The organism is Corynebacterium hindlerae, from assembly GCF_014117265.1.
GTDB classification, from domain to species: Bacteria; Actinomycetota; Actinomycetes; order Mycobacteriales; family Mycobacteriaceae; genus Corynebacterium; species Corynebacterium hindlerae.
Window position 1 is genome coordinate 2,010,385 of record NZ_CP059833.1, and the last position, 115,343, is coordinate 2,125,727.

At 57.7% G+C, this 115,343-nt stretch carries 93 protein-coding genes, 7 tRNA genes, 3 rRNA genes and 1 pseudogene (1 of these 104 running past the window's edge); 68 read left to right on the forward strand and 36 right to left on the reverse strand.

What is annotated here, in order from left to right; all coding sequences use genetic code 11:
• Positions 1-339 precede the first annotated feature (339 nt).
• From HW450_RS09745 to HW450_RS09785, 9 genes are all read left to right on the forward strand, one after another.
• The gene (locus tag HW450_RS09745; protein WP_182385440.1) at positions 340-2,436 is read left to right on the forward strand and encodes a S9 family peptidase; all 2,097 of its coding nucleotides are present in this window, start codon (positions 340-342) and stop codon (positions 2,434-2,436) included.
• Between the two features lie 396 nt (positions 2,437-2,832).
• Positions 2,833-4,269, forward strand: coding sequence for a cation:dicarboxylate symporter family transporter (locus tag HW450_RS09750; protein ID WP_232843382.1), 1,437 nt, complete (start codon positions 2,833-2,835; stop codon positions 4,267-4,269).
• Positions 4,270-4,351: 82 nt separating this feature from the next.
• Positions 4,352-5,029 (forward strand): DUF2334 domain-containing protein, encoded by a 678-nt coding sequence (locus tag HW450_RS09755; protein WP_182385442.1) that lies wholly within the window; start codon positions 4,352-4,354, stop codon positions 5,027-5,029.
• A gap of 10 nt (positions 5,030-5,039) precedes the next feature.
• Positions 5,040-5,528, forward strand: a complete 489-nt coding sequence (locus HW450_RS09760; protein ID WP_182385443.1) for a glutathione peroxidase — start codon at positions 5,040-5,042, stop codon at positions 5,526-5,528.
• A 184-nt stretch (positions 5,529-5,712) separates the two neighbouring features.
• A complete protein-coding gene (locus tag HW450_RS09765; RefSeq protein WP_182385444.1) occupies positions 5,713-7,212 on the forward strand; it encodes a SpaH/EbpB family LPXTG-anchored major pilin in 1,500 nt (499 codons plus the stop codon).
• 121 nt (positions 7,213-7,333) lie between these two features.
• Positions 7,334-8,173 (forward strand): class C sortase, encoded by an 840-nt coding sequence (locus HW450_RS09770; protein WP_182385445.1) that lies wholly within the window; start codon positions 7,334-7,336, stop codon positions 8,171-8,173.
• Complete coding sequence (locus tag HW450_RS09775; protein ID WP_182385446.1) at positions 8,170-9,504, forward strand: SpaH/EbpB family LPXTG-anchored major pilin; 1,335 nt, start codon at positions 8,170-8,172, stop codon at positions 9,502-9,504. Before HW450_RS09770 ends, HW450_RS09775 begins: the two co-directional genes overlap by 4 nt.
• Positions 9,505-9,542: 38 nt before the next feature.
• Positions 9,543-15,614, forward strand: a complete 6,072-nt coding sequence (locus tag HW450_RS09780; protein ID WP_182385447.1) for a DUF5979 domain-containing protein — start codon at positions 9,543-9,545, stop codon at positions 15,612-15,614.
• Complete coding sequence (locus tag HW450_RS09785; RefSeq protein ID WP_182385448.1) at positions 15,589-16,509, forward strand: class C sortase; 921 nt, start codon at positions 15,589-15,591, stop codon at positions 16,507-16,509. Before HW450_RS09780 ends, HW450_RS09785 begins: the two co-directional genes overlap by 26 nt.
• On the opposite strand, the gene HW450_RS09790 is transcribed toward HW450_RS09785, so the two are convergent.
• Positions 16,506-17,492 (reverse strand): acyl-CoA thioesterase, encoded by a 987-nt coding sequence (locus HW450_RS09790; RefSeq protein ID WP_182385449.1) that lies wholly within the window; start codon positions 17,490-17,492, stop codon positions 16,506-16,508. The genes HW450_RS09785 and HW450_RS09790 overlap by 4 nt on opposite strands.
• An 85-nt stretch (positions 17,493-17,577) precedes the next feature.
• Between HW450_RS09790 and HW450_RS09795 the strand changes: the two genes are divergently transcribed.
• From HW450_RS09795 to purM, 4 genes are all read left to right on the forward strand, one after another.
• Positions 17,578-17,958, forward strand: a complete 381-nt coding sequence (locus HW450_RS09795) for a sterol carrier family protein (protein WP_182385450.1) — start codon at positions 17,578-17,580, stop codon at positions 17,956-17,958.
• A gap of 77 nt (positions 17,959-18,035) precedes the next feature.
• On the forward strand, positions 18,036-18,752 hold the full coding sequence (locus HW450_RS09800) for a VIT1/CCC1 transporter family protein (RefSeq protein WP_182385451.1): 717 nt from the start codon (positions 18,036-18,038) through the stop codon (positions 18,750-18,752).
• Positions 18,753-18,787: 35 nt separating this feature from the next.
• Complete coding sequence (gene purF / locus HW450_RS09805) at positions 18,788-20,287, forward strand: amidophosphoribosyltransferase (protein ID WP_232843239.1); 1,500 nt, start codon at positions 18,788-18,790, stop codon at positions 20,285-20,287.
• Between the two features lie 22 nt (positions 20,288-20,309).
• Positions 20,310-21,380: a phosphoribosylformylglycinamidine cyclo-ligase gene (gene purM, locus HW450_RS09810; protein ID WP_182385453.1), complete on the forward strand. Its 1,071-nt coding sequence runs from the start codon at positions 20,310-20,312 to the stop codon at positions 21,378-21,380.
• A gap of 291 nt (positions 21,381-21,671) precedes the next feature.
• Here purM and HW450_RS09815 read toward each other — a convergent pair whose 3' ends face one another.
• Together HW450_RS09815 and ygfZ are read right to left on the reverse strand one after the other, a co-directional pair.
• Entirely contained in the window at positions 21,672-21,884 is a 213-nt protein-coding gene (locus HW450_RS09815; RefSeq protein ID WP_182385454.1) for a DUF3073 domain-containing protein, read from the reverse strand.
• Positions 21,885-22,112: 228 nt separating this feature from the next.
• Positions 22,113-23,150 (reverse strand): CAF17-like 4Fe-4S cluster assembly/insertion protein YgfZ, encoded by a 1,038-nt coding sequence (ygfZ, locus tag HW450_RS09820; RefSeq protein ID WP_182387495.1) that lies wholly within the window; start codon positions 23,148-23,150, stop codon positions 22,113-22,115.
• Positions 23,151-23,172: 22 nt separating this feature from the next.
• Here ygfZ and HW450_RS09825 point away from each other — a divergent pair, with 22 nt between their 5' ends.
• Positions 23,173-24,024 carry an aminodeoxychorismate lyase gene (locus HW450_RS09825; RefSeq protein WP_182385455.1) on the forward strand — a complete coding sequence of 284 codons (852 nt, stop codon included), beginning with the start codon at positions 23,173-23,175 and terminating at the stop codon, positions 24,022-24,024.
• Here HW450_RS09825 and HW450_RS09830 read toward each other — a convergent pair.
• Together HW450_RS09830 and HW450_RS09835 are read right to left on the reverse strand one after the other, a co-directional pair.
• Positions 24,021-24,644 (reverse strand): FABP family protein, encoded by a 624-nt coding sequence (locus HW450_RS09830; protein WP_182385456.1) that lies wholly within the window; start codon positions 24,642-24,644, stop codon positions 24,021-24,023. The two genes, HW450_RS09825 and HW450_RS09830, sit on opposite strands and share 4 nt — an antisense overlap.
• Before the next feature lie 17 nt (positions 24,645-24,661).
• Positions 24,662-25,423, reverse strand: a complete 762-nt coding sequence (locus tag HW450_RS09835) for an LmeA family phospholipid-binding protein (protein WP_182385457.1) — start codon at positions 25,421-25,423, stop codon at positions 24,662-24,664.
• 37 nt (positions 25,424-25,460) lie between these two features.
• On the opposite strand from HW450_RS09835, the gene mshD reads away from it, so the two are divergent.
• The 5 genes from mshD (at position 25,461) to pstB (ending at position 30,692) form a co-directional block, all read left to right on the forward strand.
• Positions 25,461-26,360 (forward strand): mycothiol synthase, encoded by a 900-nt coding sequence (gene mshD / locus HW450_RS09840; protein ID WP_182385458.1) that lies wholly within the window; start codon positions 25,461-25,463, stop codon positions 26,358-26,360.
• Between the two features lie 168 nt (positions 26,361-26,528).
• On the forward strand, positions 26,529-27,629 hold the full coding sequence (pstS, locus tag HW450_RS09845) for a phosphate ABC transporter substrate-binding protein PstS (protein ID WP_232843241.1): 1,101 nt from the start codon (positions 26,529-26,531) through the stop codon (positions 27,627-27,629).
• Positions 27,630-27,873: 244 nt separating this feature from the next.
• Complete coding sequence (pstC, locus tag HW450_RS09850; protein WP_182385460.1) at positions 27,874-28,935, forward strand: phosphate ABC transporter permease subunit PstC; 1,062 nt, start codon at positions 27,874-27,876, stop codon at positions 28,933-28,935.
• A 10-nt stretch (positions 28,936-28,945) separates the two neighbouring features.
• On the forward strand, positions 28,946-29,869 hold the full coding sequence (pstA, locus tag HW450_RS09855) for a phosphate ABC transporter permease PstA (protein ID WP_182385461.1): 924 nt from the start codon (positions 28,946-28,948) through the stop codon (positions 29,867-29,869).
• A 46-nt stretch (positions 29,870-29,915) separates the two neighbouring features.
• Entirely contained in the window at positions 29,916-30,692 is a 777-nt protein-coding gene (gene pstB, locus HW450_RS09860; protein ID WP_182385462.1) for a phosphate ABC transporter ATP-binding protein PstB, read from the forward strand.
• A 19-nt stretch (positions 30,693-30,711) separates the two neighbouring features.
• On the opposite strand, the gene HW450_RS09865 is transcribed toward pstB, so the two are convergent.
• From HW450_RS09865 to dusB, 4 genes are all read right to left on the reverse strand, one after another.
• Entirely contained in the window at positions 30,712-31,854 is a 1,143-nt protein-coding gene (locus tag HW450_RS09865; protein WP_182385463.1) for an MFS transporter, read from the reverse strand.
• 1 nt (position 31,855) lies between these two features.
• Positions 31,856-32,242, reverse strand: a complete 387-nt coding sequence (locus HW450_RS09870; protein WP_182385464.1) for a hypothetical protein — start codon at positions 32,240-32,242, stop codon at positions 31,856-31,858.
• A 129-nt stretch (positions 32,243-32,371) separates the two neighbouring features.
• A complete protein-coding gene (gene phoU, locus HW450_RS09875; protein ID WP_182385465.1) occupies positions 32,372-33,103 on the reverse strand; it encodes a phosphate signaling complex protein PhoU in 732 nt (243 codons plus the stop codon).
• 48 nt (positions 33,104-33,151) lie between these two features.
• Entirely contained in the window at positions 33,152-34,297 is a 1,146-nt protein-coding gene (gene dusB, locus HW450_RS09880) for a tRNA dihydrouridine synthase DusB (RefSeq protein WP_182385466.1), read from the reverse strand.
• Positions 34,298-34,563: 266 nt separating this feature from the next.
• Here dusB and HW450_RS09885 point away from each other — a divergent pair, with 266 nt between their 5' ends.
• A complete protein-coding gene (locus HW450_RS09885) occupies positions 34,564-36,075 on the forward strand; it encodes an acetyl-CoA hydrolase/transferase family protein (protein ID WP_182385467.1) in 1,512 nt (503 codons plus the stop codon).
• 351 nt (positions 36,076-36,426) lie between these two features.
• On the opposite strand, the gene cydC is transcribed toward HW450_RS09885, so the two are convergent.
• The 4 genes from cydC to HW450_RS09905 are packed head-to-tail and all read right to left on the reverse strand — an operon-like array spanning position 36,427 to position 42,025.
• Positions 36,427-37,989: a thiol reductant ABC exporter subunit CydC gene (gene cydC / locus HW450_RS09890; protein ID WP_182385468.1), complete on the reverse strand. Its 1,563-nt coding sequence runs from the start codon at positions 37,987-37,989 to the stop codon at positions 36,427-36,429.
• Positions 37,986-39,545 (reverse strand): ABC transporter ATP-binding protein/permease, encoded by a 1,560-nt coding sequence (locus tag HW450_RS09895; RefSeq protein WP_182385469.1) that lies wholly within the window; start codon positions 39,543-39,545, stop codon positions 37,986-37,988. The genes cydC and HW450_RS09895 overlap by 4 nt, the downstream gene beginning before the upstream one ends.
• Complete coding sequence (gene cydB / locus HW450_RS09900; RefSeq protein ID WP_182385470.1) at positions 39,546-40,529, reverse strand: cytochrome d ubiquinol oxidase subunit II; 984 nt, start codon at positions 40,527-40,529, stop codon at positions 39,546-39,548.
• Positions 40,529-42,025 (reverse strand): cytochrome ubiquinol oxidase subunit I, encoded by a 1,497-nt coding sequence (locus HW450_RS09905; protein WP_182385471.1) that lies wholly within the window; start codon positions 42,023-42,025, stop codon positions 40,529-40,531. The genes cydB and HW450_RS09905 overlap by 1 nt, the downstream gene beginning before the upstream one ends.
• A 258-nt stretch (positions 42,026-42,283) precedes the next feature.
• Here HW450_RS09905 and HW450_RS09910 point away from each other — a divergent pair.
• The 6 genes from HW450_RS09910 (at position 42,284) to HW450_RS09935 (ending at position 43,760) form a co-directional block, all read left to right on the forward strand.
• Positions 42,284-42,356: transfer RNA gene (locus HW450_RS09910), tRNA-Lys, on the forward strand.
• 184 nt (positions 42,357-42,540) lie between these two features.
• A tRNA-Glu gene (locus tag HW450_RS09915) sits at positions 42,541-42,613 on the forward strand.
• Positions 42,614-42,650: 37 nt separating this feature from the next.
• A tRNA-Asp gene (locus HW450_RS09920) sits at positions 42,651-42,724 on the forward strand.
• A 504-nt stretch (positions 42,725-43,228) separates the two neighbouring features.
• A tRNA-Asp gene (locus tag HW450_RS09925) sits at positions 43,229-43,302 on the forward strand.
• A 26-nt stretch (positions 43,303-43,328) separates the two neighbouring features.
• Positions 43,329-43,401, forward strand: a tRNA-Phe gene (locus HW450_RS09930).
• A 74-nt stretch (positions 43,402-43,475) separates the two neighbouring features.
• Positions 43,476-43,760 carry a GNAT family N-acetyltransferase gene (locus HW450_RS09935; RefSeq protein ID WP_182385472.1) on the forward strand — a complete coding sequence of 95 codons (285 nt, stop codon included), beginning with the start codon at positions 43,476-43,478 and terminating at the stop codon, positions 43,758-43,760.
• A gap of 8 nt (positions 43,761-43,768) precedes the next feature.
• Here the strand turns inward: HW450_RS09935 and epsC are convergent, their stop codons facing one another.
• Together epsC and cysK are read right to left on the reverse strand one after the other, a co-directional pair.
• A complete protein-coding gene (gene epsC, locus HW450_RS09940; RefSeq protein WP_182385473.1) occupies positions 43,769-44,365 on the reverse strand; it encodes a serine O-acetyltransferase EpsC in 597 nt (198 codons plus the stop codon).
• Positions 44,366-44,420: 55 nt separating this feature from the next.
• On the reverse strand, positions 44,421-45,356 hold the full coding sequence (gene cysK, locus HW450_RS09945; protein WP_182385474.1) for a cysteine synthase A: 936 nt from the start codon (positions 45,354-45,356) through the stop codon (positions 44,421-44,423).
• Between the two features lie 465 nt (positions 45,357-45,821).
• On the opposite strand from cysK, the gene ramA reads away from it, so the two are divergent.
• Positions 45,822-46,667: an acetate metabolism transcriptional regulator RamA gene (gene ramA / locus HW450_RS09950; protein ID WP_182385475.1), complete on the forward strand. Its 846-nt coding sequence runs from the start codon at positions 45,822-45,824 to the stop codon at positions 46,665-46,667.
• Between the two features lie 12 nt (positions 46,668-46,679).
• On the opposite strand, the gene HW450_RS09955 is transcribed toward ramA, so the two are convergent.
• The gene (locus HW450_RS09955) at positions 46,680-47,252 is read right to left on the reverse strand and encodes a cob(I)yrinic acid a,c-diamide adenosyltransferase (RefSeq protein ID WP_182385476.1); all 573 of its coding nucleotides are present in this window, start codon (positions 47,250-47,252) and stop codon (positions 46,680-46,682) included.
• A 63-nt stretch (positions 47,253-47,315) separates the two neighbouring features.
• On the opposite strand from HW450_RS09955, the gene murA reads away from it, so the two are divergent.
• The 6 genes from murA (at position 47,316) to HW450_RS09985 (ending at position 56,284) form a co-directional block, all read left to right on the forward strand.
• Positions 47,316-48,575 (forward strand): UDP-N-acetylglucosamine 1-carboxyvinyltransferase, encoded by a 1,260-nt coding sequence (gene murA / locus HW450_RS09960; RefSeq protein ID WP_182385477.1) that lies wholly within the window; start codon positions 47,316-47,318, stop codon positions 48,573-48,575.
• Positions 48,576-48,989: 414 nt separating this feature from the next.
• Positions 48,990-50,507, forward strand: a 16S ribosomal RNA gene (locus HW450_RS09965).
• A 342-nt stretch (positions 50,508-50,849) separates the two neighbouring features.
• Positions 50,850-53,924: ribosomal RNA gene (locus HW450_RS09970) — 23S ribosomal RNA — on the forward strand.
• A 114-nt stretch (positions 53,925-54,038) separates the two neighbouring features.
• Positions 54,039-54,156 (forward strand): 5S ribosomal RNA (rrf, locus tag HW450_RS09975).
• Together the 16S, 23S and 5S rRNA genes form the textbook arrangement of a ribosomal RNA operon.
• 221 nt (positions 54,157-54,377) lie before the next feature.
• Positions 54,378-54,896, forward strand: a complete 519-nt coding sequence (locus HW450_RS09980) for a gluconokinase (RefSeq protein WP_182385478.1) — start codon at positions 54,378-54,380, stop codon at positions 54,894-54,896.
• 5 nt (positions 54,897-54,901) lie between these two features.
• The gene (locus tag HW450_RS09985) at positions 54,902-56,284 is read left to right on the forward strand and encodes a GntP family permease (protein ID WP_182385479.1); all 1,383 of its coding nucleotides are present in this window, start codon (positions 54,902-54,904) and stop codon (positions 56,282-56,284) included.
• Between the two features lie 48 nt (positions 56,285-56,332).
• On the opposite strand, the gene HW450_RS09990 is transcribed toward HW450_RS09985, so the two are convergent.
• From HW450_RS09990 to HW450_RS10000, 3 genes are read right to left on the reverse strand one after another with little or no spacing between them, the layout of a single operon-like run.
• Entirely contained in the window at positions 56,333-56,683 is a 351-nt protein-coding gene (locus HW450_RS09990) for a FluC/FEX family fluoride channel (protein WP_232843242.1), read from the reverse strand.
• Positions 56,629-56,922, reverse strand: a complete 294-nt coding sequence (locus tag HW450_RS09995; RefSeq protein WP_182387498.1) for a fluoride efflux transporter family protein — start codon at positions 56,920-56,922, stop codon at positions 56,629-56,631. The genes HW450_RS09990 and HW450_RS09995 overlap by 55 nt, the downstream gene beginning before the upstream one ends.
• Before the next feature lie 18 nt (positions 56,923-56,940).
• Entirely contained in the window at positions 56,941-58,359 is a 1,419-nt protein-coding gene (locus tag HW450_RS10000; protein ID WP_182385480.1) for an alanine/glycine:cation symporter family protein, read from the reverse strand.
• Positions 58,360-58,631: 272 nt separating this feature from the next.
• Between HW450_RS10000 and pgm the strand changes: the two genes are divergently transcribed.
• The 6 genes from pgm to HW450_RS10030 all read left to right on the forward strand — a co-directional run bounded on the left by pgm (position 58,632) and on the right by HW450_RS10030 (position 64,344).
• Positions 58,632-60,293: a phosphoglucomutase (alpha-D-glucose-1,6-bisphosphate-dependent) gene (gene pgm, locus HW450_RS10005; RefSeq protein ID WP_182385481.1), complete on the forward strand. Its 1,662-nt coding sequence runs from the start codon at positions 58,632-58,634 to the stop codon at positions 60,291-60,293.
• A 61-nt stretch (positions 60,294-60,354) separates the two neighbouring features.
• Positions 60,355-60,783 carry a MauE/DoxX family redox-associated membrane protein gene (locus HW450_RS10010; RefSeq protein WP_232843243.1) on the forward strand — a complete coding sequence of 143 codons (429 nt, stop codon included), beginning with the start codon at positions 60,355-60,357 and terminating at the stop codon, positions 60,781-60,783.
• 43 nt (positions 60,784-60,826) lie between these two features.
• Positions 60,827-61,552, forward strand: a complete 726-nt coding sequence (locus HW450_RS10015) for a DsbA family protein (RefSeq protein ID WP_182385483.1) — start codon at positions 60,827-60,829, stop codon at positions 61,550-61,552.
• A 377-nt stretch (positions 61,553-61,929) separates the two neighbouring features.
• Positions 61,930-63,282, forward strand: coding sequence for a Na+/H+ antiporter family protein (locus HW450_RS10020; protein ID WP_182385484.1), 1,353 nt, complete (start codon positions 61,930-61,932; stop codon positions 63,280-63,282).
• 141 nt (positions 63,283-63,423) lie between these two features.
• Positions 63,424-63,499 (forward strand) — tRNA-Ala (locus HW450_RS10025).
• A 425-nt stretch (positions 63,500-63,924) separates the two neighbouring features.
• A complete protein-coding gene (locus tag HW450_RS10030) occupies positions 63,925-64,344 on the forward strand; it encodes a pyridoxamine 5'-phosphate oxidase family protein (protein ID WP_182385485.1) in 420 nt (139 codons plus the stop codon).
• 47 nt (positions 64,345-64,391) lie between these two features.
• Here HW450_RS10030 and nadE read toward each other — a convergent pair whose 3' ends face one another.
• Positions 64,392-65,219, reverse strand: coding sequence for an ammonia-dependent NAD(+) synthetase (nadE, locus tag HW450_RS10035; RefSeq protein ID WP_182385486.1), 828 nt, complete (start codon positions 65,217-65,219; stop codon positions 64,392-64,394).
• A gap of 36 nt (positions 65,220-65,255) precedes the next feature.
• On the opposite strand from nadE, the gene HW450_RS10040 reads away from it, so the two are divergent.
• Positions 65,256-66,623 (forward strand): sugar porter family MFS transporter, encoded by a 1,368-nt coding sequence (locus HW450_RS10040; RefSeq protein ID WP_232843244.1) that lies wholly within the window; start codon positions 65,256-65,258, stop codon positions 66,621-66,623.
• Between the two features lie 105 nt (positions 66,624-66,728).
• Positions 66,729-66,851, forward strand: a complete 123-nt coding sequence (gene ykgO, locus HW450_RS10045; RefSeq protein ID WP_005511141.1) for a type B 50S ribosomal protein L36 — start codon at positions 66,729-66,731, stop codon at positions 66,849-66,851.
• A 70-nt stretch (positions 66,852-66,921) separates the two neighbouring features.
• Here ykgO and HW450_RS10050 read toward each other — a convergent pair.
• Positions 66,922-67,225: pseudogene (locus tag HW450_RS10050) on the reverse strand (IS256 family transposase); the annotation flags it as partial.
• A 590-nt stretch (positions 67,226-67,815) separates the two neighbouring features.
• Between HW450_RS10050 and nrdH the strand changes: the two are divergent.
• The 3 genes from nrdH to nrdE all read left to right on the forward strand — a co-directional run bounded on the left by nrdH (position 67,816) and on the right by nrdE (position 70,839).
• The gene (gene nrdH / locus HW450_RS10055) at positions 67,816-68,049 is read left to right on the forward strand and encodes a glutaredoxin-like protein NrdH (RefSeq protein WP_182385488.1); all 234 of its coding nucleotides are present in this window, start codon (positions 67,816-67,818) and stop codon (positions 68,047-68,049) included.
• A gap of 145 nt (positions 68,050-68,194) precedes the next feature.
• Positions 68,195-68,623, forward strand: coding sequence for a class Ib ribonucleoside-diphosphate reductase assembly flavoprotein NrdI (gene nrdI / locus HW450_RS10060; protein ID WP_182385489.1), 429 nt, complete (start codon positions 68,195-68,197; stop codon positions 68,621-68,623).
• 92 nt (positions 68,624-68,715) lie between these two features.
• Positions 68,716-70,839 (forward strand): class 1b ribonucleoside-diphosphate reductase subunit alpha, encoded by a 2,124-nt coding sequence (nrdE, locus tag HW450_RS10065; protein WP_182387500.1) that lies wholly within the window; start codon positions 68,716-68,718, stop codon positions 70,837-70,839.
• 64 nt (positions 70,840-70,903) lie between these two features.
• Here nrdE and HW450_RS10070 read toward each other — a convergent pair whose 3' ends face one another.
• Positions 70,904-71,611 (reverse strand): FadR/GntR family transcriptional regulator, encoded by a 708-nt coding sequence (locus HW450_RS10070; protein WP_182385490.1) that lies wholly within the window; start codon positions 71,609-71,611, stop codon positions 70,904-70,906.
• A gap of 596 nt (positions 71,612-72,207) precedes the next feature.
• Here HW450_RS10070 and nrdF point away from each other — a divergent pair.
• The 6 genes from nrdF (at position 72,208) to HW450_RS10100 (ending at position 79,490) form a co-directional block, all read left to right on the forward strand.
• Complete coding sequence (gene nrdF, locus HW450_RS10075) at positions 72,208-73,218, forward strand: class 1b ribonucleoside-diphosphate reductase subunit beta (RefSeq protein WP_182385491.1); 1,011 nt, start codon at positions 72,208-72,210, stop codon at positions 73,216-73,218.
• A 641-nt stretch (positions 73,219-73,859) separates the two neighbouring features.
• Positions 73,860-75,554: an aa3-type cytochrome oxidase subunit I gene (gene ctaD / locus HW450_RS10080; RefSeq protein ID WP_182385492.1), complete on the forward strand. Its 1,695-nt coding sequence runs from the start codon at positions 73,860-73,862 to the stop codon at positions 75,552-75,554.
• Positions 75,555-75,667: 113 nt separating this feature from the next.
• The gene (serB, locus tag HW450_RS10085) at positions 75,668-76,900 is read left to right on the forward strand and encodes a phosphoserine phosphatase SerB (RefSeq protein WP_182385493.1); all 1,233 of its coding nucleotides are present in this window, start codon (positions 75,668-75,670) and stop codon (positions 76,898-76,900) included.
• Between the two features lie 88 nt (positions 76,901-76,988).
• Positions 76,989-77,621 (forward strand): aminoacyl-tRNA hydrolase, encoded by a 633-nt coding sequence (locus tag HW450_RS10090; protein WP_232843245.1) that lies wholly within the window; start codon positions 76,989-76,991, stop codon positions 77,619-77,621.
• 119 nt (positions 77,622-77,740) lie between these two features.
• Positions 77,741-78,523: a hypothetical protein gene (locus HW450_RS10095; protein WP_182385495.1), complete on the forward strand. Its 783-nt coding sequence runs from the start codon at positions 77,741-77,743 to the stop codon at positions 78,521-78,523.
• 115 nt (positions 78,524-78,638) lie between these two features.
• Entirely contained in the window at positions 78,639-79,490 is an 852-nt protein-coding gene (locus tag HW450_RS10100; protein WP_182385496.1) for a hypothetical protein, read from the forward strand.
• On the opposite strand, the gene HW450_RS10105 is transcribed toward HW450_RS10100, so the two are convergent.
• The 7 genes from HW450_RS10105 to HW450_RS10135 all read right to left on the reverse strand — a co-directional run bounded on the left by HW450_RS10105 (position 79,487) and on the right by HW450_RS10135 (position 86,109).
• Complete coding sequence (locus HW450_RS10105; protein ID WP_182385497.1) at positions 79,487-80,878, reverse strand: class I adenylate-forming enzyme family protein; 1,392 nt, start codon at positions 80,876-80,878, stop codon at positions 79,487-79,489. The genes HW450_RS10100 and HW450_RS10105 overlap by 4 nt on opposite strands.
• Positions 80,878-82,842: an ATP-dependent DNA helicase gene (locus HW450_RS10110; RefSeq protein WP_182385498.1), complete on the reverse strand. Its 1,965-nt coding sequence runs from the start codon at positions 82,840-82,842 to the stop codon at positions 80,878-80,880. The genes HW450_RS10105 and HW450_RS10110 overlap by 1 nt, the downstream gene beginning before the upstream one ends.
• Before the next feature lie 141 nt (positions 82,843-82,983).
• Positions 82,984-83,154: a hypothetical protein gene (locus HW450_RS10115; RefSeq protein ID WP_182385499.1), complete on the reverse strand. Its 171-nt coding sequence runs from the start codon at positions 83,152-83,154 to the stop codon at positions 82,984-82,986.
• Between the two features lie 79 nt (positions 83,155-83,233).
• Positions 83,234-83,551, reverse strand: coding sequence for a hypothetical protein (locus HW450_RS10120; protein ID WP_182385500.1), 318 nt, complete (start codon positions 83,549-83,551; stop codon positions 83,234-83,236).
• 162 nt (positions 83,552-83,713) lie between these two features.
• Positions 83,714-84,283, reverse strand: coding sequence for an RNA polymerase sigma factor (locus tag HW450_RS10125; RefSeq protein ID WP_182385501.1), 570 nt, complete (start codon positions 84,281-84,283; stop codon positions 83,714-83,716).
• Positions 84,284-84,286: 3 nt separating this feature from the next.
• Positions 84,287-84,631 carry a hypothetical protein gene (locus HW450_RS10130; RefSeq protein ID WP_182385502.1) on the reverse strand — a complete coding sequence of 115 codons (345 nt, stop codon included), beginning with the start codon at positions 84,629-84,631 and terminating at the stop codon, positions 84,287-84,289.
• 122 nt (positions 84,632-84,753) lie between these two features.
• On the reverse strand, positions 84,754-86,109 hold the full coding sequence (locus HW450_RS10135; RefSeq protein ID WP_182385503.1) for a nicotinate phosphoribosyltransferase: 1,356 nt from the start codon (positions 86,107-86,109) through the stop codon (positions 84,754-84,756).
• A 116-nt stretch (positions 86,110-86,225) separates the two neighbouring features.
• Between HW450_RS10135 and clpS the strand changes: the two genes are divergently transcribed.
• The 8 genes from clpS to rdgB all read left to right on the forward strand — a co-directional run bounded on the left by clpS (position 86,226) and on the right by rdgB (position 91,698).
• Entirely contained in the window at positions 86,226-86,534 is a 309-nt protein-coding gene (gene clpS / locus HW450_RS10140; RefSeq protein ID WP_182387502.1) for an ATP-dependent Clp protease adapter ClpS, read from the forward strand.
• Positions 86,535-86,536: 2 nt separating this feature from the next.
• On the forward strand, positions 86,537-87,076 hold the full coding sequence (locus HW450_RS10145) for a DUF2017 domain-containing protein (protein WP_182385504.1): 540 nt from the start codon (positions 86,537-86,539) through the stop codon (positions 87,074-87,076).
• 4 nt (positions 87,077-87,080) lie between these two features.
• Positions 87,081-88,004: a P1 family peptidase gene (locus tag HW450_RS10150; RefSeq protein ID WP_182385505.1), complete on the forward strand. Its 924-nt coding sequence runs from the start codon at positions 87,081-87,083 to the stop codon at positions 88,002-88,004.
• 1 nt (position 88,005) lies between these two features.
• Positions 88,006-88,635 (forward strand): rhomboid family intramembrane serine protease, encoded by a 630-nt coding sequence (locus HW450_RS10155; RefSeq protein ID WP_407926233.1) that lies wholly within the window; start codon positions 88,006-88,008, stop codon positions 88,633-88,635.
• Positions 88,636-88,647: 12 nt separating this feature from the next.
• On the forward strand, positions 88,648-89,466 hold the full coding sequence (murI, locus tag HW450_RS10160; protein WP_182385507.1) for a glutamate racemase: 819 nt from the start codon (positions 88,648-88,650) through the stop codon (positions 89,464-89,466).
• Between the two features lie 50 nt (positions 89,467-89,516).
• A complete protein-coding gene (locus HW450_RS10165) occupies positions 89,517-90,275 on the forward strand; it encodes an MBL fold metallo-hydrolase (RefSeq protein WP_182385508.1) in 759 nt (252 codons plus the stop codon).
• A gap of 86 nt (positions 90,276-90,361) precedes the next feature.
• On the forward strand, positions 90,362-91,096 hold the full coding sequence (rph, locus tag HW450_RS10170) for a ribonuclease PH (protein ID WP_182385509.1): 735 nt from the start codon (positions 90,362-90,364) through the stop codon (positions 91,094-91,096).
• Positions 91,096-91,698, forward strand: a complete 603-nt coding sequence (rdgB, locus tag HW450_RS10175) for an RdgB/HAM1 family non-canonical purine NTP pyrophosphatase (protein WP_182385510.1) — start codon at positions 91,096-91,098, stop codon at positions 91,696-91,698. Before rph ends, rdgB begins: the two co-directional genes overlap by 1 nt.
• Here rdgB and HW450_RS10180 read toward each other — a convergent pair whose 3' ends face one another.
• The 5 genes from HW450_RS10180 to HW450_RS10200 form a co-directional block, all read right to left on the reverse strand.
• Positions 91,699-92,622, reverse strand: coding sequence for a dihydrodipicolinate synthase family protein (locus HW450_RS10180; RefSeq protein WP_182385511.1), 924 nt, complete (start codon positions 92,620-92,622; stop codon positions 91,699-91,701).
• A 16-nt stretch (positions 92,623-92,638) separates the two neighbouring features.
• Positions 92,639-93,436 (reverse strand): ABC transporter ATP-binding protein, encoded by a 798-nt coding sequence (locus HW450_RS10185; protein WP_182385512.1) that lies wholly within the window; start codon positions 93,434-93,436, stop codon positions 92,639-92,641.
• Positions 93,437-93,438: 2 nt separating this feature from the next.
• Positions 93,439-95,427: a dipeptide/oligopeptide/nickel ABC transporter permease/ATP-binding protein gene (locus HW450_RS10190; RefSeq protein WP_182385513.1), complete on the reverse strand. Its 1,989-nt coding sequence runs from the start codon at positions 95,425-95,427 to the stop codon at positions 93,439-93,441.
• Positions 95,427-96,392, reverse strand: coding sequence for an ABC transporter permease (locus HW450_RS10195; RefSeq protein WP_182385514.1), 966 nt, complete (start codon positions 96,390-96,392; stop codon positions 95,427-95,429). The genes HW450_RS10190 and HW450_RS10195 overlap by 1 nt, the downstream gene beginning before the upstream one ends.
• A 156-nt stretch (positions 96,393-96,548) precedes the next feature.
• Positions 96,549-98,159: an ABC transporter substrate-binding protein gene (locus HW450_RS10200; RefSeq protein WP_182385515.1), complete on the reverse strand. Its 1,611-nt coding sequence runs from the start codon at positions 98,157-98,159 to the stop codon at positions 96,549-96,551.
• Positions 98,160-98,393: 234 nt separating this feature from the next.
• Between HW450_RS10200 and HW450_RS10205 the strand changes: the two genes are divergently transcribed.
• The 5 genes from HW450_RS10205 to nagB are packed head-to-tail and all read left to right on the forward strand — an operon-like array spanning position 98,394 to position 102,595.
• Entirely contained in the window at positions 98,394-99,101 is a 708-nt protein-coding gene (locus HW450_RS10205) for a FadR/GntR family transcriptional regulator (RefSeq protein WP_182385516.1), read from the forward strand.
• Positions 99,094-99,996: an ROK family protein gene (locus HW450_RS10210; RefSeq protein ID WP_182385517.1), complete on the forward strand. Its 903-nt coding sequence runs from the start codon at positions 99,094-99,096 to the stop codon at positions 99,994-99,996. The genes HW450_RS10205 and HW450_RS10210 overlap by 8 nt, the downstream gene beginning before the upstream one ends.
• Before the next feature lie 3 nt (positions 99,997-99,999).
• A complete protein-coding gene (locus HW450_RS10215; protein ID WP_182385518.1) occupies positions 100,000-100,692 on the forward strand; it encodes an N-acetylmannosamine-6-phosphate 2-epimerase in 693 nt (230 codons plus the stop codon).
• Positions 100,685-101,821 carry an N-acetylglucosamine-6-phosphate deacetylase gene (locus HW450_RS10220; protein WP_182385519.1) on the forward strand — a complete coding sequence of 379 codons (1,137 nt, stop codon included), beginning with the start codon at positions 100,685-100,687 and terminating at the stop codon, positions 101,819-101,821. The genes HW450_RS10215 and HW450_RS10220 overlap by 8 nt, the downstream gene beginning before the upstream one ends.
• Before the next feature lie 3 nt (positions 101,822-101,824).
• Positions 101,825-102,595: a glucosamine-6-phosphate deaminase gene (gene nagB / locus HW450_RS10225; RefSeq protein WP_182385520.1), complete on the forward strand. Its 771-nt coding sequence runs from the start codon at positions 101,825-101,827 to the stop codon at positions 102,593-102,595.
• On the opposite strand, the gene HW450_RS10230 is transcribed toward nagB, so the two are convergent.
• Together HW450_RS10230 and HW450_RS10235 are read right to left on the reverse strand one after the other, a co-directional pair.
• On the reverse strand, positions 102,592-102,948 hold the full coding sequence (locus HW450_RS10230) for a DUF3817 domain-containing protein (RefSeq protein ID WP_182385521.1): 357 nt from the start codon (positions 102,946-102,948) through the stop codon (positions 102,592-102,594). The two genes, nagB and HW450_RS10230, sit on opposite strands and share 4 nt — an antisense overlap.
• Entirely contained in the window at positions 102,945-103,340 is a 396-nt protein-coding gene (locus HW450_RS10235) for a hypothetical protein (protein WP_407926234.1), read from the reverse strand. Before HW450_RS10235 ends, HW450_RS10230 begins: the two co-directional genes overlap by 4 nt.
• A gap of 82 nt (positions 103,341-103,422) precedes the next feature.
• Between HW450_RS10235 and HW450_RS10240 the strand changes: the two genes are divergently transcribed.
• From HW450_RS10240 to HW450_RS10260, 5 genes are all read left to right on the forward strand, one after another.
• Positions 103,423-103,504: transfer RNA gene (locus tag HW450_RS10240), tRNA-Leu, on the forward strand.
• Positions 103,505-103,746: 242 nt separating this feature from the next.
• Positions 103,747-103,917 carry a hypothetical protein gene (locus HW450_RS10245; RefSeq protein WP_182385522.1) on the forward strand — a complete coding sequence of 57 codons (171 nt, stop codon included), beginning with the start codon at positions 103,747-103,749 and terminating at the stop codon, positions 103,915-103,917.
• Between the two features lie 223 nt (positions 103,918-104,140).
• On the forward strand, positions 104,141-113,071 hold the full coding sequence (locus tag HW450_RS10250) for a type I polyketide synthase (RefSeq protein WP_182385523.1): 8,931 nt from the start codon (positions 104,141-104,143) through the stop codon (positions 113,069-113,071).
• Positions 113,072-113,580: 509 nt separating this feature from the next.
• The gene (locus HW450_RS10255) at positions 113,581-114,903 is read left to right on the forward strand and encodes an aromatic amino acid transport family protein (protein ID WP_182385524.1); all 1,323 of its coding nucleotides are present in this window, start codon (positions 113,581-113,583) and stop codon (positions 114,901-114,903) included.
• A 38-nt stretch (positions 114,904-114,941) separates the two neighbouring features.
• On the forward strand, positions 114,942-115,343 hold the beginning of the coding sequence (locus tag HW450_RS10260; protein WP_269149328.1) for an L-serine ammonia-lyase. The gene runs 984 nt beyond the window's last position; only the first 402 of its 1,386 coding nucleotides appear in the window; it begins with the start codon at positions 114,942-114,944; its stop codon lies off the right edge, out of view.

Below are 115,343 nucleotides of genomic sequence, written 5' to 3' on the forward strand. Positions count from 1 at the left end.
AGTTCCGAGAGCGTCCAAAGGTTTATGCGTGGCGGCATTCTCCGTTTTGTGGGGTACACGCTTTGGCCCCGACTTTACGCCCCCGACTTTACGCCCCCGACAATGCCCCAAAAACGCCCCGTTGAGCCCGAACTTCGGGCGGGTAATGTCGGGGAGAACGCATTTCCCGTATCTGCTGTGGCCAGTGGGAGTAGGAGGGTCAATGTGGATCTTGTTTTTTGGCACGCACAGGATAGATGAATCTTTTCTGCTGATTTTCGGAAACCGGAATTGCAACTAAGGGTGTCTCGGGACCGCTGTGAAGCACGCATCCCTCGTATCCGGGTAGTGTGGTAGCTCATGTACCCTAAAGCAGCTAAGCGCCCTATTACTCGCAGCCATCACGGCATTGATTTTGTCGACAATTATGAGTGGTTGCGCGATAAGGAATCGGCCGACACCAAGGCATATCTGGAAGCGGAAAACGCATATACTGCGGCTCAGACTGAACATCTGAAGACGCTGGAAGAAAACCTTTACCAGGAGCTTAAGGGCCGCATTAAGGAAACCGATATGTCGGTTCCGGTGCGTCAGGGGAAATTCTGGTACTACTCCCGTACGGAGGAGGGGAAGAGCTACGGGCGTGCCTGCCGCCTGCCGGTGACAGAGGGGCAGGATGCGTGGCTTCCGCCGACGATCACGGAAGAACCTGAGCCTAATGAGCAGGTACTGCTGGATATGAATGAGCTGGCGGAAGGCCACGAGTTCTTTGCTGTGGGGGCGTCCAGTGTCACGGTGTCCGGCAATTTCCTGGCGTTTTCCACCGACACTAAGGGCGACGAGCGTTTCACCTTAAGGATCAAGGATCTGCGTACCGGTGAGCTACTCGATGACGTCATTGAAGATATTGCCTACGGCGCAACCTGGGCAGGGGATGATTATCTCTTCTACCAGCGAGTGGACGAGTCCTGGCGTCCGGATTCGGTGTGGCGCCACAAGGTCGGAACCCCGACCGAGCAGGATGTTCGCGTATTCCACGAGCCGGATGAGCGGTTCTGGGTAGGCGTCGCTTCCACACGGTCGGAAAAGTACTTGCTTCTGGAGGCCGGGTCGAAGATGACCTCGGAGATGTGGGCGCTGGAGCTGGATAACCCGACCGGTGAGTTTCGTTGTCTGCTGCCGCGTCAGGAAGGCATCGAGTACGGGGTTGACCATGCGGTGGTCAATGGTGAGGACCGTTGGTTGGTCATTCACAACGCGACGGGCCCCAACTTCGAGATCGGTGAGTGCCCGGTGGGCTCTTTCCAGATTGAGGAACTGAATGTCCTGGTGCCACACCGTAGCGATGTCCGCCTGGAAGCCATTGACCCGTTTGCCGGCCACCTGGTGTTGGGCTACCGACGGGAGGCCATCGGCCGGATTGCGCTGATGAAGCTGGACCCTGGCTACACCAGTTTTGTGGAAATGAGCTTCGATGAGGAGCTCTATTCCGCCGGTTCCGGTGGCAATCCGGAGTGGGATACCCCGGTCTTTCGGTATACCTATGGCAGTTTTACGCAGCCAGCGAGCGTGAACCTGTTGGACGTCGAGAAGCAAACGCGCACTCTGCTGAAGCAGCAGGAAGTCCTCGGTGGCTACAACCCGGAGGACTATGTCGCGACGCGCCGGTGGGTGACCGCGCGGGATGGTCAGAAAATCCCGGTGTCGCTGGTGCACCGCGCTGACCTGGACTTGAGCAAGCCGAACCCGATGATCCTCTACGGCTATGGCTCCTATGAGCATTCCATCGACCCGAGCTTTTCCAATCTGTACATCTCCGTGTACGACCGCGGGATCGTCTTTGCCGTGGCGCACGTGCGTGGTGGCGGCGAGATGGGACGCCGCTGGTATGACGACGGCAAGATCCTCGCCAAGAAGAACACCTTCACCGACTTCATCGACGTCGCAGACGACCTCATCGCAGCAGGCTTGACGACGCCCGAGCTGCTCGGCGCCGAGGGCGGCTCCGCCGGAGGCCTGTTGATGGGCGCCGTGGCAAACATGGCCCCGGATCGATTCAAGGCCATCGCCGCGAAGGTGCCGTTTGTGGATCCATTGACCTCCATCCTCATGCCGGAGCTGCCACTGACCGTGGTGGAGTGGGAAGAATGGGGCAACCCGCTGGAATCCAAGGAAGTGTACGAGTACATGGCGTCCTACTCGCCATATGAGAACGTGGCGGCGCTGCAGTACCCGAATATCCTGGCGGTGACCTCCATCAATGACACTCGTGTGCTGTATGTGGAGCCTGCGAAATGGATCGCGAAGCTGCGGGACACCGCTGCTGGTGGCCAGTTCCTGCTCAAGACTGAAATGGCAGCAGGCCACGGCGGTGTCTCAGGCCGTTATGAGCGGTGGCGCCAGTCCGCCTTTGAGCTCGCGTGGCTGGTGAACCAGGTGTCCGGTCTCGAGGCCTAAAGCGCAGGTGGACGGGGGTATTTTTACCCCTGCCGTTACTTATGTGGCGTGTTTCATAGTTTATGGCGCTGCGTCTTATTATCGGAACTTTTCGGGGGCTGCAAGTCTGTACGCTGCAGAAATGAAGATGTAGCTGATTTGTGATTTTTCCTCCCGCTTTCGGGGGCGTTTTCGTGGGGCTTAGTTGTGCATTGATTGAGTAGGCAGCGTGGCACTACAGTTCGCAGAAGGTTCGATGTGCCCCTCGATACAGACCTGTGCGCTCCTCGTTGGTTTCACACCAAGTGGGAATTGGAGCTGTGCGTCGAGCAGCGAACTTTACGTTCACTCGGCCACCGCATACATGGTGGCCACTTCCTAGAAAGACCACAACCACTGATGTCTGACAAAGACAATATGGGCGAGTACCCGGCCGCCCAACGCCTCTCTGCATCCTCCGCCACCCCACGCATTGCGGAGCCAAAGAAGCCTCGTAAGGACCGTACCCACTGGCTGTACATCATGGTGATCGTCGCGATCGTCGCAGGCGTCACCTTCGGCCTGGTCGATCCGGCTCACGCGAAGGAATGGAAGGTCGTTGGCACGATGTTCGTGTCGCTGATCAAGATGATCATTCCTCCGGTGATTTTCTGCACCATCGTGTTGGGTATTGGCTCGGTTCGCGCTGCAGCCACCGTCGGTAAGGCTGGCGGTATTGCGCTGGCGTACTTCATCACCATGTCCACCTTCGCTCTTGCGGTGGGTCTCATGGTGGGCAACTACATTCAGCCTGGTTCCAACCTGCATATCGCAGCCGTTGAGCACCCGAAGTCCGCGCCGGATCCAAGTAAGGCAACGGGTACGGTTGGCTTTATCCAGTCGATCATTCCGGACACCATGTTCTCCGCGTTTACCTCTGGCTCCGTGCTGCAGGTGCTGTTCATTGCGCTGTTGTTCGGGTTCGCTGTTCAAGGTATGGGCAAGGCCGGTGAGCCGATTCTCGGTTTCGTCGCTCACCTGCAGAAGGTCGTCTTCAAGATCCTGAACATGATCCTGTGGCTCGCCCCGCTTGGTGCCTTCGGCGCCATGGCTGGTGTGGTGGGTGGCTCCGGTATGGCTGCCGTGAAGTCCCTGGCCGTGCTGATGCTCGCCTTCTACATCACCTGTTTCCTGTTCGTGTTTGTGGTTCTTGGCCTGGTGCTGTGGGTGTTCGGTGGTTTCAACATCTTCAAGCTGCTCAATTACCTGGGCCGCGAATTCCTGCTCATCGTGGCTACCTCATCCTCCGAGTCTGCGCTGCCAAACCTCATGCGCAAGATGGAGCACGCGGGCGTGGACAAGTCCACCGTCGGCATTGTTGTTCCGACCGGTTACTCCTTCAACCTGGACGGCACCGCTATTTACCTGACGATGTCCGCCATCTTCATCGCTGATGCCATGCACATGCCGATGTCGCTCAATGAGCAGATTGGCCTGCTGATCTTCATGATGATCGCCTCCAAGGGCGCTGCTGGCGTCTCCGGTGCTGGCATCGCCACCCTGGCTGCCGGTCTGCAGTCTCACTCCCCAGCGCTGCTCAGCGGTGTGGACGTCATCATGGGCATCGATAAGTTCATGTCCGAAGCTCGTGCGCTGACCAACTTTGCCGGCAACTCCGTGGCAACCCTGCTGGTTGGTGTCTGGACCAAGTCCATTGACAAGGAACGCGTCAAGGACGTGCTTAACGGCAAGATTCCTTACGTTGCCTTGCCGGATGATACGCACGTTGACCTTCGTAACCCAGAGGTCGAAAACGCCCCTAACATGACTTTGCAGCCGACGCCGCAGGTCGACCTGGACGCGTACCGGCACTAGTTGTTTCCCAACGCGCCCTCAGCCAGTAGGTTGAGGGCTTTTCCTGTGGCGGGGTGGGCGAGGTCGTGCGATAATACCCCTCATGCACGGCGCTCTGTTGGTTTCGATCTCAAGCATCTTTGATGCCACTCGTGCCGATACCGAAAAACTCATCAGTCACCTGGACAGCAGGGGAGTGCCAGTGTCGCTGCTGGTCGCCCCGCACATCGACGGCAATTGGCACCTAGCCAAGGACCCGGCCACCAAGCAGTGGCTCCTTGATCAGCAAAGCGCGGATCGCGCGATCATCCTCAATGGCTTCGATCAAGCGGTACAGGGGCGACGCGCGGAGTTCGCTAACCTGGAGTCCCACGAAGCACGGCTGCGGCTCAAGGGCGCTACCCGTCAGATGCAGAAGATCGGTTTTGATACTGATCTGTTTGCCCCGCCTCGCTGGCGACTGTCTGCGGGGACTCTCCAGGTCCTCCCGGAATTCGGGTTCACGCTCGTTTCCTCCACGCGGGGAATTCACAATCTGGACAGCGGGGACTTCACCCAGACCCGAAACCTGTCCTTCGGTGAAGGCTACGGCGCGGCGAAGTGGTGGCGGCGAAACATCATCCGCGCGGTGGAGCGTGGGGCGGCGCAGGGCAGGACGGTCCGCTTGTCAATCTCGGCGCGCAATCTCTCGGATAAAAAGACGGCCCGGGATTTTCTGGAGGGCGTCGATAAGGCGCTGCGTCTCGGCCTCACCCCGCGCGACTACCGTGACTTCCGCTAGCCTGGGCGGCATGAGCATCTATGACACCCCAGTAACCCTGTTGGACGGCACCGAAACCACCTTCAAAGATTGGGAAGGGCACCTGGTGCTGCTGGTCAATACCGCCAGCGAGTGCGGCCTGACCGGGCAATATGAGGGTTTGCAGCGACTTTTCGACGACTATATGATGCGAGGCCTTTTCGTCATTGGAATGCCCTGCAACCAATTCGGGGCGCAGGAGCCTGGCAGTGCTGAGGAGATTCAACAATTCTGCCAGGCAAACTACGGGGTGACGTTCCCGATGCTGGCCAAGGCGGACGTCAATGGCGAGAATGCGCATCAGCTTTACCAGATCGTCAAAGAGACTCCTGATGCGAAGGGGGAGGCCGGGGACGTGCAGTGGAACTTTGAAAAGTTTGTGATCTCGCCGTCAGGTGAGGTCATTGCTCGGTTCCGACCCAAGACCGACCCGGAAGATGATGAGGTTATTGATCTGATTGAGGAGAATTTGCCGATCTAAAAGAAAAGTCCGGTTGAGGGAAATAGAAGCTAAACAAAAGCATAGCTAAGACTGTAAAAATAATAAGTTGATAAGATGGATATCTATTGCATTGATTGTGCAGCTAAAGTGTTGATAGGTCATGCTCTTTATCGCCCATTCAAAGGTAAGGAGCAGTACTAACCGTTCCTACAGTGGGGTAAAGATGTCAACCTTTTCACAGCGCATCGCCGCCGTCATTGCGGCCGGTGCCTTAGCTTTCGGCGGTACCTTCGCCGCTATGCCTAGTGCCGGGGCACAAGCCGGTACCGAAACAACTCCGGCTCCAGCGCCGGCCGCCCCGACCGGCGAAATCGATCCCAAAGCTCAAGTAACCCTGACGATTAAGAAGTACTTGGGTGAAATTGGCGATACGAGCAACGGCCTCGATGGGGCCCAATTCAAGATCGAAAAGCTCAACGATGTTGACCTGACCACCCAAGCAGGGTGGGAAAAGCTGGCGGGTCTGACCGCAGCGACCGCTAACGACGTCACGGAGATCAAGACCGTGACCACAGCAAACGGTGGTACCGCGACCGTATCCACGGCGGATACCCCTAACTTTACGGTCGGTGCCTACAAGATCACGGAACTTAACCGTGCTGGCTACACCACCGCCGCACCATTCCTCATCACCCTCCCCTACAACGATGCGCAATCCGGTAATTGGAATTACACGCGGGAGGTTGCCCCTAAGAACCAGAATGTTCAGCCGAACAAGCAGGTGGACGATTCCAAGGGCGCACTCGGCGGAACCCTGACCTACACCGTGAATGCCCCTGTTCCTGCTGGGGCAATGGATCGCTTCATCATCACAGATAAGCTGGTTGACAACCTGCAGCTGACCTCTCAGTCAATTGTTGTCGGCACCACCGGCAAGTCGACTGTGGCGCTCGCTTCTCCGGGGGATTACACCCTCTCTGAGGACAACAACACCGTCACCGTTACCTTCACCCGCGAAGGTATGAACAAGCTCCAGGAAGCGCGTAAGGATGATCCGACTCTGCAGGTCACTGTGAAGTTCGACGCCAAGGTAGTGAGCATCCCCACCGACGGCAAGATCAACAACACCGCCACCATCTCTCTTCCTAATGGTGCGGAAGTAACCACGGACGTTCCGGCGGATACTGATCCGAACACTCCCGATGGCCCTACCTCCACCACCTTCGGTGACCTGACCATCACCAAGACCGGTAGCGACAACAAGGCAGAACTCGACGGGGCAACCTTCCAGATCTACCAGTGCCAAAAGCAAGAGGATTCGACTTGGCAGCTGCTGGGTCAGCCCCTCACGGTATCCCGAGATCAGCAAGCCTCAGACCTGAAGGACACCATTGAAACCACTGGTGGCACTGCCGAAGCAAAGGCATACGGTCTTCCTGCATCCTCCTTCTCCGGTGGCGCTACGGGTGTAGTAGCAAACCAGTACTGTGTGCTGGAAACCAAGGCACCAAAGGGGTACGTCCGTAACCCAGACCCACAGCCTGTCAACTATGAACCGACTAGCCGTGCTTTCACCGCCACGGTGAACAACGCGAAAGACTCCATCATCGGTCAGCTCCCAGCCACCGGTGCCTGGGGAATTGTGTTGGTGTTCTTGGTCGGTATCGCGCTGCTTGCCCGCGGCCTGTACACCTCCTACAAAGACAACAAGCAGTCTGCGTAAGTTGACCTAACTGGGGACCGAAGTGTTCCCAAAAAGGGTCCTGGAAAAAGAATGGATAGCAATGAGTAGCCACAGCAGGTCGAAAACCCCTGTGGTTACTTTGCACTCATCTCAAGGTGGGGTGAAAAAACGTCGCAACCCGCGTTCGATTATCTACTTGCTCCTCGCGGTGATCGTGTTGCTTTCCCCCGTCGTGCTCACGCACTGGAAGAACGTAGAGCAACACCGCATCGCGGAGCAGTACTCAAAGCACGTTACCGAGCTTTCGTCACAGGAACGCGACGCGATGTTGGCCGCTGCGCATGATTACAACCGGAGCCTTCCCCCGTTCGGGTCCCCGGACCCGTGGGTCAACGGCGTGGACAAAACCACCCCTGGATACCAAGACTACGAACAGCAGCTGAATGTCGGCGGCATTCTCGCGCGCATCAGGATTCCCGCGGTAGGTATTGACCTGCCCGTTTATCACGGCACGGATAACTCGACACTGTCACACGGCGTCGGGCACCTATATGGAACGGCTCTCCCCGTCGGTGGCGAAGGGACCCATGCGGTGCTCACCGGACACACAGGTCTGGCGACGCTCACCATGTTCGACAACCTCACCCACATGAAGATGCACGACACCTTCCTTGTGGAAGTGGCAGGGGAGACCCTCGCCTATGAGGTGGACCAGATTTCCGTCGTTCTGCCAGCAGACGTAGAAAACATCAAGCCGGAAGCCGATAAGGACCTTGTCACACTCATCACCTGTACTCCCTATGGCATTAACTCCCACAGGTTATTAGTACGGGGACACCGGACCGCAGTGCCGTCAGCGGAATTGAAGCAAGAATATCGCAGCCCATGGCAACCGTGGATGATCGCAGCGATCATTATTTCGCTGCTGGTACTGCTGTACCTCCTCTGGCTGATGTGGATGTTGCGCCGTCGTAAGAAGCGTCAGGAACAAAACCAATGAGTCGTCGATTAGCGTGCTTCTTTGCGTTGGTCTTTGCGTTGCTTGGGGCAGCCCCCGCCATCGCGCAGGGAAACTACACCCTGACCGTCGTGAAAACGGACGGCATCGGCCAAGAGTACGGCGCCCCGGTATCAGGCGTGCCTTTTCAGATTAACCAGCTGCTCGACATGCCGCCGACACAGCAGGCACAGCTGGCGGAGATGGCGCAACAGAACATTGCCGTGCTTACCGACGACTCCCCCCACCCTATGGGGCCAGCCACAACTGTAGTTACTAACTCCGAGGGCGTGGCCCGCTTCGTTGGCCTGGCACCAGGTGTTTATCTGGTGCGGGAGCAACCATATCGGGTGGGAAACGTTGACTATATCGAAGCCACCCCGTTTTTGGTATCTGTCCCCGCGATTGGGGAGCGGGCAACCAACGACGTGGTCATTCGGCCGAAGAATCAACCATTGCCGGTATACAAAGAAACTGACAAATTCTGCGTCACCGAGAATGATCCCGCACGATTGCAGGTAGTAACTGGTGTTCCGGCACCAGATCGGGATGGAGTGCTGCACCAGTACGCAATCGTGGACCCTATTGATCCGCGGATGAAGTACCTCGGCAACCTGGAAGTGAAGATCCAAGGTCAGCAAGATCTTCTACTTGTAGTAGACACTGATTACTCCTTTGCCTTCGATGACACAACTAACTCAGTCCTCGTCCAGTTCACCGAGGCCGGTTTGGCTAAGCTCGCAGCGGCCCGCAGTGACCACCCGGAAACCCGAGTGATCACTAGCTTTGACGCCACAGTGCACGATTGGGTGGCCGTAGGGGAAGTCGTCCCCAACACCGCCTACCTAATCCCCGACGGATGGGGATTTGACCTTAAGCCTCAGGCGTTTCGGCCGATTTGGTGGGTGACACCTACCGAAACCGCCCCGGTTCGGCCGACCTTGACCTTCCAGCAAGCGCTGTTCCCACTGCCGGATAAGAAGGTGGATAGCCTCTCTGGCCTGGACAGCGTGGCCATTCCTTCCAACCCCGTAGCAATTTGTAAATGCCTCCCAGGCCAAGTACCGCCGCCGTTCCCTGGCATTCCCGGCGGGCCCGCACTGCCGATTACTCCACGCCCCGCCGAGCCGGGTAGTTCCGTCGCACAGCCACCTGCCACCACTCCTTCCCAGGCTGACCGGCAGCCACTTTTGCCACGCCTAGGCCTGGCATTGACAGGAGCCAATGTGCTGTGGGCAATCGTCAGTGCGGCCCTGTTAGCAATCGCCGGTTGGGCGCTATTCCTACTGGGGAAACGCAAAAGAGAACGTAGCGACGCGGAGGAACGTTCATGACCACCAGAGCAACACGGACACAGCAGAAAGGAAAGACCATGACCACACGCACTCGGATCAACGCCTTCCTCGCAATAGTGCTGTGTACCTTGGCCATGGCTGGTTTCCCCGTCGTAGCGGACCGCCTACCACAAGCGGAAGCCGTGACACCGGCAACTCCGCCGAGCAATCAAAGCTGGAGCAGCTCAGCATGGAAATACAAAGATTGTTCCTTCCGCAAGTCCGCAGGAGATGCGACAGCAGAAGCATTTTCAGATGAACTGTGCTGGATTGATCAAAAGGAAGCACTTGGCTTGGGTTCTACGCCCAAGCAGGTCACCAAGGATCTGGGGCGTTACACGCTGACCTACATGCTCTCGCAAGTGGGGGAGCAGCCTGCTTCCCAAACTGGCCGAATTGCTGTGGGAACCACGGCAAGTACGGCATTGGCGCCTGGAGTGACCACGGGTTTTGCCTATGTGGACGATTCTTCACTGTTCGGAAACACCATCAACGGTGTGAGCTACTTTGTGCCAGAATCAGGTGATAGCAACCGTCCGGTGATCAAAACCAATCATGACGCGACATGGTCCCGCAAGTTCCGTTTTGTGTACGACCAGATTAAGCTCATTGACAAAGCTACGGGACAGCAGGTTCCCAACCCTAGATTCATGGTTGCTGATGCGCAGCAAACCGCCCGTGGTACTGGTTCAGAAGTTTTGACCGTCCACGAACCGAGTGAGGAAGTGTTTGCAGGCCCGGTAGCACGCTTTACTCCAGCATTAAAAAACTATTCGCCTGCGTGTTCCGTAGAAACCAATCAGGAAAACACCTTTGGGCCAGTTCCAGATCCGAAGTGGTATGCCCGGCACAATATCGGCCCGGCAGATTTTGGCTGCCTGGAATGGAGCGGCCTGGTGCTGTCGAGCAATTCCCAGAAAGCCGGCATGTATCTGGTGTCAGTGCCGAACGCGACGCGCATCGAAGTGTCAACCTACTCCTGGTCCACGCAGGCTTTTGCCCTGGCATTGGATTTTGGCCGCATGCGCGGCAACGTTGCGGCGGATACCCAGCAGGAGAAACTGGCAACGGGTCAGGAAACCAGCTTTGATTTCACCATGGGAGTGCGTGCCGGAAACGCCACTATCCCGGCGCCATGGCAGGGGCCGGATACCTACACTCAGGTCACCCGGTCGTTAAACATGGATGCCAAAAATGGCTTGAGTTCGCTCGACCCGCAGGTGTTTGCTTCTACCGCTTCTGGTTCCCAGGCTGACCAGGTTTTCAACCGCTACGACACGGTGTGGACGTGTACCATCCCGGGGCGCACTGACACCATTAAAACCGGTTCAGTTCCAGCTGGATACAAACTCACCAATGATCCGGCGACTAAGAAATCGGAATTAATAGCTGATAACCCGGACAACAAGCCGATCACCTGTACTGTGAACTGGACTCCAAAGTTTATTCCGGCAACGCTTACTTTGGGGAAGATCCGCGAAGGATCAGCTTCTTCGTATAACGAGTTTGTAGACAAAACTTTCGAGATTTCCTACAGCTGTGTTCCGCCCCATCATGGATCTAAAACCGATCAACAGGCTAGTGATGAATTCACCAAGGCCTATCCCACTGTCAAACTGACGGATACTAAAAAGTTGAAGTCCGGTGACACCGTCGATATTGCTGGATTGCCGTCGGGAGCTATTTGTAACATCACGGAGGCGGAGTCCGCGAAACCCGCCCCAGATTCTGGTGTCGATCACGCCTTGTCCTGGGCTGGTGGCTCCGAGCTCGCCCCATCTGCCGGTGCTACGCTACCTGCACGAACCGTCACCTTGGTCCCGCTAGGCACAGGGGCCACAAGTAATTCTGTTCGGGCTACAAACAAGTACACTGCCCACACTGGCACGGTCAATTTGTCTAAGACGGTGTTGGGAGATCCAGTTGGTTCTGTTATCATCGGGCCACGGACCTACAATTTTGACATTAACTGTCCGGATGCCAATTTCAGGAAGACCGTTGAACTCACCCTGAATGGGACGAATTCACTAAGCGGAACGACGACACTTAACGGGGTGCCAACGGGGCGCAATTGCACAATCACCCCGTTGACAGGTTTGAGCGATAAAGAACGGCAAACCGTAAAGTTTGACAAGCGCGTCCTCAACGTGGGAGCGAACGCCGATGTCCAACCAAACTCTTTCGATGCATATCCATTTACAATCCCGGATTACCCATCCGGAGGTGCCCCGACGAGTATCAACATTGACATCACTACGACTTATTCGTGGAAGACTGTTCCGCTGACGGTGTCGAAGCATGTTACCGGTCCGGCTGCTGAAAAAGCCACCGGAGAATACCCCGCGTTTTCCGTCAACTATGAGTGCGCTGTGCCCGGAGATGCCAGCTCGAACAAGTCCGGAGTGGTGGAGCTTCCAGCGGACGGAACTGCGGTGACAATCCCAGAGATTCGTGTCGGCGCTGAATGCCGAGTGTGGGAACCTCCCCTTGCTGCTGGACAGCAGGTCGATTTGAGCAAAACCAGAGTTGCTGGTTCCAAACTGGATGGCACAGAAACCGTCCTGGATAACGCGGAAGCTCAAAGCACGGCAGTTATCACGGCCGTTGATTCTGCTGACCCGAACCAAAACAAGGTTGTGGTTACTAACGCGTTCCGGAACAAGCTGGGGACCGTAGATGTAACTAAAATAGTAAACGCAGCGGGACTCACTACGGAGCTGCCTGCTAGCTACGACCTCGGTTTTGACTGTGGTGCGCGTTCTGTAGAGGTCGCGGGCAACGTGCGTTCTGTTGCGCTGCGTGGCACGGTGAATGTCTCGCCTAATGGAACCCGCACGCTCTCCTTTAAGGACTCGGATGCCGAACTTGCCAAAGCTGTCAACGACGCCGCTGGAAATATGCAGGTGCCGTATGGAAATACTTGCACCTTTAGTGAGACACGGCCGGAACTGACCACCACCGGCATTCTCTGGAGCACCGACGTCAATTCAGTGAAAGTTACGGTCTCGGGCCCTACTCAAACCGCGACTGTCACGAACACCTACACCGCATCAGGTGATGGCTTGACAATCACGCGCGTTGTGGCGGCGAACCCGCAGATGGCCGGGACGTTGAGCTACCAGCTGAGCTGCACCAACAACGGTCAGCCACTGGTGCTTCCTGGTGACGGCGCATTCCAGCTTGCCGACGGCGAAAACAAGCAATTCTCAGCCACAGACATTCCTGCTGGTTCTGAATGCTCGTTGAAGGCAGATACATACATGCCCGCGGACAAGACGCGGACCGTGGACGGGGTAACCTTCCCAATTCGATGGACGTGGGAGGCAACCTTCCCGGAAAATGCTTTAGGAACAGAAGCTACTCTCTCGGGTGATAGTGACTCTACTTCTCTTTCGGTGCCGTCGATCGTGGTTGGGGATAAGTCGGTAGTGACAATTACCAGTTCGTATGACTACGTGTGGACCACATATTCTGCAGAGAAACAGGTGGCGTTTCCTGGACCGTCGTTGATTTCAGAAGAACGCCAGCGTGTGGCTAAAGACCGTGAATTCGTCGTTCATTTCCCGTGCGTAGCACCGTATGGGGAAACTGGCAATCGCGCTGCGACCCTGGTGGATGGCAAAGTGACCTTCACTTCCCGTGGAATACCGGTTGGTTCAAAATGTACTGCATACGAAGAAACAGCCTTCACGCCTGCTGGCGTTGATCTGACACAAGAGGTCTCGTTTAATGGTTCGCCGTATGTTTCTGCATTGGATCAGAAGGCTACCTACATCATTAAGGATAGTGCTGCGAACAATAAGTTCACTTTCCGTAATTCCTACAAGCGTCGCACAACCAGTGTTGAGCTGAACAAGATCGCTAACACCCCGATCGACCTCAAGGCATACGAGAATCAATTCCACACCCACGCGTTCACGATGACCTGTGTGGATCCTCTGGTGGAATCGCGTCCAGCGCTGACAACCTTTAATGGCTCAATTCAAGGCGAGGGCCAGTGGGTAGTGGAAGGCGTGCCCGTGGGCGCGGAGTGCCAAATCACCGGCGATAACTTCGGCCGTCTTGATTTGAAAGAGACCTCGGATGGTCGTGATTTGCAGACGCATCTTCGTCCAAACAGCGTGGACTGGGACTTAACGCGCAACGACGCTACGTCGCTTCACGACGACAAGCTGCCCAATGACACAACCACCTCAATGTTCTTCGCCACTGAGGATGGAAGTAACGTAGTTAATCTGACCAATAACTACGAGATCATCCCGGCCAAGCTCGATTTCTCCAAGAAGATCACCGCCGCAAACCAGGCTGAGCTTGATGAGGTCACCAAGGGTGGCGCCGTGGAGTTTTCCTACCGATGTGAGGGAGTGGGATACACCAAGGGCGTGATCGGCCCGAAGCTGGGAAGCAACCTTGATGTGATGTTGCCAAACAAGATCACGGTGGATCAGTTCACGGAAACGGTGAGCAATCCAGACGGTACGGTGTCCAAGGTTTACCGCCCGAACTTTGACTTGGTGGTGTCTTCCGGTGCACTTTGTACGTTTACGGAAGTAGGCGCGAGCACCGATGCCGTTGGGTTCACCAAAGCTGTTTCCATCAATGGCGAGCAGGGAACGTCGCTGGAACAGCGGATTGTGGAAAACTCTGATCAACTGCAAGCTTTCAATTTCGACAACAACTATTCCCGAAAGATGGTGCCAGTCCGTTTGGTTGCCCTGAAAGAGGGTTTCCTTGATGGAGTTTCTCCTGAGGGATACCACCTGAACGTCAAGTGCGATGATGGTCGGCAGACGACGGCAGAAGTGGTGCAAACATTGAATCAAGCGCAAACGACGGTATCGGTTACTGACGCGACACCACCTGTTGCTGGTCAGATCGTTAATCTTCCCGCGGGTTCTTCCTGTTCCTTGACGGTTTCCGGAGCGTCGTTAGCGGCGCTGCCCACGCTAGAAGTGACCCAGGGAACTCGTACCCCGTTCATTCAGTTTGGTGATTGGGTAGGTCATAAAAAGTCAGATACCAACCCAACGGTGAGCAACCCTAATATTGCTCCTGCTGATGTCACAGCAGCCATGAAACAGTACGAGCACAAGTTCGTCGTGCCTTCTGATGCTGTCACTACCGCTGATGGCGAAGTGATGACGGTCGCTGCGGATGTTTATTACCCGCAAGACACCGTGGATGTGACGTTCACCAAGGAGATGGCTGGTTCGCCCGAGGGAACTCCTTCCTTCGAATTCTCCACAAACTGTATTGCTGGCAACAGCTTTACTCTCAGCGCTGGTAACTCGGTCAAGCTGCCCAATGTTCCGGTAACTAAGACCTGCTCCTTCACTGAAATCAATGACTCGCTGGACAACGCGCAGCCGATCCTGGAGGTGACTTCTCATGGGGACAGGTTGGGCAATATTCAGGTGAGTAACGCCTTTACCGAACAGGACACCGCGGAACTACACAGTGTTTCTGCGGCGGTGCTGCCGGTAACTTCTGCCACCGACACCTCCTCCGGTGGGGCGCCATGGTCCTTGGTTGCAACTAACAAGTACCCTGCGCTAAAGATCACCAAGCGTATCGCTGGCGCGCCGATCAGCTCGGTGACGGGTGCAGTTGCCGATATGGCCTTGATCCCGCACACGCAGGATTCCATGGAATTCACCTACACTGTGGAAAATAAGGGTGCGATCGACCTAACTAAGCTCAGTTTCGTCGAACCTGGGCTAGCCGGGCGTACCGTGATCCAGCCTGACGGCACGGAGGTCACCATTGACGCCGAAGGCAACATTCCGTCTGAGGTGTGTACGCTGAGTGGCACTGACCTCAACTCCGGTGCAACAGCTACCTGTACCTTCACGGTGAAGATCACGGAGCCTCATGACCAAAACTTCACCTACAAGCCGTCCGATGGAAAAGTCACCGTCACTGGCACTGCTTCTGCCGGGGTGATAACAGCTTCCGATTCATTCGGTGCGTTCCGCCCAATGGATTCCCTTGCCTGGGCACTGCCGGAAACCGGTGTGCAAACGCTGGTGTGGGTGTTGATACTGGGACTGCTCATCCTTGGCTACGGCGTGTACCGTTGGCGACGTGATCGCGAGGAGGAGGACAGTTAGCGGGCAGCGGGCGTCGAAAAGCAAGCAGCGTAAACGACGCTCCTGGTTGTGGATCGTGCTGGGCGCGCTGCTGCTGCTTTACCCGATCGTTGCGACGCTGTGGAACGATCACCTGTTGCAGCAGCAAGCCCGGGAATACAGCACGAATGTCGAAAGGATTGAGCCTCGGGAAGAGATTCAGCGCCTGCGCCGCGAAGCCGAAGAATACAACGCGTGGCTGGAAACTGAGGGGCACCACGCAATGCCCCCAGAGGACAGCTCCCCAGGTTTCGACCGGTACATGGCAACGCTCAACCCGCCGGAAACCCAAGGCACGCTCGGGCGCATCTCGATTGAATCCATCAACGTGGACCTGCCGATTGCCCACACCTCGCGCCCCGCGGTGCTGTACCACGGGGCGGGGCACATGTTCGGATCCGATTTGCCCATTGGCGGGCTAGGGAACAACGTAGTGATCACCGCCCACACCGGGATGGTGAACGCGTCAATGTTTGACCAGCTCCCGACCCTGAAAAACGGGGCAATCGTGAAAGTGGAAGTGCTCGACGAAACGCTGTATTACCAGGTCACAGGGCGAAAAATTGTGAAACCTGATGATTGGCGAGACATCACCTACGAACCCAACCGAGACAAACTCACCCTCGTCACATGCACCCCATACGGCATCAACTCAGATCGCTTACTCGTCGAAGCTGACAGAGTGGACCCATCCAGCCTGGACGCGGGAGCGAAGTGGAAACTGCCACTGTCGTGGTGGATGATCCTGGACCTGCTGATTCTGTTAATTGTCTTCCTGATCCTGCTCATCGGGGAACGGCGACGGCGCAAGAGGAAGCAAGCGCGGGGCATGGATAGGGATTTGTCCCGGAAAACAAATCGCTATCAACACCCCTAATCCGTCAACCGCACTTGCCGTTGCGCAACTAGTGGCCGTGGCGAGTACTGGGAGCGCAGTTCGCGGAGGGTTGCTGCGTGTTCGAAGAGGCGCTTGTCTTCCTCGGTGACCGGCGTGAACTGGCGGGCGGGTAGTGGGTTGCCGTCGATGTCCACAGCAACGTAGGACACAGTCGCATGAATGGCGGTTTCCAGGTGGGAGCGGCCGCCACGCGGTGCACCGGAGCGGACGTGGATGGACGTTTGCATCCCTCGTGCGTCGGTGCGGATGAGGCGGGCGTCTACCTCGATGAGGTCGCCGATCTGGATGGGGCGGTAGAAGCGGATGCCACCAGCGTAAACAGCGACGGTGTGTTCGCCGGACCATTCCATGGTGCAGGCGGCGCCGGCTTCGTCGATCCACTCCATTGCGGTGCCACCGTGGACCTTGCCGCCCCAGTTCACGTCAGTCGGTTTGGCCAGGAAGCGGGTGATGAGGCGCGGGGCGTCGGAAGGGCCGTCGTAGGTTTGCTTTTCCATTTCAGCCTCGATGGCCTGGCGCAGCTCAATGCGGGAGAGGGCGGCTTCGTAGACGCGTCGTTCTTCGTCGGTGGTGGGTTCGTAGGTGGGTACTGCCACGGATTTTCCGGTGGCGGTGTCCTTCGCCACGAAGATGACCAGACAATCGCAGGCACGGGTGAAGACACCTTCGCGAGGGTCTGCGGAGAACACCTCGTTGATGATGTGCATGGAGGAGCGCCCCGTCATAGCGATTCGGGAACGCACCTCCACCATGTGTCCAGAGGGGATCGGACGGAAGAAGTGAATGTGACCCACGTAAGCTGTGACGCAGTAAGTCCCGGACCACGATGTGGCGCACGCGTATGCCGCCTTGTCGATCCATTCCAGCACGCGTCCACCATTGATGCCGTGGTTGCCAGCCATGAGCACATCCGTCGGTGCGGCCAGGAAACGAAGAGTGATGGCAGGGGAGCGGTCCGGCATAAGATGACTTTCAGATCGAGTAACTACATGAACGTAAGAATTCACTATATATTCTTGTCACCTCAGCAACATGGAAGCCGAGCCTATGCCTACCCCCAAGAAAGTGGATCCCGCCGAAACCCGCGCGGCTGTCCTCGCCATCGCCGATTGGATTAGGGACGAGGATTGCGGGCAACGGCCGTCGAGAAGCCAGCTTGCCGACGCCACCCGCCTCACCGCCCGGACCCTAGCGCAGACCGCGCCGGGGCAGAGCGTGGAGCTGCGTGTGCCGCCGTTCGTGGCTGTGCAATGCATTCAGGGGCCACGGCATACCAGGGGGACGCCACCGAATGTGGTGGAGATGTCGCCGCGCGAGTGGCTTCGAGTAGCAACGGGCATGGAAGCTTTCGCGACAGCAAAAAAAGACTGCTCAGGCACCCGCGCGGGTGAGATAGAGCATTGGCTACCCATACTAAACCTAGGCTAAACTTCGTTGTGACCTGCGGAAATAGTGGTTAGCATTATGGATTAGTAACGCCTGATATGTGTAAGGGAGCGTCCATCATGACCGGCCACGACCAAGAATTTTTTGAACCACACGCAACGGGCGTGAACTCTAAACTCAACTGGCTGCGCGCCGGGGTGTTGGGTGCGAATGACGGCATCGTCTCAGTCGCAGGCCTGCTGATGGGTGTGGCCGCCGCCGGTGCCGGTTCCAAAGAACTCATGACGGCAGGCATCGCATCCGTCGCCTCCGGCGCTGTCTCCATGGCGCTCGGCGAATACGTCTCCGTCTCCGCACAACGAGACACCGAACGACAGCTCGTGGCTAAAGAAAAGTGGGAGCTGGAGCATTTCCCAGACCATGAACATGCTGAGCTGGTCGGGATATTAAAAGAAAAGGGCATGTCGGCGGAAACGGCAGAGATTGCCGCCACTGAGATGGAGAACAGTAATGCTCTAGCTGCTCATCTCGATATGGAGCTGGGTATGGACGCGGAAGAGCTGACCAACCCATGGGTGGCTGCGGGGTCTAGTGCCGTGTCCTTTGTAGTTGGTGCGATGATTCCGTTCCTGTGCGCGATTTTCGCACCAGTCCAGGCGCGGGTGTGGGTGATCCTGCTGGGTACGGTGGTGGCGCTCACCCTTACCGGTGGGTTGTCCGCGAAGTTCTCTGACTCTAGCAAGGGGCGCTCGGTTACCCGCCTCGTTGTTGGTGGCGCACTCGCGCTTGGGGTGACATACCTGATCGGTTGGCTTTTCGGGGTGTCGGTGACCTAACCGGAATGTGGTGGTTGAGACCTAGACCGGCTACGATGAACACTGTGGTAGACGACCGTACTTTTAAGCGCCCGGATTTGGATGACCACGGTGAAAATGCCCCTCGTGAAGAGTGTGGTGTTTTCGGTGTGTGGGCCCCGGGTGAAGACGTTGCAAAACTTACCTACTACGGCCTATACGCTCTGCAGCACCGCGGGCAAGAAGCCGCAGGCATCGCGGTAGGCGATGGTGATTCAATCGTCGTATTCAAAGACTTGGGCCTAGTCTCCCAAGTCTTTGACGAGCAATCCTTGGGTGCCCTTAAAGGCGACCTTGCAGTGGGGCATACTCGCTACTCCACCGCAGGTGGTGTCTCCTGGGAAAACTCCCAACCTATGTTCCGGGTTACCCCAGACGATATTGACGTGGCACTCGGACACAATGGCAACCTCGTTAACTACGTAGAACTGTTGGAAGAAGCCACAGCTCTGGGGCTGGTGAGCAAGGACTCCCACCCGTCTGACTCCGACATCATGACAGCGCTGCTGGCGAACAATGCCCGTGACGGCAAGACGATCTTCCAATCTGCCCAGGAACTCCTTCCTCGTATCAAGGGAGCGTTCTGTCTCACCTTCATGGACGGCAAAAGCCTCTACGCTGCTCGCGACCCGCACGGCGTCCGGCCACTGTCCATCGGCCGTCTCGATTCCGGCTGGGTTGTTGCCTCGGAGACCTGTGCGCTCGATATCGTGGGCGCGTCTTTCGTTCGCGACGTAGAACCGGGCGAGCTGCTGCGTATCGACGCTTCCGGTATCCACAGCGTCCGCTTCGCGGAACCAACCCGCAAACTGTGCGTGTTCGAGCACGTCTACCTCGCACGCCCAGACTCCGTCATCTCCGGACATTCGGTCCATGCCAGCCGCGTGGAAATCGGTCGTCGACTGGCGAAGGAATGGCCGGCAGACGCTGACATGGTGATGCCAACCCCAGATTCAGGCACACCAGCCGCAGTGGGCTACGCGCAAGGCTCCGGTATCCCATTTGGCCTCGGCCTAGTGAAGAACGCTTACGTGGGCCGTACCTTCATTCAGCCAACGCAGACTATTCGCCAGCTCGGTATCCGCCTCAAGCTCAACCCGCTCAAGGGGGAGATCGCTGGTAAAAAGCTCGTAGTGGTGGATGATTCCATCGTCCGTGGCAATACTCAGCGTGCCTTGATCCGAATGCTGCGCGAGGCCGGCGCCGCGGAAGTACACGTCCGTATTGCTTCGCCACCAGTGAAGTGGCCCTGCTTCTACGGCATTGATTTCGCGTCCCCAGGTGAGCTGATCGCGAACAACGTGGATGACTCAAATGAGGCAGCCATGGTGGAGTCGGTTCGCGTGGCGTTGGGGGCGGACTCCCTCGGCTACGTCTCCGTGGACGGCATGGTCGCTGCCACCGGAGAACAGCGCGAGAACTTGTGCTGCGCATGCTTCGACGGCAAGTACCCACTCGGGCTGCCGGAGGGCAACGCCAATGCGGAGCTCGTGAAGACCATGCAGGCAGAAAACTAACCCAGGAGAAGTGAACACACCGATGACTGACAACAACGAACAAGTGACCTCGTACGCTGCCGCTGGCGTGGACATTGAAGCTGGCGACCGCGCGGTGGAACTGTTCGCACCACACGCCAAGCGCGCTACCCGACCTGAGGTTCGCGGTAGCCTCGGTGGCTTTGCTGGACTGTTTGCCCTGGGCAAGTACAAGGAGCCACTGCTCGCTGCCGGATCCGACGGCGTGGGAACTAAGCTGGCCGTGGCTCAGGCTATGGACAAGCACGACACCATCGGCATCGACCTGGTGGCAATGTGCGTTGATGACCTGGTCGTCTGTGGCGCGGAACCACTGTTCCTGCAGGACTACATCGCCATTGGCAAGGTTGTTCCAGAGCACGTGGCTCAGATCGTTGCGGGTATCGCAGAAGGCTGCGTCCAGGCAGGTTGCGCGCTCCTGGGCGGCGAAACCGCGGAACACCCCGGCGTGATGGAACCCGACCACTACGACGTATCCGCTACCGCAGTGGGCGTTGTGGAAGCTGAGGAGCTCCTCGGCCCCGACCGCGTGCGCACCGGCGACGTACTGATCGCGATGAAGTCCTCCGGTCTGCACTCCAACGGCTACTCCTTGGCCCGCCACGTCCTGCTGGAAAAGGCTGCACTGCCACTGGATACCCACATGGATGAGCTTGGCCGCACCCTCGGTGAAGAACTCCTCGAACCAACCCGCATCTACGCCAAAGACTGCCTCGCGCTGGCCAACGAATGCGAAGTCCACACCTTCTGCCACGTTACCGGTGGCGGACTAGTGGGCAACATGGTTCGTATCATCCCAGAAGGCATGGTCGCTGAGATGTCCCGTGCGACCTGGACCCCAGGCCCAATCTTCCGCACCATCGAACGCCTGGGCAAGGTGCCACAGGAAGAGATGGAGAAGACCTTCAACATGGGCATCGGCATGGTCGCCGTCGTTGCCGCCGAAGACCGCGACCGCGCGCTCGCCATGCTCACCGCACGGCATATCGACGCCTGGGAGCTCGGAACCGTCCGCTCTGCCGCAGATGGGGAGAGCGACCGCGCCATCCTCAAGGGTGCACACCCGGACGCCTAAAAAAATCTGCTTCATAAGCCGGGCCCGTTGAGAGGCCCGGCTTTGCATTAGTTCCTATGCTTGCGGGGCACCACACAAGCTGAACGCGAGACGTGGAATTCGAGTCTCGGTGAATATAACCCCATTTTTGTGCTGCACATTTGCTATTTCATCCGAGACTCGAATTCCAGGACTCGCATTTTTGGTGGCGTGGCCCCTAGATCGGCACCTGCCCTAGGTCACCACGGGCACGGCAAAGCGAGGTAAGAGAATGTTCTCTTACCTCGCTAGAGCTTTGGGTTGGAGCAGGAGTTAGCGCTTGCCCGCTTCAGGAGCCTCGTCCCAGTCGTCTTCAACCCATTCCGCATATGGATCTTCGTAGTCGTTGGACTCGTCGTAGGAGGAGTCTGCTTGAGACTTTCCTGCGAGCTCGCGCTGGAGCGAGTCCAAATCCATATCCGGCGTGTTGTACTTCAACTGACGAGCAACCTTGGCTTGCTTTGCCTTGGCACGGCCGCGACCCATGGCCTGACCCCCTTGGAGTAAACGGGGCGAACGGAAGACCGTCGCCCCAGGGCTTGATTTCTAAATAAGTGTATTCCTGTAAGACACAATAGCGGGTAGTGACGAAAAATGCTCAAACGGGGCTACGATTTTTGGGTTCGCGTCGCGAAAAATCTGAGGACCACACCACGGATAGCGCTGTTACCTGCGAAGATAGTGAAGTTAGGGCAAATGTGGTGTTACCCCGTGTTAGAGCCCGCGGAGTCGATCGATGGCGGCTCGGCCCGGTCGTGGTGTCGAATCGTCAGGGATTGAATCTGGATCGACCGCCAATGCGGTGTCGCCAGCTACCAGCGTGGCGGACATAGCGCTGCGTTTGACTAATCCAAGGGCGATAGGACCCAGCTCGTGGTCATGCACCACGGTCCCCAACCTACCGACGGTGCGTCCTCCGGAAGTTATCGGGGTTCCGGGGGCGGGTTGGGTTGGTGCAGAACCATCGAGGTGCAGGAGGACGAGGGCGCGAGGGGAACGTCCGAGGTTATGCACCCGGCTGACGGTTTCTTGTCCGCGGTAGCAACCCTTGTCCAGATGGACTGCGCGGCGCAGGAGCTCTGTGGATTCGTGAGGGATGGATTTTGCGTCCAGGTCTGCTGCGAGTTCCGGCTCGCGGGCGTTGACCCTCGCGGCGGTGAAGGTCATAAGACCGGCGAGTTGCCCTCCGGCGGACTCGAGTTGAGCGGTTGTGGCGTCGATAAGCGTGCGTTCCACAAACAGGTCGGTCCTGGGCGGTCCGGCCCAATCGACGATGCGGGCGAGGCAGCCTTCGGGGAGGGGGAGCGTGCCGAAGAGGGTGAGGATTCCAAGGTTGGTGACGTCAATGGTGACATCGGACCAGAACACCATTTTGCGGAGGTAGTCCAGGAGCGAATCGGCCTGGAGGTGGGGAACGTCCAGGTAGAAGGTATCTTCCTGGCGTGTGACGTCCATGTGGTGGAGGATGTGGCCTTGGGCGTCGAGGTCGAGTGCGGCGGCGCTGAAACCGTCAGGAGCGTCATCGAGCTTTTGGCTCACTAGGTTGTTGAGGAACGCCGGGGCGTCGGGGCCGGACACAGCAATCACCACTCGATGGGAGCGGTCAATAATGGCGGATGTGAATCGTTGTTCGCCCAACGGGTCGCCGTAGTGCCAGGCCACGCCGTGGTGGTCGATGAGTGTGTCGTCGGTCAGTGGCGCTGCGCCTGCTCGGGAGAGCAGCGGGGAAACGTAGTCAGTCACAAAACCGATGTTAGCGCGTAGCCTAGAGGGTATGAGCCCACTGATCTATATCCTTGAGCCATTCGGCGGTTCCACTCGGGAACACAGCCCTGCGTTGCCCATGCTCTTCTGGGACGATGCTGCCGTAACCCGTGGCGACGGGGTATTTGAATCCATTCGCATTGTGGCGGGCACGCCGGTCAACCTGGACCGCCACCTGGCCCGTTTCATTCGTTCTGCCACTTTGCTGGGGCTGCCAGCGCCGAACCCGGACCATTGGGCTACCGCGACCCGGGAAGCAGCTGAGAAGTGGGCATCGCTGCACGGGGACGGGGAAGCCGCCTGTACCTGGACGATGTCGCGGGGCAGGGCCTCCCGACCAGACATTCCGAGCACGTGGCTTGTGGTCAAGCCCCTGAGCGAGGAAATCCTTCGGCAGCACGCTGAGGGAGTGAAAGTGCTCACCGGACCGCGGGGCTATCAGCTCACCAAACCTGCGCCGTGGAGTATCACTGGCGCGAAGACTCTGGCATATGCGGAGAACATGGCCGCGTTGCGTTACGCCCGCAGTCGGGGCTTTGACGATGTTATCTTCACCGACGGTGAACAGGTCCTCGAAGGGGCAACCTCCACGATCATTACTGTGCGTGGCAACAAAATTCGCACCCCACAGCCGGGCGCCGAGGTCCTCGCCGGCACCACCCAAGCGCTCTTATTCAAGCGCGCACTGAAAGCGGGCTGGAACTGCCGAGAAAAGCCGATGTATTACGGCGACTTGCTCAAGGCAGACCAGGTGTGGCTGGTGTCGTCGACGCGGGGCGCGGTGCGGGTCACGCAGCTTGACGACGCCCCCCTGAAGTCCCGCGGCGACTTGGATACCGTTCGAGAGCTGCTGGGGCGCTAGCCGATCACGCGCTTGAGTTGGGCGGACATTCTAGGTCGCATTTCGCCCGCCACGAGGCGCTCGTCCACCCAGCCCAGCTCATTGGTGGGTAGGAGGCCGTAGAGGCGTTTACCGGGGCCTAGAGCAGCAGGCCCAGAGGATGTGACCATGGTGGATGCCGATTCCAGCTGCCAGGCGCGCTCGTTGAGCGGGTTGCCGTAGAAAATTTCTACGACACCGGTGGAGTGGCAGAGGATGAACTCGATCTCGTCTTTGAGGTCGATGCGGATGAACCCGGTTTCGCGCAGGTCGGCGCCGGTTGGGTTGCCTTCTTCGTCGAGTTTCCAGAAGCGGGAATTGTAGGCGATGTAGTTCTCGCCGTCGTGGGCGAAGGTGATTTCCTGGCCGAAGTTGTACTGGCCGTCCACCGCGGTGTCGGCCTGGCCCTCGCCGCGCCACACGCCGATCAAAGGAAGCAGCGCCAGGAGGCCATCGTGCAGACTGGGGCCTTGGCGGAGGTTTGCGGTGTCATCAGGAATGGGAAGTTCACCTAGGCCTGGGATGTTGCGGTCAGCGGTATGTTTCGCTTGCTCTGCTGCCAGGTTGACGGCTTCGGAGCCGCTTAGGGAGTTGTCATTCATGGCCTCTAGCCTAGCGGTTAGTCTTTCTCGTCCTCCAACTTGGAGATGGGAGACAGGTTGCTGGCGTCGACGGTGGTACTGCGTTGTTCGGCTTCAAAGTAGATGGATCCGCCGGCGCAGTACACCCGGTTGACCGGTGCAGGCAGGGGAAGGGAACGGCTGTCAATAGTCCAAGTGAAGGCGTCTTTTGCTTCTCGTTCACGGTCTTCGGGAACGTCGATGTAGCGATCCGGGGTCATGGTGATGCTCGTGCCGTTGATCCGGAGTTTGGCGACAACAGTCACGGGCTTGTCAAAGCCTTGTGGGGTGCCGGTCAGTTGTACCTCAGATGCAGGCCCGCCGGAGGGGGAGATGTCGTAGGGATTGGAAATATCGAGGTCTGTAATGTCTAACTGGGCGCCCAAGGCCACGCCGTCGAGACGCAGGTTGCGCGTGACAAGTTTGGCGGGTGCTTCGCTGAGCCTTCCGGTGAGGATTTCAGTGCGATCAAGGGTGAGGTCGGTGACCTCGGTGCGGGCGTTCATCATGCCGAATCCGGGCACATCCACATCAAGCATTTCTGCGCTGAGCGAAGGTGTGGTTGTGCGCCACAGATTAGCGAGGTAAGGAAACCCCCCAAGGTGGATGCGTGGTGCCACGCTGAGCCGGGAATAGTGCTGGACATCGGCGGCGAGAGTGCGTTCGGCTCGCGCTGCAACGACGCTGTCCACAAGCCAACTGAGAATCAGAACGAGTCCCAGCAGTAGTGCGGTGATTCGAAGACGGGGAGATTTCTGCACACCTCTATTCTTACTCGATCAACTAGCCTCGGTTGCTATGACTACCTTTGACATCCAGTCCGACCAGGCGCCGCTGCCCCCTGACGTCCACGCACTCATCGAACGAGCAGCGTCCACAGACGGTTGCGACCCGTTCTCGGAGCAGTTTTTGCTAGGCCTTAGCGACCCCCGACTCGGCCACACACACCTCATCGCTAAGTCCGGGGAGAATATTGTCGGAGTGCTCGCCCATGATGGCGCAACGGCGGAGCTTGTGGTGGACCCAGGTTGGCGTCGGCAAGGCATTGCGAGCGCGCTTATCGACGCCCACGGGCCTGGCGACGTGTGGGCGCACGGCGACCTCGCGCCAGCACAACACCTGGCAGCCCAGTTGGCAGCCACAAAAACACGCGAATTGCTGGTCATGCGGTTGACTGAGCCGGCCCCACAGGCGGAATTCCCCGCTGGATACGAAGTTATGAGCTTGGCAGCTGCCCGCAAGCTATGGGGAGAGAAAGCCGATGCTGAGCTGTTGCGGGTGAACAATGAGGCATTTAGCTGGCACCCGGAGCAGGGAGGGTGGGATATGCAGCGCTGGGAACGTGCCCAGGAAGCGCCCTGGTTTGATCCGGAAGGGGTGCTGCTGCTGTGGGAAGCACCTTCCGGGGGTGAGCCGACCACACTGGCAGGGTTCCATTGGACAAAGTGCCAAAGATCACAGGAGGTGGCCGGTGGGGAAAACACCGGTGAAGTGTACGTGGTGGGATTGTCCAGTACTTCGCGGGGGAAGGGGCTGGGGAAACCTATTACCTTGCTGGGGGTCAACTTCATGCAAAAGCATGGATATCCGCAGGTAATTCTATATGTAGAAGCTGATAATGAGCCGGCAGTGGCAACGTATGAAAGCTTGGGGTTCGCTGTCATAGAACGGCACAGTTTGTATCGAATAAGTAGGTAAAATCCGAGCGTTTTGCAGCATTGGTTCCGGGAAAGTTGTGGAAATTCATCAAAAGTTAACCTTATGGGCCCCTTTTGGAAATCTGTACCCCCTAGGTTGCTTAGCGAAGCAACACCATGTGGTTGTTGCCCGAATACCCATAACTTTTACTGCACCGGAGGAAATCCTGTGATTCGCAACTTCAAGCGCACTGTCGCTGTCCTGGGCGCTGTCGCCGCTGGTTCCATTGCTTTGACTGCCTGCTCTGAAACCTCCGAGAATGGTTCCGACGGCACTACCAAGGTCGAGGGTCTGTCCAACACCACCGGCCAGCTGGTGGCCGAAGGCGCCTCCTCTCAGCAGAAGGCTGTAGACCTGTTCGGTATTAAGTACTCCGAGGCCGTCCCAGGTGCTACCTTCTCCTACACCGCTTCCGGATCCGGGTCCGGCCAGAAGCAGTTCATCGCTGGTCAGGTTGCTTTCGGTGGCTCTGACTCCCCACTGAAGGACGATCAGGTCGAAGCCGCAAAGCAGCGCTGTGAAGGCAACGAAGCATGGCACCTGCCAATGGTGATCGGCCCCGTTGCTGTTGCATACAACATTCCTGGTGTTGACAGCGTCGTGCTGACTCCTGAGGTCACCGCCAAGATCTTCAAGGGCGAAATCACCAAGTGGAACGCTCCTGAGATTGTAGAGCTGAACAAGGACGCTAAGCTCCCTGAGCTTGATATCAAGGTTGTGTACCGTTCTGAGGAATCCGGCACCACCGATAACTTCCAGAAGTTCCTGAAGGCTACCTCTAACGGTGTCTGGGAAGGCTCTGGCAAGTCCTTCCCAGCTGCAGTCGGTGCTGGCGCTAACGGCTCCACCGGCGTTGTTGGCGAAGTAGAGAAGACCGAAGGTGGCATCACCTACGTTGAGGCTGGCTTTGCTAAGGACGCTGGCCTGGGCGTGGCAAAGATCGACTTCGGTTCCGGTGCAGTGGAGCTGAGCAACGAGTCTGTGAACAAGGCTCTGGCTAACCTCTCTTACAAGGGCGAGGGCCACAACATGGTTGTTGACTCCACCAAGCTCTTCGAAATGAAGGAAGCCGGCGCATACCCACTCGTTCTCACCACCTACGAGATCGTGTGCTCCGCTGGTTACGACGCTGAGACCTCCGGCCGCGTGAAGGACTTCCTGAAGGTAGCACTTGCTAACCAGGGCTCCGACCTCGAGGAACTGGGCTACATCCCAGTCGAAGGTGAGTTCAAGGACAAGCTGACCGCCGCCGTCGACGCCATCAAGTAAATCTTGATTGCCCGGAGTGAGGATAGCCCTGAGGGCTGCGCCTCACTTTCCGTTAAACTTTTTCGCTTTGCTTGAAAGCGAAAACCTATGCCCTCGTTGAGCATCAAAACTCAACGAGGGTGCTTTGGTTGGGAAAATAAATTCTCATGGATCAGGCGTCGGAAGCAAACAGGATAACGCCGTCACATTGTGAGAGACGACCAGCCACACTTCGTACAACTGCAAGCTTTAAGGACTTTTCCGAATGGCTGAAAAACTCGCCGGCCAGGGCGCAGACCTTCTCGGTGAGGAGCGCGCTGACGACGTCATCGCTACTTCCACCGGTGCAAGCGTTGCTAAGCCCCCTGCACTCGTTGCAACAAATGTCGGGTCAGTAAAACGACCAGGTGACCGCGTTTTCGAATTCCTCTCCACGTCTTCTGCAGTGACGATCTCCGTCATCATCGCAGCCGTTGGTGCGTTCCTGCTCTGGCGTGCTGTACCGTCGCTCATGAACAACGCCGAAGGTTTGGGCGGGTTCTTCACCTACACCGGGGACTGGAACACCGCTGATACCGAAGCAATGTACTTCGGTATCCCGAACCTGCTTGCTGTGACCTTCACTGTGTCCATCGTCGCGCTGATCATCGCTATGCCTGTGGCACTTGGTATCGCGATCTTCCTCTCCAACTATGCGCCTAAGCGTTTGGTCAAACCACTGGGTTTCCTGGTGGACCTGCTGGCTGCTGTGCCGTCCATCGTGTACGGCCTGTGGGGTGCTAAGGTTCTCGGCCCAGCTCTGTCTGGTTTCTTCGAATGGATCAACAGCTGGGGCAATGGTTTCTTCCTTTTCGCCCACTACTCCAACTCTCCTTCTTTCGCTACCTCGCGAAATATGCTCACTGGTGGCATCGTGCTCGCGGTCATGATCCTGCCGATTATTGCCGCAACCGCGCGTGAGGTTTTTGTCCAGACTCCAAAGGGACATATTGAATCCGCTCTCGCTCTCGGCGCTACCCGCTGGGAAGTGGTGAAGCTGACCGTGCTGCCATTCGGCATGTCCGGCTACATCTCCGGTGGCATGCTGGGACTCGGCCGTGCGCTCGGTGAAACGATGGCGCTCTACCTGGTGGTGTCTCCTTCCTCCGCGTTCCGCGCATCCCTGTTCGACGGTGGTACCACCTTCGCAACTGTGATTGCTAACGCTGCTCCAGAATTCAACAACGACATAAAGGCCGGCGCCTACATTGCCGCAGGTCTGGTGCTGTTCTTCCTGACGTTCCTTGTGAACGCTGCAGCGCGTGCCGTCGTGAACAAGAAGAAGTAGGTAGATCGACATGACACAAGCTGTAGACAACATGAACACTGATCAGCTGATCAAGAAGCAGTCAGCGTTCACTGACATTTCTGCTGGGCGTAAGACCGCCGACGCTGTGGCAACCGGCATCATTTACTTCGCCATGTTCCTCGCGTTCATTCCATTGGTGTGGGTACTTTACGAAGTCATCTCCAAGGGTCTGGGTCCGACGTTGTCTGCTGACTGGTGGGCAAAGTCCCAGAAGGGCGTGCTGTACACCCTGCCAGGTGGCGGCGCGGCCCACGCTATCATCGGCACTTTTGTGCAGGCCGGGATCACATCTCTGATCTCTATCCCAATCGGTATCTTCACCGCTATCTACCTGGTGGAATACTCCAACGGCAACCGGCTCGGCCGCATCACCACATTCATGGTGGACATCCTCACCGGTGTGCCATCGATCGTCTCCGCGCTGTTCATCTACTCGGTGTGGATCGTGCTGTTCGGTTTCCAGCGTTCCGGTATTGCAGTGGCACTGGCCCTGGTGTTGCTTATGGTCCCGGTTATCGTCCGTAACACCGAGGAAATGTTGCGCGTGGTGCCACAGGATCTGCGCGAAGCGTCGTACGCCCTGGGCGTGCCGAAGTGGAAGACCATTGCCAAGATCGTTCTTCCTACCGCTCTCTCTGGCATCGTCACCGGCGTTATGCTGGCCATCGCCCGTGTGATGGGCGAGTCTGCTCCGGTCCTGATCCTGGTGGGCTCCACGCAGGCCATCAACTGGAACCCCTTCGCGGCTCCGCAGTCTTCGCTGCCATTGATGATGCTGGATATGTACAAGGCCGGCTCCACTCCGGCTGTGCTGGACAAGATGTGGGGTGCCGCTTTCACCCTCGTTTTCATCATCGCTGTGCTCAACATCGGTGCACGAATCATTTCCGCGAAGTTCTCGATTAAGCAGTAACTTCCTCGTTCACCTACATTCACACTTTTCATCAAAGGAGACACCGATGGCTAAGAGCCTCGATCTGAAAAACGTCAACATTTACTACGGTGACTTCCATGCCGTACAGGACGTTAACTTGCACGTGCCACCAAGGTCTGTGACCGCCTTCATTGGTCCATCCGGCTGTGGCAAGTCCACGGTGCTGCGCACCCTGAACCGTATGCATGAAGTTACCCCAGGCGCTACCGTCAAGGGGCAGATCCTGCTGGACGGCGAAGACATCTACGGCCCAAAGGTTGACCCAGTAGCAGTCCGCAACACCATCGGCATGGTATTCCAGAAGGCTAACCCTTTCCCAACTATGTCCATCGAGGATAACGTTGTCGCCGGTTTGAAGCTCGCCGGTGAGAAGAACAAGAAGAAGCTCGCCGAGGTTGCAGAACGTTCCCTGCGTGGCGCGAACCTATGGGAAGAGGTCAAGGACCGCCTCGACAAGCCAGGCGGTGGCCTTTCCGGTGGACAGCAGCAGCGTCTCTGCATCGCCCGCGCTATTGCCGTCGAGCCTGAGGTTCTCCTCATGGACGAGCCTTGCTCCGCTCTGGATCCAATCTCCACCCTTGCCGTTGAGGACCTGATCCACGAACTGAAGGAAGACTTCACCATCGTGATCGTGACCCACAACATGCAGCAGGCAGCCCGTGTGTCCGACCAGACCGCGTTCTACTCCCTGGAAGCCACCGGCAAGCCAGGTCGCTTGGTTGAAGTTGGCCCTACTACCAAGATCTTCGAAAATCCAGATAAGAAGGAAACCGAAGACTACATCTCTGGCCGCTTCGGATAATTATTAGAACTCAAATGGGTCAGCTTCGGCTGGCCCATTTTGCGTATCCGGCGCCGGCCAAAGCTGCAAAAATGGTCCCGCAGCCAGCAATAGCAAGTGCGTGAGAGGGGCCGGAAGCGTCGATAAGCGGCGTTGCCCCCACAGTGCCTACCAGCATCGCACCGGAATTGATAGACCCCACCGAACTGAGCGCCTTCGGCAGCAACGGTCCCGCCTCGGCCGCGATAACCAAGCGCAACGCAGCCACTTGCACAGAGTTCGCGACGCCGGAAACGAAGAACCCGAGCCCGACCAGGAAGACCGCTGTGGAGATCCCCGCCACCACTAGCCCTGACCCCATGGCTAAGCTGGATGCAATGAGCGTTGGCAATGCAGCACTGATCCGGGAGCCCAGACGCGCGCCGATGATCCTCCCGACAACGAAACACTGAATAATCACTGCGTACCCGACGCCGGTTAACCCGAGCAGGTCGCGGGCAATGAAAATATTGGCCACAGAATAGACAGCAGTAAAAGCTACGCTCGGCGTAAGAACGAGGAGCGCGGTGCGAGTCGACGGATCGGTAATAAGAAAACGAGGCGCTGCAAGAATGCGAGCTCGCCAGGATTTCTCACGGGGGATTTGAGTGGGCGGAGTCGCCATGAGAAACAGCACTGTCGCACCGAAAAGCAGTGCCAGAGCCTCCAAAACAATGGGGACTCTATATCCTGAAAGGTCAAACAGCAGACCACCTAATGCTGGCCCCACCAATAATCCCAGCGTTCTGGCGGTATCCATCTTGGAAAAGGACACGGCAGCGGTGGTTTCTGCTTCTGAGGCTAGCGTCAGCAAGATGGGACTGGTCAGGCAGCTCAGGACACCCACCGCTAGGACGTAGCCCAACAGCAGGGGAGGAGTGTCCAGCAACACGATAACGATAGCCGCCACAGCTTCAAGCCCGAGGGCCGCGGCACCGAGGCGGTTCAACGGAAGCGAATCCATGAGCGGTGCCACTAGCGGTGCCACGATGAGCGACGGGAGGAGATTAGCAAGAACAGCCCACGTGATCACCCACGTACCCCACCCCAATTCGACCAACTGCAAAGAAACCGCAATACCGCTGGCAGACCCCAAAATGGCGATTAACAACTGCAGAGCGGGAAGGCTACGCAGGTAAGCCACACTAGGCTACTTTCTCCCAGTGGCTGACTATTACTTCAGAGGGATCGATTCCAAAAGATGCGAAAAGTTCACGGTGCTCGTTGCCGAAAAAAACATCTCGCTTTTCTCGGTAAAACTCGGAATCATACCAAGCGACGCCAAATCGGATGATAAAGCTACCGTCGGAGAGCGCTTCTTCGGATACTGCCTGCCAATCGTAACCACCCGTCTTCGGACCCATTGCCAGACGCCGGTCAGAAGAATCTAACGCTGCCAAACAGCGGTCTTTAGTTTCTGAATTAGGAAAAGAAATTTCCACCTTTGATTCAGCTACTGCGGTTCTATTGCCAATTCGTTCGGGAGTACTCCCCCCCCATGTGACGATTCTGCGTTTTGTTACCTCAGGCATATCGCTCCTTCCAAGAACAAAGATGATCGGTGTGTCTTGTGACACAAACAATCTTTACACGAGCACGCCGTTTTGGTGGCCGATTTGGAAATTTTTCTAACGGGCGTCCCTAAGCCAGATCCGTCGTACCTACTGCTCGCTAAACCGCGCCTCTAGCTCAGCGAAGCGCTTGGCCCAGTCGGCTTCTTCGCGTTCTTCGTTGCGACGTTCTTGGTATTCGTGTGGCGTGAGCCCGGTGGCGAGGTACACGATTCGGGCAGCGACGTTCACGGCGTGGTCAGCGAAGCGTTCAAGGAAGCGAGAAAGGAGAGTGACGTCCACTGCTGCGACGGTGCCGTGAGGCCAGTCGCGCCGGGTGAGCATCATCATGAGATGCTCGTGGATGTCGTCGACGAGGTCGTCGTCGGTCACAAGGACCATGGCGACATCAGCGTTGGCGTTGCTGAGCAGGTGCCGAATCTTGTCCACCATTTCCAGGTTGAGGCGCGCCACCTCAGCAAAGTAGGGCACCACTGGCTCCGGTACAGCGCACGCGGGATGGCGCCGTCGCGCAGATTTCGCGACATGCTGCGCGAGCATGCCCATGCGGGCGAGGTCGTCGACAATGTAAATCGAGGAAATCACCTGGCGCAGATCACGTGCTAGTGGACCTTCCGTTGCTAGCAATTCGACGGCGCGCTGTTCGCAACGCCGTTTAATTTCCGGTAATTCTTCCGCCAGGGTGAGAGCGTCTTCCGCCTCCTGCAGATCTGCCTCTAGCAGGGCTGTCAGGGATTTTTGCGCGACGGAGCGTACCGTGTCGCATAAAACGATGACATCGTCAGCGAAGGCATTCAAACTGTCCCTAAAGGCGGTACGCATGTTAAACAGCTTAGATGTTATAAGTTGTTTTGTCGCGTTGGCGTGCAGCTATCCGCCGGAGTGCATAATATCTGCGCCCTCTGGCACGGTGTCGTCTTCAGGGTCATCCAGCCAGCCCTCGGGAAGGACAACTTTGCCTGGTGAGCCCTGTCTTCCGCGGGGTCCTTCGGAGTCGTCAGCCAGGGCCTCGGAATCGGAAAATGGCTTCAGAATTTCGGCCAATTCTGCCAGCGAGGAAATTTGCGATAACGCGGCCCGCATTTCACCCCCGACCGGGAACCCCCGCATGTACCATCCCATGTGCTTGCGCATGTCGCGCAGGCCATGCTCCTCACCGCTGTGCTCTGCGAGCAACTCAGCGTGGCGATAGATAATACGGGTCACCTCGCCCAGCGTCGGAGGCGCAGGCTTATCGACGCCCTGGAGCTCCGCTGCGAGTTCTGCAAAGAGCCACGGCCTGCCCAAACACCCACGGCCGATGACCACACCATCGCAGCCTGTTTCGGCCAGCATTCGGGATGCGTCGGAGGCAGCGAAGATATCTCCGTTGCCGAGCACGGGGATCCGAGTGTGTGCGAGATGTTCCTTCAATCGGCGGATCTCCTGGTAGTCGGCGGTTCCCGAATAGCGCTGTGCGGCGGTGCGACCATGCAAGGCCACGGCGGCGGCGCCTTCCTCCACTGCGATGCGGCCGGCGTCGAGATGCGTGTGGTGGGCGTCGTCAATGCCAATGCGCATTTTTACTGTCACCGGAATGCTCGTACCCTCGGTGGCTTTGACGGCGGCGGCGACGATGTTGCCGAATAGACGTCGCTTGTAGGGGAGTGCTGAACCTCCGCCGCGCCGGGTGACTTTGGGGACGGGGCAGCCGAAGTTCATGTCGATGTGGTCCGCAAGGTCCTCGTCGACGATCATCTTTGCGGCCTTGTAGGTGTACTCCGGGTCTGTGGTGTACAGCTGCAAGGAGCGTGGCGTTTCCACGGGCGCGAAGGTGGTCATGTGGAGGGTTTTGTCGTTGCGCTCCACTAGTGCGCGGGCAGTGACCATTTCACACACATAGAGCCCGGATACGGTGCCCATTTTCTCCATTTCCTGTTCGCGACAGAGCACGCGAAACGGCATGTTGGTCACGCCGGCCATGGGGGCAAGCACGACGGGGGAGTTCAGAGTGAGAGATCCGATCTGTAAAGGCACAGCTTCATTGTCCTGGTTTTGGCGAAGTACATCAAACTCCCTTGTGAGGCGGGAAATGCGCCGACTACCCAAAAAAGGGTGAGAAATTACCGCAATGGCGCCAGGAACTTGTTTATTGTGGGGGTGATCTTTGCAAATATCAGTTAATGTGTAATGGACATCTATGGTGTACATTGTGTATCCATGGTCACAGCCACGTGCGATGTGAGTCACCCGTGGACTGTTCGATAAATCTCTGGGTCCGCCCAGGTTACTAGGAGGAATGAATGTCTGATCGTATTGCAAATGCTCAGCTGCGTGGCAAGGTTATGTCCGCTGCTGAAGCAGCCCAGTTTGTCAACCACGGCGACAAGGTTGGCATCTCCGGCTTTACCGGTGCTGGCTACCCAAAGGCGCTGCCTACCGCTATTGCCGAGCGCGCTAAGGAAGCACACGCAAAGGGCGAAGAGTACATGATCGACCTCTTCACTGGCGCTTCCACCGCTCCTGACTGTGACGGCGTGCTGGCTGAGGCGGATGCACTGCGCTTCCGTACCCCATACCAGTCCGATCCGATCCTGCGTAAGAAGATTAACGACGGCACCACCCTCTACGCGGACTACCACCTTTCCGAGTCCGGCATGTACGTGGAGCAGGGCTTCTTTGGTCAGATGAACGTGGCCATCGTTGAAGCTGTGCGTATTACCGAAGACGGCAGCATCGTTCCATCCTCCTCCGTCGGTAACTCCGTTGAGTACCTGGACAACGCAGAGAAGATCATCATCGAGGTCAACTCTTGGCAGTCCGAGGAACTCGAGGGCATGCACGACATCTACCGCATCAACCGCCTGCCTCACCGCCAGCCAATCCCGATCACGGCTCCTGAGCAGCGTGTTGGCTCCACCTCTATCGACATTGACATCAACAAGGTTGTCGCCGTTGTCGAAACCGACGCTCCAGACCGCAATGCGCCATTCTCCCCAGTGGATGAGATCTCCCAGCAGATCGCAGGTCACTTCCTGGACTTCCTCGAGGGCGAAGTTGCTGCAGGTCGCCTGACCTACGACGGCTACATCATGCAGTCCGGCGTCGGTAACGTGCCAAATGCTGTGATGGCTGGTCTGCTCGACTCCAAGTTCGAGAACATCAAGGCCTACACCGAGGTTATCCAGGACGGCATGGTCGACCTGATCGATGCCGGCAAGATGACCGTCGCCTCCGCGACCTCCTTCTCCCTGTCCCCTGAGTACGCAGAGAAGATGAACGCGGAAGCAGCTAACTACCGCAAGACCATCATCCTGCGTCCACAGCAGATCTCCAACCACCCAGAGGTCGTCCGTCGCCTCGGCCTGATCGCTACCAACGGCCTGATCGAAGCCGATATCTACGGCAACGTTAACTCCACCAACGTGTCCGGCTCCCGCATGATGAACGGCGTCGGTGGCTCCGCGGACTTCACCCGCAACGGCTTCATCTCTTCCTTCATCACCCCATCCGTGGCCAAGGGCGGCGCCATCTCCGCGATCGTTCCATTCGCCTCCCACATCGACCACACCGAGCAGGACGTCAAGGTCATCATCACCGAGTACGGCTACGCCGACCTGCGTGGCCTGGCTCCACGTCAGCGCGTTGAGAAGATCATCGCCCTGGCTCACCCTGACTACCGCCCACTGCTGGAGGAGTACTACGACCGTGCTCTGTCCATGGCTAAGGAAAAGAGCATCCTGCAGACGCCACACGACCTGGTAACTGCATTCGACTTCCACAAGCGTTTCCTTGAGACCGGTTCCATGAAGTAAAACTTCAACACCAAGCCCCCGGGTTTTTCTCCGGGGGCTTTAGTGTTTTTTGGGGTTTCCATAGGTTCAGGGGCCTAGGTTCAGGGGCCGGGGATTCCAGCGAGATTTCCAGTGTGCGGGCTGGAATGACGATATTGAATTGACGATGACTGCTCGTTGTCACTTGTTTTCGATAGCGCGACCTAGGATTATCGTCAATTCAATATCGTCATTCCGCCTGCTGAGCCCCATTCCGCCTGCTGAGCCCCATTCCGCCTGCTGAGCCCCATTCCGCCTGCTGAGCCCCATTCCGCCTGCTGAGCCCCATTCCACCTGCTGAGCCCCATTCCACCTGCTGAGCCCACCCCTCACTCAGTTCACCCGGCCACCCGCCTCCGCGTGCGTCACTACGATCACGGTGCGTTCAGCCCGCGCGCCGGGCAGGGGTTCGTGTTGGAGCAGGTGGAGGTAATAGCCCGCGTCCTCGTGGGACATGTGCTCGGTGGGCTCATCCAGCAGGAGGATCTCTGCATCGGAGCATAAGGCCCGGGCGAGGAGCAGTCGGCGGCGTTGACCGCTGGAGAGGGAATCGGCTCCGTTGCCGAGGAGCTGATCCAAGGAGAAATCTGTCAGGCCTACGAAGTCGAGCACCTCTTGGAGCATAGCGTCTTGGGTGTCAGGTGCTGCCACGAGGAGGTTTTCTCGAATGGTGGTGGCAAAGATCCATTCGTCTTCAGTGTGGGCGCGTACGTGGGTTCGTAGCCAGGCTGGGTCGATCTCTGAGACTGGCACTCCTCCGATGGTGCAGTGCCCGGACTTGGCGGGAATCAGTCCGGCGAGGGTCAGTAGGAAACTGGTTTTGCCGAGACCGCTTGGTCCGGTGATGATGTGTCTGGTGCCTTGCGGGGCATCGATGTTCCAGGTGGCTGTGCCTCGTTCGAGCTGTAGGGATTGGGCGGTGAGGTGGAGGGAGTCCGGGATACGCTGAGCTGTGTGTGGCTGATCAGCGCAGAGCTTGCGGAGGCGTCGGGCAGCCCGGTGGGCGTCGACGGCGTGCATTGCGCAAGTCGCCAGGGGGCCGTGCGATTCGAACGCAGCGAGGGGAAGAAGCACGAGCATACCGAGCCAGGCCGGGTCCCCGGAGTACCAGTGCAGACCCACTGCCAGGAGCACCACGATGGCGAAACCGCTTCCGAGCCTATCCAGCATTGCTACCAGCGCCAATGGGCGTTCCGACTGTGCCTGCGCTGCGCTGTTCGCCTTCGATGCGGCGATGGTGCGGTCGATACGAGGTTGGGTAAGACCTGCGACGGCGAATTCTGCGCGGTGCAGCAGCTGGTCATCGAGGGCATGAAGCAGTGCATCCGACGTGGCGACGGCTTGCGCGTGTCGGTGGGCAGCAGCCACCAGAGCAGGCGTAACGACGCCCGTCACCACGAATCCCAACCCCAACGCAAGGCCAGCTAATGGTTGTAACAGTGTGGCCCCTAAGACAGCGGTTACGGACACGACCAGCGCAATCCCCGCGGGGATGACGCAGCGGACGATGTAGTCGGCAAACCTGTCCACATCTGCGCCCAAGTGGGCGAGGGCGCGGCCTCGTCCGAGGGTGTGCGCGGTGCCCCGAGGATCGGAGACGATGGCGTCGAAAAGCGCAGGGCGGAGGCGGGTAGTGGCGGCCAGGGCGACGCGGTGGCTGATGAGGCGGTCGATGTAGCGGAAGCCAGCGCGGGTGATGCCGAGTGCACGTACCGCCGTGATCGCGACAGCAAGGTCGAGGATCGGAGGTCTCTCCCAAGCTCGGGTGATGAGCCAACCGGAGAGGACCGTCAGGCTCAACGCCGCCAGGAGCGTGATGGAGCCTGCCAGGACAGCGAGGGCTATGTCGCGGCGCCGTACCCCTGCGAGGCGGAACAGGAATCGAGTATCGGTCATAGGTCAATCACCTGATCTGCAAGGGAAACAACCCGCGGATCATGGCTACTGATCACGATTGTTCGGCCCTCTTCTGCGAGATCCTGTAGCTGTGCGGTGAGCCGGGAGACAAGTTCGGGGCTGAGGTGTGCGCTTGGCTCATCTAGCAGCAGGGTGGTGCGTTCCGAGTTTGCGATGACGCGTGCGAGCGCCAAGCGCTGTCCTTGACCAGCGGAGATGCCGGTTCCGGAGGCGCCCACGGGATGCGTTGCAGGCACATCGAGGCCAACTCGTTCGGCGGCGATGGAAAGTTCGTGGGCGCGGGCACCCAGCAACGCGAGATTGCTGGACACGGTACCCGGTTCGAATGCCGGATGCGCAGGGAGATAGGAGATAAGTGACAGGGGTGGGGCGATGATCTCACCGTCGACCACATCGTCTGGCAGCAGCCCCAAGATTGCGAGCAGTGCGGTGGATTTGCCGGAACCATTGGCGCCACGCAGCACCGTGATCGTGCCGGGCCTGGCGGTAAAAGACAGGTTGTTAGGGCGGATGCCGTCGCGGCCGGTGACGCTGAGCTGGCGCACATCGATCCGGTTTCCTGCGCGCCGGTAGGACGCTGTGAGGGCGCGGGACTCAGAGACAAGCTCGAACACCCGTTGTGCGGCGGTAATACCGTCAACAGCTGCGTGGAAGCTGGAGCCAACGCGCCGGAGTGGGGTGTAGACCTCGGGTGCGATGATGAGCGCTACCAGGCCGGCAAGGAGCGTCATGTCACCGGCGACGAGGCGGAGGCCGATGCTCACCGCGATGAGCGCCACAGACAGCGTGGCCAGGAATTCCAGCGCAAACGCGGACAGGAATGCCAGGCGCAGCACCGACATGGTCGCTGTCGCATGGGACGAGCCGGTACGCACGAGTTGCGCGTGTGGCGTCTCAGTGACGCCGAATGCTCGCAGGGTGGCGGAGCCTTGCAAGAGGTCGCTGAGCTGTCCGCTGAGCTTCCCCGCCACCTGCAGTCGCTTCTCGGTATGCGAGCGGGTCAGGGTGCCGATCAGCACCATAAACAGGGGGATCAGGGGGAGGGTAGTGGTGGCAAGCAGGCCGGAGGTGAGATCGAAGTACAGCATGACTGCGAGGGCAATGGGCGTCGATAAGCAGGCTGCTATCAGGGCGGGTACGTAGTCGCTGAGGTACGGTCGCACGCCCGCCAGCCCCGCCGTCAGCGTTTCGCGCCACTGCGCCGCGTCCTCCTCGACGTCACGCGGGTCACGGTGCGCTAAGGCTACCAGGGCGGCCTCGCGAAGTTCGTCCACCGCCTCACCAATGCTTAACGACGCCCACCTGCGCGCAACCCACGCCACCCCAGACTGCGCGACCACCACAGCCACCAACCAGGCCACCAAATCCCACCGCGTCACCTGCTGCTCGACCAGTGACGCCACAGCAACACCAATGAGCACCGCACGCGCCACAGTGAGCGCGGTATCCACCGCCTGCGCCAGCCCCGTCACAATGATGTGTCTCCTGGCGGCAGGAGCTGCAACCAGGAGACGACGATCAAGCGGAGACGCCATCTAGACGCTAACCCGCTTACGGAACACCCAATACGTCCACCCCTGGTACAGCAGCACCACCGGCGTCAAAAGCACCGCAGCCCACGTCATAATCGTGAGCGTGTACTGGCTACTCGACGCATTGTAGATATCCAAAGACACACCATCAGCCAGGGTGGTTGGCATCAGGTTCGGAAAGAGGCTACCGAACAGCTGCGCAGCACAGAGCAGGATGACCCCAGCCCAGGCGGCAAATGCCCAACCGTCCCTGCCCCTAAACAGCGCCACAGCGGCAGCAAGAGCGCACAACACCAGGGCGACGAGCAGAATCCATGTTGCCACACGACCGTGCTGGAGTTGCGTCCACACCAGGAACACCGCTGCCACAGCAATCACCGGGATGATGAGCTTTCGCGCAATCTCATGCGCACGACCACGCAGCGGCTCCTCAGATTTCAGCCCCAGGAACAGCAAGCCATGGATCAGGAAGGCCCCCAGGAACGTGACACCACCCAGCAGGCCGTACGGGTTCAACAGGGCGATAAAACCGTCGAAGCCGGACTCGATCTGACGGTTGCCGTCGATAGCAACGCCCCGCACGATGTTGCCGAAGGCCACACCCCACAAAATCGCCGCCACCCAACTGCCGAACATAATGCCGAGGTCGCACCGATCCCGCCACTGCTCGGTATCGACTTTGCCACGCCATTCCAACCCCACGCCACGCAGAATCAGTCCGAGCAAGATCAGGAACAGTGGCAAATAGAAACCCGAGAACAACGTGGCGTACCACTCCGGGAACGCCGCGAACAGCGCGCCACCAGCGGTGATAAGCCACACCTCGTTGCCGTCCCACACCGGACCGATCGTCTTAATAGCGGCCGTGCGTTCCTCTTTCTTTAGCCACGGCAACACCATGCCGACACCAAAGTCAAAGCCCTCCAGGACGAAGTAACCAGCAAACAAAACAGCGACCAGAATGAACCAAACCGTTTGCAAATCCATTAGTTTCGCACTCCTTCAGCACCGAAACGAAGCGGTTCGACAGGGGCGTCAGGCGGCCCATATCCATCAGCAGCGTGATCGCTAGCCCCAAGCGGAAGTGGTCCTTCCAACACCTTCTTGCGGATCAGCCAGAACCACACCAGCGCGAGCAAACCGTAGACCAGCGTAAACCCGATCAACGACACCCACACCACCCACGGCGCATGGTTAGACACACCGAAGTCAACAATCAAATGAATCTGGTCCTCACCGTTGGGGCTCCCCGGAGCGAATGCCGGATTTGGATGCACAATCCATGGCTGGCGCCCCATCTCCGTGAACACCCAGCCCGCAGAGTTAGCGACAAACGGGAACGGCGTAGCCCACAATGCCAGGGTGCCGAACCACTTCTTGTCTGGAAGCGCGCCCTTCCTAGAGAACCAAAAGCCCAGGACACACAGGATGAGGGAGCCGACGATCAGGCCGATCATCATGCGGAACGACCAATACGTGACGAACAGGTTTGGTGTGTAATTTCCCGGACCGTACAGTGCCTCGTACTTATCCTGCAGCTGATTCACACCCTGCAAGGTCACACCCGAGAACTTGGTTTCAGACAGGAAACTCAAGACCCACGGAACCTCAATCAAGTGTTTGACGGACTCACAGTTGTTGTGGGTACCCACGGTCAACACGGAGAAATGCGGATCCATTTGGGTTTCACAGAGTGATTCTGCAGACGCCATCTTCATCGGCTGCTGGATGAACATCAATTTAGCCTGAATATCGCCGGTAATACCGAGCAATACCGAAGAGATAGCGGTGACCCATAAACCGAGGCGCATTGTAGGGCGCCACAAAATGCTGGCCCGATCCTTGTGAGCCAAGCGATCACGCACGATCCACCATGCCGAAATACCGGCCATGAAGGTGCCCGCCGTCAACAACGACCCAGAGAACGTATGAGGCCAGGCCGCAAGCGCAGTGGGGTTGCTCAGCAGCGCACCAATATCTGTCAGCTCAGCACGACCCGTCTCTGGGTTGAACACCGCACCCACCGGGTGCTGCATAAACGAGTTCGCCACGATGATGAAGTAAGCGGACAGGTTAACCGCAAACGCAACCAACCAGATCGAAGCCAAGTGCGCCCACTTAGGCAACCGGCCCCAACCAAAAATCCACAGTCCGAGGAAGGTGGATTCAATGAAGAAAGCAGCGAGTCCCTCTAGCGCCAGCGGGGCGCCGAAAACATCGCCCACAAAGCGCGAGTATTCACTCCAGTTCATACCGAACTGAAACTCTTGCACAATGCCGGTTACCACGCCCATGGCGAAGTTAACCAGGAACAATGTGCCAAAGAACCGAGTAGCGCGATACCAGTGATCTTTGCCGGTGACGTGCCATGCGGTCTGCAGCATAGCCACTAGCGGGGCAAGGCCGATAGTTAAAGGAACGAAAATAAAGTGATAAACGGTGGTAATCCCAAATTGCCACCTTGAGACATCCACTATGTCCATACGTGACACCTCCAGGTGTGAAAAGCGCCCTCAAATACAAGCATGCTCCCTAAGTAGTCGGGTACACCAGAGATAAAGTTTCCAATCACATAGCACTTGGCCCTTTTCGGGGCTATTTACCCCCACCGTTTTTGTTCCGGCAGGATTATCAAGCGCTGGAGTGTGGTTTTGGGTGATTCCGTGACCCGATTTTGTGATCCAAAAATCAAGGGTCTAAAGTAGTTCTCTAGCGACACTCTCTAACGAGCGTTGCTGGTCGGGCCTTTAGCTCAGTTGGTAGAGCTACGGACTTTTAATCCGCAGGTCGCGGGTTCGAGCCCCGCAGGGCCCACAGTAAAAAGCCCGCCCACTTTTCGAAGTGGGCGGGCTTTTTATTGCGGGCTGTTGGGGTGGATTCTTTAGTGCATTGTGTGCGATTTAAAGCTTCCGTTTGCGCACGTCAGGGGCGGATTTTGTACTCGGGGAAAATTCACGTATATTAAACGTCTGTCGCAAGGGAAACCCCTTGAAGGCTCGCTCCCATCGTCTAGGGGCCTAGGACACCGCCCTTTCACGGCGGCGACACGGGTTCGAATCCCGTTGGGAGTACAAAGGTCCGCTTCGGCGGGCCTTATTAACTAAATATGGCCCTGTGGCGCAGTTGGTTAGCGCGCCGCCCTGTCACGGCGGAGGTCGCGGGTTCAAGTCCCGTCAGGGTCGCATTTGGGTAAAAATCCCTACTCCAGGCAATGGGGTAGGGATTTTTTCGGGTTAAGGGACAAAACGTGTGTCCATGTGGGGTGGGGCCGTTGTTATTGCACCGTCTTTGGTGGATGGGGCTCCTTGGTCGCCGATACAGGTAAACAGAACCTGCAAGCACAGGCGGAGTAGTTTCCGACGTGTGGGCAGGAAAGCCGATATTGAATTGACGATAACTCCTCGTTGTCACTTGTTTTCGCTAGCGTGACCTAGGGTCATCGTCAATTCAATATCGGCTTTCGACTGCTGGACTCACCCGACCCGCCTGCCTAAGGTTTAGTGCTCGATTCGAATACCCAATCCCTACCACCACAACCGCTTAACTTGAGTTAACCGCCTAGGTATGGGGTGAGCGGCATTTGGGGTTGAAACTCACGAATTATCTAATCTGACCTGCAGATTTGTTTAGAGCTGGCACTTCTGTGTAAAGTTTTACCTCGTGCGAGAGAGTAACTCTTTCGACACGGCCCTGTGGCGCAGTTGGTTAGCGCGCCGCCCTGTCACGGCGGAGGTCGCGGGTTCAAGTCCCGTCAGGGTCGCAGGTTTATCCTTGTGGTAAGCCAACGGCCAGATAGCTCAGTCGGTAGAGCACACGCCTGAAAAGTGTGGGGTCGCCAGTTCGATCCTGGCTCTGGCCACATGTTTAGCCCCTTGTCGAAAGGCAAGGGGCTTTCTTGTGTGCTGACTCACTTTTTCTGGCACACTGGTGCCCATGACTGAAGTACGGCACGAGAAAGACACTAACCGCTACGTTATCGAGGTCGATGGTGAGGTCGCTGGCTACGCTGCGTACACGCTGGACGGCGAAACACGCGTCTTTGACCACACTGTTGTTAAAGATAAGTTCCAAGGGCAAGGCCTGTCGCAGCCACTGATCAAGGCTGCCCTAGACGACACGAGGACCGCGAACATTCCTTATACGGCTACCTGCTCAGCTGTCGTGCGATTCATTGAAAAGAACCCCGAATACGCGTTAGGCCCGCCGGAGCGGGCCTGACAAAAGAACTAGATGCTGTAGTTAGCGGGGAAGCCGCCTGTAACGTAGGCGTCAGGGTCGACGAGTTTGATGCACTCATCGGGGTTGCGTGGGCGATTCTTCGCCGGAATCCCCACGGCAATATGGTTGGCAGGGACATCTTTGGTTACTACCGCGTTCGCACCGATGGCGCTTCCTTCACCAATGGTGATGGGGCCGAGCACCTTCGCTCCGGCACCCACGGTGACACCATCGCAGAGCGTTGGGTGGCGTTTCGTTTGGGTTAGCACCTGGCCACCGAGCGTGACTCCGTGGTAGAGCATGACGCCGTCGCCGATTTCGGCAGTTTCACCGATGACGATCCCCATGCCGTGGTCGATGAAAAAACGGCGACCAATGGTTGCGCCGGGGTGGATTTCAATCCCCGTAAAGAACCGGGTGACCTGTGCCAAAATGCGAGCAGGCCCCTTGAGCCCTCTGGTCCACAGCGCGTGACTCACGCGATGCGCCCAAATGGCATGGAGGCCTGAGTACACAATGGCGTTCTCGACATCACCGCGGGCTGCGGGATCATGTTCGCGGGCATTCTGGAGATCTTCGCGGATCATGCGAACTAGCTGATACATAGCGACGATGTTAGCAGCGTCTCGCCACTCGTGGAGAACCTACGGCGTCGTCAAGCTAGTCGCGAATGTCTTCGTACAAAATAGTGGAGACGTAGCGCTCGCCGAAGTCTGGGGCGAGAGTGACGATGGTCTTGCCTTTGAACTCTGGCCGGGAAGCGATCTCGAGGGCTGCTTTCACATTAGCGCCAGCGGAAATACCGCCCAGGATGCCTTCCTTCGCGCCCATCGCGCGCGACATTGCCACGGCATCCTCGTTGGTGACGGTGAGAACCTCATCAAGGATCTTGAGGTCGAGTACTTCCGGGATGAAGTTCGCGCCCAAGCCCTGAATCTTGTGCGGGCCAGCCTTGCCGGTGGTCAGTAGTGGGGAATCGGCTGGCTCGACGCCAATGATGGTGATGTCTGAGTTGTGGTCTTTAAGCACCGTGCCGACGCCCGTCACCGTGCCACCCGTACCAATGCCAGCGACAAAAGCATCGATTTTGCCGTTGGTATCCTCCCAGATCTCAACCGCGGTGGTTTCCTTGTGGCGTTGAGGGTTGGCTTTGTTGGCGAACTGTCGGGCTAAGATCGAACCAGGGCGCTCCGCGACGATCTCGTTTGCCTTGTCTACCGCGCCCTGCATACCGGCTGCGCCCGGGGTGAGAACAATCTCTGCGCCATAGGCGCGCAACATGACGCGACGCTCTGCCGACATTGTTTCTGGCATGGTCAGGACCACTCGATATCCGCGTGCTGCACCGACCATGGCGAGGGCGATACCGGTGTTTCCGGAGGTTGCTTCCACGATGGTGCCGCCCGGGGTGAGCTCGCCGGAAGCCTCGGCGGCGTCGATAATTGCAGCTCCGATGCGATCTTTCACGCTGTTGGCTGGGTTGTAGAACTCGAGCTTGACTAATACTTCAGCTTCGAGGCCTTCGACGAGGCGGTTGAGGCGTACTAGCGGGGTACGTCCGATAGTTTCCGTGACGTTGTTGTAGACGTTGGACATGTTTTCCTCTCGGTTGTTTTCACTGATGAGGGGAAGTCTACGCCTCTTCTGACGAAAAAACTAGTCTATATAGTTTAGATTAGGTAGACTGCATTGTCTAGCTGTGTGTAAATTGTTGAACATTGTTGGATAATTTCGCCCCAAAATTGTGACATTTAACTTGGACTTTTGGCTTGAATCTTGGGGGCAAATCTGAATACCCCTTCATGAATGGATAGAAAATAGCCGCTTCGGGGGTGGCTTATTTTGTTATAAACGCAGGTGAAAACGTTTTCGTAGCAGCTTTAGCCATCAAAGGCAGGGGTATCTAACTTGGTTGAACAACGCATACTATGCACATCATTAAGTGCCTTGTGAATAAATTGCGCTTTGGTTCACCCCCGCTTTGTGGATATACTCCACATTAATGTGCGAATCGCACACCGACGGGTGTACCTGCTCGGGTGGAGTTTTAGAGGAGTTTCAATGGTGGAAACGCAATCAATCAAGGACGATGACGACGCGATCCGCGCCGCCCTCACCTCACTGAAGACTGCGACGGGAATTCCGGTCACCATGTATGCAACGGTGTTTGGGGAAAACAAATTGCAGATCAGCGCTTGGGTTGGCCTGCGTACCCCTGCCTTGCAAAACATCATTATTGACGCAGGGTCCGGCGTCGGTGGCCGAGTGCTGGCTACCAAACGCCCAGTGGGAGTCTCCGACTACACCCGCGCTAGCGTCATTTCCCACGAATACGACAAAGCCATCCAGGACGAAGGCCTGCATTCGATCGTGGCCGTCCCTGTTATCGTGCACCGCGATGTAGTCGGCGTCCTGTATGTGGGCGTTCACTCGTCGCTCCGCCTGGGTGACAAGGTCATTGAAGAGGTGACGATGACCGCCCGCGCACTCGAGCAGGACCTGGCCATCAACGCAGCTTTCCGACGCTCCGATGGTCCTCGGGGCGGCGCAGTCAAATCTGGCCGCGTGATGAACGGTGCTGAGTGGGAGCAGATTCGCTCCACGCACTCCAAGCTCCGAATGCTTGCTAACCGCGTGGGTGATGACTCGCTGCGCAAAGAAATTGAAGAACTGTGCGACCAGATGGTCACGCCAGTTCGCATGAAGCAAACCACTAAGCTCTCTGCCCGTGAACTGGATGTTCTCGCTTGCGTTGCCTTGGGGCATACCAACGTAGAAGCCGCCGAAGAAATGGGTATCGGTGCTGAAACAGTGAAGAGCTACCTGCGTTCTGTGATGCGTAAACTGGGCGCGCACACTCGATACGAGGCCGTCAACGCGGCGCGTCGTATCGGAGCGCTGCCTTAAAGAAACAGATAATTAGCGAGATCCGCCGGGAACCCATTTAGTGTCGTTTCCGGCGTTTTCAATTCGACCGAGGATAAACAACAGGTCGCTCAAGCGATTGAGGTACTGTGCTGGCAGCTTGGACGTAGTTTCGGGGAACGCCTCGTATGCTGCCCAGGCTGCCCGTTCCGCGCGTCGGGTAATCGTACGTGCGGTATGAATAAGCGCTGCAGTTGGTGTACCACCCGGAAGGATAAAGGAATCCAGCGGGGCGAGTTCCTCATTGAAGCGGTCGCATTCTTCCTCTAACCGGTCAATGTAGGACTGCTCAATCCGAAGTGGTGGGTACTTGGGGTTATCTTCGATGGGCGTCGCAAGGTCGGCACCGGCGTCGAAAAGCTCGTTCTGCACGCGCCGCAACGTCGCTGCGATGTCCTCGCGAGGCGACCCCAACGCCAGCACCTCGCCGAGCGCGGCGTTCGCCTCCTCCGTGTCCGCGTAAGCGTGGAGTCGAGCGTCGTTCTTGGAGACACGCTCAAAATTGGACAAACCGGTCGTGCCTTCGTCGCCGGTACGGGTATAAATCTTGGTCAAGTGAACAGCCATGAACTCCACGGTAGTAGAAACCGCCCCAGACAGCCGGGCATTTTGCGTTTAGACTTGGGGGCTGTGAAAGAAACATTTTTGGTCACTGGTGGGGTGCGCCTCAAGGGCACGGTTAAAGTAGTCGGCGCGAAAAACAGCGTGTTAAAGCTGATGGCAGCAGCACTGCTCGCCGAAGGCACAACGACGCTCACCAACTGCCCAGAGATCCTCGACGTTCCACTGATGAAAGACGTTCTGGAAGGGCTTGGCTGCCAGGTAGAAATCGAGCGCGACAACGTGCGGATTACCACCCCAGCGCAGCTCAAGAGCGACGCCGACTTCGACGCGGTGCGCCAATTCCGCGCCTCAGTATGTGTGCTTGGACCACTGACTTCGCGGTGCGGTCGCGCCGTTGTCGCACTACCGGGCGGTGACGCCATCGGCTCCCGACCGCTGGACATGCACCAAACTGGCTTGGAAAAGCTCGGCGCCACCACCCAAATTCGCCACGGCGCGGTTGTCGCCACCGCAGAAAAGCTCCGTGGTGCGCACATCTCGCTCGACTTCCCCTCAGTGGGCGCTACGGAAAACATCCTCACCGCCGCAGTGCTTGCCGACGGTGTGACCGTCCTCGACAACGCAGCCCGCGAACCCGAAATTGTTGATCTCTGCGACATGCTCAATGAAATGGGGGCGAAGGTCGAAGGTGGTGGCACTTCCACCATCACCATTGAAGGCGTTGAAAAACTGCATCCCACCACCCACGAGGTTGTGGGAGACCGGATCGTTGCGGGCACCTGGGCGTATGCAGCAGCGATGACCGGTGGTGACATCACCGTCGGGGGCATCGCGCCTGTTCATCTGCATCTGCCACTCCAGAAGCTCCGCTTGGCCGGCGCCGAAGTGGAAACGTACGCCACCGGTTTCCGAGTTTCCATGCCGGCCCGAGCACAAGCTGTTGACTACCAGACCCTGCCGTTCCCAGGCTTCCCGACAGACCTCCAACCAATGGCGATCGGTCTCGCTGCAGTGTCTGAAGGTGTATCCGTCATTACAGAGAACGTATTCGAATCACGATTCCGGTTCGTTGACGAAATGCAGCGCCTGGGGGCTGATGCCACCGTCGACGGACACCACGTAGTGGTCCGAGGAATGGAGGAGCTGTCGTCCACCGCGGTATGGAGCTCAGATATCCGCGCAGGTGCTGGCCTCGTGCTCGCGGCGCTCTGTGCCGACGGGGTAACGGAAATCCATGACGTTTTCCACATCGATCGCGGCTATCCGCAGTTTGTGGATTCACTCCAACAGCTTGGTGCCACAATCGAGCGGGTAACCAAGCCGTAAACCCCTTTTTTACCTGCGGGTTTGTATTGTTGGTTGGGTGTGTGTAACTTTATGTGAGTCAGCGCGACCGACAACGCCCCGCTTGAGTGTGTGTGGCGGTAGGAAAACGAGTCGCTGATGGACAAGCCTTCTTTCTTTCGCTGGTTTTGCTGGTGTGGGTTGGTTGTGCGTGTGTTGTTTGAGAACTCAATAGTGTGCCAAGTACTTTTATTTTTTGTTTTTTGGTTGTGTGTTGGTGCCGGCAGGCCAGGAGTGGTCTGTGTAAGCGCTTTAATACTCAATTTTTTGTGGTTTTTGGTGTCTTCCTCGTCGGATGTACCAGGAACTGTTTTTTGGACAATCATCATTATTTTTGTGCTGGTTGTTTGTTTTGCTAGGTTTTTGGCTTTTCATATGGCTGATTATCGAATGGTTTTTATGGAGAGTTTGATCCTGGCTCAGGACGAACGCTGGCGGCGTGCTTAACACATGCAAGTCGAACGGAAAGGCCCTGCTTGCAGGGTACTCGAGTGGCGAACGGGTGAGTAACACGTGGGTGATCTGCCCTGCACTTTGGGATAAGCCTGGGAAACTGGGTCTAATACCGAATATGACTCTTCTTTAGTGTGGAGAGTGGAAAGCTTTTGCGGTGTGGGATGAGCCCGCGGCCTATCAGCTTGTTGGTGGGGTAATGGCCTACCAAGGCGTCGACGGGTAGCCGGACTGAGAGGTCGATCGGCCACATTGGGACTGAGACACGGCCCAGACTCCTACGGGAGGCAGCAGTGGGGAATATTGCACAATGGGCGCAAGCCTGATGCAGCGACGCCGCGTGGGGGATGACGGCCTTCGGGTTGTAAACCTCTTTCGCTAGGGACGAAGCGTAAGTGACGGTACCTAGATAAGAAGCACCGGCTAACTACGTGCCAGCAGCCGCGGTAATACGTAGGGTGCGAGCGTTGTCCGGAATTACTGGGCGTAAAGAGCTCGTAGGTGGTTTGTCGCGTCGTCTGTGAAATACCGGGGCTTAACTTCGGAGCTGCAGGCGATACGGGCATAACTTGAGTGCTGTAGGGGAGACTGGAATTCCTGGTGTAGCGGTGAAATGCGCAGATATCAGGAGGAACACCGATGGCGAAGGCAGGTCTCTGGGCAGTAACTGACGCTGAGGAGCGAAAGCATGGGTAGCGAACAGGATTAGATACCCTGGTAGTCCATGCTGTAAACGGTGGGCGCTAGGTGTAGGGGTCTTCCACGACTTCTGTGCCGTAGCTAACGCATTAAGCGCCCCGCCTGGGGAGTACGGCCGCAAGGCTAAAACTCAAAGGAATTGACGGGGGCCCGCACAAGCGGCGGAGCATGTGGATTAATTCGATGCAACGCGAAGAACCTTACCTGGGCTTGACATATACAGGACCGGGCCAGAGATGGTCTTTCCCTTGTGGCTTGTATACAGGTGGTGCATGGTTGTCGTCAGCTCGTGTCGTGAGATGTTGGGTTAAGTCCCGCAACGAGCGCAACCCTTGTCTTATGTTGCCAGCAATTCGGTTGGGGACTCATGAGAGACTGCCGGGGTTAACTCGGAGGAAGGTGGGGATGACGTCAAATCATCATGCCCCTTATGTCCAGGGCTTCACACATGCTACAATGGTCGGTACAACGCGTCGCGAGCCTGTGAGGGTGAGCTAATCGCTGAAAGCCGGCCTCAGTTCGGATTGGGGTCTGCAACTCGACCCCATGAAGTCGGAGTCGCTAGTAATCGCAGATCAGCAACGCTGCGGTGAATACGTTCCCGGGCCTTGTACACACCGCCCGTCACGTCATGAAAGTCGGTAACACCCGAAGCCAGTGGCCCAACCTTTGTGGGGGGAGCTGTCGAAGGTGGGATCGGTGATTGGGACGAAGTCGTAACAAGGTAGCCGTACCGGAAGGTGCGGCTGGATCACCTCCTTTCTAAGGAGCTTATTTTTGTGACACGCAGTTGCGTGTTTGTGCCAGCTGAGTCGCCGTGTGTGTGGCTGTTGGTTTTATTTATCGGGTGGACGCCAGCTAGCCATCGATATGGTGGTGGTCGGCATGATCGAAAAACAGATAATTAGTGTTGGGTGTTTGGTGCGCTGTTGGGTGTCTGGGGCAGCATGTGTTGTTCCTTTTTCTGGCCTGGTGTGCTGCCACTGTTGTGGTGGTGGCTGGTGGGTTGGGTGTGTTGTGTGAGAACTGTATAGTGGACGCGAGCAATTTTTTTCATCTTTATTTTTTGTTTAGTGTTTTAGTATTGTGTGCCTTGTTTATGGTGTTTTTGTTACTTAAGGGCGCACGGTGGATGCCTTGGCAATCCAAGCCGATGAAGGACGTGTAAGGCTGCGATAAGCCTCGGGGAGTTGCCAATAGAGCGTTGATCCGAGGGTGTCCGAATGGGGAAACCTGGCTACAGTGATGTGTAGTTACCTGCCCATGAATTCATAGTGGGTTTGGGGGTTACGCGGGGAAGTGAAACATCTCAGTACCCGTAGGAGAAGAAAACAAGAGTGATTCTGCTAGTAGCGGCGAGCGAACGTGGATTTTTGGCTAAACTGCATGCGTGTGATACTCGGCAGGGGTTGCGTGTGTGGGGTTGTGGGGATGAACTTTTTCCAATACTGCCGTGTTGGTCGTGTGTTTGTGTGTGTTAGGGGAAGTGGTGTGGAAATGCCTGCCGTAGACGGTGATAGCCCGGTACCTGAAAATGCATGCTGCGTGCGTGTTTGTTTCCCGAGTAGCAGCGGGCTCGTGGAATCTGCTGTGAATCTGCCGGGACCACCCGGTAAGCCTGAATACTTGGATTGACCGATAGCGGATGAGTACCGTGAGGGAATGGTGAAAAGTACCCCGGGAGGGGAGTGAAATAGTACCTGAAACCGTGTGCTTACAATCCGTCAGAGCCTTTTTTAAGGTGATGGCGTGCCTTTTGAAGAATGAGCCTGCGAGTCAGCGGCATGTCGCGAGGTTAACCCGTGTGGGGTAGTCGTAGCGAAAGCGAATACTAACGAGTGTGTTTAGTGGCATGTCTTGGACCCGAAGCGGGGTGATCTACCCATGGCCAGTGTGAAGCAGCTGTAAGAGGTTGTGGAGGCGCGAACCCACTTAGGTTGAAAACTGAGGGGATGAGTTGTGGGTAGGGGTGAAAGGCCAATCAAACTCCGTGATAGCTGGTTCTCCCCGAAATGCATTTAGGTGCAGCGTTGTGTGTTGCTTGCTGGAGGTAGAGCTACTGGTTGGTTTAGCGGGACTATCATCTTAGCGACGTCAGCCAAACTCCGAATGCCGGTTTAAGTTAGCGCAGCAGTGAGACTGCGGGGGATAAGCTTCGTAGTCGAGAGGGAAACAGCCCAGATCGCCGGTTAAGGTCCCTAAGAGTGTACTAAGTGGAAAAGGATGTGGGATCGCTTAGACAGCCAGGAGGTTGGCTTAGAAGCAGCCATCCTTGAAAGAGTGCGTAATAGCTCACTGGTCGAGTGGTTCTGCGCCGACAATGTAGTGGGGCTCAAGTACACCACCGAAGCCGCGGCAAGCAATGTTTGTTGTTTGGGTAGGGGAGCGTCGTGCACGTGTGGAAGCGCCCGGGTGACCGTGGTGTGGAGTGTGTGCGAGTGAGAATGCAGGCATGAGTAACGATTGATAAGTGAGAATCTTATCCGCCGGATGACTAAGGGTTCCTGGGTCAAGTTCGTCTTCCCAGGGTGAGTCGGGGCCTAAGGCGAGGCCGACAGGCGTAGTCGATGGATAACGGGTTGATATTCCCGTACCCGAGTGTGTGCGACCATGGTGAATCAGTGATACTAACCGCCCTGATCGTCGTCTGCGTCCTTTGGGATGTGGTTGGTGTGATGCGTGGGGCCTGATCTGGTAGTAGCTAAGTGATGGGGTGACGCAGTGAGGTAGCCGAGCCACTTATTGGATTGTGGTGTAAGCGTGTAGCCTGTGGCCTAGGTAAATCCGGGACCACGTTTTGGGTGAGGCGTGATGCGTAGACCTTTGTTGGTTGATGTTGGTGATCCTGTGCTGTCGAGAAAAGCCTCTAGCGATGTGCATATTCGGCCCGTACCCGAAACCGACACAGGTAGTCAGGTAGAGAATACTAAGGCGTTCGGGTGAACTGTGGTTAAGGAACTCGGCAAAATGCCCCCGTAACTTCGGGAGAAGGGGGGCCATGGCTGGTGATCGTCTTTTCGGTGTGAGCTGGTTGTGGTCGCAGAGAATAGAGGGAAGCGACTGTTTATTAAAAACACAGGTCCGTGCGAAGACGGTGAAGTCGATGTATACGGACTGACGCCTGCCCGGTGCTGGAAGGTTAAGAGGACCTGTTAGGTAGTAATACCGAAGCGGAGAATTTAAGCCCCAGTAAACGGCGGTGGTAACTATAACCATCCTAAGGTAGCGAAATTCCTTGTCGGGTAAGTTCCGACCTGCACGAATGGCGTAACGACTTCCCTGCTGTCTCAACCACAGGCCCGGTGAAATTGCAGTACGAGTAAAGATGCTCGTTACGCGCGGCAGGACGAAAAGACCCCGGGACCTTCACTATAGCTTGGTATTGGTGTTTGGTGCGGTTTGTGTAGGATAGGTGGGAGACTGTGATGCAGCGTCGCTAGGTGTTGTTGAGTCGTTGTTGAAATACCACTCTGATCGTAGTAGATACCTTGAACCTCGGCCCATGATCTGGGTTAGGGACAGTGCCTGGTGGGTAGTTTAACTGGGGCGGTTGCCTCCTAAAGAGTAACGGAGGCGCCCAAAGGTTCCCTCAGCCTGGTTGGCAATCAGGTGGTGAGTGTAAGTGCACAAGGGAGCTTGACTGTGAGACTGACAGGTCGAGCAGGGACGAAAGTCGGGACTAGTGATCCGGCACCTACTTGTGGATGTGGTGTCGCTCAACGGATAAAAGGTACCCCGGGGATAACAGGCTGATCTTCCCCAAGAGTCCATATCGACGGGATGGTTTGGCACCTCGATGTCGGCTCGTCGCATCCTGGGGCTGGAGTAGGTCCCAAGGGTTGGGCTGTTCGCCCATTAAAGCGGCACGCGAGCTGGGTTTAGAACGTCGTGAGACAGTTCGGTCTCTATCCGCCGCGCGCGTGGAAACTTGAGAAAGGCTGTCCCTAGTACGAGAGGACCGGGACGGACGTACCTCTGGTGTGCCAGTTGTACCGCCAGGTGCATGGCTGGTTGGCTACGTACGGAAGGGATAACCGCTGAAAGCATCTAAGCGGGAAGCCTGTTTTGAGATAAGGTTTCTTTTGAGGTTCCCTCTAGATTAGGGGGTTGATAGGCCAGATCTGGAAGCGCTGTAAGGTGTGGAGGTGACTGGTACTAATTGGCCGATAATGAAAACACCTGCCTTTGGGTGCACATGTAGTGCTAAACGTTGGGTGGAAATTAAGTGTTGTTCGTGTTCATTGTGCAGTGTCTGACGCAGCACACGGTGTGTGTGTTTGTGTTGTTGGTTGTGTCGGTGGTTGTTAGCGTGAGGGAAACGCCCGGTCCCATTCCGAACCCGGAAGCTAAGCCTTGCTGCGCCGATGGTACTGCACCTGGGAGGGTGTGGGAGAGTAGGTCACTGCCGGCCTAAAAACTTCAAACATGAAAAGCGGTGTGTGTAGGATGTGAAGTCCTAGACACACCGCTTTTCGTCATCTAGTTAATAAATATTGGCTCAAGTACGGCTCTGAAAACCACAGAACTCGGTTATAATGTTTGCTTTTATTGAACATATCCAGCGGTTTTGGAAAACCCTACTAATCGGGTGGAAAATAAAGGCGTTCGATTACATTCCCACAGGAGGCGTTGATGGCTCATCAACCTATGCACGTGGTTCTCATGGGTGTCAGTGGCTGCGGAAAAACGTCGGTAGCCAGCGCTATTAGTAACAAACTCGGCTGGCCGTACGCTGAAGCCGATGACTTCCATCCAGAAGCCAACAAAACAAAAATGGCGGCTGGCATTGCTCTGACCGATGAAGATCGTTGGCCATGGTTAGACAGTCTTAAAGACTGGATGACACACCATGCAGCTGCCGGCAACAGCACCGTCGTCACGTGCTCGGCTTTGAAAAGGTCCTATCGTGACTTGTTAACACAGGCTAAGGGGGAGGTGCTCTTTGTCCACCTCGATGGTCCACAAGAGCTCATCGCTGAGCGTATGACGAAACGTGTGGGGCACTTTATGCCGACGACGCTTCTCCCTTCGCAGTTCGCGACCCTCGAACGACTCGACGAGTCTGAAAACGGGATCACCGTCGATATCACTCCCGCAATTCCCGATCTCGTCGAGAAAGTTCTGGGCGAGATCTCCCTGCGCCAAGGATAAGAACAATGATGACGCTTCTCGCAGCGGACACCGAGCCGCTGACTCATGCTTCGAGTTCTCAACTCGCCTTGGCGGCGTGCTTGGGCATCGCCGCAATTATCCTGCTCATCACCTGGGCTAAAATTCACCCCTTCCTCTCGCTGATGCTTGGATCCGCGGTGCTGGCGCTCAGCGCTGGAATTCCGCTGGCTAAGACTTTCACCTCATTTAGCACCGGGCTGGGGTCAACAGTCGGTAGCGTAGGCGTGCTGATCGCGCTCGGTGCCATGATCGGTGCGCTGCTGGTGAGCTCGGGTGGAGCTGACCAGATTGTGGACACGTTCTTGGATCGAACGACCGTCGGCAAGCTGCCTTGGGTGATGGCTGCACTCGCGTTTATCATCGGTATTCCGCTGTTCTTCGAAGTCGGTCTGGTCTTGCTGATTCCAGTGGTTATGCTCGTTGCGCGGCGCTCCAAGATTCCGGTTATTCTACTTGGTATCCCTGCGCTTGCTGGTTTGTCGGCGCTGCATGGTTTGGTGCCGCCGCACCCTGGGCCACTGATCGCAATTGATGCGCTCAAGGCAAACTTGGGGCTCACGCTCGGCTTCGGTCTGTTGGTTGCCATTCCCACTGTGGTTATTTCCGGCCCAGTGGCTGCCAAAATGATGGTGAAGTGGGTTCCTATCCAGGCACCGGACACCTTTGATACGGAAACACCAATTGCTCGGGAGCTGCGCCCTAGTTTCTTCGTCGCGTTGTCGGTGATCTTAATGCCAGTGGTATTGATGCTGGCGAACACCGTTGCAGAAACTGCTGGCGTCGACGGGAAGTCTGCGCTCGGTACCGCCTTCGGCTTCTTTGGTAGCCCACTGGTGGCCTTGCTGATCACTGCCTTGTACGCCATGGTGATGCTCGGCCTGCGGTCCGGCAAAAACCTCAAAGAAGTATCTGACGTCGTTGGTGGTTCCTTCGCACCTATCGCGGGCATTCTGCTGATTGTTGGTGCTGGCGGCGGTTTCAAACAGACGCTCGTGGACTCGGGCGTTGCCAAAGTGATTGGTGCATGGATTGAGGGCGCACCGCTGTCGCCGTTGGTTGCCGGCTGGTTGGTTGCCGTGGCTGTCCGCTTGGCGACGGGCTCAGCAACCGTATCCACTATCACTACAGCAGGCATTATGGCGCCGGTCGCGGCGGCTGGAATGTCCGACACCCACATTGCACTGCTCGTGTTGGCTATTGGTGCCGGTTCAGTGTTCCTGTCCCATGTTAACGATGCTGGCTTCTGGTTGGTCAAGGAGTACTTCGGTATGACGGTGGGTCAAACCTTTAAGACCTGGTCTTTGATGGAAACCATTCTGTCGGTGGTTGGTCTGTTGTCGGTCCTGCTGCTGAGCTTGGTCGTTTGACATTGTGCTCAGGGAGGCTCCTTTCTAAGGAAAGAAAGGAGCCTTTTTCTATGCAAAAATCGATACCACGCCAGTGCCACAAGCAACCGTGGCGGTGAGATAGCCGATACTGACTTTGTACGGAAGACTTCCCACTTCTTTGGCAAGTGTCGACCAGGTAGAGAGCGCTCCTGCGACTCCGACACCCCAGAAGATAGGGGAGAAGTCATGGGAATAGACCCAAGCGAGTAACGCGCAGGCAATCATATTCGCGGTGAACGTACCCCACAGCGGTGGCAGGCTGCGGGCACAAAGGAGTCGAATCATGCCACCCATGACTCCACCGATAAAGACGAGCAGGACGATCATGACGTGGGCCGTTTCGCCAGTGCGTTGCCGACCTGCCACGCTGCCACGCATCCGATAACCGTGATAGCCATCGCGAGAGGATCTCGTGAGAAAGCGAAAGCGCTGAAGGTAGTGAAGCCACCGAGCACTCCTGTTCCCCAAAAAAGACCGGGGCGAAGCCGTCCCATGAGGAAACATCCCAGCAGGTTGATCGCTATCGTCACCCACACCACCGGACCGAGGACCTGGGTTAACGCAAAGCGGGCCACAGCGCCTATGCCGGCACCGCAGCCCACTTTCAGATAATCCATCACGGAAGGTAAGTTTAGCTACTTCCAGTCGCTACCTTGCTCCTGCAGGAACTTTTCTACGTCTGTAGGAGAGGCCTTCAGCTTAGGATCGAACTTCAGGTAGGCGTGAGTTTCCTTTGCAATGAAGCCGGAAAGCAGAATCAGACCGATCAGGTTTGGAAGCGCCATCAAACCATTGGCCAGGTCTGCAAGCGTCCAGACCGTCTCCAGCTCCGTGATCGCACCGAAGAACACCACCACGGTGAAAATCATGCGGTAGGGCAGCGCGCCGTGGCGGCCGACGAGACGTTCCACACAGCGCTCACCGTAGTAAGACCAGCCGATGATGGTGGAGAAGGCGAAGAACACCAGAGACACGGAGACGATAGTGCCACCCCAGTGGCCAGGGAGTCCGGCAGAGAATGCGTCAGCGGTCATCGTGCCTGCATTATCCTTACCGTTGGTCCAGGTGCCTGTGGAAATAATGACCAGGCCAGTGAACGTAACCACGACGATGGTGTCGATGAAGGTCTGTGTCATGGACACCAGGCCCTGGCGGACAGGGTGAGTGGTTTTCGCAGCGGCAGCCGCGATCGAGGCGGAACCCATACCGGACTCGTTGGAGAAGATACCGCGAGCAACACCCATTTGGAGAGCGAGGATGATGCCAGAGCCCAGGAAGCCACCAGTGGCTGCCGTGCCGCTAAATGCGTCACTAAAGATGAGAGCGAATGCTCCGGGGATCTGCTCAGCGTTGATCACCAGAACAGTAATCGCGCCCGTGATATAAATCAGGATCATCAGAGGTACGAAAGCGGACGTGACCCTACCGATCGCCTGGATGCCACCCAAGAGGACCGCACCGAGGCAGACGAACATGATAATGCCGGAGACATTAGGGGCAATGCCAAAAGCATCTTCCAGGCCGGTGGCCACAGCATTCGCCTGGGTCAGGTTGCCGATGCCGAAGCTCGCGACAATCGCGAACAAGGTGAATGCAATACCCAGGATCTTGCCTAGTGGCCCCTTAATGCCGCGCTCGAGGTAGTACTGCGGGCCACCGGATTGTTCGCCGGCGGAGTCGGTGGTACGGAAGCGAATGCCGAGAAACGCCTCGGAGTACTTGGACGCCATACCGACCAAGCCGGTTACCCACATCCAGAACAATGCGCCGGGTCCACCGACAGCGATTGCCGTGGCTACACCCACGATGTTGCCCACGCCGACAGTCGCGGCGAGTGCCGTGGTGAGGGCCTGGTAGTTCGTAATGTCGCCCTCACCGGTTTCGTCGTTAGGATCGATCAGCCCGTGCCGTAAGGCAACAAACAGCGTACGGAACTGAATGCCACGAAGCTGAATAGTGAGGATGAGACCAGTGCCCAAAAGAAGAGGGATCAGGAAGAAAGGTCCCCAAACGAAAGTATCGATATCACCCAAAAGGGTGTTGAAATCAGACATGGTTGTCTCCGCTAATTCTTGAGCTATGGTTTGCACCAACGTGGATAGACGAAGGTGATATGGATAACATTCTGCACTGTGAGGTGGGGTTTTGAAAAGCTTTCAAGGAAAAACCGGGTAATTTTATGCACTAAAGTATCGCTAGTGTGCTGGTGAGCGGTGGAAAACACCCTTCTTCGGAGCGGGGGTAGTGGAGGCTGTCCTGCAGCGCTTGGAAAAGACGGGAAAGATGGAAGGGGTACCCACGACTTTTTCGTCCAAAGGAGTAAAACATGGCACACGAGCGCGCTGGCCAACGGGCAACGTCAGCAGATCTTATTGACATCGCGGCGTTGGTGGCCGCCTACTACACCTTGGAACCTGACGTCACTATTCCGGATCAGCAAGTGGCGTTCGGCACCTCGGGCCACCGCGGTTCTGCCTTCGACACAGCCTTCAACGAGAACCACATCCTTGCTATCACCCAGGCGATCGTAGAGTACCGTGCCTCCCAAGGTATTGAGGGGCCACTGTTTATAGGTCGCGATACTCACGCGCTGTCGGAGCCGGCCATGCTGTCAGCGTTGGAGGTGCTGCTCGCCACCGACATTGAAGTGCTTGTCGACGACCGTGGCCGCTACACCCCAACCCCAGCGGTATCTCATGCCATTTTGTCCCACAACGCCAAGTTGGAAGGTGGCGTCCTTGGCACATCCCCGCAGCGCGCAGATGGCATCGTTATCACGCCATCGCACAATCCGCCGCGTGACGGTGGTTTCAAGTACAACCCACCGCATGGCGGACCTGCGGACACTGACGCCACGGACTGGATCGCTAAGCGGGCCAACGAGCTGCTGGAAAACGAGCTTGAGGGCATCGAGCTAACCCGTGTGGACGGCGTGTTGGACGAGCGTGCTACCCGCTACAACTACATGGACAACTATGTCAATGACCTGCCAAATGTGATCGACATTGAGGCTATTAAGAAGGCTGGCGTGCGCATTGGAGCTGACCCAATGGGCGGCGCTTCCGTGGACTACTGGGGGCGCATCGCTGAAGTTCACGGCCTGGATTTGACCGTCGTGAACCCTGAGGTAGACGCTACCTGGCGCTTCATGACCCTCGATACCGACGGCAAGATCCGGATGGACTGCTCCTCCCCGAATGCGATGGCATCGCTGATCGACAACCGAGACAAGTTCGACATTGCTACCGGCAACGATGCCGACGCTGATCGCCATGGAATCGTCACCCCAGATGCGGGGCTGATGAACCCGAACCACTACCTGGCTGTCGCAATTGATTACCTGTTCGCTCACCGTCCAGGGTGGGGAGAGCACACCGCCGTCGGTAAGACGCTTGTTTCCTCCTCCATGATTGACCGCGTCGTGGCGGCGCTGGGCCGTGACCTTGTGGAGGTTCCGGTCGGCTTTAAGTGGTTTGTGCCAGGGCTTGTCGACGGCTCCGTCGGCTTCGGTGGCGAGGAGTCTGCTGGTGCGTCCTTCCTGCGTCACGACGGCACCGTGTGGTCGACCGATAAAGATGGCATCATTCTCGACCTGTTGGCCGCAGAAATCATCGCGGTAACCGGTAAGACTCCGTCTCAGCGCTACGCCGAGCTTGCCGACGAGTATGGCGCGCCTGCTTATGCTCGCACGGACGCCGAGGCTAATCGCGAGCAAAAGGCTGTACTCAAGAAGCTGTCCCCGGAGCAGGTGACTGCCACTGAGCTGGCGGGGGAGCCGATTGTCGCGAAGATGACCGAAGCTCCAGGCAATGGCGCCGCAATCGGTGGTCTTAAGGTCACCACCGAGAATGCGTGGTTTGCAGCCCGGCCATCCGGCACGGAAGATAAGTACAAGATTTACGCTGAGTCCTTCAAGGGGGAAGAACACCTCAAGCAGGTTCAGCAGGAAGCCCAGGCGCTGGTTTCGGAAGTGCTGGGTAATTCCTAGTTAATTGCCAGCCACTACGCGGAAAGTTGTATATATGTCAACTAATATAAGGGGTCGGACTGTGTTCACAGTGCTCAGCATCGTGGCGCGGTTCGGGCTGGCGCTGGTGTGGCTGGTCTCGGGCTATCAAAAGATGGCCAATCCCATGGGTTTTCGACAGTCGATTCAGGCATATGAGCTGTTTTCGCCGGGGCTAGTGGAGGTTATTGCACTCACACTTCCTCCTGTGGAAATAGTGCTGGGACTTTTCCTCCTGTGTGGGCTGTTCTTGCGGCCCGCCGCAATGGTTACAGCAGTGATCATGGTCGGGTTCATCGCAGGGATCAGCTCCGCGGCGATCCGTGGCCTGGAAATCGATTGTGGCTGCTTCTCCTCGGGGTCTGGGGAGTCAGGCTCCTTGGGGTGGGCGATCGCCCGTGACGTGCTGTTTTTAGCGATGGCTGTGTGGGCAGTGAAGTTCCCATTTCGGAAACTGGCACTTCACCCCTAAAGTGAGAGATAACAGCAGGAAAACAAGTAAAGGTTGACTTCACGTGAGTAATAAAATCAAGAGCCCAAATGAGAAGAGCAATGGCTTCCTCTGGGCATTGGTGGCTGTCCTCGTAATTGCCGTAGCTGTGGTTGGCTACATCTTCGTCAGTGGCAAAGGCGCCAAGATTGAAAAAATCACCGAAGGGTTCGAGAAAACTGAGGCCACCTTCGACTTGTCCATGAAAGACAACGCCTACCAGCTCAAGTCGGACAAGGCTACTAACTCAACTCCACAGGTAGACCTGTATGAAGACTTCTCTTGCCCGCACTGCTCAGACCTGGCCATTGCAACGGACAAGGACATGCTGGCCGCTGTCGATGCCGGTGAGCTGATCGTCAATATCCGCACTCTGCACTTCCTGGATCGTGGCAACAACGACGGCCACTCCACCCGCGCCGGTGATGCCCTCCGCGTCGTCGCTCAAACTGGCGACGCAAGTGCGTATTGGAACTTCCGTGACCTCCTTATGCAGAAGCAGCAGGAGATCTACAGCAAGTGGACCATGCAGGACTTCGCCGACGCTGCGAAGCAGGTCGGTGCCAGCGACGAAGCCGTCAAGCAGATTGCTGAACTTCCGGCAGATCACGCAGAAGCCGTGAAGGTTTTTGAGGCTAATGCTGAGAAGCTTCAGGAAGAAACCGGCAAGGTATCTTCCCCTCGCGTGATTAAGGATGGCAAGGACATCGAAGATTTGCAGAACTGGGTGGCAGTGGCCAAGCAGTCCTAGTTCCGCACCCCTCTTCTGCGCCCCGCTTCTTTAAAGTGGGGCGCTTTTTACGTTGGGCTATCGGTTCAGGAGTAGGTAAAGAAGAGTGTGCCGTCTAGTGACTGGTGCCGTAGGTCTTGCCTTTGGCCTGGTGGTTGCGGTAACGAACAAGATTTGTGCGCCTATATGACCCGGACCTTGTTGTACATGCTCTGGCTTGTCTTTACCACGGAATCTAAGCGCCAAATCGAGCGTACGCTTGGGATTTTTCGAGCGTTTTTCGTCCCATCGGAACGCTTGATTCACGTGACTTCGGCGAGGGGATACTAACCCCGGGGGCATTCTGCGGTGTAAGCATTTTATACTTATACGCGCATAGCAGACTACGCTGTCTACTCATGAACGCAGTACTAATTGCCGTACTTATCATGCTTTTCCTCGCGGTTTCTCGCGTGCATGTCGTACTTTCGTTGTTTGTTGGGGCGGTTGTGGGTGGGCTCGTTGCCGGGCTTGGTCTTGACGGAACCATGGTCGCTTTTGAAGAAGGGCTTTCCGGTGGTGCGAAGCTAGCTCTGAGCTACGCCCTTCTTGGTGCTTTCGCGATGGCGGTGGCCAGTGCGGGATTGCCTAAGCTGCTCGCGAACAAACTGATCGGTGCGTTGAAGGTTGAGAGTGAGTCGGCTAAGAAAAACGCCGAAGCTGCCACCAAGTGGGGCATTGTCGTCGGTATTCTCGCGATGGCCGTTATGAGTCAGAACCTGATTCCGGTCCACATTGCATTCATTCCACTGATCGTCCCTCCGCTGCTCAAGGTCTTTAACCATCTGCGGCTGGATCGTCGCGCTGTGGCCTGCATTATCACCGGTGGCATGATCACCACGTACATGTGGGTGCCGCTGGGCTTCGGTTCCATCTATCTCAACGATATTCTCCTCGGCAACATCGATAAGGCGGGTATGTCCACCGAAGGCATCAATGTCATGTCTGCCATGGCGATTCCTGCCGTAGGTATGATCGCTGGTCTGCTCATTGCTGTGTTGTTCAGCTACCGGAAACCGCGCACCTACCAAGACTTGCCTATTCAAGGGACCGTCGACAAGGATGAGCCGGTGTCTCGGTATAAAATTATCGTATCGGTGATCGCGATCATTGCTACCTTCACGGTGCAGGTAGCAATGCAAGCACTCGACTTGGAGGCAGATTCCCTGCTGGTCGGCGCGCTGATTGGCCTGGCGATTTTCCTTGGTACGGGCGCCGTGAATTGGCGTGAAGCTGACGACGTGTTCACTGCAGGCATGAAAATGATGGCGCTCATCGGCTTCATCATGATCACCGCTCAAGGGTTTGCTGCTGTCATGTCTGCCACCGGCCACGTGGAAACCCTCGTGGATTCCTCCGCCGCGCTGTTCCAAGGTAATAAAACCGCAGCTGCGGGGGCGATGCTTGTGGTTGGTTTGATTGTGACCATGGGCATTGGGTCCAGCTTTTCGACGTTGCCGATCATCGCCACGATTTACGTGCCGCTATGCATGTCCATGGGATTCTCCCCGCTAGCAACGGTCGCGCTCGTCGGTACGGCAGGCGCGTTGGGCGACGCCGGTTCCCCGGCATCGGATTCCACCCTGGGGCCGACATCGGGTCTTAACGCTGATGGACAGCACGATCACATCCGGGACTCGGTCATCCCGACGTTCCTGCACTTCAACTTGCCGTTGCTGGTGGCGGGTTGGGTTGCTGCCATGGTTCTCTAGTCGCCGGGGGAGGCTTCATGATCCTCCCCGTTGACATCCGCTTTGACCTGCGGATTTGGTTAATCTTTCGCGGGTCATGTACTTTAAACAGGCATTCACTTTTAGCCGGAGGTTTAAATCTGGCTGTGAAGTGTTACGTGCGGGGCTATGGCGCAGCTGGTAGCGCACCACACTGGCAGTGTGGGGGTCACGGGTTCGAGTCCCGTTAGCTCCACCACTATTAAGCACCTCGGTTTCAGGGAACTGACCGAGGTGCTTTTGTCGCTTAACCCCGGAAGCTCGACCCCGACATTACGCCCCCGAGGTCGCTCCAAAAATGCCTCCGCGAGCCCGAACTTCGGGAGGGTAATGTCGGGGTCAACGCATAAACAGCCCGACGGGTTTTAAAGCCTTGATAGGGCAAACCGCACCGCTCTGCTCGAAGGTGAGCGCTATTTGCAACAGCAGGGAAACATTCCTGGTTTACTTTTTGAAGCCACCGGGTTTTTATTGTCTACCAATCGGCCCGCCTCTTAAATGGAAAGCCCGGCTGTCTAGTGATATGCTTACCGGACTCATATTTTGTCCCTTAAGCGTCGTCACATTACCCCCGTATTGTGAGGGGAGAGTCAGGAACTGTCGGATGGTGGCACAATAAGAGCTATGACTGAAAATTCCCCTATCACTGTCCTTGACCGCGAAGCATCTTTCGCAAAGCTGGGAACGCAGCAGCTCGGCCGGTTGGTTGTCCGCCGCAAAGAAGAGTTCGATATTTTCCCGGTGAATTATGTCCTCGACGGTGAAGACATCTACTTCCGCTCCGCGGAAGGTTCAAAGCTGTTTACTGTGGCATTGAATAGCGAAGTGTTGTTTGAGGCTGATGAGGTTTCCGAGGGCCACGCGTGGTCTGTGGTGGTTCGTGGTGAGGCACACCTGCTGACCTCGAATAAAGAGATCCAGCATGCGGATTCGTTGCCGTTGAAGCCGTGGATTCCAACATTGAAGTACAACTTTGTCAAGATCGTGGCACACGATATTTCGGGCCGAGAGTTCGATCTCGGTGAAGAACCAGAGCGTTACTAGCTCACGGTGCCTCCCTCCCGGTGACGGGGTGGGAGGCTCTTTTGGTTTTAGTCGCGCCACCAGGAGTCTTGGGGAGTGACCGGGGTGGTGCGCTTATGGCGCCCGATGCGCCATAGATGCTCAATGCGCTGGGCTGCTGCTACTGGAACATTAGCGGTGCCTTCGACGTAGTCGTCGATGTCGGCGTATGAGACCCCTAGGGCGATTTCGTCGGGTTGCATCGGTTTGTCGTCTTCGAGGTCAGCAGTAGGTATTTTTTTCCACGTGGATTCCGGCGCCCCGAGCGTCGATAAGAGCGCTGCCCCTTGGCGCTTTGACAGTCCGAAGAGGGGCAGAACGTCTGCGCCGCCGTCGCCAAACTTGGTGAAAAACCCGGTGACGTTCTCTGCCGCGTGGTCGCTGCCAATGACAAGAAGACCTTTTTCGCCGGCGAGTGCGTATTGCGCGATCATTCGTTGGCGAGCTTTGACGTTGCCGCGGTTGAAATCGCCAAGGTTCTCCTGCCCGAGCGCCTGGGCGACCGCTGCTTCCATAGCCGCCGTGGCGGGTTTGATGTTGACTGTTACCTCGTGGTCGGCGCGAATGAATTCTAGAGCGATACGTGCGTCCTCCTCATCGGCCTGCACGCCGTGAGGCAGGCGCATCGCCCAAAATTCAGCGTCGTAGCCTTCTGTGCGCAGCTTTTCGACGGCTAACTGCGCCAATCGACCTGCCACCGTAGAATCCTGACCGCCGGAAATCCCCAACACATAACCCCGCAGCCCCGTGCTGCGCAGGTAATCTGCGAGGAATTGGACGCGGGAATTGATCTCCTCCTGGGGGTCGATCGTTGGGCGGGTGTGCAATGCTGCGACGATTTCGCTTCTCACTGACATGACATACAGCATAGTGAAGTGGCAGGGTTATTAGACGTGAATGTTCAGACTCAAGTACCCGGCTATGCCCGGCTCGTTGCCCTTATTGCTGCGCTGGGCGGTGTCCTGTTTGGATACGACACCGGTGTGATGTCCGGGGCGCTGCTCTATATCGGTAAGGACTACCAGCTCACGCCCGCGACGGAAGGTTCCATCACTTCGATGCTGCTCGTCGGGGCAGCACTAGGGGCGTTGCTCGGCGGACGAGTCGCTGACGCCCTCGGCCGTAAGCTCACCTTGATCCTCGGCGGAGTGGTGTTCGTAGTGGGATCCCTTGCCTGTGCGGTCGCGACCTCCGTGCCGATGCTGGGGGCCGCCCGCACTCTGCTCGGCTTCGCCGTTGGCCTGGTCTCGATCGTGGTGCCGATGTACATCTCCGAAATGGTCCCACCTGCGGTGCGCGGCTCGCTCGTTTCCCTCAACACCCTCATGATTGTGGTGGGGCAGTTACTCGCCTTTCTCACTAACTCGGCGCTAGCCCACACTGGAAACTGGCGACTCATGCTGGGGCTGGCCGCCATCCCCGGAGCCATCCTGGCCGTGGGCATGATGTTCATGACAGACTCCCCAACCTGGCTGTACCGCAAAGGTAAAACAGCGGAGGCTGACGCTGTGGCGCAGCGGGTGGCGTTGAAAGAATCCGGGTCTGCTGATCCACGATCCGCGAAGCAAACCCGACGAGAAGAAAAAGAAGCACTGAAAATCCGGTGGGTGCGAACCACCGTGATCATTGCCGTCCTCGTAGGCATCACGCAGCAAATAACCGGCGTAAACGCAATTGTGTACTTTGCGCCGAAGATGATGAATATGGTGGGGATTTCCACTGAAAATGCGGTCTATACGTCCATTGTGATCGGTAGCGTCAGCGTTATCGCGTGCTGGGTCGGCATGATGCTGGTGGACAAGGTGGGGCGGCGTCGCCTGCTGACGATTGGCCTGAGCGGAACGACGACATCCCTCATCCTGCTCGCGGTCGCCTACAACTTTGCTGAAACAAACGCCAGCATCTCCTGGGCCGTATTGATCCTCATGGCACTGTTTATCGCGTTCCAACAAGCGGCGGTGTCTCTGACAACCTGGCTCCTACTCAGTGAACTGGTGCCACAACAAGCACGTGGTCTTGGCATGGGCATTGCCGGACTTGGCCTGTGGACAGCAAACTGGGCAGTAGCCCAGGGATTCCTGCCCATGGTCAGCGCCATCGGCGGCCCAGCCTCCTTCATTGTCTTCGCAGTGCTAGGTGGATCTGCGCTAGTGTTCGTGCTTCGCTATGTTCCCGAAACCGCCGGCCGGAGTCTGACGGAAATTTCCGAGGACATGCGGGCACGTCACTCCCGTTTTGGTAAAAGCGCCACTGTCGGTTAACATAGATGTTCGTGTCATGGCTGGCACCGTTGTCAGCCGTCGAGAGTCGCCGCATTCCCGCGCGTGGCTCCATTCTCATCGCGCATTAAAGAAAGGAGCGCCCGAATGAAGGTCCGTAAATCCCTTCGGTCGCTGAAGAACAAGCCGGGCGCCCAGGTTGTGCGTCGCCGTGGCAAGGTCTACGTCATCAACAAGAAAGAGCCACGCTTCAAGGCTCGCCAGGGCTAATCCCTGAGTATAAGCGCCCGTGCCGGTTTCGGCACGGGCGTTTTGTTTTGTCCCTGAACCCCCTTTGCGTTTAGCCGAGGGGCCCTTTTCGTATGCCGATGTTGTGTTGATACTCGGTGGGGATAGCGTTGTCGCAAGAGAGCTGGTCGGCCTGTTTCTTGGTTTGCTTGGCTTTCGTTTGGTTGGGGCAAGACAATTACTTTGGCGAGTGCGTCGTGACCGAAGCGTTGCTGCCTGGCGATTTCTAGTGGATCGTCAGGCAGTTGCGTTTTCGAGTGAAGCCACCACTCGATCATTCTTCGTTGTCTTTCCCCGCCCCTGCCTCGGTGCAGGCGTGCGAGGAGTTTTAGTTGTGCGTTGATTCCTCCTTCTAACCTCAAGCAATATAAAACATGCATTTGCATACCTTGACCAGGACCTATCGCGTACAACAGACACACTTTCTGCTACTTACCCCCCTTTCTCTGTAAAACCCGTGAAGCGTTTCCCGGGTTTCGGTAGGTTTTCTTGCTGCAGACCTGCTATTTCTGTGTTTTGGTCCCGAGATCCGGGGAATGCCTCCCGGGTTTTAGTGCTCGAGGGAGAGTCGGGATAGCAAGTGGCTACCGGTGAGCTTTCTAGCAAGGCCAAATATAACAATTCGGTAACGAGGGGAGGGGGCGAGCTGGGGAAATGTCATGAGTGTAAGTCGGGAAGGTACAACGATGTAATTTGCAGCGAGTGGGAAGCGCAACATGTAGTGTCGCCGTTTGGCTGGATCCTGCAAATACTCACGTTGTAACTACTACATCTAGTATCCTTTGCACTTTTTGGCCACAACGTATAGTGTCTTTTCTTGTCACCGAAACACAAGACACTGGCTCAACGGCCCGGTGGAAAAGCTTCGGTTAGTTCGTTAGTTTTCGGAATCTTCCTCTCTCTGTATCGCTAGATGCAGGAGCTAGTCTCTTAAGGATCGATCAACATGGCAATCACCGTTTACAGCAAGCCAGCTTGTGTCCAGTGCGTAGCAACCAAGAAGGCCCTCGATCGTGCTGGTCTCGAGTACAACTTGGTTGATATCAGCATGGACGATGATGCTCGTGACTATGTCATGGCACTTGGCTACCTGCAGGCGCCTGTCGTGGAAGCTAACGGCGAGCACTGGTCGGGTTTCCGTCCAGAGCGCATCCGCAGCCTCGCTGCTGAGGTTGCTTAAGTACTAACCGTTCGGTCCCTGTAGATCCGCAAGAGACCGGATCGCTGTCAAGAGATTCCACAGGGACATCAATTAAAATGCCCGCCCTCTACATGTAGATTGAGGGCGGCCTTTGTTTTGTATCCCCCGCATTGCAGAGAACACCATGCTCATCGTCTATTTTTCTTCCGCCACAGGAAACACCCACCGGTTCGTCGAAAAGCTCGGCTTTCCTAGTGCCCGAATTCCGATGCACAAGAGTGACGAACCACTGGTCGTCGATGAGCCTTATGTGCTGATCTGTCCAACGTATGGGGGAGGGGCGTCCATTACTGGGGTGAACTCCAAACCTGTCCCAGTGCAGGTCATTCGATTCCTCAACAATGAGCACAATCGTAGCCTGATCCGAGCCGTGATCGCAGGAGGGAACTCCAACTTCGGCACGGATTTCGGGGTGGCGGGCGATGTGATCTCGAAGAAATGCGGCGTGCCCTATGTTTATCGCTTTGAGTTGATGGGCAATGAAGAAGACGTCCGCATTGTTCGTGGCGGGCTCCTCGATAATGCCACTCAACTCGGTTTGACGGCAGCGTAAGCTGCGCGAACAACGTACTCTAGAATCCGAAACTCCAACTACGTAAGAGGAAACCTGACGTGACCATCACTAATGAATCCATCAAGGATCCCATGGCTGCTGCAGATCAGCTTGATTACCACGCGCTCAACGCGCTGTTGAATCTGTATGACAACGACGGCAAGATCCAGTTCGATAAGGACCGCGCCGCCGCCCGTCAGTTCTTCCTCCAGCACGTGAACCAAAACACCGTGTTCTTCCACAACCTGAAGGAAAAGCTCGACTACCTGCTGGAAAACAACTATTACGAGCAGGAAGTGCTCGATAAGTACGACTTCGAGTTTGTTAAATCCCTATTCAAGCGCGCATACGCGGCGAAATTCCGCTTTACCACCTTCCTCGGCGCCTACAAGTACTACACTTCGTACACCCTCAAGACCTTCGACGGTAAGCGCTACCTGGAACGTTTCGAAGACCGCGTCTGCATGGTCGCACTGACCCTCGCAGCCGGCGACAAGACCATGGCCGAAAACCTGGTTGACGAGATCATCTCCGGCCGTTTCCAGCCGGCAACTCCGACCTTCCTCAACTCCGGTAAAGCTCAGCGCGGCGAGCCAGTTTCCTGCTTCCTGCTGCGCATCGAGGACAACATGGAGTCCATTGGCCGCGCCATCAATTCCGCGCTGCAGCTGTCCAAGCGTGGCGGTGGTGTGGCGCTGTTGCTGTCCAACCTTCGTGAAGCGGGAGCTCCGATCAAGAAGATCCAGAATCAGTCCTCTGGTGTGATCCCCGTGATGAAGCTGCTCGAGGACTCCTTCTCTTACGCCAACCAGCTGGGCGCTCGCCAGGGTGCTGGCGCGGTGTACCTGCACGCGCACCACCCGGACATCATGAAGTTTCTGGACACTAAGCGTGAGAATGCCGATGAGAAGGTGCGCATTAAGACGCTGTCCCTCGGCGTAGTGATCCCTGACATCACCTTTGAGCTGGCGAAGAAGAACGATGACATGTACTTGTTCTCGCCTTACGATGTTGAGCGAGTCTACGGCAAGCCATTCGCCGACGTGCCGATCTCTGAGCACTACCACGAGATGGTAGAAGACGGTCGGATCCGCAAGACGAAGATCAACGCTCGCCAGTTCTTCCAAACGCTGGCAGAGATCCAGTTCGAATCTGGCTACCCATACATTATGTTTGAGGACACGGTGAATGAAGCGAACCCAATTGCCGGGCGCATCACTCACTCGAACCTATGCTCTGAAATCCTTCAGATTTCCACGCCGTCCACGTTTAATGCAGACCTGTCTTACAAGGAAGTTGGCGAGGACATTTCCTGCAACCTCGGTTCGCTGAACATTGCGTTGACCATGGATTCGCCGAACTTCTCCCAGACCGTGGAGACTGCGATCCGTGGTTTGACCGCAGTGTCTGAACAGACCTCCATCGACTCAGTGCCGTCTGTGAAGAAGGGCAACGAAGCCGCCCACGCTATCGGCCTCGGCCAGATGAACCTACACGGCTACCTGGGGCGCGAGCGTATTCACTACGGCTCGGAAGAAGCACTCGACTTCACCAACGTCTACTTCGCGGCCATTCTGTACGAAGCAATCAAGGCGTCTACCAAGATCGCGCAGGAACGTGGGCAGCGTTTCCAGGGCTTCGAGACATCTGAGTACGCCAGCGGCGCATACTTCGATCGCTTCGACCCGGCTGATTTCCAGCCTAAGACCGACCGCGTGAAGGAAATCTTCGCGCAGTCCTCCGTGCGCATTCCGGACACGGAGGCATGGGAAGCGCTGAAGCGTGAGGTCATGGAGCATGGCATGTTCAACCGCAACCTGCAGGCTGTGCCACCAACGGGATCGATTTCCTACATCAACCACTCCACGTCGTCGATCCACCCCATTGCTTCCCGCATTGAGATCCGTAAGGAAGGCAAGATCGGTCGCGTATACTACCCGGCGCCGTTCATGACCAACGACAACCTTGAGTTCTTCGAAGACGCCTACGAGATCGGCTTCGAGAAGATCATCGACACCTACGCCGTCGCCACCAAGTACGTGGATCAGGGGCTGTCTTTGACGCTGTTCTTCAAGGACACTGCCACTACCCGCGACATCAACCGTGCGCAAATCTACGCGTGGCGTAAGGGCATCAAGACTATCTACTACATCCGCCTGCGTCAAACCGCGCTGGAAGGTACAGAGGTAGAGGGCTGCGTTAGCTGCATGCTGTAACAGCTGATGGGCGTCGCTAAGCAAGCTGCTTAACGACGCCCATTTTTAGCGTTCCAGGAGGCGCTTACGCGGTGGCCGACTCCAATGCAATCAGCTTCGCGCACTCCTGCGACGCTGCGTTGTCATCGCGGTGGAAAACGGCTTCCGCCAAGGCGTCGTAGGTATCGAGGAGCTCGTTCGACGGCTGAGCGTCGAATCCACCGGCGTCGTATCGGGCGCGAATCACCGCCGAAATCGATGGGATGAGTGCAGAAAACATTTCATTGTCCGAGCACTCCAGCAACAATGAGTGGAACTCGAGGTTGGTGTTGAGGTACTCCTCGCTGGTTCCTTCCTCGTCAGCGCCGAGCGTGCGCATCGTCGCTGCGAGGTCACGGAGTCGCTGACCCTCCCGCTGGCTCGCTGCCACGGCTGCAATCGCGGCGGCGCGAGGTGCTACAGCTTCCCGTAGAGCAGTGAGGGACGACAGCTGCTCGTTACGTTGAGAAGGCTCCCGGAGGCGCCACCGGATGATCGGTTCGCTAAACACCGACCACTGGGAGGATGGCAACACCGTGATGCCAACGCGACGTGAAGAGGACACCATTCCGAGGTGTTCTAGTGCACGCATGGTCTCGCGAGCAACGGTGCGAGAAATCGAGAAGGACTCGCACAGCGTCTGCAGGGTGAACTTCTCACCCGATTTGATCTTGCCACTGACAATGTCCGAGCCGATCTGATCCAACACAGTCTCCAAGAGCGGAGCATGGGGGCGAATGGGCATGGTTGGCATGAGTGGATTTCCTTATTATTGATGTCTAATCGTTCGAGGGGTGACGCGGTTTCTCCTTCCGTTAGTGCCTAGAAGAACCAACGGAAAACCAACAATGTTCAACAAAGAAACCGTGACGGCTCCCTCACTAGCAGTTGCAAGAAAGAAGTCGATGACAAAGAATGTAGTACACGACTGGCTCTAGTTCCACTAAGCGCCATGAATTAAATGCCGTTCACCATTGCTTATTTGTTTTAGTTGTCAGCATAATTCTGAACGTCGAGTGTGAGTGATCGGCGGAAGCTGTCCCCTTTTGCTGTTAAGAACGTGCGCTACAGTGCAAAAATGATCGGGCAGCGGGGGAAGGAAGCAATTTTTGGTTTTTGCCTATTAGTGGCAAATATTCAAGCCAGCTGTCAAAGGGGTTGGGATCGCATGTGAGCCACCCTTAGTGGAATGTGAATAAAACTGTGCTTCGGGGGCAATGGTCAGATGTTGACTCGGTTTAAAACGGGGCAAAGTTGGCACCTCGTCAGTGGCTGTAAGTTGCGATTTCCGCTTCTGCAACAACGCGGTAAGGTGGTAGGCACATTTAAAATAGAAGGGTCAGTAATCGTATGTCTCTTGAATCGCATGCGCCTTCTCATCGTCACGATGAGCAGAACCGAGTGTTGGCAGGGCCAATTTCGGCAATCAACTGGAACGAGATTCCAGACGAAAAAGACCAAGAAGTGTGGGACCGTCTCACCGGTAACTTCTGGCTTCCTGAAAAGGTTCCAGTGTCCAACGACATCAAGAACTGGGAAATGTTCAATGATCAAGAACGGCTCGCAACCATGCGAGTTTTCACCGGCCTGACCTTGCTGGATACTATCCAGGGTACGGTCGGTGCGGTTTCCTTGATTCCGGATGCCGTCACTCCCCATGAGGAAGCAGTACTTACCAACATTGCGTTCATGGAGTCGGTGCACGCTAAGTCTTACTCCAATATCTTCATGACGCTTGCGTCCACCGCAGAGATTAACGATGCCTTCCGTTGGTCCGAGGAAAATGAGCACTTGCAGAACAAAGCCAAGATCATCCTCGATTTCTACGATGGAAAAGATCCGCTCAAGCGCAAGGTCGCCTCGACACTGCTCGAGTCGTTCCTGTTCTACTCCGGTTTCTATCTGCCGATGTACTGGTCTTCCCACGGCAAGCTGACCAACACTGCGGATATGATCCGCCTCATCATTCGCGATGAAGCTGTCCATGGTTACTACATCGGGTACAAGTACCAAAAGGCCTTGGAAAAGGAAACGCAGGCGCGCCGCGACGAAATGAAGGAGCACACCTTCGACCTGGTCTTCGAGCTCTATGACAATGAGATCCAATACACGGAAGATCTCTACGACGAACTGGGCTGGACAGAAGATGTAAAGAAATTCCTGCGCTACAACGCGAACAAGGCCCTGAACAACCTGGGTTACGAAGGACTCTTCCCGGCAGATGACACCAAGGTGTCCCCAGCTATCCTGTCTGCACTTTCTCCCAATGCCGACGAGAATCACGATTTCTTCTCCGGTTCCGGTTCCTCCTACGTGATCGGTAAAGCCGAAATCACCACCGACGACGACTGGGACTTCTAGTTTCCCAGTTACGATGGCCGGCCGTCGCTCTTCAAAAATGAGGGCGGGGGCCGGCTTAGTATTAAGGCCCGAAATTTGGCGTACGGATGGGATGAATCAGGCCTCAGAAATCCCATCCGTACGCTCGATTTCTGATTTGGGATCTTTGCTTCAGGGGCTCGGGTTAGCTTGTTGCATTTTTGGATACGGCTAGCCCATTGCATGAAGTTGGCGACCGCCGGGTCTGCAAGCTGCCAGCGATCTCGACCTTTGTGCGGAGTGAGAGGGGGCAAGGGGTACAACTAAGGGTTGATGTGTGAAATTGGGGGAGGGGAACTGCAGTTGTGAACGAAGTGACAAAAGTGAACACAAGCACGGCGTTGAGCGGGGACGATACGACTGATGAACGTTTAAGTGACTGTATAACTAGCGAAAATTGAAAATATTGCGTCGTGTCGCAGCGCAATTGGTTCCCCAATGTGTGCAAAGCAATACCCCCGCAGTCTGATAAGAGTTACCGAAATGCCTAAGGGGACGCTAGACTTGGCCGGGTAACCGGTCTATATGGCCGGATAGGTTCATTGTGTCTCAAATGAAGGTTTGGGTCATAATAATGGAAGATTCTGTGAGGGCAGGGTCTTTCGCTTAGTCAGGAGGAACTAATGACCGCTGTAGCGCCTAAGGTCGACCATTCGGTCGTACCAGCAAGGCCTGCACCTACCGGCAATGCCCGCAAGGGTTCTTTTGCTTGGAAGATGCTTACCACCACCGACCACAAGCAGCTGGGCATCATGTACATCATCATGTCCTTCAGCTTCTTCTTCCTCGGTGGCCTGATGGCTCTGCTGATTCGTGCCGAGCTGTTCTCCCCAGGACTTCAGTTCCTGTCGAACGAGCAGTTCAACCAGATGTTCACCATGCACGGCACCGTTATGCTGCTGCTGTACGGCACCCCAGTGGTGTGGGGCTTTGCTAACTACATTCTCCCACTCCAGATTGGTGCGCCGGACGTTGCTTTCCCACGTCTGAACGCTTTCGGTTTCTGGCTGACCACCATCGGTGGTGTCGCGATGCTGTCCGGCTTCCTGACCCCAGGTGGCGCAGCAGACTTCGGCTGGACCATGTACTCCCCACTGTCTGACTCCATCCACTCCCCAGGCATCGGCTCTGACATGTGGATCGTCGGCGTTGGTGCTGGTGGTGTTGGTACCATTTTGTCCGCAGTGAACATGCTGACCACCATCCTGTGCCTCCGCGCACCAGGTATGACCATGTTCCGCATGCCAATTTTCACCTGGAACATCTTTGTCACCTCCGTTATCGCACTGCTGATCTTCCCGGTTCTGACTGCAGCTGCCCTTGGTGTGCTGTTTGACCGCAAGCTCGGTGGCCACCTCTACGATCCAGGCAACGGTGGCTCCATCATGTGGCAGCACCTGTTCTGGTTCTTCGGTCACCCTGAGGTGTACGTCCTTGCGCTGCCATTCTTCGGCATCATCTCTGAGGTTGTCCCAGTGTTCTCCCGCAAGCCAATGTTCGGCTACGTCGGCCTGATCTTCGCAACCTTGTCCATTGGTGCACTGTCCATGGCTGTGTGGGCACACCACATGTTTGTCACCGGTGCGGTTCTTCTTCCGTTCTTCTCCTTCATGACGTTCCTGATCTCCGTGCCAACCGGCGTGAAGTTCTTCAACTGGGTAGGCACCATGTGGAAGGGTCACATTTCTTGGGAGACCCCAATGGTATGGTCCATGGGCTTCCTGGTCACCTTCCTCTTCGGGGGTCTCACCGGCATTATGCTGGCATCCCCACCGCTGGACTTCCACATCTCGGACACTTACTTCGTGGTTGCGCACTTCCACTACACCCTGTTCGGCACCATCGTGTTCGCCTCCTGCGCAGGTGTGTACTTCTGGTTCCCGAAGATGACCGGTCGTATGCTGGACGAGAAGCTGGGTATGTGGCACTTCTGGCTGAGCTTCTTCGGCTTCCACGGCACCTTCCTGGTTCAGCATTGGCTGGGTAACATGGGTCTGCCACGTCGTTACGCTGACTACCTTGACTCCGATGGCTTCACCCTGCTGAACCAGATCTCCACGGTCTCCGCGTTCATCCTCGGCCTGTCCGTCATCCCATTTATTTGGAACGTCTTCAAGTCCTGGCGCTACGGCGAGATTGTCACCGTTGACGATCCATGGGGCTACGGCAACTCCCTCGAGTGGGCAACCTCTTGCCCTCCTCCACGACACAACTTCACCTCCATGCCTCGCATTCGCTCCGAGCGCCCAGCGTTCGAACTGCACTACCCTCACATGGTCGAGCGTATGCGTGCAGAGGCACACTCCGGTCGCCACTAAGAACCGGTATCCATCGCGCTTCGCGATGTGAACTCACCCCCAGCAGTCGATTGTTACGACTGCTGGGGGTGGCCCTGTTTTAGCCATCTGTTTAAGCGTGAAAGAATGAAGCCATGACTACGGATCTCCCTGAAGAGCACTTCAACGCACTTGCCGACGGCCTCGTGCCAGTAATCATCACCGTCACCGGCTCTGACCAAGCAGGCGTCTCAGCAGCTGTTTTCCGAGTGCTGGCAGCGCATGGCGTGCAACTCGTTGATATTGAACAATCGGTATTCCGAGGACAGCTCTCCCTGGCTGCGTTCGTGGGAATGAAACCAGAGAAAATTGATACCGTTTCTGAGGGGCTGCGCAACACCCTGAAGGTACACGGACTTCAGGTTACTGTGGCTGAACTCCCCGCGGTACCACAGCCTCGGCCCCACTCCACCCACGTCCTGGCGCTGTTGGGCTCGGTGGTCACTGCGGAACACGTGTACAAGCTCGGCCAGACTCTCGCTAATTATGGCGCCAATATTGAGGCCTACCGAGGCCTGACTGATTACCCCATCACGGCCATTGAGCTCGACGTATCTGTCCCTAACGCTGAGCCGGGAGGTGGGGTACCGCTTCGTCGCGCGCTGGCAGAGCTTTCTCACGAGATCGGTGTCGATATCGCAATCGACCGCGCGGGTGTACAGCGACGCGCCAAGGGATTGATTTGCTTTGACTGCGATTCGACGCTGATTACTCAAGAAGTCATCGAAATGCTGGCTGCATACGCTGGTAAAGAAGCCGAGGTTGCGGCGGTGACCGGCCGGGCAATGCGCGGCGAACTTGATTTTGAGGAGTCGTTGCGGGAACGTGTTGCGACTCTGGCGGGCCTCGATGAGTCAGTGATCCACGCCGTCGCACGAGATTTAAAGCTCACACCAGGCGTGCGAACCACCCTGAAGACCCTGCAAAAGATGGGATACAAGACAGCCGTGGTCTCTGGCGGGTTTATCCAGGTTCTAGAGGATCTAGCAGAGGACCTGAAGTTGGACTACGTGCGTGCTAACACCCTGGAAATCGTGGATGGCAAGCTCACTGGTCGAGTGATCGGCAAGGTGGTGGATCGCCCAGCAAAGGCGGATTTCCTGCGGGAATTCGCGGCAGATTCTGGCCTGGACATGCACCAGACTGTAGCGGTCGGCGATGGTGCCAACGACATTGACATGATCTCGGCGGCTGGTCTGGGGATTGCCTTTAATGCGAAGCCGGCGTTGCGCGAGGTCGCGGACGCTGCGGTCACGTCGCCGTTCATGGATGAGGTGCTGTACATGTTGGGCATCAACAAGCTCGATGTTGACCGTGCTGCCCGCTAGCTTTGAGAGGGCACACCAGCGACTGCAGTTGGTGTTAGCCCCTGGTCGTGATGGGGAGGACCCCACTAATCCCGACACTGTGCAGGCCATGCCGATTGTGCTGAATATTCCGAAAAGCAACCGGCCGTCGCGTGTTGAGTTGCTTGAAGCGGCAGCGCGGGCGGTGGTTGCTGTCTGTCTGGATCCGCGGGCTGGGGAAGCTACTGCTTTCGCGGACGCGTTGCAGCGGTGGTATGGCGCGCGGATCCGCAAAATCGCTCGTCGGGCGCGCAATGCCCAGTGGGAGCGAGTGCAAAGTTTGCCTGGAGTCACCGCGGAGCAGGGTGGTGCGCAGGCGCGCGCATTTGTACCGAGCGCGGTTCATGCTACTGAGCCCCTGATCGCAAAGCTACAGATCGAAGGGACGGATCTTCCAGTAGCGCCACTGGGGGCGGTAGCGACAGGCATTCCGCTGCTGGTGGTGGATGCGTCGTTGGGGATGAGCGTCGGTAAGTCGGCTGCGCAGGTCGGGCACGCGGCTATGCTGTTGGCGGCGCATTTTTCGACCGATGCAGCGTGGCGCTGGGCCCAGCAAGGGTACCCGCTGCAAGTCAGGGAGGTTCCCCGCGCGCAGTTTGCCTCGCTGGCTGGCAGGGCGGACGCAGTTGCCGTGCGCGACGCCGGATACACGGAAGTGGCGCCAGGTTCGGTGACCGTGGTGGGCCTACCTAATGAGTTTTAGGAGCAGCTGCTGAGCCGTGTGCAACGCTTGTCGACGACCGTTGTTGTTGTGACAGCTGCGCCATGAGTGATTGGTAGTTAGTATGAAACAGATACGGTTTTCATTTTTTTACTTAGAGGATGGATGACATGACGAATCCTTTTGATGGATCTCCAGAACCCCAGAGCTACGGCTATCAGCAGCCCGGGTACGCACCACAACCGGGTGCGCAGAAAGTTATCCCACCTGGATCCTTCGACGCAATGGATTCCCTCACTCAAGCGTGGCGGATCATCACGGAAAAGCCCTTGGGGTGGTTGCTGTCCTCGGTCGTCTACTTCGCTATTTTTGGCGTCATTGCATTCTTTGGCTACATTTTGTTCATGGTCAATGTGGCCCTGATCCCCGAGGGATCTGACGAATTCCCGGTCATGTCATTTGTGACGTTCTGCGTGTTGCTTTTAGTGGGAACAATTTCACTTTTGCTGTGGGGGCTAGTACTGACCCGCGAAGCGGTTTATGCTGCTGGTGGAAAACGTCCAGAATTTAAAGAGTTTTTCACTTTCAAGCGGTGCGGAATTTTGTTTGTGGGTTCCATCCTGATTGCTTTGGCTTCGATGTTAGGTTTTCTGGTGTTCATCATTGGCTCATTCGTGGTTTCGATCGCGTTGATGTTTGTCATGCCAGCTCTTGTGTTCGATGACATGTCTATTGGTGCGGCGTTCAAGTCATCGTTTGACGTGGTGAAAGCTAACTTGGGGCAAACCCTATTGTTGTTCGTCCTGATTGCGATCCTCAACGGCATCGGCGGATCACTTGGCGCCGCTACTATAGTCACTGTCCCATTCGGAGTGATTGCGACGGCGCACGCTTACATGAAGGCGGCAGGGCGCCCACTGCAACATCGCAACCCCACCGCCTAACTACCGGCCCGTTTTCCCTCTTCCAGTTTCGCAGATCACAACTTTCAATTAGTCTTGTTTAGTCAGTGAAAAGTTAACTGCATGAAAATGAAGAGGATCGAAAGGTCGTAGCACCGTGACTAATCCCTTTGACAATTCGGGAGAGAACTCATCTGCCTCCCCGTTTAACGCACCACACCCGGGGCAACCTGCCGGAAACCCAGGCGCGCAGTACGGGGGCTACCAGGACACGAACGGTGGATACGCCGGATACCAGGGTTACGGCGGCTACCATAACGATCCATCCCAAACGGCGAAGGCCGGGAGATTTGAAGCGGTTGAGTCGCTTGGCCAAGCATGGAAAATCTTCATGGAAAATCCCGTTCCTTGGATCGTGGGAACGCTCGTCTATGGTTGCCTCGCCGCCATACCGATGTTGATTGGCATGTTTTCCATGATCGTGGCAGCGATTAACGCAGACTCGGACCCGGATTCTGTACCAGCTTTCCCAATGGGAGGCTTTTTCGTCGGAATCGTGATCCTGGTCATCGCTATCTCCTTCTTGCAGCTGCTCATCTTCCGTAATGCGCGGCAGGTGATTGGGGGACAGCCGGTCACAGTAGCGGACTTTTTCGCTTTCCATGGCATCGGAAAGATGTTTGTTGTGGCCCTGCTATTGGGCATCGCGGTACAAATCGGTGGCACCGTCGTGATCGGCAGTTTCATTGTGTCCTTCTTCGGAATGTTCGCAGTCGCGGCGTCCGCAGATCCTCACACTTCAATTATTAGTAGCTTCCAAAAGTCCTTCGACATTATTCTTGCGAACTTCGCGCAGGCTATCCTCCTGTTCATCATTTCCAGCCTGGTTGCTATGGTGGGATTCCTTATTCTCGGTGTTGGGGCTTTGGTCACTGTTCCGGTGTCCTACATCGCCATCGCTCACGCTTTCGCCCGTGCTACGAACGTTCCAGTAATGCAGCGTGCTTAGTCTGCGGTGAGATGACGGCGCAGGATTTTTCCCGCAGCCGAGCGCGGGATGTGCGACACAAAGTGCACCTTGCGTAGCTGTTCGTGCCGGGCCACTTGTGTGGCCACTGCTGTCATGATGGTGTCTTGGTCGGCCTCACTGCCGGAGTGCAGCACCACGTAGGCCTCGGGTTGTTCCTCCCCATCTGGCCCGTAGCCTCGGGTCACCGCAGCGTCCGCAACTTCGGGGTGCGTCATCACGATGCGTTCCAGTTTCACGGGGGATACCTGGAACCCGTGGTATTTGATGAGGTCTTTGAGCCGGTCGATAACGGTGTGGGAGCCGTCTGGATTTTCCCGAACGAGGTCTCCGGTGCGCAACCAGCCGTCGATAAGCGTGCGGCTGCTCACGTCGGGGTCGCCGAGGTAGCCTGCCATGACCTGCGGGCCACGCACCCACATTTCGCCCTCAGTGGCCTCGGCGAGGGTGTGGGGATCGCGGATGCTGATTTCCGTATCAGGCAGGGGGTGCCCGATCGCCTCCAAGGGGGTGCCGGGGCGCCATGCCAAGTGTGTTACCGGGGAGGACTCGGTGAGCCCAAAGCCCTGTATCACTCGCGCACCGGTGCGCTCTGCTGCGCGACGCGCCAACGCAGGATCAAGTGGCGCTGCTCCAGAGACGATCGTGGTGAGCGAGGAAAACTTATACTCAGCCGGTGCCGACGCCAGCACAGCGGCCAGTGGCGGTGCAATGAAAGTAAGAGCAACATCGTGGCGATCATGGGCGGCAAGGAAAGAATCCTTAGCAAAATTTTGCGCTACCACCCGGGCGCGCATCGCTAGGGGAACATTCAGCAGCGCGGTTAGCCCGTAAATGTGGCTAAACGGCAGTACTGAAAGACACGTTTCCCCCGCCTGCAGAGGAAGCACCTGGGAAAATTGCCGAACATTGGCTGCGAGTGCGCGGTGAGGCAGCATCACTGCCTTCGGGGTGCCAGTGGTTCCAGAAGAAAACGGCAGGCAGGCAAGTTGCTCAGGGGAGATCCGCGGGGCCGGGCTCGGCAACGAACCACGCGGACGTACCACCTCCCGCACGTTCGTTTCATCCACCAGTAGCGACGCGGCGACGCTGCGTAGCATGGCGTCACGCTCGTCCGAACGAAGATGGAGGGGGAGAGGCACGACGATTGCGCCAAGCTTCACGACGCCGTGGAACACCGTTGCAAAGTCCGCACCGTTTCCTAGTTGGACACCCACGACGTCATGCTGGCCGATACCTCGGGCGGCGAGCTGCGCCGCGCAGTCAACGACACGCTCCGCGAGCTGCGGGTACGTGAGCGTGAGATCTCCGGAGATCATCGCAGTGGTTTCGGGGAGCTCCCCACCGAACACAGCTTCATATAGGGACATTAGCTGGCCACCAACCTTTTCAACGCAGCTTTAGCAGTATCGGAATTTGTTGTCGCCCAGAACGCAGGCATCGATTTACGCAGGAAAGAACCGTAACGCTTTGTCACCAACCGGTTATCCAACACGGCAACCACACCCCGATCAGTGACGTGGCGGAGCAACCGGCCCGCGCCCTGCGCCATCAGCAACGCAGCATGAGTCGCGGCGACCTCCATGAACCCATTGCGCCCTTCAGCATCGGCTGCATCCTTTCGTGCCTGCAACAGCGGATCATCGGGGCGCGGGAACGGAATCCTATCAATGAACACCAGTGAGCAGGCGCTGCCTGGAACATCCACGCCCTGCCACAGTGTTAAAGTGCCGAACAAGCACGAATTCTCATCGGCAGCAAACTTTGCCACCAGCGCACCCGTGGAATCATCACCTTGGCAGTAGACATCAAAAGGCAGGCGCAGCCGCATCGCTTCCGTTACTTGCTCCGCGGCGCGCCGGGAAGAAAACAAACCCAGTGTTCGGCCACCGGTAGCCATGATCAGTTCGTATATCTCATCCAGGGTTTCTTGTGGCACGCCGTCGCGACCTGGATCCGGAAGATGACGAGCAACGTACAAAATCCCCGACTTTGCCGGATCAAACGGAGTTCCCGCATCGAGGCTGTCCCATGATCCCTTCGGGAGCCCCCAGCTGGCTGCCATAGCATCAAAATTCCCGCCGATCGTCAGCGTCGCACTGGCCAAGATCACGGTCTGCTGCTCAAATAGCCGAGTATGCAGCAGACCAGCAACCGAAAGCGGTGCCACTCGCAGCACACTGCCGCGACGCTCATCGCGGCTCAGCCACACCACGTCGGAGTGCTGAGATGGGTCTGACTGGGCAAACACCTCCAGGGTGCGCACGATGGCGTCATGAAGATCCAACAAGTGGTTGCTGAGGGATTGTCGTTCGGCAAACCGCTCCGGCTGGTTCGCCGACTCACCGTCCGGGGCGCGTTGGATCGTGTCCCGCAGTGACCACAGCGAATCCTTAAGCGCAATCAAGCTATGTTGGGCTGACTCTGGCATCTGCTTCCACCGCCCTTCTGGGGCGGTGAGAAAGGCGTCGTCAAGCTCTTTTGCTAGCTCCGAAACCTTCTCTTCGCGCCCCTCTGCGCCCAACTTCCCAGCGCGCTTGGCCGTGAGATTCAGGGAGGTCACAGAAATTTCGTTGGTAGCAACCGCAGTGATACGACCGTCGAGCTCATGGGCCTCATCAATGATGACGACCTCGTGTTCCGGCAGGATATTGATGTCGGCGAGAGCATCGATTGCCAAAAGGGCGTGGTTGGTGACGATAATGTCCACATCCTTCGTGGCGCGCCGGGCCTTCTCCGCGAAGCAATCCTCACCATGGGGGCAGCGACTCGCCCCGAGGCACTCGCGGGACGACACACTCAGCTGCCGCCAGGCCAGATCCGGGACGCCGGGCTCCAAATGGTCCCGATCGCCCGTCTCGGTTTCTGATGCCCACTCATGCAGGCGGGCCACATGTTTGCCCAGCCAGGACAGCTCCTCCTCATTGATCAAGGCATCGGGATCATCCAGCTGTGACTGCGCGACCTTGTTCTGGCACAGGTAATTCTGTCGCCCTTTCATAATCGCGAATGTTGGTTTCTTCGGCAGCAGTGGCTCCAGCGCTTCTGCCAGTCGCGGTAAGTCTCGTTCCACAAGCTGGCGCTGCAGGGCGATGGTCGCGGTGGACACGATCACGGTAGTCCCCGTCTCCTGCGCGTGGCGGATCGCCGGCACCAGATAAGCCAACGATTTGCCCGTGCCTGTGCCTGCTTGGACCGCCAAGTGCCGCTCGTGCTCCATCGCCCGAGTCACCGCGTCAGCCATGCGGGCCTGGCCTTCACGGCGCGTTCCCCCAAGCGCAGCTACAGCGGCGTCGAGCAGTTCACTGGTATCAGGGGCGGAAGTGGCAGACATGGCAACTTTCTTCAGAACAGGGATCCCATGGAAATACAGCTAGTGTAGCGTGCTTCGTTCACCGCTAACGGGCAACGACAAAACCGGCCATCCACTAGGCGAGAAGCCTAGTAGCAGCCGGTTTGCGTTAGGGAAGTGGTCTTATGCGTAGTCGCCAGCGTCTGGCTGGGCGTCCATGTCGATATCGATGGTTGGGGCCAGATCGGAAGTGACTTCCTTGTAGTCGTCGTAGAACTGATCGTTGTCAGTTTCGAAGCCCTTGAGATCCGCGTAGCCGTCGAAGTCGGTATCGAAGAGCGCTTCGTCGGTCATGCCGTCACCGTCGGTGTCGATGCGGACTACATCTGGGGTGCCGTCGCCGTCGCTGTCGTCGATCTTGCGAGTCGCATCATCAGAAGCAGCAGGGGTTTCCGCTGCAGGTGCCTCGGAAGCTGGTTGTCAGAGGTTGGCGCCTCGGTTCGGGTTTCCGGCACTGGGGTCGCAGCCGCAGCAGGAGGTTCCTGTGCCGGTGGGGCGTCGGTGCTGCCTTCCCCTCAGCTTCCGGTGCGTTGCTGCGGATTCCTTGGGAGAAGGCATCATTGCTTACTGATTGCTGCGCGTCGGAGAGCTGTCCCTGGCCGGAAGTGCTGTCAACTACGCCGTCGTTGTCGTTGTCGTTGTCGTAGAGGTGAACATCTATCTTGCCGTCGCCGTCGGTGTCCAGTTCCACCTTGTTGATGCGGCTGTTGTCATCAGTGTCGGACAGGTGGGTTTCGATCAGACCATCATTGTTCTGGTCGAGGGAGCACCCGCTGTCAATTAGTTGTGAATGATTTGGGTGTTTTCTCCCGAAACCCGGAAAATGCTTCCCGGGTTTGCGAAGGAAAGGCGCCTACAGCCCGGCTTCGCGTAGGGCGTCGAGAAGCTTGGCGCGGGCGCGACTGATGCGGCTTTTCACGGTTTGGGTGGGGATGCCTTGCTGATCGGCGATGTCTTGATAACTCAGCCCACCGTATTCCCGGAGGACGAGGGCTTCGCGGAACTCGTCGGGCAGCGTGGAGAGGGCGTCGCGGATCACGACTCCGGCCGTGACCTGATCGTCCACTCCTGATCCCGGCGCGACTTGGTCGATACCGGCGTCATCGTCTGGGATTTCGCGACGTTTGCGAACGATTTGTAGGGCAGCGTTGGACGCGATTCGGTATGCCCAGGTGGAGAATTTGGCTTTGCCGTCGAAGCGGTGGAGGTTTTGCCAGGCTGCGGTGAGGGCGTTTTGGATGGCGTCTTCGGCGTCGTGGCGGTTGCCGGTGATGGATAGGCACACGGACCACATACGGTTGGAGGCGGAGCGGGCCAGGACACCGAAGGCACGCTCGTCACCTGCTTGGGCGCGGGCGAGGAGTTCGGCTTCGGTGGGGCCGGTTGTGGCGTCGTCGAAGGCGGTGAGTGAGACGTCGGTCATGGGTTATACCTCCATCCCGAAGTCACCGTCGAAATCGTCGTCGAATTCAACGCTTTCTTCCGGCTCGGGTTGTTCGATGGGGAAGTCATCGATCGGGAAGTCGGGGTGCTCGAGGTGATTGGCTTCCTCAGGTCCCTCGGTTTCTTCGAAGAACACGGAGTCGGGGATCAGATCGCTTTCGGGTGCTGGAGTGTCTGGAGAGGTTGCGACTGCGAGGAGCGCTTCTAGGTCAAGGTCGTCTGGTGTCGCATCCGCACCATACATCTCTGACACAGGTGGTAGAATAGAGTGCTCTGGTGCGGAAGCGCCGTCGTCAAACTCTGCGGCGAGATCAATGTCGTGCGTCATTTGTGTTGTTCACCTCCTGTCCACTGGTATGGGTGGGTTGGCGACGCCTGACACGCCGGCCCTTGCGCAGTTATGATGCGCGAGCCGGGGGTGAAAGTTCCCCAGCTCCCCATACTGTGGGGTCAAAATCCTACGAAACGGGTGTTGAGTGCAGGCTCGTCGCGTGAGAGCGCCAGGCCTTCCCATGGCAATGACACTAGTTGAGCGGCGAGATAATCGCGGGACTCGGTGAGCGTCGGTAGGCTCGCTACGACATGGCCGTCACGCATCAGCGGTACGGTCAGGTCGCGTACGTTGAGAGCTCCGATGGTGGGGGCGTCGGCATCAAAGGGGGTGACGATCTCCTCGACGGCGGTGCCGGAGTTACGGGCGGCGCGGAAACCGCGTTTCGCCCCGCCGACAGATTTCTTGGAGCTGGAGCGTTTTGCTACCGGATGCCCGTCAACTTCTACCACTTTGTACACCATGGAAGCGGTCGGTGCCCCGGAGCCGGTGACCACGGAGGTGCCGACTCCGTAGATGTCGACTGGCTCGCCCCTTAGACCGGCAATGGCGAATTCGTCGAGGTCGGAGGAGACGACAATCTTGGTGTTGTGCGCACCTAGATTATCGAGCTGCTGTCGGACGCGACGAGTGAGAATGCCGAGGTCTCCGGAGTCGATGCGGACGCCACCGAGCTCAGGGCCGGCGACCTTGATCGCGGTCTCTACACCTTTTTCGATATCGAAGGTGTCAACGAGCAACGTAGTGTCCACGCCCTGGGATGCGATCTGGGAGCGGAACGCGGCCTCTTCGTTCGGGGTGCCGTCGTCGTTGACGTGGACAAGCGTCCAGGAGTGCGCGGCAGTGCCGGAAACTGGGATGCCGTAGCGGTGTCCGGCTTCGAGGTTGGAGGTGGCTTGAAAACCTGCGAGGTACGCGGCACGAGAGGCCGTGACCGCGGCGTACTCATGGGTACGCCGCGACCCCATCTCAATGATGGGGCGGCCACCGGCAGCAGTCACCATGCGGGCGGCGGCGGACGCGATAGCGGAGTCCGCGTTCATGATGGACAGAATGACGGTTTCGAGGATGACGCATTCGGCGAAGGTGCCCCGAACGGTGAGGATGGGGGAGTTAGGGAAGTAAAGTTCGCCCTCACGGTAGCCGTCAATGTGTCCACGGAACTGGAAATCCCTGAGATAAGAGATGGTTTCTTCGTTGAGGAAGTCCAGCCCTGCTAGTTGTTCTTCGGTAAAGACATAGTCTTCCACTGCGCTCAGGACCCGAGCGGTTCCTGCTACCACACCGTAGCGGCGTTCGTTGGGCAGTCGCCGGGAGAATACTTCGAATGCGCACTGGCGGTGCGCGGTGCCGTCGGCAAGCGCGGCCTGCAACATGGTGAGTTCATACTTGTCTGTCAGCAGCGACGTGGAGCGCGCTGGTGGCAGGGACGAGGCGACGCCTGGGGCACGGGAGCTTGGTGTTGAAGAGGTCACAGAGGTCAGTGTAGACCACGCGGGGCTATTTCAGCAGGAACTTTTCCGGCTTGTGAAGTGCCGGAGTCTATGTGTGACAGCTAAGCTGGGGAACCATGAGTAATTGGCCACCGCATATGAGCACACCGTCGGCGCCGATGGCTTCGCCTGATCTTGAGGAAGTCATCGATGTTGACGTGATGACCAGCGAAAACCTGCCGTGGATGTGCATCGTCTGGGATGATCCGGTCAACCTGATGAGCTATGTCACCTATGTTTTTCAGACGGTGCTCGGCATGAGTCGCAAGCGCGCGACAGAACTGATGATGCAGGTCCACACCGAGGGGAAAGCGGTGGTCAGTACCGGCGAGCGCGACAAAGTCGAAGGCGACGTGAAGAAGTTGCACAAGGCTGGCTTGTGGGCGACGATGCAGCAGGCGGGATAAACATGGAAGCGTGGAAAAAGAAGAAGTCCCTGCTCAAAGGGGCAAAGTACTCCGTAGTTTTCGAGCCGATGGAGCGGGAAGTGTTGGGGGACATGGCCGCTGCCGTAGCCGAGGCACTGATCCAGCGGGCGCAGTCTGCCCCGAAAGATGAGCTCGCCGAACTCACTGGCATGACGTCCGGGCACAAAGAGCCCCCTTCCGATCCAGCGCTTGCCCGCCTGCTCCCCGATTTTGAGATGCAGGGCGATGAGGAGTACGAGGGTGACAATGCGCTGCTCCGGTCGTTGCACGAAAATGACATCTGTCGCGCAAAGCTAGAAAACCTCCAGGTCATCACGAGCGCGCTCGGCCCCGATGGCAGCGTTGCCGTGGTGGCGACAGAGGAGGAAGCCCACGCCTGGATCGCCGGGCTCAATGACATTCGCCTCTACGTTGCCTCCGGGGAAATCCGAGGCGGGGAGGCTGAGGAACAAGACCGCGACATGTTGGTGCAGTGGCTGGCGTACGCGCAAGAGTCGCTGCTCGACGTGATGATGGGGTAAAGCAATGCTTACCGACGTCCAGGGCGTGCTGCTGGGGCACCGTAGCTTGGGGGATACCGGTGTGAGCGTAGTGGTGGTGCCGGACGGTGCCGTCGCTGCTGTTGATGTGCGTGGTGGCGGGCCGGGTACCCGGGAAACCGACCTGCTGGAGCCCCACAACACAGTGCAGCAGGTGCACGCCGTGTGTCTCTCCGGCGGATCGGCTTTTGGACTCGCCACCGCAGATGGTGTCATGAAAGCGCTGGAAGAACGGGGTATCGGGTTCCCCGTCATCCGGGATATTCGCGTTCCCATCGTGCCGGCCGCAGTGATCTTTGATCTCCTGGTTGGCGACGCCACCCACCGGCCCACTGCCGAGGACGGTTACGCTGCCGTCCAGGACGCCTTCGCCGGGCCGTCCACCTCCTCGGGGTCCGTCGGCGCTGGGTGCGGTGCCACCGCTGGAGTGCTGCGCGGTGGCTTCGGCCAAGCTTCGCTCAAAGTCGGCGAGTACACCATCGCAGCAGGGGTGGTAGCTAACCCCGTTGGGGCAGTGGTGGACAAGGACACCGGTAGGTTCTGGGGAGCGCCGGAATTAGCCGTCGATAAGGCGCGCTTTGCTGCCTTGAAGGGGTTGGAAACCAAGCTCAACACGACGATCGGTGTGATCGTGACGGATGCGCCAGTGACCAAAGCGCAAGCTAAGCGCCTCGCGATGACCGGACACGACGGCCTCGCCCGCGCGGTCCGCCCTGCGCACTCGCCCCTTGACGGCGATACCCTGTTCACCCTCTCCACCGGCTCCGGTGAGGGCGTGTCGCTGGAAAACATGATCGCCCTGTCCACAGCGTCGGCGGATGTCGTGTGTGCAGCGATTATCGACGCCGTAGTTCATGCCACGAGTGGGTATGGACTGGAATGTTATCAGGGGCTCAGAGGAGATCAATAACATGTACCAGTACAACACGGCCAAAAGAGATACCGGCTTTCGCCGTGCAGTGAGCTGGGTAATGGCTTATCTGCTGGTGATATGGGTTGTCCATATTTTCAGCGTGATTACCGGTGGTTGGATTAGCGGATTCGGTATTCACCCGCGGGATATAAGTTCCTTGCCATATATTTTCACTGCGCCTTTTCTGCACGTATCGTTTTCCCACCTTATTTCCAATAGCGTGCCTGGGGCTATTTTTATCTTCTTGATTGCGCTTTCTGGCAATCGCGTCGTGGTGGAAGTGACACTGATCGCCATGGTCATTGGTGGTTTCGGAACGTGGGTCTTTGGCGGTTGGGGAACTAACCATATTGGCGCGTCGGGGCTTATCTACGGCTGGTTGTCCTACCTGATTATCCGTGGTCTCTTTAACCGGCATTTCGGCCAGGTCGCACTAGGGATCGTACTGGCATTCTTTTATGCGGGCTATATTTGGGGCGTATTTCCTAATGAACCTGGGATCAGCTGGCAAGCGCATCTCTTTGGGGCCATTGGTGGTGTTATCGCCGGTGCGACGATCACGTCTGATGATCCAATAGCTCTGATACAGAAACGGCAACAAAAGCGGTTGGAGCGCCGAGGCAGGTAGCATAACAACGATATGACTAGTACTCCGAGCCCAGGCGCTCCCATCGGCATTTTCGATTCCGGTGTCGGTGGCCTCACCGTTGCGCGTTCCATCATGGATCAGCTGCCACACGAATCGATCATCTACATCGGCGACACCGCAAACGGCCCCTACGGTCCGCAGCCGATCCAAAAGGTGCGCGAACACGCCACCCGCATCGCAGACGAGCTGGTGGAACGTGGCTGCAAAATGATCGTTATCGCCTGCAACACGGCGACAGCGGCGTTCCTCAGGGATGCCCGCGAGCGTTACGACGTCCCCGTGGTCCAAGTGATCCTGCCCGCGGTACGACGCGCAGTTGCCACCACGCGCAACGGCAAAGTTGGCGTCATCGGCACGCTCGGAACGATCAACTCGGGCGTGTACCAGGACATGTTTGAGGCTGCCCCGAATATCGAATGCGTGGCGGCACCGTGCCCACGCTTTGTCGACTTCGTGGAACGTGGCATCACCTCCGGGCGTCAAATCTTAGGTGTCGCGGAAGCGTACTTGGAGCCATTGCAAGCAGCGGGCGTCGATACGCTTGTGCTTGGTTGCACGCACTATCCGCTGCTCTCCGGCGTCATCCAGCTGGCGATGGGGGACAACGTCACCCTCGTATCCAGTGCGGAGGAAACCGCCAAAGACGTGCTGAAGGTCCTGAGCCAAACAGACATGCTCGCAGACCCAGAAATCCACGGACCGCCCTCCCGCAGCTTCGAATCGACCGGTGACCCGGACAAGTTCGCGCTGCTCTCCGAGCGTTTTCTCGGTCCCGGCATCACTGAAGTATCGTCACACCCTAAGGTCTAAAGGTGAAGGAATGCTTCACAAAACCAATCGAGACATGAGAAAGTTACAGTATGAAGCTGACCATACTTGGCTGTAGTGGAAGCACCGGCGCCCCAGACAACCCTGCGTCGGGATACCTGGTTCAGGTTGATAACGCCCCTGGTGTGATGCTCGATTGCGGCCCAGGCGTGCTTGCCAAAGTGCAAGAGTTCGCCAATCCAGCAGAACTACATGTGGCACTCAGCCATCTTCACGCCGACCACTGCCTGGACATACCCTCGTTGATGGTGTGGCGTCGCTACCACCCCGTCGCGCCGTCAGCCGGAAGGAACCAGCTAGTGGGGCCCGCGGACACCGTGAACCACCTCGGGCCACTCAGCCTCGAAGGTGAGGATGACTACTCAGACTCCTTCGCCTTCACCCCATGGACTGCCCGAGTCCCACACATTGTCGACCGCGTCCAAATCACCCCCTACCCAGTGATCCACCCCGTGGAAACCTACGGCCTGCGCGTGACGGAAGCAACCACCGGAAAGACCATTGCCTACTCCGGCGACAGCGCCTACACCGAATCCCTCGTCGAATGCGCACGCGACGCCGACCTCTTCCTATGCGAAGCAACCTGGGGAGACAGCTCCCTCGGCAAACCCGCGGACATGCACATGAGCGGCGCCGAAGCCGGGCTCATCGCCTCCCGCGCCGGGGTGAAAAAGCTCGTCCTTATCCACATCCCACCATGGGCAGACCCCGAATTGGCGTTGCGCAGTGCCCAAGAAAACTTCGACGGTGAAGTCATCGTCGGGGAGTCTGGAATGGAGTTTCAGTTGTAGCACCCCGGAATTTAGCGTACGGATGGGATGAAAATTGGCTTGAACGTCCGTTTCGTACGCTAAATTTGGCGGGTAGTGTCTATGACATGACTTCCTTTACTCGCGCTGATGGTCGCGCGCTCGATGAAATGCGTCCTGTCAAGATCACTCGTGGTTTTACCACCAACCCGGCGGGCTCGGTGCTCGTTGAGTTCGGCAACACCCGCGTCATGTGTACTGCCTCTGTTGAGGAAGGCGTGCCACGCTTTAAGAAGGATTCCGGCGAAGGCTGGCTGACCGCGGAGTATGCCATGCTCCCTGCCGCTACCCACGATCGTATGCCGCGCGAATCGATGAAGGGCAAGGTCAAGGGCCGTACACACGAGATTTCTCGCCTCATCGGTCGCTCCTTGCGCGCTGCGATTGATCTGAAAGAGCTGGGCGAGAACACCATCAACATCGACTGCGACGTGCTCCAAGCCGACGGCGGCACCCGCACCGCCTCCATCACCGGCGCATATGTGGCACTTGCCGACGCCATCGCCGTCCTCAAAACCCGTGGCGTGGTCCCCGGAAACCCACTCTTGCCGCCCGTGGCCGCCGTATCCGTGGGCCTTATCGACGGCAATGTCTGCCTCGACCTGCCGTACGAGGAAGATTCCCGTGCAGAGGTGGACATGAACGTGGTCATGACTGAATCCGGCCAGTTCGTGGAAATCCAGGGCACCGCCGAGCACGGCACCTTTACCCGCGAGCAGATGAATGCATTCCTGGACACGGCTGAGAAGGGCCTACATTCCCTGATCGCCGCGCAGAAGGCTGCCCTGGAGTTGCCACTGTAATGCGTCTCTACCTGGCATCGAACAACAAAAAGAAGGCCGGCGAGCTGGCACGCGTCCTGGAAGCCTCCGGAATAGCTGGAGTAGAGATCCTGCTGACCAGCGACGTTCCCTCCTACGAGGAACCGGTAGAAGACGGCCGCACCTTCGAGGACAACGCGCTGATCAAGGCGCGCGCCGGGATGAAGGCGACCGGGCTGCCGACGCTTGCCGACGACTCTGGCCTAGCCGTGGATGAACTCAACGGAATGCCAGGTGTGCTCTCCGCACGTTGGTCCGGTGGACATGGGGATGACGAAGCCAACAACGATCTGCTCCTCGGTCAGATGGCGCACGTCCCCGACGAGCGACGTGGCTGTGGCTTCGTGTCCGTCTGTGCCCTCGTACTGCCATCGGGTGAAGAACATGTGGCGCGCGGTGAATGGCGTGGCATGCTGCTCCGCGAGCGACGGGGCGAAGGTGGCTTCGGATACGATCCGCTGTTTTTGCCTGACGACGCCGACGGTCGCGCTTCCGCCGAGTTAACCGCCGAGGAAAAGGACGCCCGCTCTCATCGCGGAAAGGCACTAGCTGAGCTAGTGCCTGTGATCCGTTCGCTGCAGTAGTTAGTTCAGTAGCCCTGCTTCCCGCACGATCTTTTCGATCGCGTTGCGGGAGACATCGTCGGCAATAGGGGCCAGTGGCGCGCTCATGATGTTGGTCTTGATCACGCCCATGAGCTCAAGGGCCGTCTTGAATGAGCCGACACCGGCAGCCGGGCCAACCTTGCCGATCGGGGTGAAGACGATCTCGAACAGCTCGGCCAGCCGATCCTGTTCCACCTTCATCCGATCCCAATCGCCTGCCTGGAAGGCTTTCCACATCCGGACGTAGCCGGACGGGTCCACGTTGCCGAGGCCGGGGACGCAGCCGTCGGCTCCCGCGAGGTAAGACCCGTCGACCACAACCTCATGGCCGGTGAGCACCGTCAGTGGGGATCCTGCCTTCTTGTTAAGCATGCACAAGCGGCGGAAGGAGACATCGTCACCGGAGGAGTCCTTTACTCCCTGGAGGACCCCTTCGGTGGCGAGTCGTACCAGCAGTTCTGGGGCAAGTTTGCTGTGGACACACACTGGGATGTCGTAGGCGATGATCGGCAACGTGGTAGCGGCGCGCAGCGCCCGGAAGTGAGCCTCGATTTCTGCTGGTCCAGTGATGGCATAGAACGGGGCAGTAGCAACGACTGCCTGCACGCCGAGGGCTTCGGCCCGGCGGATGTGTTCGATGACGCGGTTGGTCTGGGTATCGATGACGCCAGCGTAAACAGGGCAGCGGCCGTCGACAAGTGCGACTACCTTCTCAATGACCTGGTCGCGGACGGTGTCGTTGAGGAACGCGACCTCGCCAGACGAACCCAGCACGAAGATGCCATCGACACCTGCGCCGACGAGCCGTTCGACAAGATTGCCGAGGGACTCGTAATCAACGTCACCGTTTTCATGCAGTGGGGTGAGCAGTGGGGGAATGATTCCGGAAACAATTCCGTTCATGATGATCGATACTTCCTTAGAGCAAAGATGGGGTGGCCGCGAGCAACGTGCGGGTGTATTCCTGCTGCGGCGTCGCGAAAAGGGCTTCTGTGGGCTGCTGTTCAATGATTTCGCCCTTGAGCATCACGCACATGCGGTCCGCGATGTAGCGCACCGTGTTGATGTCATGGGAGATGAACACCAGGCCGAGACCAAGTTCGGAACGAAGATCAGTCAACAGGTTGAGCACCTGAGCTCGAACCGAGACGTCCAGAGCAGAGGTAGGCTCGTCAGCAATAATCAGGTCAGGCTCCAATGCGAGAGCACGGGCGATAGCCACGCGCTGGCGCTGGCCACCAGAGATCTGGCGGGGCAGCACATCAAGCGCCGACTGAGGCAGACCAACCAGGTCCAGCAGAACTTGCACTCGCTTCAACCGAGTGGACTCGTTGCCAATGTGGTGGACGCGCAGTGGGTCGAGTAGCTGTTCCTTGACAGTCATACGCGGATTGAGCGCCGTAGCTGGATCCTGGAACACCATGGAAATGGACCGCCCCAGTTCCTTACGCATCCGGCTTGAGTGCTTCAACGGCTTGTCGTGGAAGAACACCTGGCCACTGGTGGGCTTTTGCAACCCAACCATCACACGAGCCAGCGTCGACTTGCCACAGCCGGATTCGCCGACGATTCCGACAACCTCTTTTCGATCCACCCAGAAATTCACGTCCTTGTTGGCATGAACCGTATCTGGCCGGAACAGCTTGCCGGTGCGCGTCTTGTGGATGACATTGACATCCTTGAGTTCAATAATTCGTTGTGACTTCTGCGTAGGCATGATCACTTCTCCTTCGTGGAGCGTGCCGCGTAGGCATCGTCAGTTGCGGCGAAGAAATGTGTGGTGGAACCAGCAACAGCTCGCGGTAGCGGGCGCTGCCCAATACCAAGCTCTGGGTGGCTGGAACGAGGCGCAAACCGGTCGCCGTCGACAAAGTCGCGTGGGCTTGGCACGGTGCCAGGCACCTGGTACAGGCGGTCCGCACCAGCTTCGATGGACAACACGGCGCCGAGCAGACCACGGGTGTACTCGTGGTGTGGGGCCGCAAGCAGCTCACGGGTATTGCCCCGCTCAACCACCTGACCGGCGTACATAACCGTGACCTTGTGCGCGAGCTTCGCGACCAAAGCCAGGTCATGGCTGACAAAGATCATGGAGAACCCGAGCTTCTCCCGCAGTTCATTGAGCAGATCGACCACCTGGTGCTGGACCGTCACGTCAAGCGCTGTGGTGGGCTCATCAGCGATCAGCAGGCGGGGATTACGGGTCAGCGCCATGGCAATGAGGACGCGCTGCCGCTGACCACCGGACAGCTCATGCGGGTAGGACTTCAGCGTACGGACCGGATCCAAGCCGACCAGCTCCATCAGCTCCTCGGCGGTACGCTTACCGCCACGACGGATCAGCTGCTGCATCTGGGTACGAATTAGCATGGACGGGTTCAAAGAACTGAGCGCATCCTGGTAAATCATCGCCATGTCATGGCCACGCAACGCATTACGCTGCTCCGGGGTCATATCCAGCAGGTTCTTGCCTGCGTACAGGATCTCACCAGTGATACGAGCCGTTGGTGGGAGCAGACCCATGATGCACATGGCGATCAACGACTTGCCACAGCCCGACTCGCCCACCAAACCCATGGTCTCTCCGGGAGAGACTTCAAAGCTGACGTGGTCGACAATATTGACATCGCCGTGTGCCTCCGGGAATGCGATGCACAGGTCCTTCACCTGGATCAGTGGTTCTTCGCCACGGGTGTAGACCAGGCGTCGGTTCTCTGCCGTTTCGGCATCATGCAGTTTGGCAAGGGAAACGTCCAGGGCTTCGCGGGCTTCAGCGTCGGAAAGCGAGCCCAGCGACTTGGCGGTGTTGATGCTTGGGTCGTCATCGTGAACTCGTACGGTTCGCTTAATGCGTGGCGACGCCATGGCATCAGTGAGGCCTTCGGAGAGAATATTTAGCGCGAGCACAGTGATCAGAATCATCAGGCCGGGGAAGAACGTAGGCCACCATGCACCAGTAAGTAGCAATTGCTTGCCGTCGGAAAGGATGTTGCCCCAGGAAGGCAGTGGTGGCTTCACACCAGCGTTAATGAAGGACAGCGATGCCTCAAACACGATTGCGTCTGCCACCAGCACCGTAGCGAACACTGCAATCGGAGCAATAGTGTTGCGAGCAACGTGCTTCAACAAGATGTGGGGAATGCTGGCGCCCATCACCTTCGTTGCAGAAACGTAGTCCTCGCCGAACTCCGACAAGACGTTAGCGCGCACCACACGGGACAGCTGCGGCACGTACAGGAAGCCGATAGCAAAGACCAGCACCGGGAGGGAGTTGCCGAACACGGCCACGAACACGGCGGCCAGTGCGATGCCAGGGAAGGACATGATGATGTCCAAAATACGCATCAGGATCTCAGACACGACCTTGCCAGCAGTAGCCGCGACGGAACCGAGAACAGCGGCGATAGCGAGCGCCGACAGCGTAGCGCACAGGCCAATGATCAGGGACGAACGGGAACCGTAGACGACACGGGAGAAAATATCACGTCCAATAGCATCAGTGCCGAACCAGTGTTGCGCACTCGGCGGCTGCACCGGTATATCCGATTCGAGCGGGCTGTAACCGGCGATGAGCGGGGCGAAAAGCGCCATCAATGCGACCAAAGTCAGGAACCCGAGGGCAATCTTGGACGCGATAGGCAGCGCAGCAATGCCCTGGAACCGCTGCCCGGCGCGGGACTCTAATTGGTGGGTAAGTTTTCTACGCATTAGATGCTCCTGATGCGTGGGTTAACGAGGACATAGAGCATGTCAACGATGATGTTGATGATGATGAAGGCAATGGCCACGGTGAGAGTGACACCCTGCACGAGGTAAACGTCATTGCGGGTAACACCATCAAGAATGAGCTGGCCCATAGCCTGGATGTTAAAGATGATTTCGATAATGACTGCGCCACCCATGAGGTAGCCTACGCGCAGGCCGAGGACAGTAATCGGGGTAATGAGTGCGTTGCGCAAGACGTTGCGGGAGATGACCTCTGCCTTAGGGATACCCGAACCGATGGCGGTGCGAACATAGTCCTTATCAAGCTCCTCTACCATGGCGGTGCGAACCACGCGGGTGAGGGAACCGGCCACCGGGACCGCGAGTGCGAATGCCGGCAAGAACATGTTGTTGAGGTAGACCGCGGGGTTTTCAGCGAATGGGACCCAGGCCGTGATGAGGGCAGGGAAGAATCCCAGACCGCCGGGGATGGTGCCGAGCCATTGGATGAGCAAGATAGCAAGCCAGAACGATGGGGTTGCTAGCGAAGCAATAGAGATGACGCGGATGATCTGGTCAGGCCATTTGTCGCGGTAAAGAGCGGCAATAACACCAAAGGTGAGGGAGAGTACCGCGGCGATAATGAGACCCAGGAACGTGAGTTGCAGCGTGATGGGGAAGGCCTTAGCCACAACTTCGGTGACTGATGCGTTGCCGGTGGTGGTGCCAAGATCACCGTGCAGCATACCGGTGAGGAAGTTCCAGTAGCGTACCAGTAGTGGGTCATTAAGTCCGTGGGTTTCGCGGTATTGTTCGAGGGCTTCCAGCGAAGCTGATTCACCGAGAGCAAGACGGGCAGGATCCGCAGGGCTAAAGGACATAATAAAGAAGACCAGGAAAGTCACGCCCAGAACCATGATTGGGAGCGCCACCAGCCTTCTTCCGATAAGGCGGATGAGGTTTGACATGTGCTGTCCTTAAGATCTGGTTGAGTTCTCGCCCAGTTTCTTGTTGTAGGGCAGCCCTCAACGTCAAAGTAAGAGTTCCGGATTCCGGCCGGGAATCATCCCGCTGACATTGCGCGGGCCGTACCCGGCCGGAATGCGAATGCTGGATTCAAAAAGCTACTTTGTGGTAGCTACATCCAGGAAGGAAAGTCCAGTGAGAGAAATCGGCTTGAAATCAATCAGGGTGGACTTGTCCCATGCAGTGGTGCTCTTGCGGTGGAACAGTGGGTACAACGGGATGTATTCCAAAAGCTTGTCAAAGAGCTCGGCCCACTTTTGCTCTTGGACTGAGGAATCCAGGGCTTTAAGGCCCTCATCCAGCAGCTTCTGGACTTCGTCGTAGCTTTCGCTGCCCTTCCAGTGCATGCGGCTGTCGGTCCAGGTGTCACCGGCGTACCACCAGCGCATCAGCAGGTCCGGGTCGGAACCGAAGACGGATGGATCACCAGGGGCGATGACGACATCGTAGGCTTCTGGTTTGCCGTCGATGGTGTTATATACATCGGAGGACTTCTTTTCGGTGAATTCCACCTTCAGGCCGACGCCAGTTAGGGACTGCTCGATGAGCGGGGTGCACTTCTTTACCCAGTCGTGGTCAGTGCACAGCAGGCGCATCTCCTTCAGGCCAGTTTCGGCGAAGAGCTCACGGGCCTTTTCTGGCTTGTAGGTGTAGACGGTCTTGGCTTGCTTGTAGCTTGGGTGCTCCTTGTGGAGGAAGCTGGTAGCTGCAGTAGCTTGGCCGAGCATGCCGGTTTCAATGATCTTGTCCATGTCGAGGGCGTACATGAACGCCTGGCGGTTCTTGAGGTCATTGAACTTGCTGCCTGGGTCGCAGTTGAACATGGCAAACAGCAGTCCGAAGCCTTGGACAGATTCCACGGTGGATACTGCCTTGAGTTGCTCGACGGAAAGGTATGGCACCGAATCGATAGCCTGAACAGTCTTGGACTGGATGGCGTTGGTGCGGGTGGAGGCATCAGGGATGATCTGCCACGTCATCTTCTTGGCCAATGCTGGGCGTGGGCCGTTGTAGGCTTCGAAGCGTTCGAACTGGATGGTCTTAGAAGTGCCGCCGTTGTCGGTCATCTTGTATGGGCCCGAACCAACTGGGTTGGCTGCGAAAGCGTCGGCATCTGCTTCGACGGCCTTCTTTGGCACGATCTTGACTACTGCCAGGCGGTCAGCGAAGACGCCGGTTTCGTGGGAGAGGGTGAATTCGACGGTCTTGTCGTCCTTAGCAGTGACCTTCTCAATGAACGGGATGAAGGAAGCGTAGAGGGACTTGTTTGCTTTGTCGAGGACTCGTTCGAAGGAGAACACCACGTCGTCCGCGGTGACGGGGCTGCCGTCGTGGAACTGTGCACCATCGCGGAGGGCGACTTCGGCTGTGGTTCCGGTGGCTTTAGGCATTTCCTTTGCCAGTGCGGTGGTGACCTTGCCGGTGGCAGGGTCCATTTCCGTGAGGCCTTCAAGGGTGTGCCAGTTTGCTGCAACTGTGAGGGCTGCGGTGGTGTTCATTGGGTCGTAGCCGTTGGTTCCCAATTCGTAGGAGATGGCTGCGGTGAGGGTGCCATCTGGGTTCTTGGAATTAGGATCCGCTGCTGGGGCATCGCTGCCACCGTTTTGAGCTGGGGTGGCACAGGCGGCCAGGGTTGCGGAGAAGCCGGCGGCTGCGCCGATCACTCCGGAGATTTTCATGAAGTCGCGGCGGGAGTATGCGCGGGTCATGGTTCTTCCTTTCGGGGGTTGTCCCGTATTGGGTGAGAAGGGAGATATCTGAATCTGTACTGCCAAGAAGGCTTTCTTTTTTGATATCTACATCATATGTCAGACGTCTGATGTTGTGAAGGTTTTCTGTTAAAATAAAACATGAAAACAAACACAGAGTGTGCCTTTAGGCGGTCATTGGAATTCGGGCGTGTGTGCCGGACCGGTGATCGGCCCTTAGTTAAAGGAAAATCGATGTCAAAGGTGCTTGGAAAACACAAGCTCAATCCGACAGCTTCTGCGATTGAGGATTACATTCGCGATCATGCTCTAAAGCCTGGTGATGTGCTTCCTTCCGAAGCGGCCCTGTGTGAGATGTTGGAAGTCTCACGCAGCTCGATCCGCGAGGCGATGCGTACCTTGTCGTCGCTTGATGTGGTGGAAATTCGACACGGCCACGGCACGTATGTCGGCCAGATGTCGCTTGCGCCCTTGGTGAACGGTTTGACGCTTCGCCTGACGATTGACCAAAAAAGCGCATTGCTCAACCTCAAGCAAGTGGTCGACACGCGAATCGCCTTTGACCAGTTCAATGCGCGGAAACTCATTGAAGCGTACCGTCATCATTCCACGGATCGGTTGCGTGAAATCGTCGCGGAAATGCAGCAGTGTTTCGAAAACGGCGAGTCTATCGCCGTGGCCGACGGAAAGTTCCATGAAGAGCTAAATGCGAAGCTGTCCAACCAGCTGATCCAGGAGCTCTACATGGCGCTGTGGCAGGTGCATACGGAAGCGATCCCGCAGTTCCATCTGGATCGGGGGAAGGACTTGCGGGAAACCGTCGATGCGCACCTGAGCATGGTTGAAGCGATTGAGGCTGGCGATGAGGCGCGGTTGCTGCAAACTATCGATGATCACTACGGACCGCTGAAGCGGATGATTGATGAGAAAATCAATGACTAACTTTGCCTGCATAGATATAGGTGGCACGAAGATTGCTTATGGGCTTGTCGACGCCGCAACGCCCACCACGGTCACCGCAGTAGGGCGCACACCGACCCCAAAGTGCGACGTCATGGAGACGGTGGTGACGGTTGTTCAGGAATTACAGCGGCAGGCTCAGCTCCGTGGCGTGTCGATAGATGCGATCGGAGTGGGAGCCCCTGGGGTGATTGATCCGGTCGCCGGGACAGTGGTTTCTTCTGGCCCCACGATGTCGGGCTGGGCTGGAACTGACATCGCCGCAGCGCTCACTGCCCATTTCCCTGTTCCTGTTGGCATACATAACGACGTTCGCATCATGGGCCTCGGGGAAGCTGTCTATGGCGCTGGACAAGGTTTTTCCAACATTCTCTTTGTCAGCTTGGGAACAGGGGTGGGAGGAGCGCTCGTGCGAGGGGGCCGACTCCTTGACTCACCTCACCACACGGCGGGTGAACTCCGCGGCATCATTGGACGGGGGCCTGATGACAAAGCCTGCTCGGTGGAAGATTTCGCGTCTGGTCCCGGTTTGGCGCGCTCCTACAACACCCAAACTGGTTTGGTTCTCGCGCTTCCTGAAATCATGCAGCGCTATCAAGCAGGGGAAGATACTGCACGAGCTGTCATTGACCACAACATGTTCGCGTTAGGTGAAGCACTGGCTGGTTTTGCCTCCGCCGTCGATGTTGATGCCCTCATTATCGGTGGTGGGGTAGGCACTATTGGTGCTCCGATCCTCACCCCGCTAACAGAAGGTTTCCGGCGGCATGCGTTGCACCCCGTCGACACGATTCCCATCCTCCCGGCTCAACTTGGCACCAATGCACCATTGGTCGGGGCCGGATACCTGGCTCACTTGGCTTATAAAGGAGAATAACTAATGGAAAGTAAAGCTTTTTTGGAAGCTATTCGTGGCAGCCTCATTGTCTCCGTCCAAGCTCCGGACGGGCACCCGCTGCGCGACACCCGAACAATGTCATTCTTGGCTAAAGCCGCCGAAGCCGGCGGAAGCACTGCGATCCGCTGCGGCGGTTACGGCGGGCTCGCAGATATCCGTGCGATTGTCGACGCTGTCGATCTTCCCGTCATCGGACTCACGAAAGAAGGCAACGTCGGGGTGTACATCACTCCCACGGTTGCGTCAGCAGTGGCCGTTGCCGAAGCAGGGGCAACCGTAGTCGCAATAGACGCCACCCTCCGGCCTCGCCAGGACGGTTCCACTTTCGCCGACCAGGTCGCTGCGGTACACGAGGCTGGGGCATTAGCGATGGCTGACATCGCTACCCCAGAGGAAGCCGTCGCGGCACATGAGGCCGGCGCTGATCTGATTTCCACCACCTTGGCCGGTTACACTGAGCATCGGGAGAAAACCACTGGTCCAGACCTTGACCTGATCAAGGAAATCCGAGCACGACTCGGAAATGATGTCTTCCTGATCGGTGAGGGCCGGTTCCACACCCCAGAACACGTTCACCAGGGGCGCGCTGTGGGGGCGGATGCCTTGATCGTCGGAACCGCAATCACCGACACCGCATGGATCACCCAGCAATTCGCGGAGGCCGCACATGACTGAGTCGTTCATCGCGGACGTGGTGCTCCCCGGAAACCGCCTGGGGGTGCACGACATTACGGTTGCCGATGGGGTGATCGTGGGGCTGGACCCCGTCGATAAGCCCGCGCAACAGGTCGTATTCCCCGGCCTCGCGGACCTGCATAACCACGGCGCAGTGGGGGAGTCCTTCCCCAACTCCGACCTCGCGGGCTGCCTCACCGCCGCGCAGTACCACCGCGCGCATGGCTCCACCACGCTGCTTGCTTCGACAGTGTCTCTACCTGCCGAACGGCTCCTGCCACAGCTCAGCGTGCTTGCCGACGTCGCCGAACAAGGAGCCATCGACGGTATCCATGCGGAAGGCCCCTTCATCAACACCTGTAGGTGTGGCGCCCAAGACCCTGTCGCGATCATCCCCGGTGACCCGGACCTGCTGCAGCAAATGATCACGCAGGCTCGAGGCCACCTGCGCTCGATCACGTTTGCTCCAGAAACGGCACATGCACACGAACTCATTGACATCTGCGCAGAGCACAATGTCATTGTGTCCTTTGGCCACACTGACGCGTCCGCCGAAGCTACCGCCTCAGCCATCGGCTACGCGGTCAGCCGAGGCGCGACCATCACCGCAACACACCTGTTCAACGCCATGCCTCCACTGCACCACCGAAAGCCCGGAGCGGTAGCAGCCCTCTTGGAAGCAGCAGGAGCAGGGGACGTGACCGTCGAGCTGATCGCCGATGGGGTGCATCTCAACGACAAAACAGTAGATATGGTGCTCGGTCTGGTCGGGCCAGCGCACGTCACCTTCGTCTCTGATGCGATGGCTGCCGCAGGAAAAGCAGATGGCCAGTACATGTTAGGAGCCCTCGACGTCACCGTTGCAGATGGCATTGCTCGGCTCACCACCTCCGATGGGACCGAGGGAGCAATTGCCGGTGGCACCACACGAGTGTTTGACCAATTGCGACGTGCAGTGCGTGCCGGTCACTCATTACCCGACGTCCTGACCGCATGTACCAGCGGCCATCACCTGTTGGGCAAATCACACCGAGCCACGATCGAGGCGGGCACTCCCGCGAACTTTATTGTGTGCGATAACGACTTAACCATCAACCGAGTATTTCGGGAAGCGGAAGAAGTAGGTTAACCCATGGAAATCGTCATCACGGAACGTCCAGAAATCGTTGCCGCGGACATCATCGAAAAATACGCGCGGGAAGGAAAGACTTTAGGTCTGGCCACCGGCTCAACACCGCTCAAGACCTACCAGGAGCTGATTCGTCGCCACAAGGAGGAAGGCCTCAGTTTCGCCCAATGCCAGGCTTTTCTCCTTGACGAATACCTCGGCCTGCCCCGGGAGCATGAGCAAAGCTACTATCGCACCATCCGGCGGGAATTTACCGACTCGATCGACATTGAGGACAGTGCCGTCCACAGCCCGGACGGGACTGCAGCAGATCCAGTCGCTGCAGGCAACCGCTACGACGAAGCAATCAAAGCGGCCGGTGGAATTGATATGCAGCTGCTAGGCATTGGAACGGACGGGCACATCGGTTTCAACGAGCCCGGATCCTCGCTAGCTTCCCGAACCCGAGTTAAGACCCTGCACCCCCAAACAATCAGGGATAACGCCCGCTTTTTCAACAACGACGAATCCCAGGTGCCCCACCACGTTCTCACCCAGGGCCTCGGGACCATCCTCGAAGCAGGGCACCTGCTGCTCATCGCAACAGGCGCCGGAAAATCGGAGGCGGTTGCCGCCCTAGCTGAAGGACCAGTGGCGGCGGTCTGCCCGGCCTCAGTGCTGCAGCTGCACCCCCACGCCACAGTTGTGCTCGACCCCGACGCAGCAGCTGGTCTCAAACACAGTGAGTACTATCGCTTCGCCGTGGACAACAAGCTAGCCGGGCAAGGGTATTAAAGCTGGAACTGGGCGGTCACTTCCTTACGGCGACGGTGCTCAGCCACAAACGACAGGAACGGGATCGTGCCAGCGAGCGCGGTGGTGACCCACTTCAGTGGTTCCCACCGCGCATTGATTCCAAGGTTGACGGTGGTCAGCAGGTAAATCATGTAGAACACGCCGTGCGCCTGCGCGACATAGAAGAACCACCCCGGAGCATCGGCCGGTGACGGCAAAATGAGGTACTTGTAGATCATTTCGGCGACCAAAATCAGCAGCCAAATACCGGTGACAAACGCCGCAATAGAGAAGAACCGCAAAGCCTTAGCCACTCGAGCTTGCCGGTCGGGATGCACCTGGGGGGTTGTCATGAATTTCTCCTTCGTCTACGAGGTTCATTTTGTGCGTTGAACTCTTCAACATTCATTGTGGGGCGCTCGGGGAGGAAAGATTCATCAATCTCCGTGACCTCAGCCTTACGCTGCTTCTCTAACTCCACAGGGGACATCCCAGTTTCCGAGTACTCGTTTTCCAACTGGATATAACGCCGGTACGCATACACAATGAAAGCTCCGAAAGCCGGCCATTGAATCGCATAGCCAAGATTCTGGAAAGTGCCAGTTCCGGCCCGGAATCGTGTCCACTGCCAGTAGGCAAGCCCCAAAGTGGCTGCCACTGCGAGAGTGAGAAACACAATATGGGTTACCCGCACCTTTTTCCTCTTGCGGGGAGGCTGCTCATTCAACTCGACATCGTCACTCACAAAGAAACAGTCTACCTGTTGTGCCTGGAAGAGCCACGATTCGGTAACTAGCTATCGAATGTGTATCATGTGAGAAAACCACGGGCTTGTGGCGGAATTGGCAGACGCGCTGGATTTAGGTTCCAGTGTCTTCGGACGTGGGAGTTCAAGTCTCCCCAGGCCCACAGTTGTTCAGGAAGCGGGCCCCGTTGGTGGGGCCCGCTTTTTGCATCGGCGCACCGTAGGGTTAAGTACAAGGGCGCGGAAATAGAGCGTACGGATGGGATGTTTCGCGCCTTAAAAATCCCATCCGTACGCTCGATTTCCGTGTCCTGATATGAAGGCGTGGAGATGCGCCGTCCACTAGGGCTCTCTTTTACAGGCCACATTGGGGCGGGAAGATGTCCCCGGTACGATGGGTTCCACTATGAGTATTTCCAGGCATATTGATGAATATGTAGCGGAGCATGGCATCACTCCTTCTGATGAGGTGGTGCCTGAAAATGAATGTCAGGTTTTTGATGGTGCGGTCGCTGACTCGGTGCAAAAGCTGGCTGAGGTTCGCGAAAACGTCGCAAAGGTGTTGAACAACCCTTAACTACCCCCAAAATAGGGCGCTTTCACAAAATCTAGTTTTGGGAAAGAAAATAACCGTCCAACTGCGAAAATGAAACCGAAAGGTTTCGACACGCTAACTAACCGCCGTCAAAACATGACGGTTTCCTCACGATCTGTGGCATATTTGCAGAGTTAACTCCCAAGAAATTGGTGGAGTGCGTCAATCGCCGACTCAAAATCCAGCTACTGAAAGAGGAATAAACGTGACTGAGCTGCACATTCTGCGAGTGAACGGTGCGAATCGTCTGATCGACGAACTGGAGAACACTCCATTCGGGCTGGTTTTCGCGGGACAAGGTGTCGACTGGCTCGCCGGCCTGCGTACCGCAATTTCCGCAGGTGCCGGCCGGGCAATCGCCGATGTCGTCAGCGACGCAGCCGCGCAACTTGCTCCGGTTGAGGATGACATCGCCACGGCGCGACCGTTCGGCTTCGATCCCGTCAACTGGGCAAATGCTGAGCAGCCACCGTTGATTGATGCGACGATGGCGTCGGTAAGCATGCCCGGCATACTCACCGCACAGCTGGCCACCCTCATGACTCTGGAAGCGCAGGGTCTGGACATTGAGCGCGCCTGCACCGCAATCGGGCATTCACAGGGAATTCTCGCGGCGCACGCCGTGAAGGATCTCACCCGGGCCGCGGATTTTGTGGCGATCGCCCAGCTGGTGGGGGCCGCAGCCAGCAAGATCGCCCGCGAAAAACGCCTGGTGCCAAGCGGTGATCACACCCCGATGCTGTCCATTCAGGGCATCACCCGGGAGCAACTCGAGAACGCTATCGAGGGAACCGAGGTCGAGATCGGCCTGCGCAACGCCCGCGACTGGTATGTTGCCGTCGGGCAGCCGCAGCATCTGGTGGAGCTGAAGAAGCGCCTGGAAAAGCTTGCTGCAAAAGATGCCCGCGAGATTGAGAACAAGAAGCGTGGCGGCACCCCGTTTGCTCCGAAGTTCGCGTTCCTCGGGGTACAGGTTGGTTTCCACCACACCGCAATGCTGCCCGCCGTTGAGCTGGCCGCACAGTGGGCTGAGCGTGCCGCACTGGATGTGGAGCTGACGCGCGAGCTAGCTACCGAAATCCTGATCACCCCGGAGGACTGGGTGGAGGATGTCACCTCCGCTCTCGACGCTGGTGCAACGTGGCTGCTGGACGTCGGCCCGGGCGAAGGCGTGCGCGCTCTCACCACGAACATCGCTGCGGGGCGGGGCGCAGGCGTGCTCTCCGTCGGCACCCACGCCGGGCAATCCGCGCTTTTCGACGCCGGGAGCGCCCCATCACTACCGGTGTCCTTTGATCAGTTCGCCCCACGCGTGGAGAACGGCAAGCTCGTTACCAAGTTCACCGAGCTGACCGGACGTAGCCCGATGTTGCTCGCCGGTATGACCCCCACCACCGTGGACCCGGAGATTGTCGCTGCTGCTGCGAATGCAGGCCACTGGGCGGAGCTCGCTGGTGGCGGCCAAGTGACCCCGGAGATCCTGGAAAACAATATTGCGAAGCTGGATTCCTTGCTTAAGCCGGGGGTGAACGCGCAGTTCAACTCCATGTTCCTGGACCCATACCTGTGGCAAATGCAGATCGGTGGCAAGCGCCTGGTGCAGAAAGCTCGCCTGAATGGTGCGCCGATCGACGGTGTGGTGATCACCGCTGGTATCCCAGAGCATGATGAGGCAGTGGAGCTGATTCATGAATTGCGTGGCAACGGGTTCCCATGGGTTGCCTTTAAGCCGGGCGCGGTGAAGCAGGTCCGCCAGATCCTCGAGATTGCTCGGTCTGTCCCCGAGGTGCCGATCATCCTCCACGTTGAGGGCGGCAAGGCCGGTGGTCACCACTCGTGGGAGGAACTCGATGACCTACTGATTGCCACCTACGGCATGATCCGCGAGACCGAGAACACCGTCCTATGCGTCGGTGGTGGTATCGGCACTCCAGAGCGCGCCGCGGACTACATCACCGGTGAGTGGTCCACGAAGTACGACCTGCCCAAGATGCCGGTGGACGGCATCCTCGTCGGCACCGCAGCAATGGCGACCAAGGAAGCGAAGACTTCTGATGCCGTGAAGCAGCTGTTGGTGGAAACCAAGGGGCAAGACGAATGGGTTGGTGCAGGTAGCGCAGCCTTTGGCATGGCCTCCGGACGCTCCCAACTGGGCGCGGATATTCACGAGATCGACAACTCCTTTGCCAAGTGTGGCCGTCTCCTCGATGAAGTAGCGGGCGATGCAGAAGCCGTCGCCGCTCAGCGCGAGGACATCATCGCCGCCATGGCTAAGACATGCAAAGTCTACTTTGGCGACCTGGCCGACATGACCTACGAGCAGTGGCTGAACCGCTACCTCGAGCTGTCCGGCCCGTATCAGGGGCAGTGGACTGATATTTCCTGGAAGAACCGCTTTGCCCAGATGCTGGAACGCGCCGAGGCTCGCCTCACCGAGCTCGACCACGGCGAGTTTGAACCGCAGGTGGAGCTGACTGAGGATCCAGCCCAGGCCGTCGTGAAGCTCGGCGAACTTTACAACACCACTGACCTGCTGCACCCGGCGGACGTCGCATGGTTCCTTGGGCTGTGCCGCACCCCGGGCAAACCGGTGAACTTTGTGCCGGTGATCGACAAGGATGTGCGCCGCTGGTGGCGCTCCGACTCCCTGTGGCAGGCCCACGATGAGCGCTACGACGCCGACGCCGTCTGCATCATCCCAGGACCAGCCGCTGTCGCCGGTATCACCCGCGCCAACGAGCCTGTCGCCGAACTGCTCGCACGCTTCAACCAGGCCACTATCGACCGCCTCGATGCCACCGACGCCCCAGCGAAGACCGCCACCGAGCGCGTCCTCGCTGCACAGGGCACCTACTGGGCTGGACGCAACACCGGCTCGATGATCGCCCGCCTCGGCGACCTCGACGCATGGCAGCTTCACGACGGCGGAGCCACCCACGCCCCAACCGGCGCGACGCTACGCGACCTCGACGCCACTCACGCCGAACTGACCGTTCCACTGACCGGCTCCACGGCGCCGGGCACCACCGCGGACCTGAAGATTCGCTTCACCCTCCCAGAGGTCGGCGTTCCGACCGTCACCCAAGAAGACGCGGAAGCCGCCATGGGCGAACTCACCCGCATCGCTGCCGGTGGCGAACTGCCAGAGATCAAGGATGGCGTGGCGCACTGGAACACCGAACTGTCCACCGACCACATCGCCGACTACAACAACGTCACCGCCGCCTACTTGGATCGCACCGTCACCCCAGGTGGCACCGCGCCAGATGTCATCGTGGGACTGGCATGGCCAGCGATCTTCGCAGCCGTGAAGTCCGCCGTGATCCCAGGAACCGACTCTGCCTCCGTGGTCGAAGGCATGCTGTCCCTGGTGCACCTCGAGCACCACATCAAGCTGGTCGAAGCACAGCCCGACGCCCTGCCAGCAGCATCCGTGCCGATCCGCATCGAGGCAACCGCTGATGAGGTTTCCGATACGGACATGGGCCGCGTCGTCGTTGTGCGTGCCCGCGTCTACGCCGACTACCCAGACGCAGGCGAACGCCTCGCCGCGGAGCTGTCCGAGCGCTTCGCTATCCGTGGCCGTGGTGGCAAGATGACCGCCCGCACCAACACCTCCGTGTTCCCAACCGTGGTGGACACCCCGCGCTCCTTCCGTGCTTACGCCAAGGTCGTGGCACCGACCTCCATGAAGCCTTTCGCCGTGGTATCCGGAGATCGCAACCCGATCCACGTGTCCGATACCGCCGCGGCGCTCGCTGGCTTACCGAACGGCGTCATCGTGCACGGCATGTGGACCTCCGCGATCGCCGAACTGATCGCCTCCTCCGGGTTTGAAGGCTCCGAGCCGAAGAAGGTGCTGGAATACACCGCGACCATGCTTGCACCGGTCCTGCCGGGTGCTGAGATCGAGTTCACCGTTGAACGTGCTGGCGTAGACAACCGCCCGGGCTTCGGCGAGGTCCGCGAGATCACCGCGAAGGTTGACGGAAACCTGGTTCTCACCGGTACCGCCGTCATGGCAGCGCCGGTGACGTTCTACGCCTTCCCAGGCCAGGGCATCCAGTCCCCAGGGATGGGCATGGCTGCCTACGCCAGCTCCCCAGCGGCGCGTGAGGTGTGGGATCGCGCCGATGCTCATACCCGCGCCAAGCTGGGCTTCTCCATCCTTGAGATCGTCCGCAACAACCCATCCGAAGTCACGGTGAAGGGCGAGAAGTTCCAGCACCCTGACGGTGTGCTGTACCTGACCCAGTTCACCCAGGTCGGCATGGCCACCTTGGGCTGCGCGCAGGTCGCCGAGATGCGCGAGGCGTCCGCCTTGAACCAGCGGGCCTTCTTCGCTGGCCACTCTGTGGGCGAATACAACGCGCTTGCCGCGTACGCCGGAGTGCTCTCCCTGGAATCCGTGGTGGAGATCGTGTACGCCCGAGGCCTCACCATGCACCGCCTGGTCGAGCGCGACGCTTCCGGTGTCTCTAACTACGGCCTGGCCGCGTTGCGTCCGAACAAGATGGGCATTTCCGCGGAGGAGGTTTTCCCATACGTTGCTTCCATCGCGGAATCCTCCGGTGAGTTCCTGGAGATCGTGAACTACAACATCGCTGGTGTCCAGTACGCTGTCGCCGGCACCCGCGCCGGGCTGGACGCTCTAGCTGCTGACGCGGAAAAGCGCGCGCCCGGCATGCGTGCCTTCATCCAGATCCCGGGCATTGACGTGCCATTCCACTCCTCGCACCTTCGCGACGGCGTGGGCGCGTTCCGTGACCACCTGGATTCCCTCATCCCGCACCACATTGACCTGGACATTCTGGTGGGGCGCTACATCCCGAACCTGGTTGCCCGCCCGTTCGAGCTGAGTCGCGAGTTTGTTCAGTCCATGGCTGAGGTGGTTTCTTCCGAGCAGCTCGACCAGATCTTGGCTGACTTTGAGGCCGCAGCGCAGGATGAGCAGAAGCTGGCCCGCACCTTGCTCATTGAGCTGCTCGCCTGGCAGTTCGCCTCCCCAGTGCGTTGGATTGAGACCCAGCACCTGGCACTCACGTCACTGGGCGTGGACCGCTTCGTGGAAGTGGGTGTGGGATCCTCGCCGACGATCGCGAACATGCTTGGCCAGACGATGCGCCTGCCGCAGTATGCGAATGCACACCTGGAGGTGCTGAACGTTGAGCGCGATGCGGCGACAGTGTTTGCTACTGATGCGATCACCCGTGAGGTTGCTGAGGACGAGCCAGCAGCTGAGGCTGCTCCGGAGACGGAGAATGTTGCAGCTCAGGCCACGGAGGTTGTGGCTGCTCCTGCTGCGGCGCCTGCCGGCGGCCCTCGCCCGGATGACATTGCCTTCACTCCGGCTGATGCCACCGACATGCTGATCGCTATCTGGACGAAGGTCCGCCCAGATCAGATGGGTGCTACGGACTCCATCGAGACCTTGGTTGAGGGTGTGTCGTCTCGCCGTAACCAGTTGCTGCTGGACCTTGGTGTGGAGTTCGGTCTCGGCGCGATCGATGGTGCTGCTGACGCGGAGCTATCCGACCTGAAGAACACCGTGTCCCGCATGGCCAAGGGGTACACCGCCTTCGGGCCGGTGCTTGCGGATGCGTCTGCGGACGCACTGCGTCGTATCACCGGACCTACCGGAAAGCGCCCGAACTACATTGCTGAGCGCGTCACCGGAACGTGGCAGCTGGGCCAGGGTTGGGCGGATCATGTCCAGGCTGAGGTAGTGATGGGTGCTCGCGAAGGTGCGTCGCTGCGTGGTGGTGACCTTGCGACCCTGCCGCCAGCGAACAATGTGGCCGAGCTAGACGCACTTATCGACGCCGCCGTGCAGGCCGTCGCAGCCCGCCACGGGGTGTCCGTGGGGCTGCCATCCGCCGGTGGAGCTGGCGGTGGCGTGGTGGACTCCGCAGCGCTGGGCGAATTCGCCGAGGCTGTGACCGGGCGCGAGGGCGTGCTCGCAGAGACCGCTCGCACCATCCTGAATACCTTGGGCCTTGCCGACGCTCCAGCCCACGGACTGCCGGAGCAGGACGACAGCGTGGAACTGTTCGAGCTGGTCGCTCGCGAACTAGGATCGGACTGGCCACGCCAGGTCGCGCCTGCGTTCGATGAGAATAAGGCCGTGCTTCTCGACGACCGCTGGGCCTCTGCCCGCGAAGACATCACGCGCTTTGCACTGGGTCAGCTGGAAGAACTGGACATCACTGGTGCGGGTGAGGCCGTCGCACAGCAGGCTGAGTTTTTTGGGCTCAATGACCTGGCTGAGCAGGCACGTTCCACTGAAGCGTTGCAGTACGCCAACGACGTGGCTGTGATCACAGGTGCGTCCCCGAACTCCATCGCTGCAGCTGTGACCGAGGGGCTGCTCGCTGGTGGTGCCACCGTGGTGGTCACCACTTCCAGCCTGAACCACAAGCGTCTTGAGTACTACAAGAAGCTCTACCGCGAGTCTGCTCGCGGCCAGGCTGCACTGTGGATCGTCCCAGCTAACCTGTCGTCCTACACGGACCTGGATGCCGTGATCGAGTGGATCGGCAATGAGCAGACCGCGACCGTGAACGGTGCGAAGAAGGTGCTGAAGCCAGCTTTGGTTCCGACGCTGCTGTTCCCATTCGCCGCTCCTCGGGTTTCCGGATCCCTGGCAGATGCCGGCCCGCAGGCCGAGAACCAGATGCGTCTGCTGCTGTGGTCGGTGGAGCGTCTCATCGCTGGTCTGTCTGCGATTGGGGTGGACGCGGAGATCGGTAAGCGCCTGCATGTGGTGATCCCAGGTTCGCCGAACCGAGGTCGCTTCGGTGGCGATGGCGCGTACGGCGAGTCCAAGGCAGCCCTCGACGCGCTGGTCACTCGCTGGCACGCTGAGCCAGTGTGGGGCTCTCGCACTTCGCTGGTCCACGCGCTCATCGGTTGGGTGCGCGGCACCGGCCTCATGGGCGGTAACGATCCGCTGGTCGAAGCTGTCGAAGCCGCAGGTGTACGCACCTACGCCACGAACGAAATCGCGGAGGAGCTGCTGTCGCAGGTCGCCCCAGCGGTGCGTTCCAAGGCAGCGACCGCGCCGGTGGTGAAGGACTTCACCGGTGGCTTGGGTGAGGCTGAGCTGAATCTGGCTGAGCTGGCACGTAACGCTGCGGCACAGGCATCGGAGGCAGGGGACGTCGACAAGCCGCGCACCATTAAGGCCCTTCCAACGCCGTACCGTCGTTTCGACGCCACCACGCCGTCCTTCGAGGTCACCCAGAAGCTTGAAGACATGGTTGTCATCGTCGGCGCCGGTGAGTTGGGCCCATACGGCTCTGCCCGCACGCGTTTCGACGCCGAACTCACCGGATCCCTGACCGCCGCCGGCGTCACTGAGCTGGCATGGACCATGGGACTGATCCACTGGGACGAGGACCCGAAACCGGGCTGGTACGACGCATCCGACGAACCGGTTGCGGAGGAAGACATCTTCGACCGCTTCCACGACGAGGTCCTCGCGCGTGTGGGCGTTCGCCAGTACCACGATGACTTCGGCATGGTGAACAACCTCATGCCGGAGCTGACGACCGTGTACCTGGACCGTGACCTGTCCTTCAACGTCGCTGACGCAGCTGCTGCCCGCACCTTCGTTGACTCCGAGCCGGAAACCACCACGGCGCACCTGGACGAGCAAACAGGGGAGTGGGTTGTCACCCGCAAGGCTGGTTCCGCAGTTCGCGTGCCACGCCGCATGGCGATGTCTCGCTTTGTTGGTGGCCAGATCCCAGAGGGATTTGACCCAAGCGTGTACGGCATCCCAGCGGACATGATCGACAACCTGGACCGCGTCGCTGTCTGGAACCTGGTCTGCACCGTGGACGCCTTCCTATCCAGCGGTTTCACCCCCGCAGAGATCATGCGTTCCTTGCACCCAACCCGCGTGTCCTCCACCCAGGGCACCGGCATGGGCGGCATGGCGTCCCTGCGTTCCCTGTTCGTTGATGGCCTGCTCGCTGAGCCGCGACAGAACGATATCCTGCAGGAAGCGCTGCCGAACGTCATGGCAGGCCACGTCATGCAGTCCTACGTTGGTGGTTACGGCCAGATGATCCACCCAGTAGCAGCATGTGCCACCGCCGCGGTGTCCGTGGAAGAAGGCATGGACAAGATCCGCCTGGGTAAGGCAGACTTCGTGGTCGCAGGTGGCCTGGATGACCTGTCGATGGAAGGCATCACCGGCTTCGGTGATATGGCGGCCACCGCCGATTCCGGTGTCATGCGAGGCAAGGGAATTGAAGACAAGTTCTTCTCCCGAGCCAACGACCGTCGCCGTGGTGGCTTCGTAGAATCCGCTGGTGGCGGCACGATCCTGCTGGCTCGTGGTTCCGTGGCAGCTGACCTTGGCTTGCCGGTGCTCGGCGTGGTGGGCTTTGCCGAATCCTTCGCGGACGGTGCGCACACCTCGATCCCGGCTCCTGGCCTGGGCGCACTGGGTGCGGCTCGTGGTGGTACGCAGTCCCGGTTCGTTACTGCTCTGGCCTCGCTTGGTGTGACGCCGGATGACATTGCGATCGTGTCCAAGCACGACACCTCCACCGAGGCGAACGATCCAAACGAATCAGACCTGCATACCCGCATTGGTCGCGCAATTGGCCGCACCGCAGGTAACCCGCTGTACGTGATCTCCCAGAAGACCCTCACCGGTCACGCCAAGGGCGGCGCCGCAGCATTCCAATTGATCGGCCTTACTCAGGTCCTACGCTCCGGCGTCGTTCCTCCGAACCGCTCCCTGGACTGCGTCGACCCAGCCCTAGAGAAGAACTCCGATCTGGTGTGGCTGCGCTCCTCCCTGGACCTGCGGTCCCGCGCACCAAAGGCCGGCCTGGTGACCTCTCTCGGCTTCGGACATGTCTCCGCACTCATCGCCATCGTGCACCCAGCCGCATTCGAAGCAGCTTTGGGCGCCCGTGCAACCGAATGGCGCTCTGCCGCAGCAGCTCGCGAGGCCGCCGGTCTGCGCCGGATCCTCAGCGCCATGCATGGGGGCGCAGCCCTCTACGAGAAGCCAGTCGACCGAAACCTTGGCGGCACCGGCGCAGCAGCCAAGGAACGCGAAGCAGCAATGCTGCTTTCCGAATCCGCGCGGCTTATCGACGGGGTGATGCAGCCGTAGAAAGAGCCCGTGCGGGATTTGGTAATGTAAATTGACGTTTTCCTTGTGAATTAGTCACTTTGCATTACCAGATTCGACACTAAGGCCCGGTTCCGTAAGGGGATCGGGCCTTTCTAGTCCCGTCGGCCAGTTAACCCGGTAATCACAGATTCGGTCGCACTGGATGCGAGATTTGTGAGTTGAACATCAAAGTTTTTCTCAGGCTGCAAAGGATCTCGCATGCAAACGGTTGCGCACTGCTGGGTCGGTTCGTGAGCTGCACCGTCGACATCAAATGCCCCCACATAGGGGGAGTTTTGGTGGGGGTGCAGCCGATTTTTCCTGTTCAACAATGTAAAAAATGTTGCATCCGACACTATTGGGCAATAATTAATTCTCAAACATACGGGGTAGGACTACTGTGAGGTGTGTCAGTTGAGAAAAAGTTTGCACTTCGGGTCACGAGTTGCCTTGAGAAGTGAGCGAAATGCAAAAATTTCTCATTCCTCCGCCATCGAACGGAAAAACTCATGTCCCTCGTTACGGAATCTCGTGATTCACAACTAGGAAGCTCCGGCGACGCCGACCGATCACATGCTGCCCTCAAGTGGCAGAAGAACGACACCGTCTGGATGCTCAGCCTCTTCGGTACTGCGATCGGTGCTGGCGTCCTGTTCCTGCCAATCAACGCAGGTGTCGGCGGTATTATCCCGCTGTTGATCATGACGTTTGTCGCTTTCCCAATGACCTTCTGGGCACACCGTGCTCTCACCAGGTTTGTCCTCTCGTCTTCCTCGGAAGAAGGAGACCTCACTGAGGCAGTGGAAGAACACCTCGGTTCCAAGGCTGGGTTGGCGATGACAGTTCTGTACTTCCTGTCGGTGTACCCAATCCTGTTGGTTTACTCCGTCACCATCACCAACACAGTTACCTCTTTCATGGAACACCAGCTCCACATGTCCGCTCCACCTCGTGGTTTGCTTGCTGGACTGTTGGTTGGCTCATTGATCTTGATCGTCAACTTTGGCTCAAACGTAGTGGTCAAAGTGATGTCTGTCCTGGTTTTCCCGTTCATCGCTATCTTGGTGCTGCTCTCTCTCTACCTGATTCCACAGTGGAGCGGCGCACTGTTCACTACGTTTAGCCTGGAATCGGTTTCCGCAGCTTCTGGCCACGGCCTTGCAGTTACGCTGCTGTTGCTCGTGCCAGTGATGGTGTTCTCGTTCAACCACTCGCCAATCATCTCTTCCTTTGCTAAAGAGAATAAGAAGATCTACGGTGCGAACAGCGATAAGAAGACCGGTCGAATCCTGGCTTCCGCTGAAATTCTGATGGTTGTTGTGGTCATGCTGTTCGTTTTCTCGACCGCTTTGTCGCTGAGCCCAGAAAACATCGCTGAGGCCAAGGCGCAAAACATCACGATTTTGTCCTACCTGGCTAATCACTTCGATGATCCAGTGATCGCTTGGGTTGCACCAGTTGTTGCCATCATCGCCGTCGCAAAGTCCTTCCTGGGGCACTACCTGGGCGCAGCTGAGGGCTTTGAAGGCATTGTCAAGCGCGCGTCGAGTAATAAGAAATTTGCAGAAGGTAAGTCCCTGCACAACTTCACGTTGATGTTCATGCTGGTCAGCTCTTGGCTCGTGGCTTGGGCTAACCCTTCCATCTTGGGAATGATTGAAACCCTGTGTGGCCCAACGATTGCAATCCTGCTCTTCCTGCTGCCGCAATACGCGATCTACAAGGTTCCAGCATTGAAGCGATTCCGTGGGCACTTTGGTAACTACTTCACCACAGTCATCGGTGTCGTTGCGGTGTGCACCATCGTCTACAACATCTTCCAGGTTTTCTAAACAGCTGCTGCTGGAATTGAAAAAGGAGTAATAAGGCCGTGTTCATCAGCATCTTCGAAATGTTCAAAATCGGAATCGGGCCGTCGAGCTCACACACTCTTGGTCCTATGAAAGCAGCCAAGAGCTTTGTCGACGAGCTGGAAGCATCAGAACTCATCAGCATGGTGGATCGCGTCAGTGCTGAAGTGTATGGTTCATTGTCACTGACCGGCAAGGGACATGCCACCGACAATGCGATCATCATGGGCCTGGCGGGGTTTGAACCAGAGACGGTCGACATCGATCAGATGCCAATTTTCCTCGATACCGTTCGCTCCACGAACAAGCTGAATATCGGTAGCTCGCAAAAGGAGGTAGCCTTCGACGGGGAGAATGGGATCGTCTTCCGCAGTGACTTCCATCCTGCTCACGAAAACACGATGTCGCTGACTGCTTACCGT

Coding starts and splice junctions, on each gene's coding strand:
- HW450_RS09745 (WP_182385440.1), top strand. CDS start 340: ATGTACCCTAAAGCAGCTAAGCGCCCTATTACTCGCAGCCATCACGGC.
- HW450_RS09750 (WP_232843382.1), top strand. CDS start 2,833: ATGGGCGAGTACCCGGCCGCCCAACGCCTCTCTGCATCCTCCGCCACC.
- HW450_RS09755 (WP_182385442.1), top strand. CDS start 4,352: ATGCACGGCGCTCTGTTGGTTTCGATCTCAAGCATCTTTGATGCCACT.
- HW450_RS09760 (WP_182385443.1), top strand. CDS start 5,040: ATGAGCATCTATGACACCCCAGTAACCCTGTTGGACGGCACCGAAACC.
- HW450_RS09765 (WP_182385444.1), top strand. CDS start 5,713: ATGTCAACCTTTTCACAGCGCATCGCCGCCGTCATTGCGGCCGGTGCC.
- HW450_RS09775 (WP_182385446.1), top strand. CDS start 8,170: ATGAGTCGTCGATTAGCGTGCTTCTTTGCGTTGGTCTTTGCGTTGCTT.
- HW450_RS09780 (WP_182385447.1), top strand. CDS start 9,543: ATGACCACACGCACTCGGATCAACGCCTTCCTCGCAATAGTGCTGTGT.
- HW450_RS09790 (WP_182385449.1), bottom strand. CDS start 17,492: ATGCCGGACCGCTCCCCTGCCATCACTCTTCGTTTCCTGGCCGCACCG.
- HW450_RS09795 (WP_182385450.1), top strand. CDS start 17,578: ATGCCTACCCCCAAGAAAGTGGATCCCGCCGAAACCCGCGCGGCTGTC.
- HW450_RS09800 (WP_182385451.1), top strand. CDS start 18,036: ATGACCGGCCACGACCAAGAATTTTTTGAACCACACGCAACGGGCGTG.
- purF (WP_232843239.1), top strand. CDS start 18,788: ATGAACACTGTGGTAGACGACCGTACTTTTAAGCGCCCGGATTTGGAT.
- purM (WP_182385453.1), top strand. CDS start 20,310: ATGACTGACAACAACGAACAAGTGACCTCGTACGCTGCCGCTGGCGTG.
- HW450_RS09815 (WP_182385454.1), bottom strand. CDS start 21,884: ATGGGTCGCGGCCGTGCCAAGGCAAAGCAAGCCAAGGTTGCTCGTCAG.
- HW450_RS09825 (WP_182385455.1), top strand. CDS start 23,173: ATGAGCCCACTGATCTATATCCTTGAGCCATTCGGCGGTTCCACTCGG.
- HW450_RS09830 (WP_182385456.1), bottom strand. CDS start 24,644: ATGAATGACAACTCCCTAAGCGGCTCCGAAGCCGTCAACCTGGCAGCA.
- mshD (WP_182385458.1), top strand. CDS start 25,461: ATGACTACCTTTGACATCCAGTCCGACCAGGCGCCGCTGCCCCCTGAC.
- pstC (WP_182385460.1), top strand. CDS start 27,874: ATGGCTGAAAAACTCGCCGGCCAGGGCGCAGACCTTCTCGGTGAGGAG.
- pstA (WP_182385461.1), top strand. CDS start 28,946: ATGACACAAGCTGTAGACAACATGAACACTGATCAGCTGATCAAGAAG.
- pstB (WP_182385462.1), top strand. CDS start 29,916: ATGGCTAAGAGCCTCGATCTGAAAAACGTCAACATTTACTACGGTGAC.
- HW450_RS09870 (WP_182385464.1), bottom strand. CDS start 32,242: ATGCCTGAGGTAACAAAACGCAGAATCGTCACATGGGGGGGGAGTACT.
- phoU (WP_182385465.1), bottom strand. CDS start 33,103: ATGCGTACCGCCTTTAGGGACAGTTTGAATGCCTTCGCTGACGATGTC.
- HW450_RS09885 (WP_182385467.1), top strand. CDS start 34,564: ATGTCTGATCGTATTGCAAATGCTCAGCTGCGTGGCAAGGTTATGTCC.
- cydC (WP_182385468.1), bottom strand. CDS start 37,989: ATGACCGATACTCGATTCCTGTTCCGCCTCGCAGGGGTACGGCGCCGC.
- HW450_RS09895 (WP_182385469.1), bottom strand. CDS start 39,545: ATGGCGTCTCCGCTTGATCGTCGTCTCCTGGTTGCAGCTCCTGCCGCC.
- cydB (WP_182385470.1), bottom strand. CDS start 40,529: ATGGATTTGCAAACGGTTTGGTTCATTCTGGTCGCTGTTTTGTTTGCT.
- HW450_RS09905 (WP_182385471.1), bottom strand. CDS start 42,025: ATGGACATAGTGGATGTCTCAAGGTGGCAATTTGGGATTACCACCGTT.
- HW450_RS09935 (WP_182385472.1), top strand. CDS start 43,476: ATGACTGAAGTACGGCACGAGAAAGACACTAACCGCTACGTTATCGAG.
- epsC (WP_182385473.1), bottom strand. CDS start 44,365: ATGTATCAGCTAGTTCGCATGATCCGCGAAGATCTCCAGAATGCCCGC.
- cysK (WP_182385474.1), bottom strand. CDS start 45,356: ATGTCCAACGTCTACAACAACGTCACGGAAACTATCGGACGTACCCCG.
- ramA (WP_182385475.1), top strand. CDS start 45,822: ATGGTGGAAACGCAATCAATCAAGGACGATGACGACGCGATCCGCGCC.
- HW450_RS09955 (WP_182385476.1), bottom strand. CDS start 47,252: ATGGCTGTTCACTTGACCAAGATTTATACCCGTACCGGCGACGAAGGC.
- HW450_RS09980 (WP_182385478.1), top strand. CDS start 54,378: ATGGCTCATCAACCTATGCACGTGGTTCTCATGGGTGTCAGTGGCTGC.
- HW450_RS09985 (WP_182385479.1), top strand. CDS start 54,902: ATGATGACGCTTCTCGCAGCGGACACCGAGCCGCTGACTCATGCTTCG.
- HW450_RS09990 (WP_232843242.1), bottom strand. CDS start 56,683: ATGCGTGGCAGCGTGGCAGGTCGGCAACGCACTGGCGAAACGGCCCAC.
- HW450_RS09995 (WP_182387498.1), bottom strand. CDS start 56,922: ATGGATTATCTGAAAGTGGGCTGCGGTGCCGGCATAGGCGCTGTGGCC.
- HW450_RS10000 (WP_182385480.1), bottom strand. CDS start 58,359: ATGTCTGATTTCAACACCCTTTTGGGTGATATCGATACTTTCGTTTGG.
- pgm (WP_182385481.1), top strand. CDS start 58,632: ATGGCACACGAGCGCGCTGGCCAACGGGCAACGTCAGCAGATCTTATT.
- HW450_RS10020 (WP_182385484.1), top strand. CDS start 61,930: ATGAACGCAGTACTAATTGCCGTACTTATCATGCTTTTCCTCGCGGTT.
- HW450_RS10030 (WP_182385485.1), top strand. CDS start 63,925: ATGACTGAAAATTCCCCTATCACTGTCCTTGACCGCGAAGCATCTTTC.
- nadE (WP_182385486.1), bottom strand. CDS start 65,219: ATGTCAGTGAGAAGCGAAATCGTCGCAGCATTGCACACCCGCCCAACG.
- ykgO (WP_005511141.1), top strand. CDS start 66,729: ATGAAGGTCCGTAAATCCCTTCGGTCGCTGAAGAACAAGCCGGGCGCC.
- nrdH (WP_182385488.1), top strand. CDS start 67,816: ATGGCAATCACCGTTTACAGCAAGCCAGCTTGTGTCCAGTGCGTAGCA.
- nrdI (WP_182385489.1), top strand. CDS start 68,195: ATGCTCATCGTCTATTTTTCTTCCGCCACAGGAAACACCCACCGGTTC.
- nrdE (WP_182387500.1), top strand. CDS start 68,716: ATGGCTGCTGCAGATCAGCTTGATTACCACGCGCTCAACGCGCTGTTG.
- HW450_RS10070 (WP_182385490.1), bottom strand. CDS start 71,611: ATGCCAACCATGCCCATTCGCCCCCATGCTCCGCTCTTGGAGACTGTG.
- nrdF (WP_182385491.1), top strand. CDS start 72,208: ATGTCTCTTGAATCGCATGCGCCTTCTCATCGTCACGATGAGCAGAAC.
- ctaD (WP_182385492.1), top strand. CDS start 73,860: ATGACCGCTGTAGCGCCTAAGGTCGACCATTCGGTCGTACCAGCAAGG.
- serB (WP_182385493.1), top strand. CDS start 75,668: ATGACTACGGATCTCCCTGAAGAGCACTTCAACGCACTTGCCGACGGC.
- HW450_RS10090 (WP_232843245.1), top strand. CDS start 76,989: ATGCCGATTGTGCTGAATATTCCGAAAAGCAACCGGCCGTCGCGTGTT.
- HW450_RS10095 (WP_182385495.1), top strand. CDS start 77,741: ATGGATGACATGACGAATCCTTTTGATGGATCTCCAGAACCCCAGAGC.
- HW450_RS10105 (WP_182385497.1), bottom strand. CDS start 80,878: ATGTCCCTATATGAAGCTGTGTTCGGTGGGGAGCTCCCCGAAACCACT.
- HW450_RS10110 (WP_182385498.1), bottom strand. CDS start 82,842: ATGTCTGCCACTTCCGCCCCTGATACCAGTGAACTGCTCGACGCCGCT.
- HW450_RS10115 (WP_182385499.1), bottom strand. CDS start 83,154: ATGACCGACGAAGCGCTCTTCGATACCGACTTCGACGGCTACGCGGAT.
- HW450_RS10125 (WP_182385501.1), bottom strand. CDS start 84,283: ATGACCGACGTCTCACTCACCGCCTTCGACGACGCCACAACCGGCCCC.
- HW450_RS10130 (WP_182385502.1), bottom strand. CDS start 84,631: ATGACGCACGACATTGATCTCGCCGCAGAGTTTGACGACGGCGCTTCC.
- clpS (WP_182387502.1), top strand. CDS start 86,226: ATGAGCACACCGTCGGCGCCGATGGCTTCGCCTGATCTTGAGGAAGTC.
- HW450_RS10145 (WP_182385504.1), top strand. CDS start 86,537: ATGGAAGCGTGGAAAAAGAAGAAGTCCCTGCTCAAAGGGGCAAAGTAC.
- HW450_RS10150 (WP_182385505.1), top strand. CDS start 87,081: ATGCTTACCGACGTCCAGGGCGTGCTGCTGGGGCACCGTAGCTTGGGG.
- HW450_RS10155 (WP_407926233.1), top strand. CDS start 88,006: ATGTACCAGTACAACACGGCCAAAAGAGATACCGGCTTTCGCCGTGCA.
- murI (WP_182385507.1), top strand. CDS start 88,648: ATGACTAGTACTCCGAGCCCAGGCGCTCCCATCGGCATTTTCGATTCC.
- HW450_RS10165 (WP_182385508.1), top strand. CDS start 89,517: ATGAAGCTGACCATACTTGGCTGTAGTGGAAGCACCGGCGCCCCAGAC.
- rph (WP_182385509.1), top strand. CDS start 90,362: ATGACTTCCTTTACTCGCGCTGATGGTCGCGCGCTCGATGAAATGCGT.
- rdgB (WP_182385510.1), top strand. CDS start 91,096: ATGCGTCTCTACCTGGCATCGAACAACAAAAAGAAGGCCGGCGAGCTG.
- HW450_RS10180 (WP_182385511.1), bottom strand. CDS start 92,622: ATGAACGGAATTGTTTCCGGAATCATTCCCCCACTGCTCACCCCACTG.
- HW450_RS10185 (WP_182385512.1), bottom strand. CDS start 93,436: ATGCCTACGCAGAAGTCACAACGAATTATTGAACTCAAGGATGTCAAT.
- HW450_RS10190 (WP_182385513.1), bottom strand. CDS start 95,427: ATGCGTAGAAAACTTACCCACCAATTAGAGTCCCGCGCCGGGCAGCGG.
- HW450_RS10195 (WP_182385514.1), bottom strand. CDS start 96,392: ATGTCAAACCTCATCCGCCTTATCGGAAGAAGGCTGGTGGCGCTCCCA.
- HW450_RS10200 (WP_182385515.1), bottom strand. CDS start 98,159: ATGACCCGCGCATACTCCCGCCGCGACTTCATGAAAATCTCCGGAGTG.
- HW450_RS10205 (WP_182385516.1), top strand. CDS start 98,394: ATGTCAAAGGTGCTTGGAAAACACAAGCTCAATCCGACAGCTTCTGCG.
- HW450_RS10210 (WP_182385517.1), top strand. CDS start 99,094: ATGACTAACTTTGCCTGCATAGATATAGGTGGCACGAAGATTGCTTAT.
- HW450_RS10215 (WP_182385518.1), top strand. CDS start 100,000: ATGGAAAGTAAAGCTTTTTTGGAAGCTATTCGTGGCAGCCTCATTGTC.
- HW450_RS10220 (WP_182385519.1), top strand. CDS start 100,685: ATGACTGAGTCGTTCATCGCGGACGTGGTGCTCCCCGGAAACCGCCTG.
- nagB (WP_182385520.1), top strand. CDS start 101,825: ATGGAAATCGTCATCACGGAACGTCCAGAAATCGTTGCCGCGGACATC.
- HW450_RS10230 (WP_182385521.1), bottom strand. CDS start 102,948: ATGACAACCCCCCAGGTGCATCCCGACCGGCAAGCTCGAGTGGCTAAG.
- HW450_RS10245 (WP_182385522.1), top strand. CDS start 103,747: ATGAGTATTTCCAGGCATATTGATGAATATGTAGCGGAGCATGGCATC.
- HW450_RS10255 (WP_182385524.1), top strand. CDS start 113,581: ATGTCCCTCGTTACGGAATCTCGTGATTCACAACTAGGAAGCTCCGGC.